This is a genomic window from Chryseobacterium sp. G0162 (assembly GCF_003815715.1).
GTDB lineage: Bacteria > Bacteroidota > Bacteroidia > Flavobacteriales > Weeksellaceae > Chryseobacterium.
Genome location: NZ_CP033922.1, coordinates 4,628,995 through 4,744,337, shown reverse-complemented (window position 1 = coordinate 4,744,337; position 115,343 = coordinate 4,628,995). Strand labels below are relative to the sequence as shown.

Annotated in this window: 108 protein-coding genes (2 of these 108 only partly in view); 45 read left to right on the top strand and 63 right to left on the bottom strand. The window is 35.1% G+C overall.

Annotated features, from left to right (window positions below; all coding sequences use genetic code 11):
- The 3 genes from EG344_RS21240 to EG344_RS21230 all read right to left on the bottom strand — a co-directional run.
- Window positions 1-809 carry the 5' portion of a type VI secretion system baseplate subunit TssF gene (locus EG344_RS21240; RefSeq protein WP_123911303.1) on the bottom strand. The gene continues 1,075 nt to the left of window position 1, outside the view, so only the first 809 of its 1,884 coding nucleotides appear in the window; it begins with the start codon at window positions 807-809; its stop codon lies off the left edge, out of view.
- A gap of 24 nt (window positions 810-833) precedes the next feature.
- Complete coding sequence (locus EG344_RS21235; RefSeq protein WP_089736402.1) at window positions 834-1,274, bottom strand: GPW/gp25 family protein; 441 nt, start codon at window positions 1,272-1,274, stop codon at window positions 834-836.
- 162 nt (window positions 1,275-1,436) lie between these two features.
- Window positions 1,437-2,849, bottom strand: coding sequence for an APC family permease (locus EG344_RS21230; protein ID WP_123911302.1), 1,413 nt, complete (start codon window positions 2,847-2,849; stop codon window positions 1,437-1,439).
- Between the two features lie 142 nt (window positions 2,850-2,991).
- On the opposite strand from EG344_RS21230, the gene EG344_RS21225 reads away from it, so the two are divergent.
- Window positions 2,992-3,507: a DUF4920 domain-containing protein gene (locus EG344_RS21225; protein ID WP_123856051.1), complete on the top strand. Its 516-nt coding sequence runs from the start codon at window positions 2,992-2,994 to the stop codon at window positions 3,505-3,507.
- Between the two features lie 206 nt (window positions 3,508-3,713).
- On the opposite strand, the gene EG344_RS21220 is transcribed toward EG344_RS21225, so the two are convergent.
- A complete protein-coding gene (locus EG344_RS21220; protein ID WP_123911301.1) occupies window positions 3,714-4,823 on the bottom strand; it encodes a M14 family zinc carboxypeptidase in 1,110 nt (369 codons plus the stop codon).
- Between the two features lie 970 nt (window positions 4,824-5,793).
- On the opposite strand from EG344_RS21220, the gene EG344_RS21215 reads away from it, so the two are divergent.
- Complete coding sequence (locus EG344_RS21215; RefSeq protein ID WP_123911300.1) at window positions 5,794-6,330, top strand: helix-turn-helix domain-containing protein; 537 nt, start codon at window positions 5,794-5,796, stop codon at window positions 6,328-6,330.
- Between the two features lie 1,187 nt (window positions 6,331-7,517).
- Here the strand turns inward: EG344_RS21215 and EG344_RS21210 are convergent.
- The 29 genes from EG344_RS21210 to atpB all read right to left on the bottom strand — a co-directional run bounded on the left by EG344_RS21210 (window position 7,518) and on the right by atpB (window position 35,160).
- Window positions 7,518-8,687, bottom strand: coding sequence for a proline dehydrogenase family protein (locus tag EG344_RS21210; RefSeq protein ID WP_123911299.1), 1,170 nt, complete (start codon window positions 8,685-8,687; stop codon window positions 7,518-7,520).
- A gap of 64 nt (window positions 8,688-8,751) precedes the next feature.
- On the bottom strand, window positions 8,752-9,681 hold the full coding sequence (locus tag EG344_RS21205) for a UbiA family prenyltransferase (protein WP_123911298.1): 930 nt from the start codon (window positions 9,679-9,681) through the stop codon (window positions 8,752-8,754).
- An 11-nt stretch (window positions 9,682-9,692) separates the two neighbouring features.
- Window positions 9,693-10,619, bottom strand: coding sequence for a mevalonate kinase (locus tag EG344_RS21200; protein WP_123856056.1), 927 nt, complete (start codon window positions 10,617-10,619; stop codon window positions 9,693-9,695).
- Between the two features lie 235 nt (window positions 10,620-10,854).
- On the bottom strand, window positions 10,855-12,345 hold the full coding sequence (locus tag EG344_RS21195) for an MFS transporter (protein ID WP_123911297.1): 1,491 nt from the start codon (window positions 12,343-12,345) through the stop codon (window positions 10,855-10,857).
- 106 nt (window positions 12,346-12,451) lie between these two features.
- Window positions 12,452-13,630, bottom strand: coding sequence for an acetyl-CoA C-acyltransferase (locus tag EG344_RS21190; RefSeq protein WP_123911296.1), 1,179 nt, complete (start codon window positions 13,628-13,630; stop codon window positions 12,452-12,454).
- 57 nt (window positions 13,631-13,687) lie between these two features.
- Window positions 13,688-14,095, bottom strand: a complete 408-nt coding sequence (locus tag EG344_RS21185) for a hypothetical protein (protein WP_123911295.1) — start codon at window positions 14,093-14,095, stop codon at window positions 13,688-13,690.
- A gap of 1 nt (window position 14,096) precedes the next feature.
- On the bottom strand, window positions 14,097-14,501 hold the full coding sequence (locus EG344_RS21180; RefSeq protein WP_123911294.1) for a hypothetical protein: 405 nt from the start codon (window positions 14,499-14,501) through the stop codon (window positions 14,097-14,099).
- Between the two features lie 297 nt (window positions 14,502-14,798).
- Complete coding sequence (locus tag EG344_RS21175; RefSeq protein WP_123911293.1) at window positions 14,799-16,181, bottom strand: nucleoside permease; 1,383 nt, start codon at window positions 16,179-16,181, stop codon at window positions 14,799-14,801.
- Window positions 16,182-16,201: 20 nt separating this feature from the next.
- Window positions 16,202-16,801 carry a bifunctional nuclease family protein gene (locus EG344_RS21170; RefSeq protein ID WP_123856062.1) on the bottom strand — a complete coding sequence of 200 codons (600 nt, stop codon included), beginning with the start codon at window positions 16,799-16,801 and terminating at the stop codon, window positions 16,202-16,204.
- A 181-nt stretch (window positions 16,802-16,982) separates the two neighbouring features.
- Complete coding sequence (locus EG344_RS21165) at window positions 16,983-17,930, bottom strand: electron transfer flavoprotein subunit alpha/FixB family protein (protein WP_123856063.1); 948 nt, start codon at window positions 17,928-17,930, stop codon at window positions 16,983-16,985.
- A 38-nt stretch (window positions 17,931-17,968) separates the two neighbouring features.
- Complete coding sequence (locus EG344_RS21160) at window positions 17,969-18,715, bottom strand: electron transfer flavoprotein subunit beta/FixA family protein (RefSeq protein ID WP_065398045.1); 747 nt, start codon at window positions 18,713-18,715, stop codon at window positions 17,969-17,971.
- 149 nt (window positions 18,716-18,864) lie between these two features.
- Window positions 18,865-19,572, bottom strand: a complete 708-nt coding sequence (locus tag EG344_RS21155) for an SDR family oxidoreductase (protein ID WP_123911292.1) — start codon at window positions 19,570-19,572, stop codon at window positions 18,865-18,867.
- Between the two features lie 79 nt (window positions 19,573-19,651).
- Window positions 19,652-20,551, bottom strand: coding sequence for a T9SS-dependent choice-of-anchor J family protein (locus EG344_RS21150; RefSeq protein WP_123911291.1), 900 nt, complete (start codon window positions 20,549-20,551; stop codon window positions 19,652-19,654).
- A 344-nt stretch (window positions 20,552-20,895) separates the two neighbouring features.
- Window positions 20,896-21,813: a T9SS type A sorting domain-containing protein gene (locus tag EG344_RS21145; RefSeq protein ID WP_123911290.1), complete on the bottom strand. Its 918-nt coding sequence runs from the start codon at window positions 21,811-21,813 to the stop codon at window positions 20,896-20,898.
- A gap of 266 nt (window positions 21,814-22,079) precedes the next feature.
- On the bottom strand, window positions 22,080-23,459 hold the full coding sequence (locus EG344_RS21140; RefSeq protein WP_123911289.1) for a dipeptidase: 1,380 nt from the start codon (window positions 23,457-23,459) through the stop codon (window positions 22,080-22,082).
- A 170-nt stretch (window positions 23,460-23,629) separates the two neighbouring features.
- A complete protein-coding gene (locus EG344_RS21135) occupies window positions 23,630-23,902 on the bottom strand; it encodes a hypothetical protein (protein WP_123911288.1) in 273 nt (90 codons plus the stop codon).
- Between the two features lie 137 nt (window positions 23,903-24,039).
- Window positions 24,040-25,188 carry a THUMP-like domain-containing protein gene (locus EG344_RS21130; RefSeq protein ID WP_123911287.1) on the bottom strand — a complete coding sequence of 383 codons (1,149 nt, stop codon included), beginning with the start codon at window positions 25,186-25,188 and terminating at the stop codon, window positions 24,040-24,042.
- Window positions 25,189-25,222: 34 nt separating this feature from the next.
- The gene (locus tag EG344_RS21125; RefSeq protein WP_123911286.1) at window positions 25,223-25,606 is read right to left on the bottom strand and encodes a GxxExxY protein; all 384 of its coding nucleotides are present in this window, start codon (window positions 25,604-25,606) and stop codon (window positions 25,223-25,225) included.
- A gap of 78 nt (window positions 25,607-25,684) precedes the next feature.
- Window positions 25,685-26,848 (bottom strand): methylmalonyl-CoA mutase family protein, encoded by a 1,164-nt coding sequence (locus EG344_RS21120; protein WP_123911285.1) that lies wholly within the window; start codon window positions 26,846-26,848, stop codon window positions 25,685-25,687.
- A gap of 111 nt (window positions 26,849-26,959) precedes the next feature.
- Window positions 26,960-27,316 carry an FtsB family cell division protein gene (locus EG344_RS21115; protein ID WP_068943509.1) on the bottom strand — a complete coding sequence of 119 codons (357 nt, stop codon included), beginning with the start codon at window positions 27,314-27,316 and terminating at the stop codon, window positions 26,960-26,962.
- Between the two features lie 5 nt (window positions 27,317-27,321).
- The gene (udk, locus tag EG344_RS21110) at window positions 27,322-27,936 is read right to left on the bottom strand and encodes a uridine kinase (protein WP_045497309.1); all 615 of its coding nucleotides are present in this window, start codon (window positions 27,934-27,936) and stop codon (window positions 27,322-27,324) included.
- A 207-nt stretch (window positions 27,937-28,143) separates the two neighbouring features.
- Complete coding sequence (locus EG344_RS21105) at window positions 28,144-28,449, bottom strand: ATP-dependent Clp protease adaptor ClpS (protein ID WP_123911284.1); 306 nt, start codon at window positions 28,447-28,449, stop codon at window positions 28,144-28,146.
- Window positions 28,450-28,460: 11 nt separating this feature from the next.
- Complete coding sequence (locus EG344_RS21100) at window positions 28,461-29,819, bottom strand: hemolysin family protein (protein WP_123911283.1); 1,359 nt, start codon at window positions 29,817-29,819, stop codon at window positions 28,461-28,463.
- Window positions 29,820-30,088: 269 nt separating this feature from the next.
- The gene (gene atpG / locus EG344_RS21095) at window positions 30,089-30,952 is read right to left on the bottom strand and encodes an ATP synthase F1 subunit gamma (protein WP_123911282.1); all 864 of its coding nucleotides are present in this window, start codon (window positions 30,950-30,952) and stop codon (window positions 30,089-30,091) included.
- A 76-nt stretch (window positions 30,953-31,028) separates the two neighbouring features.
- Window positions 31,029-32,606, bottom strand: a complete 1,578-nt coding sequence (gene atpA / locus EG344_RS21090) for a F0F1 ATP synthase subunit alpha (protein ID WP_123911281.1) — start codon at window positions 32,604-32,606, stop codon at window positions 31,029-31,031.
- 16 nt (window positions 32,607-32,622) lie between these two features.
- On the bottom strand, window positions 32,623-33,162 hold the full coding sequence (gene atpH / locus EG344_RS21085; RefSeq protein WP_065394237.1) for an ATP synthase F1 subunit delta: 540 nt from the start codon (window positions 33,160-33,162) through the stop codon (window positions 32,623-32,625).
- A 2-nt stretch (window positions 33,163-33,164) separates the two neighbouring features.
- Complete coding sequence (locus EG344_RS21080) at window positions 33,165-33,659, bottom strand: F0F1 ATP synthase subunit B (protein WP_115973782.1); 495 nt, start codon at window positions 33,657-33,659, stop codon at window positions 33,165-33,167.
- Between the two features lie 104 nt (window positions 33,660-33,763).
- Window positions 33,764-33,982: an ATP synthase F0 subunit C gene (locus EG344_RS21075; RefSeq protein ID WP_007844726.1), complete on the bottom strand. Its 219-nt coding sequence runs from the start codon at window positions 33,980-33,982 to the stop codon at window positions 33,764-33,766.
- 50 nt (window positions 33,983-34,032) lie between these two features.
- Window positions 34,033-35,160 (bottom strand): F0F1 ATP synthase subunit A, encoded by a 1,128-nt coding sequence (atpB, locus tag EG344_RS21070; protein WP_123856076.1) that lies wholly within the window; start codon window positions 35,158-35,160, stop codon window positions 34,033-34,035.
- A gap of 694 nt (window positions 35,161-35,854) precedes the next feature.
- Between atpB and ffh the strand changes: the two genes are divergently transcribed.
- A complete protein-coding gene (gene ffh / locus EG344_RS21065) occupies window positions 35,855-37,216 on the top strand; it encodes a signal recognition particle protein (protein ID WP_123856077.1) in 1,362 nt (453 codons plus the stop codon).
- Window positions 37,217-37,298: 82 nt separating this feature from the next.
- Here the strand turns inward: ffh and EG344_RS21060 are convergent, their stop codons facing one another.
- From EG344_RS21060 to EG344_RS21035, 6 genes are all read right to left on the bottom strand, one after another.
- Window positions 37,299-37,958, bottom strand: coding sequence for an OmpW family outer membrane protein (locus tag EG344_RS21060; RefSeq protein WP_123911280.1), 660 nt, complete (start codon window positions 37,956-37,958; stop codon window positions 37,299-37,301).
- A gap of 14 nt (window positions 37,959-37,972) precedes the next feature.
- Window positions 37,973-38,626 carry a porin family protein gene (locus EG344_RS21055; protein ID WP_123911279.1) on the bottom strand — a complete coding sequence of 218 codons (654 nt, stop codon included), beginning with the start codon at window positions 38,624-38,626 and terminating at the stop codon, window positions 37,973-37,975.
- 84 nt (window positions 38,627-38,710) lie between these two features.
- Window positions 38,711-39,367: an outer membrane beta-barrel protein gene (locus EG344_RS21050; protein ID WP_123911278.1), complete on the bottom strand. Its 657-nt coding sequence runs from the start codon at window positions 39,365-39,367 to the stop codon at window positions 38,711-38,713.
- Between the two features lie 452 nt (window positions 39,368-39,819).
- The gene (locus tag EG344_RS21045; protein ID WP_123911277.1) at window positions 39,820-40,317 is read right to left on the bottom strand and encodes a hypothetical protein; all 498 of its coding nucleotides are present in this window, start codon (window positions 40,315-40,317) and stop codon (window positions 39,820-39,822) included.
- A 148-nt stretch (window positions 40,318-40,465) separates the two neighbouring features.
- The gene (locus EG344_RS21040; RefSeq protein ID WP_123911276.1) at window positions 40,466-41,131 is read right to left on the bottom strand and encodes a porin family protein; all 666 of its coding nucleotides are present in this window, start codon (window positions 41,129-41,131) and stop codon (window positions 40,466-40,468) included.
- Between the two features lie 116 nt (window positions 41,132-41,247).
- On the bottom strand, window positions 41,248-42,207 hold the full coding sequence (locus tag EG344_RS21035) for a PhoH family protein (RefSeq protein WP_123911275.1): 960 nt from the start codon (window positions 42,205-42,207) through the stop codon (window positions 41,248-41,250).
- Window positions 42,208-42,340: 133 nt separating this feature from the next.
- Between EG344_RS21035 and EG344_RS21030 the strand changes: the two genes are divergently transcribed.
- The 5 genes from EG344_RS21030 (at window position 42,341) to EG344_RS21010 (ending at window position 48,317) form a co-directional block, all read left to right on the top strand.
- A complete protein-coding gene (locus EG344_RS21030; RefSeq protein WP_123911274.1) occupies window positions 42,341-43,168 on the top strand; it encodes an S-adenosyl-l-methionine hydroxide adenosyltransferase family protein in 828 nt (275 codons plus the stop codon).
- A gap of 63 nt (window positions 43,169-43,231) precedes the next feature.
- A complete protein-coding gene (locus EG344_RS21025) occupies window positions 43,232-44,539 on the top strand; it encodes a dihydrolipoamide acetyltransferase family protein (protein ID WP_123911273.1) in 1,308 nt (435 codons plus the stop codon).
- Between the two features lie 176 nt (window positions 44,540-44,715).
- A complete protein-coding gene (locus EG344_RS21020; protein ID WP_123911272.1) occupies window positions 44,716-46,146 on the top strand; it encodes a serine hydrolase domain-containing protein in 1,431 nt (476 codons plus the stop codon).
- 171 nt (window positions 46,147-46,317) lie between these two features.
- A complete protein-coding gene (locus tag EG344_RS21015) occupies window positions 46,318-46,749 on the top strand; it encodes a hypothetical protein (RefSeq protein WP_123911271.1) in 432 nt (143 codons plus the stop codon).
- A gap of 218 nt (window positions 46,750-46,967) precedes the next feature.
- Window positions 46,968-48,317: a chloride channel protein gene (locus EG344_RS21010; protein WP_123911270.1), complete on the top strand. Its 1,350-nt coding sequence runs from the start codon at window positions 46,968-46,970 to the stop codon at window positions 48,315-48,317.
- Window positions 48,318-48,343: 26 nt separating this feature from the next.
- Here EG344_RS21010 and EG344_RS21005 read toward each other — a convergent pair whose 3' ends face one another.
- Window positions 48,344-48,946 (bottom strand): hypothetical protein, encoded by a 603-nt coding sequence (locus tag EG344_RS21005; RefSeq protein WP_123911269.1) that lies wholly within the window; start codon window positions 48,944-48,946, stop codon window positions 48,344-48,346.
- 371 nt (window positions 48,947-49,317) lie between these two features.
- On the opposite strand from EG344_RS21005, the gene rpsF reads away from it, so the two are divergent.
- From rpsF to rplI, 3 genes are all read left to right on the top strand, one after another.
- Window positions 49,318-49,659 (top strand): 30S ribosomal protein S6, encoded by a 342-nt coding sequence (rpsF, locus tag EG344_RS21000; RefSeq protein WP_047095723.1) that lies wholly within the window; start codon window positions 49,318-49,320, stop codon window positions 49,657-49,659.
- Between the two features lie 33 nt (window positions 49,660-49,692).
- A complete protein-coding gene (gene rpsR, locus EG344_RS20995) occupies window positions 49,693-49,995 on the top strand; it encodes a 30S ribosomal protein S18 (RefSeq protein WP_034706728.1) in 303 nt (100 codons plus the stop codon).
- Between the two features lie 108 nt (window positions 49,996-50,103).
- The gene (rplI, locus tag EG344_RS20990) at window positions 50,104-50,607 is read left to right on the top strand and encodes a 50S ribosomal protein L9 (RefSeq protein WP_123911268.1); all 504 of its coding nucleotides are present in this window, start codon (window positions 50,104-50,106) and stop codon (window positions 50,605-50,607) included.
- 84 nt (window positions 50,608-50,691) lie between these two features.
- Here the strand turns inward: rplI and EG344_RS20985 are convergent, their stop codons facing one another.
- A complete protein-coding gene (locus EG344_RS20985; protein WP_123911267.1) occupies window positions 50,692-51,495 on the bottom strand; it encodes a helix-turn-helix domain-containing protein in 804 nt (267 codons plus the stop codon).
- A gap of 213 nt (window positions 51,496-51,708) precedes the next feature.
- Between EG344_RS20985 and EG344_RS20980 the strand changes: the two genes are divergently transcribed.
- The 4 genes from EG344_RS20980 (at window position 51,709) to EG344_RS20965 (ending at window position 57,470) form a co-directional block, all read left to right on the top strand.
- Complete coding sequence (locus EG344_RS20980) at window positions 51,709-52,965, top strand: TolC family protein (RefSeq protein ID WP_123911266.1); 1,257 nt, start codon at window positions 51,709-51,711, stop codon at window positions 52,963-52,965.
- A gap of 5 nt (window positions 52,966-52,970) precedes the next feature.
- Window positions 52,971-54,017: an HlyD family secretion protein gene (locus EG344_RS20975; protein WP_123911265.1), complete on the top strand. Its 1,047-nt coding sequence runs from the start codon at window positions 52,971-52,973 to the stop codon at window positions 54,015-54,017.
- A 321-nt stretch (window positions 54,018-54,338) separates the two neighbouring features.
- Entirely contained in the window at window positions 54,339-55,901 is a 1,563-nt protein-coding gene (locus EG344_RS20970; RefSeq protein WP_123911264.1) for an MFS transporter, read from the top strand.
- A 207-nt stretch (window positions 55,902-56,108) separates the two neighbouring features.
- A complete protein-coding gene (locus EG344_RS20965) occupies window positions 56,109-57,470 on the top strand; it encodes an aldehyde dehydrogenase (RefSeq protein ID WP_123911263.1) in 1,362 nt (453 codons plus the stop codon).
- A 79-nt stretch (window positions 57,471-57,549) separates the two neighbouring features.
- Here EG344_RS20965 and EG344_RS20960 read toward each other — a convergent pair whose 3' ends face one another.
- Window positions 57,550-58,119 (bottom strand): thioredoxin family protein, encoded by a 570-nt coding sequence (locus tag EG344_RS20960; protein ID WP_123911262.1) that lies wholly within the window; start codon window positions 58,117-58,119, stop codon window positions 57,550-57,552.
- Window positions 58,120-58,199: 80 nt separating this feature from the next.
- Between EG344_RS20960 and EG344_RS20955 the strand changes: the two genes are divergently transcribed.
- The 3 genes from EG344_RS20955 to EG344_RS20945 all read left to right on the top strand — a co-directional run bounded on the left by EG344_RS20955 (window position 58,200) and on the right by EG344_RS20945 (window position 60,730).
- Window positions 58,200-59,084, top strand: coding sequence for a lysophospholipid acyltransferase family protein (locus tag EG344_RS20955; protein ID WP_123911261.1), 885 nt, complete (start codon window positions 58,200-58,202; stop codon window positions 59,082-59,084).
- Between the two features lie 6 nt (window positions 59,085-59,090).
- Complete coding sequence (locus EG344_RS20950; protein ID WP_123911260.1) at window positions 59,091-60,074, top strand: glycosyltransferase family 2 protein; 984 nt, start codon at window positions 59,091-59,093, stop codon at window positions 60,072-60,074.
- Between the two features lie 101 nt (window positions 60,075-60,175).
- On the top strand, window positions 60,176-60,730 hold the full coding sequence (locus EG344_RS20945) for a 3'-5' exonuclease (RefSeq protein WP_123911259.1): 555 nt from the start codon (window positions 60,176-60,178) through the stop codon (window positions 60,728-60,730).
- A 63-nt stretch (window positions 60,731-60,793) separates the two neighbouring features.
- On the opposite strand, the gene apaG is transcribed toward EG344_RS20945, so the two are convergent.
- From apaG to glgB, 7 genes are all read right to left on the bottom strand, one after another.
- On the bottom strand, window positions 60,794-61,183 hold the full coding sequence (gene apaG / locus EG344_RS20940; protein WP_123911258.1) for a Co2+/Mg2+ efflux protein ApaG: 390 nt from the start codon (window positions 61,181-61,183) through the stop codon (window positions 60,794-60,796).
- 81 nt (window positions 61,184-61,264) lie between these two features.
- Entirely contained in the window at window positions 61,265-62,515 is a 1,251-nt protein-coding gene (gene odhB / locus EG344_RS20935; protein WP_123911257.1) for a 2-oxoglutarate dehydrogenase complex dihydrolipoyllysine-residue succinyltransferase, read from the bottom strand.
- Between the two features lie 39 nt (window positions 62,516-62,554).
- On the bottom strand, window positions 62,555-65,368 hold the full coding sequence (locus EG344_RS20930; protein ID WP_123911256.1) for a 2-oxoglutarate dehydrogenase E1 component: 2,814 nt from the start codon (window positions 65,366-65,368) through the stop codon (window positions 62,555-62,557).
- Between the two features lie 125 nt (window positions 65,369-65,493).
- A complete protein-coding gene (locus EG344_RS20925; protein WP_123911255.1) occupies window positions 65,494-66,534 on the bottom strand; it encodes an SRPBCC domain-containing protein in 1,041 nt (346 codons plus the stop codon).
- 391 nt (window positions 66,535-66,925) lie between these two features.
- On the bottom strand, window positions 66,926-68,194 hold the full coding sequence (locus EG344_RS20920; protein ID WP_123911254.1) for a glucose-1-phosphate adenylyltransferase: 1,269 nt from the start codon (window positions 68,192-68,194) through the stop codon (window positions 66,926-66,928).
- 82 nt (window positions 68,195-68,276) lie between these two features.
- Entirely contained in the window at window positions 68,277-69,683 is a 1,407-nt protein-coding gene (locus EG344_RS20915; protein ID WP_123911253.1) for a glycogen synthase, read from the bottom strand.
- Between the two features lies 1 nt (window position 69,684).
- The gene (gene glgB, locus EG344_RS20910) at window positions 69,685-71,631 is read right to left on the bottom strand and encodes a 1,4-alpha-glucan branching protein GlgB (RefSeq protein WP_185145573.1); all 1,947 of its coding nucleotides are present in this window, start codon (window positions 71,629-71,631) and stop codon (window positions 69,685-69,687) included.
- 198 nt (window positions 71,632-71,829) lie between these two features.
- Here glgB and EG344_RS20905 point away from each other — a divergent pair, with 198 nt between their 5' ends.
- The 8 genes from EG344_RS20905 to EG344_RS20870 all read left to right on the top strand — a co-directional run bounded on the left by EG344_RS20905 (window position 71,830) and on the right by EG344_RS20870 (window position 81,049).
- Window positions 71,830-72,954 carry an alpha/beta hydrolase-fold protein gene (locus tag EG344_RS20905; RefSeq protein ID WP_228412791.1) on the top strand — a complete coding sequence of 375 codons (1,125 nt, stop codon included), beginning with the start codon at window positions 71,830-71,832 and terminating at the stop codon, window positions 72,952-72,954.
- A 5-nt stretch (window positions 72,955-72,959) separates the two neighbouring features.
- A complete protein-coding gene (locus EG344_RS20900; RefSeq protein ID WP_123911251.1) occupies window positions 72,960-74,375 on the top strand; it encodes a leucyl aminopeptidase family protein in 1,416 nt (471 codons plus the stop codon).
- A gap of 140 nt (window positions 74,376-74,515) precedes the next feature.
- A complete protein-coding gene (locus tag EG344_RS20895; protein WP_123911250.1) occupies window positions 74,516-75,730 on the top strand; it encodes an acetyl-CoA carboxylase biotin carboxylase subunit family protein in 1,215 nt (404 codons plus the stop codon).
- Between the two features lie 29 nt (window positions 75,731-75,759).
- On the top strand, window positions 75,760-76,473 hold the full coding sequence (locus EG344_RS20890) for an alpha/beta hydrolase-fold protein (protein WP_123911249.1): 714 nt from the start codon (window positions 75,760-75,762) through the stop codon (window positions 76,471-76,473).
- Window positions 76,474-76,647: 174 nt separating this feature from the next.
- On the top strand, window positions 76,648-77,601 hold the full coding sequence (locus EG344_RS20885; RefSeq protein ID WP_123856110.1) for a RimK family alpha-L-glutamate ligase: 954 nt from the start codon (window positions 76,648-76,650) through the stop codon (window positions 77,599-77,601).
- Window positions 77,602-77,631: 30 nt separating this feature from the next.
- Entirely contained in the window at window positions 77,632-78,753 is a 1,122-nt protein-coding gene (locus tag EG344_RS20880) for a carboxylate-amine ligase (protein ID WP_123856111.1), read from the top strand.
- Between the two features lie 33 nt (window positions 78,754-78,786).
- Window positions 78,787-79,620 (top strand): type 1 glutamine amidotransferase, encoded by an 834-nt coding sequence (locus EG344_RS20875; protein ID WP_123911248.1) that lies wholly within the window; start codon window positions 78,787-78,789, stop codon window positions 79,618-79,620.
- Window positions 79,621-79,864: 244 nt separating this feature from the next.
- On the top strand, window positions 79,865-81,049 hold the full coding sequence (locus tag EG344_RS20870; protein ID WP_123911247.1) for a hypothetical protein: 1,185 nt from the start codon (window positions 79,865-79,867) through the stop codon (window positions 81,047-81,049).
- A gap of 140 nt (window positions 81,050-81,189) precedes the next feature.
- Here the strand turns inward: EG344_RS20870 and cphA are convergent, their stop codons facing one another.
- Entirely contained in the window at window positions 81,190-83,820 is a 2,631-nt protein-coding gene (gene cphA / locus EG344_RS20865; RefSeq protein WP_123911246.1) for a cyanophycin synthetase, read from the bottom strand.
- 196 nt (window positions 83,821-84,016) lie between these two features.
- Between cphA and EG344_RS20860 the strand changes: the two genes are divergently transcribed.
- The 3 genes from EG344_RS20860 to EG344_RS20850 all read left to right on the top strand — a co-directional run bounded on the left by EG344_RS20860 (window position 84,017) and on the right by EG344_RS20850 (window position 86,387).
- Window positions 84,017-84,907: a cyanophycinase gene (locus tag EG344_RS20860; RefSeq protein ID WP_123911245.1), complete on the top strand. Its 891-nt coding sequence runs from the start codon at window positions 84,017-84,019 to the stop codon at window positions 84,905-84,907.
- A gap of 299 nt (window positions 84,908-85,206) precedes the next feature.
- Window positions 85,207-86,049: an isoaspartyl peptidase/L-asparaginase gene (locus EG344_RS20855; RefSeq protein ID WP_123911244.1), complete on the top strand. Its 843-nt coding sequence runs from the start codon at window positions 85,207-85,209 to the stop codon at window positions 86,047-86,049.
- A 101-nt stretch (window positions 86,050-86,150) separates the two neighbouring features.
- Window positions 86,151-86,387: a YtxH domain-containing protein gene (locus EG344_RS20850; protein WP_123911243.1), complete on the top strand. Its 237-nt coding sequence runs from the start codon at window positions 86,151-86,153 to the stop codon at window positions 86,385-86,387.
- A 159-nt stretch (window positions 86,388-86,546) separates the two neighbouring features.
- On the opposite strand, the gene EG344_RS20845 is transcribed toward EG344_RS20850, so the two are convergent.
- From EG344_RS20845 to EG344_RS20805, 9 genes are all read right to left on the bottom strand, one after another.
- On the bottom strand, window positions 86,547-87,338 hold the full coding sequence (locus tag EG344_RS20845; RefSeq protein ID WP_123911242.1) for a class I SAM-dependent methyltransferase: 792 nt from the start codon (window positions 87,336-87,338) through the stop codon (window positions 86,547-86,549).
- Between the two features lie 9 nt (window positions 87,339-87,347).
- A complete protein-coding gene (locus EG344_RS20840) occupies window positions 87,348-88,085 on the bottom strand; it encodes a hypothetical protein (RefSeq protein WP_123911241.1) in 738 nt (245 codons plus the stop codon).
- The gene (locus EG344_RS20835) at window positions 88,082-88,615 is read right to left on the bottom strand and encodes a PH domain-containing protein (RefSeq protein WP_123911240.1); all 534 of its coding nucleotides are present in this window, start codon (window positions 88,613-88,615) and stop codon (window positions 88,082-88,084) included. The genes EG344_RS20840 and EG344_RS20835 overlap by 4 nt, the downstream gene beginning before the upstream one ends.
- 65 nt (window positions 88,616-88,680) lie before the next feature.
- Window positions 88,681-89,322: a GNAT family N-acetyltransferase gene (locus tag EG344_RS20830; protein ID WP_123911239.1), complete on the bottom strand. Its 642-nt coding sequence runs from the start codon at window positions 89,320-89,322 to the stop codon at window positions 88,681-88,683.
- A gap of 18 nt (window positions 89,323-89,340) precedes the next feature.
- Window positions 89,341-90,192: a PH domain-containing protein gene (locus EG344_RS20825; protein WP_123911238.1), complete on the bottom strand. Its 852-nt coding sequence runs from the start codon at window positions 90,190-90,192 to the stop codon at window positions 89,341-89,343.
- A gap of 11 nt (window positions 90,193-90,203) precedes the next feature.
- Window positions 90,204-91,064 (bottom strand): SHOCT domain-containing protein, encoded by an 861-nt coding sequence (locus EG344_RS20820; protein WP_123911237.1) that lies wholly within the window; start codon window positions 91,062-91,064, stop codon window positions 90,204-90,206.
- Between the two features lie 225 nt (window positions 91,065-91,289).
- Window positions 91,290-92,657, bottom strand: a complete 1,368-nt coding sequence (hisS, locus tag EG344_RS20815; protein WP_123911236.1) for a histidine--tRNA ligase — start codon at window positions 92,655-92,657, stop codon at window positions 91,290-91,292.
- Window positions 92,658-92,780: 123 nt separating this feature from the next.
- The gene (locus EG344_RS20810) at window positions 92,781-93,236 is read right to left on the bottom strand and encodes an HRDC domain-containing protein (protein WP_228412790.1); all 456 of its coding nucleotides are present in this window, start codon (window positions 93,234-93,236) and stop codon (window positions 92,781-92,783) included.
- A 14-nt stretch (window positions 93,237-93,250) separates the two neighbouring features.
- Entirely contained in the window at window positions 93,251-93,583 is a 333-nt protein-coding gene (locus EG344_RS20805; RefSeq protein ID WP_123856123.1) for a single-stranded DNA-binding protein, read from the bottom strand.
- A 327-nt stretch (window positions 93,584-93,910) separates the two neighbouring features.
- Here EG344_RS20805 and EG344_RS20800 point away from each other — a divergent pair, with 327 nt between their 5' ends.
- The 3 genes from EG344_RS20800 (at window position 93,911) to EG344_RS20790 (ending at window position 96,660) form a co-directional block, all read left to right on the top strand.
- The gene (locus tag EG344_RS20800; RefSeq protein WP_123911235.1) at window positions 93,911-94,267 is read left to right on the top strand and encodes a helix-turn-helix domain-containing protein; all 357 of its coding nucleotides are present in this window, start codon (window positions 93,911-93,913) and stop codon (window positions 94,265-94,267) included.
- Between the two features lie 283 nt (window positions 94,268-94,550).
- The gene (locus EG344_RS20795) at window positions 94,551-95,426 is read left to right on the top strand and encodes an AraC family transcriptional regulator (protein ID WP_123856128.1); all 876 of its coding nucleotides are present in this window, start codon (window positions 94,551-94,553) and stop codon (window positions 95,424-95,426) included.
- A 67-nt stretch (window positions 95,427-95,493) separates the two neighbouring features.
- Window positions 95,494-96,660, top strand: coding sequence for an iron-containing alcohol dehydrogenase (locus EG344_RS20790; RefSeq protein WP_123911234.1), 1,167 nt, complete (start codon window positions 95,494-95,496; stop codon window positions 96,658-96,660).
- Window positions 96,661-96,948: 288 nt separating this feature from the next.
- On the opposite strand, the gene EG344_RS20785 is transcribed toward EG344_RS20790, so the two are convergent.
- Window positions 96,949-97,974, bottom strand: a complete 1,026-nt coding sequence (locus EG344_RS20785) for a methyltransferase (protein ID WP_123911233.1) — start codon at window positions 97,972-97,974, stop codon at window positions 96,949-96,951.
- 188 nt (window positions 97,975-98,162) lie between these two features.
- Here EG344_RS20785 and EG344_RS20780 point away from each other — a divergent pair, with 188 nt between their 5' ends.
- From EG344_RS20780 to EG344_RS20740, 9 genes are all read left to right on the top strand, one after another.
- Window positions 98,163-98,861 carry a polysaccharide lyase family 7 protein gene (locus tag EG344_RS20780; RefSeq protein WP_123911232.1) on the top strand — a complete coding sequence of 233 codons (699 nt, stop codon included), beginning with the start codon at window positions 98,163-98,165 and terminating at the stop codon, window positions 98,859-98,861.
- A gap of 125 nt (window positions 98,862-98,986) precedes the next feature.
- A complete protein-coding gene (locus tag EG344_RS20775) occupies window positions 98,987-99,589 on the top strand; it encodes an HPP family protein (protein ID WP_123911231.1) in 603 nt (200 codons plus the stop codon).
- A 6-nt stretch (window positions 99,590-99,595) separates the two neighbouring features.
- Entirely contained in the window at window positions 99,596-99,940 is a 345-nt protein-coding gene (locus tag EG344_RS20770; protein WP_123856133.1) for a hypothetical protein, read from the top strand.
- A 28-nt stretch (window positions 99,941-99,968) separates the two neighbouring features.
- Entirely contained in the window at window positions 99,969-100,877 is a 909-nt protein-coding gene (locus tag EG344_RS20765) for a TIGR01777 family oxidoreductase (protein WP_123911230.1), read from the top strand.
- Between the two features lie 31 nt (window positions 100,878-100,908).
- Window positions 100,909-101,490 carry a GDP-mannose pyrophosphatase NudK gene (nudK, locus tag EG344_RS20760; RefSeq protein ID WP_123911229.1) on the top strand — a complete coding sequence of 194 codons (582 nt, stop codon included), beginning with the start codon at window positions 100,909-100,911 and terminating at the stop codon, window positions 101,488-101,490.
- 79 nt (window positions 101,491-101,569) lie between these two features.
- Window positions 101,570-101,962, top strand: a complete 393-nt coding sequence (locus tag EG344_RS20755; protein WP_123911228.1) for a hypothetical protein — start codon at window positions 101,570-101,572, stop codon at window positions 101,960-101,962.
- A gap of 32 nt (window positions 101,963-101,994) precedes the next feature.
- Complete coding sequence (locus EG344_RS20750) at window positions 101,995-102,453, top strand: DUF2750 domain-containing protein (protein ID WP_123911227.1); 459 nt, start codon at window positions 101,995-101,997, stop codon at window positions 102,451-102,453.
- An 11-nt stretch (window positions 102,454-102,464) separates the two neighbouring features.
- The gene (locus tag EG344_RS20745) at window positions 102,465-103,109 is read left to right on the top strand and encodes a DUF2306 domain-containing protein (RefSeq protein ID WP_123911226.1); all 645 of its coding nucleotides are present in this window, start codon (window positions 102,465-102,467) and stop codon (window positions 103,107-103,109) included.
- A 598-nt stretch (window positions 103,110-103,707) separates the two neighbouring features.
- Window positions 103,708-104,088: a VOC family protein gene (locus EG344_RS20740; protein WP_123911225.1), complete on the top strand. Its 381-nt coding sequence runs from the start codon at window positions 103,708-103,710 to the stop codon at window positions 104,086-104,088.
- 134 nt (window positions 104,089-104,222) lie between these two features.
- On the opposite strand, the gene EG344_RS20735 is transcribed toward EG344_RS20740, so the two are convergent.
- Window positions 104,223-106,685, bottom strand: coding sequence for an SEL1-like repeat protein (locus tag EG344_RS20735; RefSeq protein ID WP_123911224.1), 2,463 nt, complete (start codon window positions 106,683-106,685; stop codon window positions 104,223-104,225).
- Window positions 106,686-106,704: 19 nt separating this feature from the next.
- Complete coding sequence (locus EG344_RS20730; RefSeq protein WP_123911223.1) at window positions 106,705-109,005, bottom strand: hypothetical protein; 2,301 nt, start codon at window positions 109,003-109,005, stop codon at window positions 106,705-106,707.
- A gap of 238 nt (window positions 109,006-109,243) precedes the next feature.
- Here EG344_RS20730 and EG344_RS20725 point away from each other — a divergent pair, with 238 nt between their 5' ends.
- The 4 genes from EG344_RS20725 (at window position 109,244) to EG344_RS20710 (ending at window position 112,592) form a co-directional block, all read left to right on the top strand.
- On the top strand, window positions 109,244-110,002 hold the full coding sequence (locus EG344_RS20725; protein ID WP_123911222.1) for a hypothetical protein: 759 nt from the start codon (window positions 109,244-109,246) through the stop codon (window positions 110,000-110,002).
- A 159-nt stretch (window positions 110,003-110,161) separates the two neighbouring features.
- A complete protein-coding gene (locus EG344_RS20720; RefSeq protein WP_123911221.1) occupies window positions 110,162-110,926 on the top strand; it encodes a hypothetical protein in 765 nt (254 codons plus the stop codon).
- 175 nt (window positions 110,927-111,101) lie between these two features.
- Window positions 111,102-111,998, top strand: coding sequence for a retropepsin-like aspartic protease (locus tag EG344_RS20715; RefSeq protein ID WP_123911220.1), 897 nt, complete (start codon window positions 111,102-111,104; stop codon window positions 111,996-111,998).
- Window positions 111,999-112,145: 147 nt separating this feature from the next.
- Window positions 112,146-112,592, top strand: a complete 447-nt coding sequence (locus EG344_RS20710; protein ID WP_068943585.1) for a KTSC domain-containing protein — start codon at window positions 112,146-112,148, stop codon at window positions 112,590-112,592.
- 330 nt (window positions 112,593-112,922) lie between these two features.
- Here EG344_RS20710 and EG344_RS20705 read toward each other — a convergent pair whose 3' ends face one another.
- Window positions 112,923-115,343, bottom strand: partial view of an efflux RND transporter permease subunit gene (locus EG344_RS20705; protein WP_123911219.1) — the 3' portion only. 765 nt of this gene lie beyond the right edge of the window; the window shows 2,421 of its 3,186 coding nt (coding positions 766-3,186); its start codon lies off the right edge, out of view — the gene reads right to left on this strand; it ends in the stop codon at window positions 112,923-112,925.

Sequence of the window (115,343 nt, the reverse complement as noted above, 5' to 3'; positions counted from 1 at the left end):
CTGGAAAGTCCTGTGATCTCTATAAATTTATGACGGTAGATACTTTTAATATCTTCAATGACTTTGCTTCGGATGGACTGCTCTTTAAACATCTGCTCATAGCCATCCGGAGTACTTTCTGTAAGATAGCTTAATCCTTCTCTTACAAACAAAGGGTTTCCATTACTTGAAACCGTAATATACGGTAATAATTTATATACAAAATCCAAATGTTCGAAAGCCGGATTAGAGCAGAATATACTCATATATTTAGGAAAATATTCGCTCACATATTTGCTCACATCAACCCCAACTGTAACTTTTCTATAATCTTCAGGTCTTCCGTTAAATCTTGCAATAGGAATTTTATTAAATCTGTCATCAATACTATAGCAGGTATTCCCCACAAACATTATTGAAGTGTGAACTTTATTAATTCTTACATTTCCCACCGGGGTAAAAGGAATATTCAGCTGTTTATCTGATTCCGATTTTACCGTGGAAGTCATTTGCTTTCGGAAGAAAAACTCTGTGTGTTCCAATAAAACTTCGGTAGAATCATAAGGCTGTGTGAAAGCAACCGCATGAGCCGGAATGGGATGGGTATAAATGGATGGAGTTAACAGCTTGGCCAGTTTTTCAAGAATCCGGGCATTTACTGTCTGTATTTCATTATTCGCTTTAAAAACTTCTGTACTGAATGCATCAATCAATAGTTTTACAAATGGGTCTAAAGACTGCGGACTTTTCAATCCCCATACTTTGGTTGCATTCTGCAGCATTCTTGCTTTTACAGATTCTTTGGAATAAATATTTTGATCTAGGTTCATAATTTTTTTTCGCTGTTAAAAATATTAATCAATAGACATCGGGCTCAGGAACAATTCTGTTGAAAAACTGAAACGTTCTCCTGTTTCCTCCATCTTCGCATTGATGGCAATTCTTACTTTCTTTTTAATTTCGGTGTGTTCTTTGGTATCGTAACTGTGTTCTACAAATTGGATATTAGCATCAATCTGTGGCTGTACAATTCTTGGTTCATACTCAAGAATTTGTCTTCTAAGGCTTTTGACAAAAACATTTTCCCAGATGGCACTTGTTACTCCATTATCGAATTCCAGGTTCCAAACATCGTTTCCATAGTTTTCATCGTATCTGTTCTCTCCTTTTTTGGTGGTGATCAGCAACATAATATTGTGAGCAATACTTTCTCCCATATCGCAGGTATCGATACTTCCCCCTTCTGTCATTAGAGTGGACGGTACAAAGGGCATTCTGTAATTTGGTGTATCCATAGCTTCTTGTTTTTTACTTCATGGTCGCGTTTACTTAAAAACGAAATACCAAAATACACATTTTCACTAAATAATTGTTATAATAAATTAAAATATTATTCAAAAGTGAGGGCCTTCAAACTGAATTGAAAGCCCTGAAACCATTATCTATATTATATTAATCTATTGATCTATCTTTTTACGGTTGATAAAATAGTACACCGGAAGTCCTAATAATACCAGTAAGAATCCTGGCCATGTATATTGCTGCTTATATATTAATAATAGGATGCAGAAAACAGTTCCTATAATAAGGTATACGATTGGAGTAACCGGATATAGCCATGTTTTATAAGGTCTTTCCAATGCAGGTTGCTTAACTCTTAAATAAATGACTCCGAAAACCGTAATCATATAGAACAAGACAATTACAAACGAAATCATATCCAACAGGTTTCCGTACTGTCCGCTCAGACATAGTAAAGAAGCCCAGATTCCCTGCATCCATAATGCATTTTCAGGTACATCATTTTTATTGTTTTTTTCTGCAGATTTAAAGAACATACCGTCTTTTGCCATGGTTTGCAATACCCTTGCTCCGGCTAAGATCAGACCATTATCACATCCGAAAGTGGAAATCATCACCAATACCGCAATGATTATAGTTCCTGCACTTCCAAAAATATTCTGTGATGCCGCTACAGCCACTCTATCATTGGTTGCAAAGGCAATACTGTCTCTGTCCAAAGCATTTAAATACACAAAATTAACGGCTATATATAAAAGCATCACGGCAGAAGTTCCGTAGATCATTGATTTTACAACATTTTTCTTTGGATTTTCAATTTCTCCAGAAACAAATGTTACGCTTTCCCAAGCTACAGAACTGAAAACTGAACCTACCATTGCTGCAGCAATACCTCCCATTAATGTCATTCCGCCAATAGGTTCCCAGCCTTCTTTCAGGAAATTACCGCTCAGATCTTTTTTAAGATTATTAAAAGAATCCATTCCCAGATTAAAGTTTTCAGATAAATGAGAAAAATCAACCAGGATAAATCCTGCAGCAATCAGTCCTAATAAAGCTAAAATTTTAGATCCTGTAAATATATTCTGCAAAAATTTTCCACTTTCAACCCCTCTTGTATTGATGTAAGTAAGCAAAAGAATAACTGCAATGGCTAAGATTTGTATCCATGTAATCTTGAATTCCCCACTTTGGAAAATAGGGGCAGCATCATTCAGTGAGGGAATCAGGTATGCTGTAAACTTCCCGAAAGCCATTGCCACGGCAGCAATTGTTCCGGTTTGTATCACAGTGAACAGCCCCCAACCATAAAGAAATCCCATTCTTTTACCGAAGATCTCTTTCAGATAAGTATATTGTCCGCCAGCCTTTGGATACAGAGCAGAAAGTTCACCATAACTTATCGCTGCAGCTACCGTCATGATTCCTGTTATAATCCAGACAACAATTAACCAATAACCGGAGCCTAAATTACGCATCATGTCAGCGCTTACAATAAAGATCCCGCTTCCGATCATAGATCCCATTACAAGCATGATGGCATCCCATAGTTTCAGTTTTTTATGCATAGTCAAGTATAGGCGTCAAATATAAACAAATCTACCTTTCATTTTGAATTTTATTAAAAATTTACACAAGCACCTGTTTATTATTAATTTTTATGGATTTATGATTCAATATTAATTAGTATTTTTGAAAAAAATATTAAACATGAAATTTAGAGCTATTCTATTTGCAGTTGCTGTAAGCGCTTCTACCCTGGCGTTTGCACAGGAGACATCACAAAAGAAATTTTCACCACCTGCTGGGAATGCCTTGTTAGGTGACACTTACGGAGCGGGAGTTGCTGCCAATACAGAGTCTAAAGCGATTACAGTAGATAAACTGGGAAAGAAACTTAAAAAAGAAAATAAGAAGTTGGAAAATGTAGCCATCAAAGGAAAGGTTACCGATGTATGTGAGAAAAAAGGATGTTGGCTGACTATTCAAACTGATGACAACTCGCAGTTTTTTGTAAAAATGAAAGACTATGCTTTCTTTGTACCTACTGCTTTAAAAGGTAAAAATGTAGTTTTAGAAGGAAATGCTGAAAGAAAAGTAATTTCTGTAGATGAACAAAAACATTATGCTGAGGATGCTAAGAAACCTCAATCGGAAATTGATGCCATTACACAACCTAAGGAAGAAATCAGGTTCCTGGCTAGCGGCATTAAAGTGGTAAACTAGAGATTTTTATTAATTGAATAAAATATTAAAATCCCTCATAGATTTTACAGATTATATAAATTTAAAAAATTGAGAAAAAGATAATCTATAATTTCTCCTTTTTAAGGATCTGAATCATAGTTTTCCTATTACAATATGTATCTGATTTTTTATTCATAGAAAATATAAAAAGCAGTTTCGGCAACCCAAAGGGTTGCCGAAACTGTTTAATCTTCTATTGTAAAATCTACTACTGCATCCAGCTTCGGATATTTATTAGACGAAACAAATTTCTTTCCTGTGCAATCTATTTCCAGCCAGCCTTTTCTTTTTTTCACATCTCCTGCTTCCATCACAAAAGGGACAAAAGAAATCTCATCTTTCCCATCTTCTTTCATCTCTCTATACTGAACAGCAATATCTAAAATACATTCATGTTCTGTATTCAATCTTACATTTCTATAGATAATATCGTAGTGGGTTTCTTTGTTTTCTGGAATGTCCAAATAAGCTTCCCATCCAGTACTGTCTGAGTTCAGTTCACTGATTGCTTTCAGTGCATAATATAGAGCAATAGTATAATATTTTCTGGTTCCTCTTCTGGTATAGTCATCTACAAAATGTCCGCCTTCAAATAAGATGGTAGGCATTCCTGCTTTTATAAAATTATCACCGGTTGAAGTTGGATAAAATTCATCAGAATATCTTCCGATCTGATTAGGGATCATTTCCTTTAAATGGGTATAAACATTTCCGATTACAGCCATACATTTTTTTCTGTTTTCGGTAACAGTACGTTCTACATTTTCAGAAGGAGCAAGAAAAGAAAGTGTAGCCGGATGAATACCGTCTGTTGTAAAAATGGTTCTCTGCTCATGGAGGTTTAAGGCATAATCATATTTCTTTGAAGCCGCTGCTTTTTTCAGAAACTTAATCTCCTTGCTTGCTTCATTATGAAAATCACGGTTAAGATCAATATCTGCTGCATTAAGCCTTGTCCATCTTTCAGATCCATCGGGGTTGAGCATAAAAATAAAATCTAGTCTGATTTTACTAAATAAGTCATCCTTCATTTCGGGAAGCTTATCAAGGCTTGTTAAAAGATCAAGCATGGCATGCGTAGCATTGGATTCATTTCCGTGCATTTGTGACCAAGCCAACACCTGAATGTTTCCGGTTCCTATGCTTAATTGATAAATAGGCTTCTCTAAATAAGAAGTTCCGATCTCCTGAATATAATCGCTGAGATTTGTCTGTAGGTAAGAAAATAATTTTTCAGGGGAAATATAGCGATTTGAGAAATCAGGGCTGGGAGAATAAATAGATTCAAAGTTCATTGCTGGAAAAATAATTTACTGGAATCAAATTTAACCATTTTAAGGCATACAATAAATATTAACATTTGTAAACAGCATAAATATGACGAAAATTGTTAAAATTATTGTAAACAAAATTAAGTTTACAAAAGTTAAATTAAGGATTTTACCTGGTATTGGAGTATTAACATGCGTAACATTATTAAACAGCTTATGTTGACAAATTGTCTGTTGATAAAATTGTGGATTGCGAATAATTTAATTAAATATATTTAAAATATTTATATTCAATAAGTTACAAAATCTATCTAAATGATATTTATAAGAATACTTGAAGTGTTCAAAAGCCTATTATAAGACAAATATGTATATTTTTTTTAAACAAATAAGTTGTGGATAAAATAGAAATTTACCGCTTTATATAAATGTAAACCGGATACAAATCTGAGAAATATCGAAATTTGATATGAATTTTATTTTTGAGAAAGCTTTAAAAGATAACAGAAAATTAATTTCATCAATTCATAGAAATTTACTGTTAAAATCTGTTGAAAATACCAAATCAAATCGATTTACAATAGTAATTTACCTATGTAAAACTATTTTAAACTGCAATATATACTATTCTGGATATGATTTTTAACGATTAATGATTATTTCTCAATTTCTAGTCGATTAACATTGTAAAATAGATATGTACTAAAATTTTGAAGTTAAAAAAGGATCTTTATGATGGAAAAATCATCTATTTAGTCTGTTTTTTGAAGTTGTTTAATAGAAAAATAGCCTAAAAACTGTATCCTAGTATTGATTAAACATAATTATTACAATATTAAAATACATTTGTAATTTAATATAAAATATCTATATATCAGTATTTTACCTTCTTGTTACATTTGTATATTCATAATTATTTTAATTATTTACATTTGTGTTTTGCTTTTGTAAATTTTATAAGTTACATTTGTAACATAATTAAAAGCTTATTTTTATGAGTTTAAACGAAAGAATTTCAAAAGTTATAGAGTACTCCCAACTTACCCCATCTGAATTTGCAGATGAGATTGATGTGCAGCGTTCTTCCATTTCGCATATTACGTCAGGAAGAAATAAACCATCACTGGAGTTTATCATAAAAATAAAATCCCGCTTTCCTGAACTTCTTTGGGACTGGTTGGTTACCGGTGAAGGCGAAATGCTAAAATCAGAATTACCGGAAACCACAATTCCGGAAGAGCAGCCTGAAGAAGATCAGGTAAGAACAACACCTCTACCCGATCTTTTTACCATGATAAATGAAGATGACGAATTCCGAGTGGATGAAACCGAAACAGAGATTCCTCTGACAGCTCCTGGAGAATCGGTTATATCGACCAAAGATAAAGCTCCTGAAAAAATATCGGATTCTCAGCGATTAGAAAATTCACCTGAAGATATATTAAGTCAAGTGATTGGAAATCAAAACAATAAAATAAAACGCATTGTTTTGTTTTATGAAAACGGAAAATTCGAGAGTTTCGAGCCTTAAATTTTAAATAGTACTACTGCTATATTTTTGTTGGCTACTAATGCATGAATGATTTTTATTCGTGCATTAGTGGCCAAAAGCAATTGGATAAATCTCAAATATACTTTTTTCCATCTCTTGAATTTGCAAGAAAATATAAATTAATTCTTAGTGAAAAACACAACTAATATTTTTTGAACGCAAAGTTTTTATGAAAAATTATACTCTTTTTAAGGTTAAAAATAGCTCATCAATTTCATTAATTTTTCCTAATCGAACGTATAAAAATGTAGCTTCTTTAGCTACAAAGTAACCTACTTTGGCCTCTAATATAGGATATAAAAAATCATTTTTCTTCGTGTTTAATTTCAACTTAATTGTACAATTATGAGGATTTTTAATCTGCGTAAATTTCATGAATCTGCGAAAAAATATTTTCTTTGACGCAAAGTTTTTATAAAATATATGCTCATTTTAGGAAGCAAAAAGGAATCAATTTTATTGATTTTTTCTAAGCGAACGTATAAAAATCTAGCTTTTTCAGTGATGACGTCTCCTACTTTGAACTCTATAAATCTCTATAATTTATACGAAAATAGAAGCCAAATCTTTATGAAAAATGCCAATTGAACTCCTTTTAAATTCAAAGATTTTATAGTAGAACTAAAGTGTTTTTGATAGAATAAAAACAAAGTTGATTCACTATTTCTATTCGAATGTGGCTCTCTTCATCCATAAAAAACCTGACCACGGAAAATGGTCAGGCTAAAAAATATTTGAAGAAGAAAACTAAAGCTATTTGCTTTATTTGTATTTAAATTTTAGTGAATTCCTGAGATACGTTTATCCTTTTTACGATTCATTTATTAATAAACATCAGGAACTTTACGAATCTATTTTAGAAATATGATCTTTTTCGAAACCGGAAGATCCTGTCACATTGTAGTGCAATTACGTCCGTTGATTTTTTTCATGTATTAGTTTTTTACTGTTATATCAAATATAGAAATTAAAAATTAAATCAACAATAAAAATTAATTTATTTTAACAAATAATTAATACTTAAGATTGATTAATATTTAATTAACAATGCTTAATATTTTATATAATTTACAGAATTTATAACAAATATGATTTTTTAATTAAAATAACTCAAATAAAAAGACCCGCAGAATATGCGGGTCGTATCTTTATTTTGATAACAATTATTATTGTTTTTTTCTTCTTTCAAGCTCTTTTTTGATTAATCCAAGTTCTCTTCCTGTTTGTCCGGCTACAGAGGTGTTTTCCTGGGCTCTTCTTGTAAGATAGGGAACAACATCCTTTACAGGTCCATATGGAAGATATTTAGCCACATTATAGCCTTTATCAGACAAGGTGAAGGTAATATTATCACTCATACCGTAAAGCTGTCCAAAATAAACGTGTGGATTTCCATTTTCAAGAGATTTGGCTTTCATTTTGTCCATAATCAATTCAGAAGAGATCTCGTTATGCGTTCCAAAGAATGCAGATACTTTATCCAGGTGATTCATCACAAAATCAATTCCTGCATTATAGTTCTTATCAGAAGCTTCCTTTGTAGGCTGAATCGGATCAGCATACCCTTTTTCTGCTGCTCTGGCTCTTTCCTTCTCCATATAAGCCCCACGAACGATCTTATAACCGATAAAATAGTTTTTCTCTCTTGCTCTCTGAAGGTTAGCCTCAATATATTCCAGTCTTCCCGTTCTGTACATTTGGATGGTGTTCCAAACGATAGGTTTTTCCTGGTTATATTTCTCCATCATCTCTTCACAAAGTTGATCTGCTGAGTCCTGCATCCAGGTTTCTTCGGCATCTACCATCACTTTTTTGTCATTTTCATGACAAAGAGCACACACTTCATCAAATCTTTTGACTACTCTCGCCCATTCTTCCTTCTGACTCGTAGTAAGTTCTGCTCCCTTTCCAACAGCTTCATAAAGATCAATTCTTCCGAATGCCGTAGGTTTGAATACAATAAAAGGAATCGCCGGATTTCCTACTGAAAACCTTACAATATCTTTGATCTCTTTACACACTGCATCAAAAGTTTCTTCATCTTCCTTTCCCTCAATGGAATAATCGAAAATACTCCCAACTCCTCTCTTGAAAAGCTGTTTTACAACCTTCATACTTTCTTCACGGGTTTCTCCTCCACAGAACTGTGCAAACAAAGTGCTTTTTACAATTCCGGTAACGAATGGAAAGTTGTTGTGTACTGTAAAATTAAGAACGGATGTTCCAAGGCTGGTAAGAGCGGGCTGTTCAATCATTTTAAACATCCAGTAAGCCTTTCTCAACTGCGCATCTGTCTTGTCTGCAAATGCAACTTTAGTATCATTAAAAATGGGCATTCCTATTTATTAAATTTTGTTACGCAAAGGTAATAATAACCTTAGTTTATTTAAAGAATTTTTATTATAATTTATGTTCAATTCCATTTAAAAGCATGGCTATAATTCCTACAAAAACCCATAGACGTAAGATATTAAGAGTGAGAAAGTTACTCTTTCTAGTTGAGTTTAAAAAAAGGTAAATACAAAGAATCATTACAAATAAACCTCCTGCGAAATAGTAAGCCATAAATCCTGAGACTCCGGTTTTGGCAATAATTTTCATCGAAACCCCCATCGTTATCAAGAGTAGAGAAATGAGGATAATTTTTGTATTTCGGCTTTTAAAATAATTAGGGATGGTAGTATATCCAAAAGCTTTGTCTACACTTCTGGTAAGGGTATCTTTTACAATATCAATACATAAAAGAATCAGGAAAAGAAAAACAGCCATCAGGAAAACCTTTTTGGAAAAGGTTTCGTAATACACCATCATTCCGAAGAACGGATACAGGGTAAGACTTACAAATGTGAGGTTATTCAGTATTAATATTCTGCTTAATTTATGACTGTAAAACCACATAAAAAACTGATAGACCACAAAAAAAATGAAAACATTATGAGAAATCATCCAGGCAACTCCTAATGAAATAGCACTTAATCCCAGATAAGCATATAGAAAATACCTCTGTTTGATAAAGCTCTGGATTCTGGTTCTGAAAGGCTTTACAATATGATCTTTCTCCAGATCGTAAAATTGATTGATAATTCCCCCTGCTAAAATTGTCAGAACGGTACAGAAAATAATACCGTGTACTTTAAAATCAAAGACAAAATTTCTGAAAGATTCTTCCTGATTGAACAGGAAAAAGGTGGAAACATAGAGGGCAAATGTTAAGAGTGCCGCAACAAAAAAGCGAGCGCCGAGCAAAAAGCCCACGAATTGTGAAAATCTATAATATAAAGATTTTGAGATATATTTTTTGGATTGGAAAGTTTCTTTTTCAGAATTCATTTCCAACCTGTTTAAAATCTGTAAATCACTTCTTTTTGGAAGCCGTCAAGCATTTTTTCAGCTTTCTCATAATCCTGAGTAAAACCTAAAATATAACCACCACCACCACTTCCGCAGAGTTTTAAGTAATAAGCGTTGGAATCCAGCCCTTTTTTCCAGATATTAAAAATGCTTTCAGGGATCATTGGACGGAAATGTTCATACGCCCAGTGAGAAAGCTTTTTAAGGTTTCTGAAGAATGGATTCATGTCTTTTTTAAGGAAAGCTTCTATACAAGCATTGTTGTAACGGATGAATTCTTCTTTCAATGTTTTACGGAACCCTTCTGTTTTCATTTTTTCAAAGAAGATCTGAATCATAGGTCCTGTTTCTCCTGTAATTCCGGAATCGATCAGAAAAATAGCTCCTTTTCCTTCTTGTCCTTCAGGAATTGATACCCTGTCTAAATTTTCTTTGTTTTCGATGAGAATTGGCAGGTTCATATAACAGATCAACGGATCCATTCCTGAACTTTTCCCATGGAAATAACTTTCCATTTCACCAAAAACCGCCTTTAGTTTTTTAAGATTATCTTTTGAGATATTATCTGGGTTCAGTTTGCTAATCGAATATTTTTCAAAAATAGCTGCCACTAAAGCACCTGAACTTCCTACACCATATCCCTGTGGAATATTGGAATCAAAGAAAAGTCCGTCCGCAATATCTTTTTTGAAGCTTTCAATATCCAATGTAAAATCATCAGAAAGATCAAGCGTTGTAAGAAAGTCTGAGTATTTCTGCAGATGTCTGTTTGAATTAAGTTCAAATTCTGAAGCCAGGTCTGAAAATTTTAAAGTTCCTTTGTAGAAGCTGTAAGGTACTACAAGCCCCTGGGAATCTTCAATCATTCCGTATTCTCCAAACAGGATTATTTTTGCATAAAATAAAGGGTTGGTCATATTGACAATAAATCTTTTTGCAAAGTTAAAAATTATTCCGCTGAATATAAGCAAAACCCGGACCGAATTCTCAGTTTTTTAGTTCTGCCTCTCGCTATTGCTATATAAAAATACGAAAAAAGCTTGAGATTTGTAACATTTCCTTGTTAATTTATAATCAATCATATTTTTTGAACGGCAATTAATATTAAGTTAAAAAATAAAAAAAGACGTTAAAAATAACGCCTTTTATTTTTTATAATGTTTCTCTGTCTTTTCTCATTTTTACCTTCAGAAATCGGATCAATATCAATCCTGTACCGAAGAATAAGGTCATAGACAAGGCTGCAATTCGCATATTATTAAAATGCTCAATTAACGTGGCAAAAATAAATGTACCAATGATAATGGCAATCTTTTCCAATACATCATAGAAACTGAAATACGTTGTATTTTCCATGGAATTTTCTGGAAGCAATTTTGAATAGGTAGATCTGGACATTGCCTGAAGACCTCCCATTACCAATCCTACTACTGCTGCTACTCCATAGAACTGATATTCTACGGTTGGATTTTCTTTATTTAAGAAATAAGCCCATAAACAAGCTACAATCCATAGGAAGATAGCAATTGAAATAACGTTTTTGTTTCCTATTCTTTTGGATAATCTTGAGAAGATTACGGCTCCGATAATAGCTTCAATCTGGATCACCAAAAGAGTTCCGATAAGTTTATCCTGTGCTAAATTGATTTCACTTTTTCCAAATAAGGTTGCCATAAGGAAAATCGTCTGCATTCCAACACTGTAGAAGAAGAAGCTTGAAAGGAAGAACTTCAGATTTCTGTCTTTGAATAGCTCGCCTCCTACTTTAAACAATTCATGAAAGCTTTCTTTGGCAATATCCTTGTAAAAGCTCATGTTATCTTTCAATACTTCAAAGAACCCGCCTTGTTCTTCGTGCTTTTTGAAGATATTTTTATAATTTAATAACACAAGATCTTTAGGAAGTTTATCTTTAACATCTCCAAATTGAGGAAGATGCTTGAAGGTATATTGAGAAAACCCAAACCACCATGCTCCAGTCAACAGGAAGCTTATTCTTGTAAATAACAGCTGTTGTGCTGCTCCTTTAGCAAAAACCTGAATCAGCACCAAACATAATACCACTAAAACCACAGAGCCGATATATCCATACACATATCCTTTTGCAGAAAGTGCATCTTGCCTGTCCGGTGTTGCAATATCCGGAAGGAATGAGTTATAAAACACCAAACTCCCCCAGAAGCCAACACTCGCTGTAATACTGAATAAAAGCCCCAGAAATACATTATGCATTCCCGTAAACATTGCTAATCCCATACATGATGTTGCTCCCAGATAACAGAAAAACTGCAGGAATGATTTTTTATTTCCAATAGTATCCGCCAATGAAGATAAAAATGGAGACAGTAATACAACAATAAAGAATGATATTGTTAGTGAGTATCCATATACTGCATCCGGCTGGTATTCGTTTCCGAAAATTTTAATGGCGTGCCTTACCGGGACATCAATCCATCTTTTTGTTTCCGTCACATATTCCTTCTTCTCATACGCTGTGGTAAGAATAGAGTAATAAATGGGAAAAATGGTGGAAGTAATCACCAGGGAATACACAGAGTTTGCCCAGTCGTATACTGCCCAGGCCTTCATAATCTTTGGATTATTCTTTATGTTGTTGGGTTGTCGATTCTCAGTTTCAGACATTTCAAATAAATATTAGTAGCACAAAAATAGAAAAACCATTAAGAAATGGATAAGATTTTAAAAAAATTATCGATTCCTTAATGGTAATATATTCTGAAACAGAATATTAGATATTTTCAATCACGATTGCAGAAGCTCCACCACCGCCGTTGCAGATTGCTGCAGCACCGTATTTCGCATTATTTTGCTTCAATACGTTGATCAAAGTAACAATGATTCTTGAACCTGAACTTCCAAGTGGATGTCCTAATGCTACCGCTCCACCGTTTACATTTACTTTAGAAGCGTCTAATCCTAAGATTTTATTGTTAGCTAATCCTACTACTGAAAAAGCTTCATTAAACTCAAAGAAATCAATATCTGATACTTCTAATCCTGCTTTTTTAAGGGCAATAGGTAATGCCTTAGCCGGAGCAGTTGTAAAGTTTTCAGGTTCTTGTGCCGCATCAGCGTAAGAAACGATCTTTGCTAATGGTTTTAAGCCTAATTCTTCCATTTTCTCTTTAGAAACAAGAATTAGTGCAGAAGCTCCATCATTCAATGTAGATGCATTAGCTGCTGTTACCGTTCCTTCTTCTTTTTTGAAAACTGTAGGAAGTGTTGTAATTCTGTCGAAATTTACCGCTTTGTACTCTTCGTCTTCAGCAAAGATTACAGGCTCTCCTTTTCTCTGAGGAATAGAAACCGGTACGATTTCATCGTTGAATTTTCCTTCGCTCCAAGCTTTTGCAGATCTTTTATAAGATTCTATAGCGAAATTATCCTGATCTTCTCTTGTAATGCTGTAGTCAGCTGCACATTTTTCTGCGCATACTCCCATATGTACTTTGTTGTATACGTCTGTAAGACCGTCCAACACCATACCATCCTGCATTTTAATATCTCCCAGCTTTGTAGCTACTCTTGCGTTATAATAGTGAGGAACCAAAGACATATTTTCCATACCCCCTGCAACAATTACTTCTGCATCACCAGCTTTGATTGCTTGTGCAGCCATCGTTACAGCCTTCATCCCTGAAGCACATACTTTATTGACAGTAGTGGAAGGAGTATTAATAGAAAGACCAGCTCCTAAAGCTACCTGACGAGCCGGTGCTTGTCCTTCTCCTGCCTGTAGCACATTCCCCATATAAATCTCCTGAACATTAGCAGGATCTAAACCAATTTTATCTAATGCTCCTTTTACAGCAGTAGCTCCTAATTTAGTAGCCGGAACTGTTGATAAACTACCCATAAAACTACCCATAGGTGTTCTTACTGCGGAAACAATGAATACTTCTTTCATGTATATAATTTTTATTTTAGCTAAAATGAAACCTAAGTTTCATATTTATAATTAAATTTATTTTGTTTTTATATAGACAACATTAAATTCCGACCCTGAAATCTTTGTATTGACCTTCAAAAGGTTGCCCTGAGTTGCCAGCACTTTATTGCTGAAAACATCTCCAACCTGTATAGGATCATTCTTATCCGACTTTTCCATAACAATCGATTTATAATTGCAATCGTCCAGGAAAACCAATGTAGATTTTATATAGTCTTTCCCATTATTAGAATATTCGGTCTGAATATTATCCTTTATTATCATATGCCATATACCTTCCGGATAATTAGCTCTCAGAAATTTACCCTCTTTTATATTCACACATTTAGTCGGGTTATCCGGTTTTTTCTGTGCTGCCTGCTGAGACTTGACCTGTATAGCCATCAACAACATCCCAGCTAAAAATACTTTTAAAAAGTTCATATTATATTTGAGTTCGTTGATTTACTTGTTTATTATTTCCTGCAAAAACCATCAGAAAGGCTCCTAAAAATTCTACTACCCACCCCCATTTTATCTTTACAATTCCTGCAAAAGTCTCTCTCCAGGATTTAAAAGGTAAAAAACTGAAGTAATCTAAGGACTGTAATTTAACGGCAACTAAAGTGAATACAAATAAAAGAATAAGCAGAAATCCAAAAAATCTTACGATTTTCGCACTGTTATTGACAATTCCAAAAACGGCACATGCAGCAAAAATCCAGCATGTAATGGCTAAATAATGGTCTAGTTTCCAATAATTCCAGTTTCCTATAATAGGTACATGTACCAAAGGCAGAAAACTCCCTACCACCACTAATAACAATCCTAATAATTGAATATTTTTCATATTTACTAAAGTGCCAAAATACAAAAAAAAACACATTTTCAAATCATCTGGCATCAAACATCCATTTTCATTCCCTAACAGTCATTAGTTACAATAAATTACTTTTAATATTACATATTTCTTAATAATACATCAATTATATTAACGAATTAAAAACAACATATGAGCGTTATAGTAATTTCCAAATCACCTTTTATGCTTATCAACGGTTTAGCTTACTAATGAATTGATTTAAAATAAAAAAATTGCACTTTCTTATGGAAAGTGCAATTTTATATTGTTTTATTATTATTTGAATTAGTGGCTCACGGAAGAGACATCTTCAGGCTTATGTTTATGCTTGAATAATACAGCAAAAAATATAGCAAGAACCAATGAATAGATGGCAAATGATAACCATATCTGCTGCCAGTCTTTGACCATAACAACAGAGGAAAGCGTACCATCAGAGTTTACTGCCGCATTGAAGCTGTTTTTCAAAATCTCCAAAAACGTAGGGTTATCAGGAGTTGTCTCCAAATAAGCAGATAAATCTGTAGCTGTTGTAAACTTATGGGTAAAGAACTTATCTATAGCCCATCCTGCGATATAACTTCCAAAAACAGCCCCAAAGCCATTGGTCATCATCATAAACAATCCCTGCGCGGAAGAACGGATATTTTTATCTGTCGTAGTCTCTACGAAAAGGGAACCTGAAATATTAAAGAAGTCAAAGGCCATTCCGTATACAATACATGAAAGAATAATTAAGGATAAACCGAAACCATCCGGCACTCCATAAGCAAAGAAACCGAATCTTAAAACCCATGCCAGCATGGACATCAACATTACTTTTTTGATCCCAAATTTCTTCAAAAAGAAAGGAATTGCCAAAATAAACAGGGTTTCAGAAACCTGGGAAATAGACATAATGATTGTAGATCTTTGTACTACAAATGAATCAGCGTATTTCGGGAAGTGAGCAAATTCACTTAAGAAAACATCTCCGTAAGCATTTGTTAACTGAAGAGCCGCTCCCAAAAGCATGGAAAATAAGAAGAATAATGCCATTTTATAGTTTCCAAAAAGCTTGAAGGCATTTAAACCTAATTGTTCTGATAAAGGTGAACTTTTATCAATCAGCTTTTGTGGTGGACATTTTGGTAAAGTAAGGGCGTAAATTCCTAAGAATATAGCTACTGCTCCTCCAATATAAAATTGTCCTTCTGTTGCTTTGTTTCCACTAAGGTTAGTGATCCACATGGCTACAATAAAGCCAATAGTACCCCATACTCGGATTGGCGGAAAATCTTTCACTACATCCATATTATTATTCTTTAGAATAGTGTAGGAAATTGAATTAGCCAAAGCAATAGTAGGCATATAGAAACACATTGCAACAAGCATCACCGAAAAGAAGGAATTAGGATCCGCAGAGTGTGGCAATATGAAAAGCATAGCCCCGTAAAGAATATGTAATACTGAAAATATACGCTCGGCATTCACCCAACGGTCAGCAATAATTCCAGTAATGGTTGGCATAAAAATAGAAGCAATTCCCATTGTTCCGAAAACAGCTCCAAACTGTGTTCCTTCCCAATGTTTAGTACCAAACCAGAAGTTCGCCATCGTAATCAGCCATGCTCCCCACACAAAAAACTGGAGAAAACTGAGGATGGTCAGTCGTAATTTTAAATTCATTTTTATATAAAGTATCTCTTTTAGTCAATTTTCTTTTTCCTCCTCTTGATTTCTTCCTGAATTTCAAGGGCGGTATCATAATCTTCTTCTTTAACGGCATCATCCAGCAACTTCTGAAGTTCTTCCATAGAAAGGGATTTTAGGTTATCTTCAGTCTGTACTGTTTCTGAAAAGGTCTGCTCTTCTCTTGATACATCTTCCAGCTCCAATAAGATTCCGGCTTCATTTAAAACCTGCTGGGTGGTAAAGATAGGTGCATCGAATCTTACAGCCATAGCAACAGCATCAGAAGTTCTTGCATCAAGGATCAGTTCTTCTTCAGTTGCTTTATTTTTAAAGTTGATATTTGAAAAGAATACCCCATCTACAATCTGGTAAATGATTACAGAAACCAACTCATAATTGGTTGAAACGATAAATTTTGAGAATAAGTCGTGGGTAAGTGGGCGCGGTGGATGGATGTCTTTTTCCAGTCCAAGAGAGATAGATTGAGCTTCGAAATTTCCTATAACAACAGGTAATTTTATGTGTGTTTCTTCATGCTCCAGTAACAATGCGTACGCCCCAGATTGGGTCTGGCTGTACGATATTCCGCGAATAATTAGCTGCTTATAATCCATAGCTACAAATATAGATTAATTTTTTGTTGTGATTTCACTTTTTTAGACAAAAATAAAAGCCCGGAAAGCCGAGCTTTTATTGTACTGTATGTGATTGTCAATGGTCAATCGTGAATTTTACTTTGCAAGTGAATGATTAAAAATTAACTAACAAAGCGAATTGACTATTCACCGTTAAGTTTTATCCTTTAATTGCTTTAATTTTCTCTGTTAAAGCAGGAATAATCTGGAAAGCATCTCCTACTACTCCATAATCAGCAGACTTGAAGAATGGTGCTTCAGGATCACTATTGATTACTACGATCGTTTTTGAAGAGTTTACTCCAGCTAAGTGCTGAATTGCCCCAGAAATACCCACAGCGATGTAAAGGTTCGGAGAAATTGCTTTCCCAGTTTGCCCTACGTGTTCTGTGTGAGGTCTCCATCCAATGTCAGAAACCGGCTTAGAACAAGCTGTAGCAGCTCCTAAAACATTGGCTAAATCTTCAATCATTCCCCAGTTTTCAGGACCTTTCATCCCTCTACCTGCAGAAACAACAACTTCAGCTTCCTTAAGATCCAGTTTACCTGAACTTTGCTCGTGAGAAATTACTTTAGTATCTTCATTAGCTACTGATAAATTTTTCACTTCTTCTGAACCTGACACAGCGTTTTCTTTAACACCAAAAGCATTTTGAGAAACAGTAACAATGACTCCGTTTCCTTCAGCTTTTGCATGCATAAAGCCTTTTCCTGAGAAAGCTCTTCTCTTCACCTGGAATGGAGAAAGGCTTTCCGGAGCTTCCAATACGTTAGTAATTAAAGAGTAATTCTTCATTACGGCTAACATTGGTGCTACCGAAGAAGCATCTGTAGTGTGAGGAAAAACGATAATATTTCCGTCAGCTACTTCACTTACAGCCTGTGCAAATGCTTTTGCTGAGAAATTTTTAAGACCTTCGTCTTTGATATTAATAACATTGGATGCTCCATATTTATATAATAAATCTGAAGAATCAGTAGGGTTTACAGAGATTGCCGTAACGGTATCTCCTGCTTTATCTGCAACTGCTTTAGCATAAGAAACTGCTTCAAAAGCTGCTTTTTTGTAAACTCCATTTATATTTTCTGCGTATACGAATACTGCCATTTTCTAAAATTTAAAGATTAAAAATTAAAGGATTAGGATTAGATCACTTTAGCTTCTTCGTGAAGTAATCTTACCAATTCATCCAGATTGTCCGGAGAAACCATTTTCACAGCAGCTCTTGGCGGAACGCTGTCATAAGATACTCCCTGAACTTTAACTTCTGAAGAAGTAGGCTCTACTACCTGCAAAGGTTTTGTTCTTGCAGACATAATTCCTCTCATGTTTGGAATAATAAGATCTTTTTCGTCTACCAACCCTTTCTGACCTGCAATAATTGCCGGTAACTTAACTGAAATAGTTTCTTTCCCACCTTCTATTTCTCTTACTGCAGTAGCTTCACTTCCGTTTACATCTAATCCTACAGATGCATTTACGAAAGGTTGATTCAATAATTGAGCGACCATTCCTGGTACAGAACCCCCGTTATAATCAATAGATTCTTTACCACAAAGGATCAAATCATATCCTCCGTTTTGTGCTACAGCAGCAATTTCTTTTGCTGTAGAATAGCTATCCTTTGGATCAAGGTTTACTCTTACTGCATCATTAGCACCAATTGCTAATGCTTTTCTGATTACAGGTTCTGTAGCAGCATCCCCTACGTTGATTACTGTTACAGTTGCTCCCTGAGATTCCTGAAGTTTAACCGCTTTTGTCAGCGCAAACTCATCTAGCGGGTTGATTACCCACTGAATTCCGTTTTTGTCGAAAGCAGATTTATCTGCTGTAAAGTTAATTTTGGAAGTAGTATCCGGAACACTACTAATACAAACTAATATTTTCATGTGTACTATTTTATTTTTTCTCTTTTAGGCATAAAATCATGACAGTTTATGCAGAGATTTTGTTTGAATTAATTTTTGCTAATATAAATAAAAAATATATTATGCATGCATAATACTTATTAAATTATTATTCAATACATCAGAAGTACTTATTTACCTGGATTTGTTGCTCTAAACTCAATTTTACTAGGCAAAACTCTTGAATTCATCTTTAAAATATCCAATACAAGATTCCCCATATCTTCAGGCTGAATCTTCCAGTTATCTTTTTCTGAAGGTATATTTCCATTAAAATAAGTAGCCACTGACCCTGGCATAATGACAGTAGATTTGATATTGTATTTTCTTAAATCAATCATAGCAGCTTGGGTAAACCCTACCACTCCAAACTTTGAGGCATTATAACCTGTCCCGTTTTCAAAGAAATTAGCCCCAGCAAGACTTGAAATAGTAATATAATATCCTTCTGTTTTTTTCAGTTCTTCCACGGAAGCTTTTAAAGTATAAAAAACACCGGTAAGATTGGTTTCTATCATATCATTCCATTCTTCAGCAGACAACTCGTCTACAGGCTTAAATATGCCTAGTCCTGCATTGGCAATCACATAATCCAATCTACCGAATTTTTCAATAATAAATTGTACTGCTTCGGTTTCGCTTTCCAGACTTTTCACATCAGAAACAATCCCCAGAACATTAGGTGAATATTGCTTAAGCTCATCTTCAGCTTTCACGACATCTTCTTTCTTTCTTCCTGAAAATGCTACTGAAATTCCATTTTCAAGCAAAATCTTAGCAATTCCAAAACCCACTCCTTTGGTTCCTCCTGTTATATATGCTGTTTTATGTTTTAACATCCTGTTTAAAATTTATTTCTCTAAAATAACAAAAACGCTCCAATTGGAGCGTTTTACTGATACTAACATTTATCAGGTATTATTTTTTAATGAATTTCTCGGTAGTTTTACCTTCTTTTGTTTCAATGTTGATAATATAACTTCCCGGATTCAGGTTTTTAGTATTTACTTTATTTCCATCCAGATCAGCTGATACTTTTCTTCCACTGATATCATAGATTTCAATTCCATTTACTTTTTCTTTGGATTTAATATTAAGGACATCAGATACAGGATTTGGGTAAACAGACGTTACTGAAGCAGCTTTTTTGGATACTTCAGAGGTTGCCAACGTTCCTGTTGTAGTTACTTTAAAATCATCAATTAAAAGAGCAAACTGGTCATCTGATACACATTGTATAGCAAAATAAACAGCTTGTCCAGAATAAGCATCTAAATTAAAGGTATGTTGATTCCATTCTACAACAGATGGTGTTACTATCGTACTTGCATTAAGCTTTGTAAAACTTGTAGTCTGTGTATCTGTTGTTGAAACATAAACATTAAACTTTTCTGCACCATATAATTCATTGATTGATTTAGCCCAAAAGCTTACAGTATTTCCGGTAGATCCCAAAGTAAATTTAGGACTGATTAACCAATCATTATTCACTAGAGGAGCCGGGTTTGACACATCAAAACAAGCCATTACTTTATTTCCTGTTTTTGCATTAAACTGAGTTGCAGTAGCAGCAGGAGTTGGAACAATTCCAGCTTTATTAAAGACTATAAAAGCTTTAGGTATTTGTTGATTTGGAAAAGTTGCCAGATTGATAGTATAGGATTGTTTTCCATCTAAATCTCTTAACGTCCAGTTACCTACTGTTCCTGTTGTATAGGCAAAATCCGTGTAAGTTTCAAAACTGTCTTCAAAAATTGTTGTTTGTGCATTTAAAGAGGCCAACCCTAAAAACGCGCTCAATAGTAAAATTCTTCTCATGTTAAATTATTTTTCTTAAATATACTAAATTACTCCAAAAGCCCACAATTAATCAACAATAAAAACGATAATTCAACAAATAACTAACAAAAACACAATAAAAATAACATAATGATTAATACTTTAAATTATTCGATTTAAAACAAAATTTGAAAAATGTTATAAAAAAAACATCCGTAATTGCAAAACGTATCGTTTTTATAAATTTTATTTTTTTACACCAACATCTCAACATACCCCACAAAAAAACACAAAATCAATACATTAAATTCAAAAATATGCTTTCATATCAACAAAAAAATACCCCAAAGTGAACGTTTTGTTAACTAAAATTAACTTAAGAGTTATTTTTTAATAAATTTTTCAGTAAAATTCCTTCCCTCTGTCTCTATATTCAGCAAATAAGTTCCAGAAGATAAATTCCTTACATCTACTTTATCTCCATTCAGTGTTATGTTTATCTTTTTTCCTGTGAGATCATAAACTTCAATATGTTTTATACGGCTTGAAGTATTTATTTTTATAATATCTATTGCCGGATTGGGATATACTGTTAGTGCTTTAGCATTCACCTTTATTTCTTTTACAAATAGTGCCAGTTCTTCATTAATCTTAATATTATCAAAATAAGCCGTTCCCAGCCCATTATTGTGAACAAACCGCAATTGATCCATTGTAAGAGAATTAGCAACGGCTTCGGTATAAAATAAGATATCATTCAGATAATATCTGATTTCCATCCCTGTACCCACGATCTTAACTCTATACCATTGATTGGGAGACCATAATCCAGAGGTAGCAACCATATTCTGGTTATTTATTTCTTTATTTAAAATATTTATTATTCCTGTATTATCAAAATCAACTCTCACAATGGTTTGCTCATTTACATTATCTACTCCCTGGAATCCAAAGACAGATTCGCTGAGTTGAGACATATTAATATCAAATGAAACAGAAAAATGGGAACTGGTAAGTGGAGTCACCAGGTTATAAAACCCTCCAATAATAGGCTCTGACTGGACTCCATACATAGATTCCCTGACAATTTTCAGCGCATTGCTTCCATCAGTAGCCACATCTGTACTGATCGTCTGATGGGTAACATTTTCAGGATCTCCTCCTGTAGGGGTACTGATCCACATTCCCTGCCCGTGAATATTTCCAGTTATAAACCCTTCGTTATCTTCAAAAGAAACTGTTTGTTGAGCAAAGAAAAATACCGCCAACAAGGAACACATGATTGAGTAAATTTTTTTCATTGGTTTTCAAGTTTGAAATAAAAATATAAACTTTCCTTGAATGGTGATATCGTTATTTACAAATAAAAAATAAAACTCTTATTATCAGTGGATTTAACTTCTCATAGGTTATATTTTATTATTATTCTAATTAGATTCAACATAATTATTTTTCATAAAAACCTTTTTTTGAGAATTATTATTTAGTTTTATTCTTCTAACAGTTTATAAAAAGAAATAAGGCACTTCCAAGCAGTGCCTTATCCAAATATCATAGGGTTAAATATTTATTTTGAATAATTTTCAAAAAACAATGGAATACTTTCAATTCCTTTATAGAAATTAAATAATCCATAGTGCTCGTTTGGAGAGTGAATAGCATCAGAATCCAACCCGAAGCCCATCAACACTGATTTAGCTCCTAAAACCTTTTCAAACATAGATGTAATTGGAATACTTCCTCCACTTCTATAGGGTAATACTTCTTTACCAAATGCAGTTTCCATAGCTTTTTTAGCTGCTAAGAATTCTTTGGTATCGCTTTGTAGTACGTAAGGCATTCCTCCGTGGTGAGGTGTTACTTTTACCTTTACTGTATCAGGAGCAATTTTTTCGAAGTATTTTGTGAATTTTTCTGTAATTTCTTCAGGCGTCTGATAAGGAACCAAACGCATGGAAATTTTAGCAAAAGCTTTGGAAGGAATTACTGTTTTAGCTCCTTCTCCTGTATATCCACCCCAAATACCATTACAGTCTAAAGTAGGGCGAATAGAAGCTCTTTCTAGAGTTGTGTATCCTTTCTCTCCTTCAATATTGCTTAATCCGATTGACTTTTTGAATTCTTCAGGATTATCCTTCAGTTTATTCATTTCTGTTCTATCTGCATCAGATACAATCTCAACGTTATCGTAGAATCCATCAATTGTGATATGACCATCTTCGTCGATAAGGTTAGCAATCATTCTTGACAACACATGGATCGGGTTTGGAACTGCTCCACCGTAAAGCCCTGAATGCAGATCTCTGTTTGGTCCCTCTACTTCTACTTCTACATAGCTTAATCCTCTTAATCCTGTGGTTACAGTTGGCTGCTCATTGCTATAGATATGTGTATCTGAAATCAAAATACAATCGCAAGATAGTTTTTCTTTGTTTTCGTTCACAAAGTCCCCTAAACTTACAGATCCAACTTCTTCTTCACCTTCCAGAATAAATTTAACGTTACAAGGAAGAGCATTTGTTCTCATCATTGCTTCAAACGCTTTCAGGTGCATAAAGAATTGTCCTTTATCATCTGCAGCCCCTCTTGCGAAGATTGCTCCGTCCGGGTGAAGTTCAGTTTTCTCTATATAAGGTTCGAAAGGTGGTTTTCTCCATAACTCCAATGGATCTGCCGGCTGTACGTCATAGTGACCATACACTAAAACCGTTGGCAAGTTTGTATCTATAATTTTTTCTCCGAAAACGATAGGGTACCCTTTAGTTTCACATATTTCAACATGGTCTGCTCCTGCATTTCTAAGGTATTCTGCGCACACATCCGCACACTTCAATACATCATCTTTATATGCTGGATCTGCAGAAATAGAAGGGATTCTCAATAACTCAAATAATTCATCCACGAAACGCTGTTTGTTTTCGTTAATGTAATTTAATGTCTCTTGCATTGTAAAATTTTATTTTGTTAAAATTAAAAAAAATGCACCGCTGGACCAAGTAAAAACACAGGATTTTCTAAAGAAAGAGATTATTTCCTAATGATTGCTCCATCAGTCATTTTTAAAAATAAAAAATGCCCTGTTGGGTACAGAGCATTTTTATATTGTATACTAATTAATTAGTGTCCAGCTTTTGGAGCCTCTTCTTTTGTTTCAGCAGGCTTTACAGCAGTACTATCTGTTTTAGGAGCTGCAGCTTCAGGTTTTGCAGTTTCTTCTTTGTGTTCAGCAGCAACCTCATGTGTACCATGAGCTTTTCCGCCCTGAGCGTCATCAGAATATCTTTCTACTCCTTCTTCAAGCTTTAAAGTACCTTTATTTCCACCAGCCGATACTTTTTTACAGCTTACAGCTACTGTTGCAATCGCTAAACATATAACTAATTTTTTCATATGTAAAATTTATTTTTTTAATGTCATATGGAACCGCACTATTTCATTCTATTCTGAATATCTAAATAGCGAGCGATTTCATGCTCTAATTTTTGATTGCCCAAAATTAAGAAATCCTGTTTCTTTTGGCAACATTTTTATACTGATTTTAAAATAATTTTCCCTTTTTTGGACTGTGTAAAAATAAGGTAATCATTTCCGCCATCTTTCAATCCGTATTTCTTTTTGATTTCATCAGGTTTTAAAGGGTAGTTTTTTGAAATAAGATTATATTGATCTTTCTTTTTAATCTTTTTAGAATCAATAACTTCCATTTCAAAAATCCTTCCGGGAAAATCTATAATCCTTTCAGAAGATGTATAGATATGGGTATTGGGATGCAATTTTTTAACCTTGAATTTTTCAGCAATTAAATTAAAAATCCCTGCTTTTAAAATGGTATTATTAGGAATATAAATGAATTTTTCAGGTTCTGAATACTCCGATTGAGCATTTTCTTCTTCCCCAAAAGTAAAACTAAAGCTGAATTCTCCGCTTTCAAGGTTCACACAGTTGCCAATAATTCCATTCTTATTTTCCCAGGATAAGAAAGCTACAACCTCTTTTACATCATTTTTAAGTGCGATAATATCAAATCTGAAGATATTGGGCAAAACAGAAATAAGATACTTCAAATCAATCAATGGAGAAAGCTTAATGATTACCTGATCTGATATTGACAGTAATTTTTCCTGAATTTCAAGGATATTTGGAGAAAGATCCTCCAAGAGAAAGACTTTATTTTTATTCTCATCTCTTCGTGCCGGATCCAGATAAATCGTATCAAATTTTTCCTGATTTTCATTCAAGAAATCCTCCAGTTTCCGATTGATAAACCTTGCTTTCCTCCCAAGAGTATTCCAATTGTGTTCAACGATTTTTAAAAGCTCTGTATTTTGCTCTATTAAAGTTATATCTTCAAAATTTTGGGATAAATAATAGGCATCAATTCCAAAACCGCTGGTTAGATCAATAAATTTTTTGCCTTTTAAAATCTCGGATTTATAAAGAGCGGTCTTTTCAGAGGATGACTGCTCCATATTAAGTTGTGGAGGAAAGATAACACCCTCTTTCAATAGGAATGGAAACTTTTTCTCTGCTACTTGTTTCCCTTTGATTTGCTGAACAATCTCCTGCATAGAAACCTCCGGAAAGGGAGATTTTTTCAATAACAATGAGTGCAGATCTGTTTTTAGATTTGCATTGATATAGTTTTGAACGTCCTGTTTTAATATTATATTTCCCACAGATCTCACAAATTACACGGATTCTTTTTTGATTTTAGTTAATATTTCCGTTTATTTTTCGAATAATATTTTTATCAATATAATCTGTATTAAAATTGATTAAAATTCCTAATTTAAGATTAGTCAATTTTAAATAAGTTAGCAGTTGTTTGTGATGAACACTAGCTATTTCCGGGATTGATTTTATTTCGATAATTACCTTATCTTCTACGATTATATCTGCTATAAAACTTGAGTCAATAATTATATCTTTAAATTTTATTGGAATAGAAACTTGTGTTTTAACACTTAAGCCATTATTTTCAAGTTCATAAGCCAAAACTTTTTCATAAACTTTCTCCAACAGACCGGGTCCCAATTCATTATATACAGAAAAAATAGATTTTCTGATATAAAAACTAATCTCATTTTCATTCATTTGTATTATGTTTAAATTTCACAGTTTTTATCTTTAAAATCTGTGTTATCTGAGAAATCTGTGGGAAATATCTAAGTGTTATTCAAACATTTCTGCCCAACGAACGGCTTTTATTTCTTTTTCGTTATATAGATCATTAATTGACTTTTTAACGTCTAATTTTGGATACAAATTAACTCCGATCAGCTTTATTTTCCCCTCTTCGATCCATTGTTGTTCTTCAATAGCATGGTCATAAATCTTCTTCTGAACTACGCCCTGCTTTAAAAGCTCAAGATAGCCTCCTGCTTCTTCCATTTCAACAAATAAAGCCCATGACTTGTCTGCAATCTGTTGAGTGATATCTTCAACATAATAGCTTCCGTTAGCAGCATCTTCAAATACATTGATGATACTTTCATACGCCAATACAATCTGTTGTTTGAAAGAGATCTCTTCTGAGTTATCCGTACTTCTGTCAACAAGATAATTGTTTGTAAAAACAGCGTCTGCTCCGCCAATCATTGCTGAAGCAAGCTCCAATGTAGAGCGGATCAGATTGTTTTCGTTATCAGAAACAGCCTTATTTCTAAGAGAGGTCTCAGCAAAAATATAAGGAACTTCATCCAATCCATATTCTTTGGAAAACTGGTTAAAAACCATTTTAAAGGCTCTTAATTTTGCCATTTCGAAGAAATAATTCCCTCCTACAGCAATTTTGAAGATTAATTGGTTGAGAATTTCAGCTCCATATACTTCTACCAGTTCTTTTGTTTTGGCTAAAGCAATCCCTAATTGCTGATAGATGGCCGCTCCTGCATTCTGATGCAACGAGATATCTACACAAATACTTCTTTTGAATCCTTTTGCCAGTAATTCTTTTGTCAGCTGATCGTCAATAGTTGCTTCTTTTTCATTAAAAACATCAATCAAAGAAAAATATTGATCTTCTTCCTGTGGACTAATATGTCCTGCAAGATCTTTATTGTTGACAAAAATGGTTTTCTCTGCCAAATGTTCTACATTCTGATCAATGAGAAATGCAAATACTTCTTCTTCCAGACTTTCATGGTATCTGGCTACCAAATGGGTACTTTCTTCAACTCTCGGCAGGTTTACCAAAGGTTTTTTAACCTCTGTATAGAAAGGTCTTACTTCTATTCCTTCCAGATTTTGTTTTTCCAGAATAGGATAAATATCCTCTGTTTTAAGTTGCTTTTTTACTAAATTTTCCCAGTTTGGAAGTGTAGCTGTATTTGACATTAGTTTTGTTTAAATTGTGAATTGTCAATGGTTAATTTTGCTTCACAAGTGAATAGTCTCCCATCAAACACCTCCAATTGACCATTCACCATAGACACTTTTACCATTCTTTTATTTCTTAGCGACTTTTGTACTGTCTACCACCAAAATGAAGATTTCTTCATTCGGTTTCTTCATAAAATAATTTTCTCTCGCGTATTTTTCTTTTTCTGATTTGTTGTTCATCAGTTTTTTATAGAAAGCATCATTCTTTTCGTATTCTTTTTTGTAATACTCCAGCTGATCTTCATATTTATGAATCTCACCATTCAGTTCATTAATTACGAGAAATGAGGTTTTGTCGAAGAAAATCATCCATACCAAAAACAGACAGATCGTAATGGTATACTTATTCAATACATATTTCTGGATAAGTTTGAATGTTTCAGATTTCGGCTGAATGTCTTTGATAAGGTTGTTTTCTTCCATTTTTTTTAATGTTTTTTCAACGAGTTCTTAATAACAGTAGTTAAAAAATCAATCGCTACGGAATTCTGCTTCATATTAGGGATAATAAGATCGGCATCATTTTTAGAGGGCTCAATGAATTCCTGGTGCATTGGTTTTAAAGTAGTCTGATAACGGTGTAATACTTCGCTCAGATCTCTTCCTCTTTCCTGGGTGTCTCTCCTGATCCTCCTTATAAGCCTTTCATCAGAATCTGCATGAACAAAAACTTTCAAGTCAAATTCTTTGAGTAATTCTTTATTGGTAAGAACCAAAATTCCTTCTACTACCAATACATTCTTAGGTTCTACAGTTACGTGATCTCCTGTTCTGGAATGCGTTACAAAGCTATAAATCGGCTGTTCTATCGGCTCGTTATTTTTTAAAGCTTTTACGTGTTTTATCAATAGTTCAAAATCTATTGACTTCGGATGGTCATAATTTAAAGCCTCTCTTTCTGTCAATGTAAGACCTTGGTTGTCGTGATAATAATTATCCTGAGAAAGGATATTCATTCCTTCGATATCAAGCTGCTGAAGTATCTTATCAACAACTGTAGTTTTGCCAGATCCTGTTCCACCGGCAATTCCTATTACAAGCATTGTTTTTTGTTTCTTTATAGTTGGTACAAATATACTATTTTAGATAAAATGTGGCAATGCAAGAATATTGAGAAATTAAAAGATTAAAGCATTTAAAGATTAAAAGATTTCCCGGAATGTCGTCATTCTTTGTGATGTATTGTTATTACTCGATTTTCACCCCTAAATTCAATAAAAAAACCGACAATTGACTTGTCGGTTTTTATTTTATACGATTTCACTTGTTAATTCGCGTGAAAGTAATTTTTCGTGCATAGGCTTCAAAATATCCAATGAGCCTGTTTTTACGGTACATTTGCCCTTATAATGAACAAGAATTGTACATTGTTCTGCCTGTTCCAAAGTATGTTTGCATATTTCAATCAGGCTATCTATTACATAATCGAAGGTGTGAATATCATCATTATGCAATACAAGTTTATAGACTTCATCCGTATCATCCAGAACGAGGACTTCTTCCTCATATTGACGTTTTGGATTTTCATAGTCTTTTATGCTATTATAAAAATTCATTCTTAGTTGTTTTAAACTTCACCAATTTTTTCTGCTAAACTATCAATAGCATTGGGTTCCTGGTATATCAATTCAACAAGTTCCACACTCTTATTATTCATTTTCAGGATTTTGAAGTGATAATCGTCCAAATTAAATTCCTGGTTTTCTTCAGGAATTTCTTCCAGTTCATAAAGAATAAACCCAGCCAATGAGTTGTATTCGCTTTCTTCTGAAAGAGGAAGCTTCTTAGGTAAAAATTCATTGATCTCATCCAAAGGCTGAGTCGCTTGTACCCAATAGGTATTATCCGCTATTTTGTCAACGATCTTTTCCTCGTCATCTTCTTCATCCTGAATTTCCCCTACAAGCTCTTCAAGAATATCTTCCAGGGTAATAATTCCTTCAGTTCCTCCAAATTCATCAATAACGATAGCAATATGCTGTTTTTTCAATTGGAAAGTTTTCAATAAGTCTGAAACTTTTTTACTTTCCACCACGAAAAAGGCGTCACGCATTAAGTCTTTAAGATCTTCATGATCCAAATCTCCTTTTCTTTTAACAAATTCTCTTATAATTTCCTTGGTGTAGAAAATTCCGATCACATTGTCAATAGAATCGATATATACAGGGATACGGGAATATCCACTATCCATAATTTTATTAATAATATCATTCACATCTTCTTCGAAGTCGATGGAAGTAATATTTTGTCTTGGAACCATGATTTGTTTCGCAGAGTGATCTGTAAAATCAAAAGCATTTTTAATGATCTCATAGTTTTCTTCTTCAATTTCACCACTGTCAGCACTTTGTTTTACCAAAAGCTGAAGTTCTTCTGTAGAGTGAATTTCCTGCTCTGAAGCCGGGTGAATTTTGATCAGTCTTAAGAAACCGTTTGACATAAGATTCATTAACCAGATAAACGGTTTGAAAACAGTATAAAAAGCCCTTAATGGAACTGCTGTTGCCATAGTGGTTGCTTCCGATTTCCTGATGGCTATCGATTTAGGAATAAGTTCACCAAATACAATGTGCATAACAGTAATCAGTACAAAACTGGTCGCTACCGAAATGGTAGTAATTGTTGTCTGAGTCAAATCAATGTTCAAAGACGTGAACATATTTTCAAAAATATGGTGCAGTGCGCTTTCTCCTACCCATCCAAGGGCAAGTGATGCCAACGTAATACCTAATTGTGTAGCGGAAAGATATTCATCAAGGTGCTTGATAATGTGTTCTGCCTGCTTAGCCATAGAATCGCCTTCTGCGGCTTTTATTTGGATTTGTGAGTAACGAACTTTAACAATTGAAAATTCTGCGGCTACGAAGAAGCCATTTAGTAAAACAAGAAATAAGGCCAGCAAAAGCCTGACTATGTCCGAGTCCATTTAGAAGTTGTATAAATTTTATTAGGTACAAAGATATGCAAAATAAAAATAACCTGAATCCTGGATAGATTATTTCAATAAGGTAATTTTTAAACAAAAATTTGACTTCTTAAAACCTATCTATTTTAGAATAAAAAAAATAATTGGATAAAGACATTCATTTCTGTGCAAAAGAATGAATTTTGGATACTTAATCACAGTTTCAACCCTTTTGAAATAAAAAAAGCACCGATAAATCGATGCTTTTGATTGTATGTTAAAATAATTCTTTACGAATTTTTCAAAGCTTCTGCTCCGGAAACAATTTCCAAGATTTCGTTGGTAATTGCAGCCTGTCTTGCTTTGTTGTAGAAGATCTTAAGATCATTTCTAAGCGCTTCTGCGTTGTCTGTTGCTTTGTGCATTGCAGTCATTCTCGCTCCGTGCTCAGATGCTACTGAATCTAAGATCGCTTTGAAAACCTGAGTTTTAATTGATTTTGGAATCAAATTATCCAGGATCTCAGCTCTATTAGGTTCAAAGATATAATCTGTTTCAACCTGTGGCTCTGTAGTTTCAGGCATTGAGATTGGAAGAAGCTGTTCTGTAGTTACTTCCTGAGTGGCAGCATTAACGAATTTGTTATAAATAACGTAAACTTCGTCAAATTTACCTTCTTTGAAGCTGGTCATTACACCTTCTGTAATATGAGCAACTGCATCAAAGTTCAAATTATCATAAACAGAACTTCCATTAGCATATACTGAACGATTTCTTCTTACAGCATCATATACTTTTTTACCTACAGGAAGAACTTCAATCTCATATTGAGAATTGTTCTGAAACTGAAGGTTAAGCTCTTTTACGATTGAAGAGTTAAAAGCTCCCGCAAGACCTCTGTTTGAAGTAACAGCGATGAAAAGTATTCTTTTAACCTCTCTTTTCTGAGCATATACAGAAATCTGATCAGGATCAGAGCTAGAATTTACATTCTGGATAAGCTCCTGTAATTTTTCAGAATAAGGTCTTAACATTACGATTGCGTCCTGTGCTTTTTTAAGTTTCGCAGCGGAAACCATTTTCATAGCACGTGTAATCTGCATCGTAGATGAAATTGACGTAATTCTGCCTCGTATTTCTTTTAAGTTTGCCATTAATTTGGGTTCAAAGTTTAAGGTCTAAAGTTTAAGGCTTAAAACTTACATTTTAAACCTTAAACATTGAATTTTTTTAGTTGTATTTAGAAGCTAAATCGTTAGCTGCCTGCTTAAGAACGCTAGTAATATCGTTATCAATTTTCCCAGACTTGATAGCAGCCATAGTATCAGGGTGCTTAGATCTTAGGAACTCGATATACTCGTGTTGGAATTCTTTAATCTTGTTCAATGGAACGTTTCTCATTAAGTTTTCTGTTCCAGCGTATACGATTGCTACCTGACTGTCTACAGGAAGTGGTGCATTTACCGGCTGCTTAAGGATTTCTACGTTTCTTTCTCCTTTAGAGATTACTGCTAAAGTAGAAGCATCAAGGTCAGAACCGAATTTAGCAAACGCTTCAAGTTCTTTATATTGAGCCTGGTCTAATTTAAGAGTACCAGATACTTTTTTCATTGATTTGATCTGAGCGTTACCTCCTACTCTCGATACAGAGATACCTACGTTGATCGCCGGACGAACCCCTGAGTTGAATAGATCAGACTCCAAGAAGATCTGTCCGTCAGTAATAGAGATTACGTTAGTTGGGATATACGCAGAAACGTCACCTGCCTGAGTTTCGATGATTGGAAGAGCAGTTAATGAACCACCTCCTTTCACGATTGGCTTAAGAGACTCTGGTAAGTCATTCATTTGCTTAGCAATTTCGTCATCAGCGATTACTTTTGCAGCTCTTTCCAAAAGTCTTGAGTGAAGATAGAAAACGTCTCCAGGGTAAGCTTCACGGCCCGGTGGTCTTCTTAATAGTAGAGAAAGCTCACGGTAAGCTACAGCTTGTTTAGATAAATCATCATAAACGATAAGCGCTGGTCTACCAGTGTCTCTGAAGAACTCACCGATAGAAGCTCCTGCCATTGCAGAATATACCTGCATTGGAACTGGATCTGATGCGTTAGCTGCAACAATTACAGTATATGCTAAAGCTCCTTTATCAGAAAGCGTTTTAACGATTTGTGCTACAGTAGAAGCTTTCTGACCGATAGCAACATATATACAATATACTGGTTTACCAGCATCAAAGAATTCTTTTTGGTTGATGATCGTATCGATCGCAACAGTAGTTTTACCTGTTTGTCTGTCACCGATGATAAGCTCTCTCTGACCTCTTCCTACAGGAATCATCGCATCAATTGCAACGATACCAGATTGTAAAGGCTCAGTTACCGGTTGTCTGAAGATAACTCCAGGAGCTTTTCTTTCTAATGGCATTTCGTATAAATCTCCTGTGATAGGACCTTTACCATCGATAGGGTTACCAAGAGTATCAACTACTCTTCCTAACATCCCTTCTCCTACTTTAATAGAAGAGATTCTGTTTGTTCTTCTTACTGTATCCCCTTCTTTTACTAATTTACTTTCACCTAATAGAGCAACACCTACGTTGTCTTCTTCAAGGTTAAGTACAATACCTTCTACATCACTAGAAAATTTCACCAACTCTCCGTATTGTACGTTTTCTAACCCGTATACACGAGCAATACCATCACCGATGGTTAAAACTGTACCTACTTCCTCAACGTTTGATTGAGTATCGAAGTTGGCCAATTGCTGTTTTAAGATCGCAGATACTTCTGCCGGATTTATTTCTGCCATTGTATGGTTGTTTTTCTTAATTTAATTGGAAATCTTTTTTAACTTGGTTCAATTTGGTCTTCACAGACGCGTCTACCTGCTGGTCTCCTACTCTTAGGATGTATCCACCTAAAATATCCTGGTTGATATTTACTTTCAAATCGAAGTTTGAATTAGCATTTACCAAGTTGGTGGATCTTAGAATCTGATCAATATTCTCTTTAGAAAGCTGAGTTGCTGTGGTAAGCGTTACTCTCTGCACTCCGTTGATATCTTCAACTTTGTTGATGAATTCCTGAGCGATATTCTTTAATTGGTTCTCACGTCCGTGCTTAATAACCAATCTGATCAAATTCTGGGAAGATGCTGATAAACCTTTGAAAATTTCGTTTGCTACCTCTATTTTCTTTTTTGCATCAATGTAAGGTGTAAGGAAGAATTTGTTCAAATCTTTAGATTCAATCATGATCTTCACTACATCTTTCATTTCAGAAAATACGGCAGCTGTCTGACCTGATTCATTCGTGAAATCAAGTAAACCCTGTGCGTATCTTTTCGCTACTTTAGATGTAAGCATTCTTAGTTAAGGTTAGATTTGTTGATATAATTTTGAACTAATTCGTTTTGAGCTTCAGTGTTATCTAACTTTTGTTTCAAGATAGACTCTGCAATGTTTACAGATAAAGCACCGATTTGAGTTTTGATGTCTGCCATTGCAGCATTTTTCTCAGCGTTGATTGTTTGCTTAGCAGCTTCGATAAGTTTATCTCCTTCAGCTTTAGCTACATCTTTAGCTTCACCTACGATTCTGTCTTTAATTTCTCTAGCTTCTTTAAGGATAGCGTCTCTTTCGATTTTAGCTTCACGAATAATTCTTTCGTTGTCAGCTTTAAGATCTTCCATCTCTTTTTTAGCCAATTTAGCTTGGTTTAATGCATCAATGATAGAAGTTTCTCTTTCATTAACAGCATTTACAATTGGTTTCCAAGCGAATTTAGCTAGAAGAAATAATAGGATAACAAAAGTAAGCGTCATCCAAAACAAAAGTCCAATTCCAGGTTCAATAATTCCCATATCTGTAAATTCTTTTTTTAAATGTTATTTTATGGATCGTTTTTTTAAAAGATTCTTAGCAGCAGCCAACCGCTTTACTGCTAAGAATGTTTTTTGAGGATAGATTACTTGATGAAAGCACCAAAGATGATCGCGATAAGACCAGCACCTTCAATAAGACCAGCAGCAATAAGCATTGCTCCTTGAATCTTACCAGCTTGTTCTGGTTGTCTAGCGATAGCGTCCATTGCGTGACCACCGATTTTACCGATACCTAGACCTACACCTAGTACTGCTAAACCGATACCTACGTAAATTAATCCTGCTCCTGTTGATAAATCCATAATAAATAAATTATATTAGTTAAAAAATTATTTTAAATTCTTTCTTTTAATTAGTGAGCGTGCTCTTCGTGACCGTGCTCATGTTCGTGCTCTGCAACTGCGATTCCGATAAATAATGCGGATAATACAGTGAAGATGTATGCTTGCAATGCTGCTACCAGTAATTCCAATACTGAAACAAATAATGCTAATGGTACAGATGCAAATCCTAATAATGGAGTTTTGAAAATGAAGATCAATGAAACGATCGCCAAGATCATAATGTGTCCCGCTGTAACGTTAGCGAAAAGTCGCATCATTAAAGCGAAAGGCTTTGTGAAGATTCCGATAATCTCGATTGGAACCATAATTGGATACAATAAGATTGGAACTGGCGGCATAAAGATGTGTTTCCAGTAATCTTTATTCGCACTGAATAATGTAATTAACAATGTAATAATAGCTAATACCGCTGTGATTGCAATGTTACCTGTAAGGTTTGCCCCGAAAGGAAAGAAAGGAATCAATCCAAATAGGTTGTTAATCCAGATAAAGAAAAATGCAGTTAATAAATAAGGCATGTATCTTTTATATTTAACAGACCCGATATTTGGAATAGCCACCTCGTCTCTGATAAATACAATCACCGGCTCCATTAATTTTCCAATACCTTTTGGAAGTTGTGATTTTTTATAGTTTCTTGCCATTCCTATGAACACTACTGCCATAAAAATTACTGACAAGAACATTGAAGCTGCGTTTTTTGTTACTGAAAGATCAAAAAACACTTCGTTTGATTTTTGCTTTCCACTAATGATTGAAAATAATGTAGCTTTTTCAACTCCTTTAGTAGAAACTACCTGTCCGTGCTCTAAAGTATACCCATCATGTTCGTGTCCGTGAGCAATACTGCTAGAAAGAAAAGTATGCCATCCTTCATTATCTTTAATAATAACAGGCAAAGGGATAGAAACGTGATGTTCTTCACCACTTTCATCTTTTGTAGTCCATAAATGCCATTCATTAGAATCACCAATGTGCTCCATGATCATAGTGGTCGCATTGAAGCCGTCTTTCACTTCTTTGTTCTCTACTTTTTCCGCTGATACTTCTCCTTCTGATTCGTGTTGAGCTGCAGCTAAACTGCTTATAAACACAAATAAAAATGCGAAAAATAATGAAGAAATTTTTCTGTTCATATCTCTTTTTTAATCGTGTGCAAATATATCGATTTTATTAAACTTTACCAATACTAAAAATTGATTTTTATCATCAAAAAAATCAAGACTTATTAATGAGTTTTATTATGGGTAAATAAATAAGGAATGATGCGATGAGAAAACAGATCACTATAAAGAGAAAATTAGCTTTAGTCTTGTCTATGATTATTAAAGACACAATAAGCCAGATCAGATCCTTAGACAGGTTAATGACAAGAAATTTCATTCCTGCATCCTGTTTACCGTACAAATACTTTTTAAATATTATATATACTATTATATTAAGTAATGATATTAATAATACAATAATGAAACTATCAAGAAAATTCATGCTGCAAAAATAGGATTATAATTTTTGAAACAAAACTATTCTGAGTTCTTCTATGCATTAGAAGCCGGAAGCAGAAAAAAAGGATGGAGGTTATATTGTATTTTAATATCTAAGGAAAACTTCCTTCTCTTACTTCCCCACCTTCGTTAAATCTTTTATAAAACACCTAAGATTATCTAAATAGTCCATAAAACAGCCCTCTTTTATATTATCGGCCTCAAAAATACCCCTTCTCCCCGCCTCCAGCTTCTAACTTTAATCAAATCCTTATAATATTAAGTCTATCATACTCAGGTTTCTTAAAAATTCCTTATTTTTGCAAACCTATAATTTACAATAAATATGTTTAATAGTTTACAGGATAAATTAGACAAGGCATTACATAATATTTCCGGACGTGGAAAAATTACCGAAATCAATGTAGCGGAAACCGTAAAGGAAATCCGTAGAGCATTGGTAGATGCCGACGTTAACTATAAAGTTGCAAAGGATCTTACTAAAAGAGTTCAGGATAAAGCTTTAGGCGAAAATGTTCTTACCTCCCTTACTCCAGGGCAGTTGATGACAAAAATCGTTCATGACGAGCTTGTGGATTTGATGGGAGGTTCTCAGGAAGGAATTAATCTTTCAGGAAAACCATCTGTAATCCTTATTGCAGGTCTTCAGGGTTCTGGTAAGACTACTTTCTCCGGAAAACTTGCTAATTATTTACAAACAAAAAGAAATAAAAAGCCTCTTTTGGTAGCATGTGACGTTTACCGTCCTGCTGCAATTGACCAGCTGAAAGTATTAGGAGGACAGATTAATGTTCCTGTTTATACTGAAGAAGGAGCTACCAACCCTTCTACTATTGCTGAAAACGCAATCAACTTTGCAAAGGCTAACAATCACGATGTAGTGATCGTAGATACCGCAGGTCGTTTAGCAATTGATGAGCAGATGATGAACGAGATCAAGTCTGTACATTACTTCATCAAGCCACAGGAAACCCTTTTCGTAGTGGATTCCATGACAGGTCAGGATGCCGTAAATACTGCAAAAGCATTCAACGATGCGTTGAACTTTGACGGAGTTGTTCTAACCAAATTAGATGGTGATACAAGAGGGGGAGCTGCATTAACGATCCGTTCTGTGGTTGAAAAACCTATCAAGTTCATTTCTACAGGAGAGAAAATGGAAGCCCTTGATCTTTTCTACCCGGAAAGGATGGCAGACAGAATCCTGGGAATGGGAGACGTTGTTTCCTTAGTAGAAAGAGCTCAGGAACAGTTTGATGAAGAAGAAGCTAAAAAGCTTCACAAAAAAATCGCTAAAAATGAGTTTGGTTTTGATGATTTCTTAAAGCAGATCAACCAGATCAAGAAGATGGGGAATATGAAAGACCTTATGGGAATGATTCCTGGGGTTGGAAAGGCTATCAAGGATGTAGAGATCAGTGATGATGCATTTAAGCACATTGAAGCGATCATCTACTCTATGACCCCGGAAGAAAGAAGAAAACCTTCTATCATCAATACTCAGAGAAAAAACAGAATTGCAAGAGGTGCAGGAAGAAAAATTGAGGATGTAAACCAACTGATGAAACAGTTCGATCAGATGGGTAAAATGATGAAGATGATGCAGGGACCTCAAGGAAAACAGATGATGCAGATGATGAGCAAAATGCCAAACATGCCTGGAATGGGTGGAATGTTTGGAAAATAACTCAGAAACAATCTTATCAAAATATAAAATCCGACTCAAAATTGAGTCGGATTTTTTGATCTTTTATCTTTAAACAAATTGATTATTTATCAGACTTCTGAGCTTTCCCTTTGATAAAATAAGAGAAACCAACGTTAACCCCGAAAGTTTTAATATTCGTTTTAACATCGGTATTCATAATAGTTTCCTTATTGGAAAACTGGTCATAAGAAATACCTAAATTGACTCCTAAAGACGAAGTAGCCATATAAGTTACCCCTCCTTTTACTTTCCATGCCAAACCATCTGTAGTAACCTCTGTATCTCGCATTAATAAAGGATCAAGCCCTTCATTATTGATGTCTTTATAAAAAGAATACTTTGTTTTATTGGACGCATATCCAATCCCTGCTCCTAAGAATGGTACAAACTTAGTGGAATTAGTAAAATAATAAGTAGCTGTAGGCATTACAGAAAACGTAGAATTTACAGATTTAAGGCCTTGGTATTTAGTCGTAGTGTTTACATATCCTAAGTCGATACCAACTGCTAATTTATCTATAACGAAATATCCTACGGAAGGCGTAATTGAAAATGTATTTACTTTTGGACCGTCAGTAGACTTCCCTCCTACTTTTACTGTAGTTGTAGTGTTATTAAAACCCATTCCTGTGTTTCCACTGATTACCCAGTCCCCTTTAGTCATTTGGGCATTAGAAAGCCCGAAAAGTGCTACTGCACCTGCTAATAATAGTTTTTTCATGATTATTAATTGAATTATTTAAATTTATAACCTACTCCAAGTTGGAAAAAGTTCATTTTTAGTTTTTCACCATCTACAGGATTCTTGATCATATTAGTCAGACCAAAACTATAACGGGCATCTACAAACAACCCTTTATAAAGGGTATAATCTGCTCCTAAGAATAAACCAAACTCTGTAGACTTAAGGCCGTCATCAAAGGTTTTTTCAAGATATTTCTCTCCTTCATTTAAAGCAGCCTGATTAGAAGGTGCTCCACTAACCTCCATTTTAACTTTTGTATTGGTTCTGAAGCTCACATATGGCCCCGCATAAAGCCCTAGTTCCGGCGTAGCATAATATCTTGCGGACACAGGAATTACAATTCTGTTAAAGTTAAGCTTTTCCGTTACCGTAACACCATACGCTTTAACCACTGCTTTACCTCCCAGATTTGCATATTCAACTTCTCCCTGTAATGCAAACTTATTATTGAATTTATGTTCTACCAATCCTCCCACATAGAAGCCGGATTTTGACTCCATACTCGCTTTGATTCCTTCAATTTCAAAATTATCATCATTGGAATTCAAAGTTGATAAAGCATAACCTGCTTTTACTCCAAATTTTGTTTGTGCATGAAGCCCTGCAAATAAAGCAATTGCAGATGCTAATAAGATTTTTTTCATGATTATTATATATTTTAAATAGTATAAGGTAAAAAAAGCCCTAAGATAATAATCCTAGGGCTCTATTGCTATATGCTTTGTTTATTATTTTGCAAATACATACTTAACTCCGAAAGTTACAGCTTTTAAGTTTAAACCGAAGTTATAATCGTTAACTCTCTTAGCTCCGTCAACATTTTCTTTTGAAGTGTTGTATCCAAATTCACCGATAGTAGCTTCAATAGTCCAGTTTTTGTTTAAGAAGTAATCTAAACCTGGCTTAACGTTAACACCGATTGAAGTGTAGTTATTTTTAGTAGAAGCAGAAGTAACAGTTGTAGTCCCTCCTGTTGTAGTTGTAGCAGTACCTTCTACTTTATTTTGACCAAATTCCATAGGAACCTCTAATTGACCGAAGATGTATAATTTATCAGCTAAAGTCCAGTACTTTCTTACGAAAGGAGCTACAACAAATGCTGGCTTAGATCTTTCAATTTCAGTTACAGTTGCTCCACTTGGGCTAGTAGTAGTTTCTGTATTTTTACCGTTTTTGTATCCTAAACCTAAACCTACTGCTAAGTTAGTGTTTACGAAATAACCTACAGTTGGAAGAACTTTAATACTTTCTACTTTACTGTTATCGTTGTTATCTTCAGTTTGAGAATAGCTAACTTGTCCTGATAAATATGTAGTTCCTTTAGCAATCTGAGCATTTGATAAACCAAAAAGTGCAACAGCACCCGCTAATAATACTTTTTTCATTTTAAAAATTTTTAATACTTTCTGGAGGCAAATTTACAGTCGTATCCACTAATATTAAAATTTGTTAATGTGATTAATATCATTGTTAAAATTTAAGCTTTTACAAAAATAAATCATATCCAAGAGAGTCTTTTGAGTTTTTCACAATATTATGAATAAAAAAATAACGATTCCTTAACCAGAGCTTAATATGTTTAGGTTTTGAAATTTATAGATTTTCGTAAAATCAGCATAATTTGGGAAAAGAGAGCCAAAACACTCTTGTTAAAATGTTAATTTTTAATGAATTAACTGTTAAAATTTAAACAAATGTTTATAATTCGAGACTAATTTTAACCTCTCAAAGCAGTACAAGAGAGTTATATACCCAAAATCCTATAACATCTAAAATGTTGGCCAATAAAAAACTCCGGCCTTTGACCAGAGTTTCGTATGTTTATTTGAATATATTCTTATTTAATAAAGAAGTTGTATCCTAAGTTAACAGCACCTATGTTCCAGCTGTCTCTGTACCAACCGTAATCACGTCTGTTGCTTACAGACTGGTATCCTATGTATAATTCTCCTTTAGACATCTGGTATCCAAATTTAGGCTGTGCATAGAAACCGCCATCTATACCATCTTTAGTAGAAATACCATATCCCAGGTCTAACCCTACAAAGATAGGAGCTCCTTTAAATTTATATTTACCGGAAACGGCTACAGGAATAAATCCGAAATCATCAAAGTGATCTTTACCGAAGAAATGAGAATATCCTGTTGTTACCCCAAGGTCAAAACCTTTAGCAATATTCCACATATAAGCTCCATCTACTCCTAATGTAAATGAAGATACATTGCTCGCATCAGATACAGGCACACCAATATGTCCGCCTAATTTTAAACCTTCCTGCGCCTGAGCAGCCCCTCCTAAAAGTGCAAGAGCACCTACTAATAATAGCTTTTTCATTTTTTAAGTTTAAATTTTACGCCCCAAAAATACTAATTATTTTCATCACAGGGATATATTTCTATAAATGACACCTATTAAAAACAAAAAAGCAGGACAAATATTTTGTCCTGCTTATCTATAAGTTGTATGTTTTAAATCTTAAGAATTAGTTTCCTCCGAATTTGAAACCAACACCAACCTGAATAAAGCTGTTCGTTGCTTTTTCACCACCTTCAGGGTGTTTAGCCAAGTTAGAAACTCCAAGGTTATATCTTGCATCAAAGAATAAACCATTTTCCAAAGCATACTCAGCACCTACAAATGGAGCGATATTTAAAGTACTTGTCTGGTCTTTAATATCCTCTTCTCTATCTGCATTAAATTCAAATCCTGGAACACTTATTCCAAAATCAGCTGTATATTTTGCTTTGGCAGAAAGAATCACTCCGAAACTTGCTCCAGCAGAAACAGATAATCCTTCAGTAATAAAATATTTCGCAGATACAGGAATCAATAAAGTATGTAACGTCTGCTTTGATTTAAAGTTAAAAAATGTAGCTGGATCGTCTGGATCAGCCTCAGCTACCTTTACTTTACCTCCTAGTGGAGAATATAAAAGTTCTCCCTGAATTCCAAAGTTGTCATTGAATTTATACTCAACAATTCCACCTACATAAAATGTATGTACAGGATCTGAAGTTTCAGAATGCCCATCCGCTTTGTACTTTAATGTAGAGTATGAATACCCTGCTTTAGGACCGAATTTTAAAGACTGTGCGCTTGCGTTAATTCCCAATACAGCTACCGCTGCAATAAGTAAAAGTTTTTTCATTGTTAATTAGTTTTTAATTAAGGTTTGCAAAACTAATTATTTTTTTCAAATTAACAAATTTTAAGACAACTTTTGAAGGTTAATAAAAGGTTAACAGAACTTTTACTTATAAAGAATTAATCATTTCTCAGTCTTTTATCTTCATCATTATAAGCCAGAATAATCTTTCTTACGACAGGATGTCTTACCACATCTTCTTCTGTAAGATGTACAAAACCAATCTCTTTCACTCCATTCAAAATCCTCATGGCTTCTTTCAACCCGGACTGCTGGTTCTTCGGAAGGTCGATCTGGCTTGGATCCCCTGTAATGATAAACTTTGCGTTCATCCCCATCCTTGTCAGAAACATTTTCATCTGGGCATGCGTTGTATTCTGAGCTTCATCAAGAATTACAAAGGCATCATCAAGGGTACGTCCTCTCATGAAAGCTAGTGGAGCTACCTCAATTACTTTCTTTTCCATAAAACCTTCCAGTTTTTCATGCGGAATCATATCGCGAAGCGCATCGTATAAAGGTTGTAAATACGGATCCAGCTTTTCTTTAAGATCTCCCGGTAAAAACCCAAGACTCTCCCCTGCTTCTACAGCGGGTCTTGTCAGGATAATTCTCTTAACTTCCTTATCTCTTAGAGCTCTTGCTGCTAAGGCTACACTGGTATATGTTTTTCCGGTTCCCGCAGGTCCAATCGCAAAAACCATATCTTTTTTCTCTGTTTCTTTTACCAGTTTTTTTAGATTGGTCGTCTTTGCTTTGATTACTTTTCCGTTGACACCTTTTACGATGATATCCTGGTCAAAGACTAATTGTTTTTCATTTTCGTCTTTAATATTTAGGATATTTTCAACGTCTTTCAGCCCTATTGAGTTGTTTTTCGAGATAAATTTTACAATATCATCCAGTTTTTGCTTCAGTATATCTAAAGCTTCCTGATTTCCCATCGCAAAAATATAATGGTCTCTTCCAGTAATCTTAATCGTCGGAAAGCTTGATTTTATTAAGTTGAAATATTGGTTATTAACTCCATAGAAGATTTTCGCATCGATATCTTCCAAATCATATGTCAATTCAAACATGCAGTATTTTTATTTTTAGATTTTAAAATTAAAGCTTTTTTTCAAATTTATATCAAATTCTTTTCAACAATCTTTCGGGCTTTCTTTTTATTTTAAATAACTTTGCAAGACTACACTATTCTATAAATTGCTCATGTCAATTATTACCCTTACTTCGGATTTCGGAAATTTAGATTACAGAGTTGCCGCTGTGAAAGGCAAAATTCTGTCTCTAAATCCTGAGGTTAATATTATTGATATAACCCACGACATCCAGGCATTCAATCTCATACAAACGTCTTATATTGTAAGAAATGCTTATAAATATTTTCCCAAAGGAAGTATTCATATCCTTTGTGTAGACAGTTTTTACCATAAATCAAGAAGAAATATCCTTTATAAAGCTGATGGTTCTTACTTTCTGGCTGCAGACAACGGCCTTTTAAGTCTTATCTTCTTTGATATTAAACCGGAAGCCATCTATGAAATCACACTGAATAACCGTTTTGATGATATTATTAATTTCACCTCTACGGATATTTTTGTTCCGGCAGCCGTACATCTTGCCAATGGTGGTCTTCCTGAAGTAATTGGAAGAAAAATAGATTCCGTAAAGCAACTGATGTTCCCAAGGGCTGTTTATAATGAATCTGAAGGAATGATTATTGGTGAAGTTACCTATATTGACAATTTCGGAAATATAATCTCAAATATCAATCAAGATTTCTTTGAAAATATCAGCAAAGGGTACAATGGTTTTACTATAAAATTCAGAAACCTAAGCCTTTCAAGGATCTTTTCCAGCCACACAGAAGTAGTTTCAGACTGGGAAAGGGAGACTGAATTTCATGGGCAGTCTGCTGCAATCTTCAATGACAGTCAGTTATTGGAGCTTACGATCTATAAAGGAAGTAAGAAAAACGGTGCTAAAAGCCTGTTTGGGTTGAATGTAGGTGAAAATATCTACATTGAGTTCATGTAAAATTATATATTTCATAAAAAAACCGATTTTTTTTATATATTTGTCAAAATCTAAAAATCAAAAATGGCAGAATACAAATTATTGCTTCCTTCCATGGGAGAAGGGGTTATGGAAGCGACAATTATCACTTGGTTATTCAATGAAGGTGATAACGTAAAAGAGGATGACTCTGTAGTAGAAATTGCAACAGATAAAGTAGATTCAGACGTTCCGACACCAGTTTCGGGGAAAATCGTAAAAATTTTAAAGCAAAAAGATGAAGTTGCAAAAGTAGGTGAGGCCATTGCTATTTTAGAAATTGAAGGAGATGGTTCTGCTTCTGAGGAAGTAACCACTGAAACACCGGCAGCTACTCCGGATACTGAAACATTACAAACCATTGAGCAGCCTTTACAAACAACAGCTGCATCCAATGTAGAATTCTCAGGAGATCTTTATTTATCTCCACTTGTAAAATCAATTGCACAACAGGAAAATATTTCTGAAACTGAACTGAAATCTATCAAGGGAAGCGGTTTAGAAGGAAGAATTACCAAGGAAGATATATTAGCATATGTTGCTAACAAAGGAAGCCAACCTGCTCAACAGGCTGCTCCTGTACAGACAGCAACGGCTCCAAAACCAGCAGTTTCTGCACCCGCAGCAACAATTACTGCCGCTGCAGGTGATGAGATCATTCCTATGGACAGAATGAGAAAGATCATCGCTGAAAACATGGTGAAAGCAAAACAAATTGCTCCACACGTGACTTCTTTCATTGAAACAGACGTTACCAACGTTGTAAAATGGAGAAACAAAAACAAAGCGATCTTCGAAAAGCGTGAAGGTGAAAAACTAACATTCATGCCTATTTTCGTAAAAGCTGTAGTAAAAGCAATTCAGGATTTCCCAATGATTAATGTTTCTGTAAGTGGTGAGAATATCATCAAAAAGAAAAATATCAACATCGGTATGGCAACCGCTCTACCAGACGGAAACCTTATTGTTCCTGTAATCAAAAATGCAGATCAGTTATCACTTTCAGGTCTTGCTAAAGCGATCAATGACTTAGCTTACAGAGCAAGAAACAAGAAATTAAGACCGGAAGATACTCAAGGGGCTACCTATACAATCTCTAATGTAGGAAGCTTCGGTAACCTTATGGGAACACCAATCATCCCTCAGCCTCAGGTAGCTATTTTAGCGATTGGAGCTATCGTGAAAAAACCTGCAGTTCTTGAAACAGCTGACGGTGATGTAATTGCGATCAGAAACTTAATGTTCATGTCTCACTCTTATGACCACAGAGTGGTAGACGGATCTTTAGGAGGAATGATGCTGAAACATGTTCACGACTACCTTGAAAACTGGGATCTGAACACAGAAATATAAGTAATAAGTAATCAGCAATGGGTAGTTTACTTGATGCTGATTATATACCAGATATAAAACCTTCGATTTTTGATCTGAGGTTTTTTTATTTCTCAATCTGAGTATCTTTGAATTGAAGAGTAATACAACTGTAGGTTGAATTGTCTTATATAGAACAGAACCCATTACAATTACTTATGAAACAATTCATTTTGGCCACATTCGCTTTAAGTATTTCGGTGACAGCCTACTCTCAGAAAGCTGTTTCATCAGCATTAATAGATCAATATGTAAAAGAAGTGATTAAAACCAACCAGATTCCCGGTTTGGCTATTGGTATTATAAAAGATGACAAGATCATTTTTCAACAGTATTATGGTACGGAGACTCTTGAAAATAATAAAAAAGTTGATTCAAATTCAATGTTCAGAATATATTCTACTTCAAAGTTAATATCAAATGTTGGTATTTTTCAATTGATTGAAAAAGGTCAGTTATCTTTGGAAGACAACCTCTCAAAGTATCTTGAAAATCTACCTAAAGAATGGCAGGATGTGAAGGTAAAAAATCTATTGACTCATTCTTCGGGAATTCCTAATCTTATTGCTTTTAATGATATTTCGGCAGATGATTCTAGTGCTAAAGTTTTTGAACGGCTGACAAAAGAAAAAATGGACTTTAAAACAGGAAATCAATTCAGATATAATCAGACAAATTACCTTCTTCTTACTATGATTATTGAAAAAATCACGGGACAGTCTTTTGAAAATTTCATCCTGAACAATCAGTTTTCCGATTCTAAAAACCAGGTTATTTTCTCTTCAAATGCTCTCGAAAAGATTCCGAACCGTGTGGTAAAATACAATTACAATCCAGGAAAAAAGCAATATGAAAAATCTACTGATATTAGCGGAACAAGAGCCCATTCGGCCAACGGAATAGCGATAACACTTCCTGCATTTTTAAAATGGAGTATTCATCTTAGTAAAAATGATTTATTAAATCAAAAAACAAAAGAAATGATGTGGCAGCCCTTTGATTTTGGTAATAAAAAAGATGTTTTTGCTTATGGCTGGGACATCAATAAGGTAAACAATATCACTTCTTACGCTTTTTCTGGTGGAAATGTAAGCGCCTATAAAATTTACCCAGAGAATAATATGGCCATCATCATGATGTCTAACGGATATAACTTATTCCCTATTCAGCATAGGATCATTAATCATATTGCTTCTATGATTGATAAAAATCTAACAGATGATTATTCATTGGCAGATGAAACCATTATTTCTGAATTTTCTAAAAAGAATAATCCTGATGCGGAGAAAATCTATTATTCCATAAAAGTAAAAAATCCAAAGTGGAATTTTGAGAACACCCTGAATGATATAGGTTATATTTTACTGAGAAATTCAAGAATTGACGAGGCTGTTAAGGTTTTTGCTTTAAATGCTAAGGAAAATCCACAGTCGGCAAATGCTTTTGATAGTTTGGGTGAAGGTTATTTTTCTGCTAAGAATTACGTTTTGGCTTTAGAGAATTATAAAAAATCATTAGCAATAAATCCTGAAAATACCAATGCTGTAAACATGATTCGAAAAATAGAAGATGTAATGAAAAAGAAATAACACATACTTTATACTCATCCGTCTTTTCTGAGTGTTCTTCCATAACGATTCTTTTTTGTGCATCAATATTTCAGGACAGGACAATTTTAAAATATAAAACCTTCGTTTTGTGATTGAAGGTTTTTTTGGATTTCTGCCTTAATAATTTTACCTTTAAACAAACTACATACAATGGAACTTGATTTCAGAAAACTCTATGTTACTAAATTATTTGATTTTTCCAAAGAAGATGAGGAGCTGATTTTTGAAATACATAAACAGTTATCTGCAACCTATAATATTTCGATGGCAGATATTGAAAATTCTCCATACAGCAAGTTCCAGTCTCAGGAGATAAATTTTCTACAGGAGCCCAAGCTCTGTTACAAAATTACAGCCAAAAATAAAACAAGTACTTTTTATCTTTTTATTGTTAATTTAATAGAAACAACAATCAAAGGAGCCCGTGCCACAGATAAATATGATACTTTAGAAATTTGGGGATTAAAGGAAATGAATGAAGATTTTGGTTTTATTTCCATCAACAGAAAAAAGTTTGCAGACAAAATCGCAGGGATCTTTAGTAATAGTAAGTCTAAAGAAAATAAAGACTTTACTAAGTAGTGATTCTTTCAAAGCAATGACATTCCTGAACCCGAAAAGAAAGGAAATCATAAAGTCTATTTCTGATGAGGATTTCAAAATAGAGGTTAAACATACTATTTCCGGCTTGAGAATATCCAAAGCATTGAGCCTTGAAAACGCATTAATCATTTCAAAATTTTTAGAAGAAATATAAGTTTCAGTTTTTTTAACGTAATTTCATCCCTCAAAACCTACAAATGCTGAAAATCCTCATCCTTATTCGTAAATCCATAAAGAAATCGTTTGATAACATCCGGAATGAACAGTTGAAAAACAATCTTCTGCAAGCCATTCCTTTTTGGATCGGATCTGTAATTACCGGTTTTTTTGCAGTATTATATGCTCAAATATTTGCCTGGGGTGAACATCTCATGAACTTTATCTTCGATTGGCACGCATGGATGATTTTTATTATTGCTCCCATAGGTTTTGTGCTTTCCTGGTGGTTGGTAAAGGAATTTGCTCCCAATGCTAAAGGAAGTGGAATTCCACAGGTAATGGCGGCTGTAGAACTAGCCAATCCAAAAGAACATACAAAGATAAGAAGCCTTTTAAGCCTAAAAATCATCATCTTTAAAATCATTTCTTCTGTGGTGCTGGTAATTGGTGGTGGTGCTGTAGGCCGTGAAGGGCCCACCATTCAGATCGCTGGCTCTGTTTTCAGAAAAGTCAATGAATATCTCCCTGATTGGTGGCCCAAGATTTCTAAGAAAAATATGATTATGACAGGTGCTGCTGCCGGACTTGCAGCAGCTTTCAATACTCCTCTTGGTGGAATTGTATTTGCAGTAGAGGAATTATCTAAAACACACATCAACTACTTTAAAACAGCTTTATTTACCGCTGTAATTATAGCAGGTTTAACCGCTCAGACTTTAGCAGGATCCTATTTATACCTTGGATATCCAAAAACAAATGATGTATCCTTAATGGTTATGTTTCCGATTATGCTTGTGGCAGCCACAGCCGGAATTATGGCCAGCCAACTTTCCGTGATTATGCTAAAGATTAACGACTGGAAAAAGAAAACATTAAAAACAGACAGAGCCCATGTTGCATTTCTGGTTATATGCGCTTTAATCATTGCTTCCATTGCTTATTTCATTAATAGGGAAATTCTGGGATCAGGAAAAGAAATTATGGAACGGGTGCTTTTTACAAAAAATAAACATGAAGACTGGTATGTCCCCATTTTGAGAATGCTGGGTCCTGCTCTATCTTTTACTTCCGGAGGAGCTGGTGGTATTTTTGCCCCAGCCCTTACTGCCGGAGCAAGTATCGGATCTGTTATTTCAGGAGTTATTCATTTAACTCCCAATGAAACCAACGTGGTCATTTTAGGTGGAATGGTGGCTTTTCTTACCGGAATTACACGTGCACCATTTACATCAGCCATCATCGTATTGGAAATGACCGACAGGCATTCATTGATTTTCCATCTGATGCTCGCCGGAATGGTTTCCTCTATTGCTTCAATCTTGGTGAGCAGACATTCTTTGTATGATGTATTAAAGGTCAATTTCCTAACAGAGCTCAGAAAAGACTAAACATATTAAATTAAAAAAGACCTGTTTTACAGGTCTTTTTTAAGCATTATCTTTAAATCCTTCATGGCCTCTAAAACATCAGCTGCCACTTCATAATCAGTAAGTTTAATCACCAACTTACTCAATTCTCTTTTAGATTTTGTAATTTTATAGGTAACAATATTTAAATATACAATATTATCTTTTCTTTTTGACAGATCATGAAAAGCCACCACTTTACTAAGGTCCCAAAAGTCACCTGCATGAATAATCTTACCTTTAGCATTCAATGAATTGATCTTAATATTTTCTCCATCAAACTCAGCATGCAGAGACAAATCATTTCTGTCACGGTCAATTCCGTACTCATTGATCTTCGCAATGATCAGGCTTTTGGCTTCATCTACGGTTTTATATTTTCCTAAAATTTCTGTTTTTCCATTGGTGTAGGTGATTTCGTAGACTTCCGATTTATCCATAGAATGGCTTGGACCATCAGGATTGTCCAATTTCTTATAAGTAATATTAGAAGGGCCAATTTCTATAAGTTTAACCTCTACAGAATTTCCGTTCTTTTTAGTGATTTTGTCTTGAGAATAGAATAAACTTCCTACCAGGAGTAATGGTAATACGTAATAATTAATTTTCATTGTATGATAAAATTTGTTTTCTGATTAAAGTAGTAACCCGAATGCAAAAATCAGTCCCCAACCACAAAAATTCCGTGTATTATTTCGATAAATAGTAATTATCTTGAATCAAAAACAGAAACTCATTTTTAAAATATTGTAAATCAATCAAGAGTATAATATCTCCTTTATTAAATATTTATAATCATTCTACTAATCTCTTAACCAAACGGAAGTCCTATTGCTCCTGATTTCTGAATTATCTCATTATACAGAGACCAAGAGCTATCATTATACTCTCCAACTTTCAACTATTACACAAATGCTCTTGCATATTAAAAATATATTTTCTAATTTTGCACCTCGAAATAATTAACAAATATTTTAACATTATGAACAATTACGAAACTGTTTTCATTTTAACTCCCGTTCTATCTGAGTCACAGGTAGAGGAAGCAGTGAACAAGTATGTAGATCTTATCAAAGAAAAGAACTGCGAAATCGTTGCTAAAGAAAACTGGGGATTAAAAAAATTAGCTTACCCAATCCAATTGAAAAAGAATGGGTTCTATACTTTAATCGAATTTAAAGGTGAAGGTTCTGTAGTAGCTGACTTAGAATTGGCATTCAAACGTGACGAGAGAGTTATCCGTTACCTTACTACAAAACTTGACAAGCATGCTGTTGAGTACGCTGTAACAAGAAGAGCTAAAGTAAAAGCAGCTAAAGCTTAATTAATTAACCCTATTTTTTAAAAAAGACAAGACATGGCAATAGATGAAATGGCTAAACAAGCCTCAGCTGGAGGAGAATCAGAAGTAAAATTCCTTACTCCACTTGATATCAATACAAAATCTGAAAAGAAATATTGTAGATTCAAAAAATACGGAATTAAGCACGTTGATTACAAAGATGCTGATTTCTTATTACAGTTTGTAAACGAGCAAGGTAAAATCTTACCAAGAAGATACACTGGAACTTCTTTAAAATACCAAAGAAAAGTTTCTGCTGCTATCAAAAGAGCAAGACACCTTTCTTTACTACCTTACGTAGCTGACTTATTGAAATAAGACAAAATAAATAAAAGAAGAGAGCAATCTCTTCTTTTGTTGCTGAATAAATAATTAATTCTAACTTGATTTTAGACTCGTCTAAAATCTTTAAAAAGGACAACAACAATGGATATCATCCTAAAACAAGACGTAGAAAACTTAGGACTTGAGTTTGATACAGTAAGCGTAAAGCCAGGTTATGCTAGAAACTTCTTACTTCCTCAGGGAATTGCACTTTTAGCTACCCCTAAAAACAAAGCAGCTCTTGAAGCAACTTTGGAAGCTAGAAAAGAAGAAGAAGCTAAATTAATCGCTGCTGCTAACACTGTAGTAGATCAATTGAAGAAAACTTCTATCACTATTCCTGCAAAAGTAGGTTCTGGTGATAAATTATTCGGATCTATCAACAATGCAGATCTTTCTGCTGCTCTTGCTAAAGCTGGAGTTTCTGTAGAGAAGAAATACATCAAAATCCCAGGGAACACTATTAAGAGAACTGGTAAAGTAACTGCAAACATCAGATTACACAGAAACGTTGAGTACAATTTCGAATTCGATATCGTATCTGACGCTCCAGTTGTAGCTGCACCTGCTGCAAAGAAAGAAGAAGCTAAATCTGAAGAAGCTTAATAAGCGACTGAGATTTTCTCACCATACAAGACCACTTCAATTATTTGAGGTGGTTTTTTTGTGATAAAAACAAATGGCTTAAAACTATCTATCCCCTCTTAATTTCTGTTGATATTCCGTTGGGGCTACTCCAATTACCTTTTTAAAAATATTACTGAAAGAAGATAGGCTATTATAGCCAACCATCATCGCAATCTCATACATATTGTATTTCCCTTCAAGCATTAGCTCTAAAGAACGGGTAATTCTTAAAGCTCTCAGGAAACGGACGTAATTCATGCCTAAAATTTCCTTGAATTTTCTGGAAAGGGTTCTTGTACTCATTCCGAACTCTTTCGCTGTGGATTCAATTGTTAAAGGCTTTTCCAAGTTAGCATGAATATACCTGGCAATCTTTAATAATGTTTCATCTTTGGGAAAGGGATGCTGTATTGGAAACGCCAGATGCTTGTGTTTTTTTTCTTGTAAAACACCTTTAAGTGCTTTGAGGAAATAATATTTTGAAGCATCATTTTTTGTGATTTTCCCATTCCAGTCTTTGGTATATAAAATCATCTCCCGAAGTAACTCATTAACTGAATAAATATTGATTTCATCAAAAAAGCCATTTTCTCCTTCTTCTTTTTTAATATAAAAATTATATAAATCCACTTTTGGACTGGTAGAAAAAAGATAATGGGGTGTTCCGGCCGGAATCCACATAAAACATCTGGCTGGAAGATACCAGTGTTTCAAATCTGTAAAAACATGCACAATACCTCCTTCTGCATAGACTAACTGAGCAGAACTATGGTAATGGATATCTGTTGTAACATTTCCAGTAAGGACATGATATACATAAAACTCGGCATCATCGTCTTCTACAGCTTTAAAATGATTATCATTCATGAAATAAAGATAGGCATAATTTTTAAAATGGCGTAAATGATCAAATCTTTTTCTGTTTTCACAAATAGTGTCCGCATACTACCGTCGTAAATTTGCAGTATAAAATCACTTTAGCAAAAACCCTTTAATTAATTTATGAATATAATATTGAACGCATGCCGATATCAGTGCATAGCGTTGTGCTTATTATTGAGCAATTTTTTACACTCACAGATGATAGATTACCAACATCTCGGCTTACAACAGGCTATAGAAATTGGTTTAAAAAACAACAAGAATATTCAAATCAGCCATTTAAAACAGAAAATGTCCGCTACCAAGGAAAAAGACCTGAAAATGGAAAAACTTCCGGATATTGAATTTCATACCAGCTACAACCAGGTCACCAATCTTTTCCAGTACCAGGATGGTGTATTTAACAAGCCTACAAAATACAATGCAATTAACGGAATGTACGACTTTACTTTATCTGCTTCTATCCCGGTCTATATGGGTGGAAAAATAAAAAACACAGAAAAAAAAGCCACCGTTGATACTGAAATTTCAGCGTTAAGAACACACCTGGATGAAAGACAGCTTAAAATGGAAGTCATTACAGCCTTTCTTCAAATCCATCATTTAAAAGAACAACAATCTCTTATTAATGATAAGATGAAAGAGGATTCTGTGAACATTAAGCAAGTAAAGGTTTTAAAAGCTAATGGAGTGGTTACCGTAAATGAAGTATTGAGAACTTCATTACAGCTTTCTAATCACAAAATGAGCTGGACAGAACTGGATAATGACATACAGATTGCAGAACATAAGCTGAAAACCATTCTTTCTCTTCCGGAACAGCAGGAAATGCATGTAGATACGGAGGACTTGATCTCTGATAGAGCAGCAATCCCTTATATTGAAGAGTTAACAGAAACAGCCTTGAACAAAAATGAATCGGTTGAAATTACCCACAAGAATCTTTCATTAAAAGAATTGGATCAGAAAATCACCAAAGCCAATTATTTACCTAAAGTAGTGGCTGGTGGAGAATACTTTTTAAAATACCCAAATATGATGTTCTTTCCGCCTGAGCCTTATGCTTACCGCTTAGGAATGATTGGACTGAATCTTACGTATCCTATCGAAAACCTGTATAAAAACAAATACAAAATGCAGGAAGCAAGGGAAAATATTGATCTCGCCAAGCTTCAGATTGAAGAAAACGAAGAAAAGGTAAGACATAATGTGTATGAAGCATACAAAAAGTTTGAGGAGACTGACCAAAAGGTAAAAATTGCAGAGGAAGCTATTAATCAAGCTAAAGAAAACTACCGTATTGTAAAAACAAAATACGCAAACAAGCTAAGCCTTATCACTGAATTGATTGATGCAGACAATGCTTATCTGGAAGCCGAATCTAATCTTATTTCCGTAAAAATTAACAGACAACTAAAATACTATCAACTCCAATATACGATTGGAAACTTATAAAAACTATGGCACAGAAACAACTGACACAAAAGGAAAAAAGAATTAACAAGACCATTACGTTATTGGCATGGATTCTTATCATCAGCGGAGTCACGGGGATGGTAAGCTTCTATCTTTTTTCGAGAAAAAATGTTACGACCAACGATGCACAGATCGAACAATATATTACTCCGGTATCCAGTAAGGTTTCGGGATTTATTAAAACCATAAAGTTTAATGAAAATCAGTTTGTACATAAAGGAGACACGTTAATTGTTATTGACAACAGGGAATTTGTCAACCAGGTACATATGGCAGAAGCCAATCTCAATGCCACTACTGAAAATATTACTACCATTCAAAGCAGTGTAAATACAAAGGCAAGCGATACGAAAATTATTGATGCTAAAATTGCCTCTGCAAGAATTGATATTTGGAGAACTGAACAGGATTACAAAAGATACACAAATCTTCTGTCAGAAGATGCCGCTACAGAACAGGAATTTGAAAATGTAAAAGCATCTTATGAGCAATCCAAAGCAAATCTTCTAGCCCTGGAACAGCAAAAAAACGCGGTAAGAGCAGGTGCTAATGAGCAACAGACAAAAGTAGCACCGGCTAAAAGCCAGATTCAACAGAGTTCAGCCAGTCTTAATAATGCTAAATTATTCCTTTCTTACACTGTAATTACAGCCCCTTATGACGGATGGGTAGGAAAAAAAACAATTCAGGAAGGACAATTGATTAAAGAAGGACAGGCATTGGTACAAATCGTAAGCAAAGAAAAGTGGATCATTGCCAATTATAAGGAAACCCAACTTGGCCAGATTGATCAGAATCAGGAAGTCATTATCACTGCAGATGCTTATCCCAATGTTGAATTCAAAGGAAAAATTCTTTCAGTATCCCCTGCATCAGGATCTCAGTTCTCTCTTGTAAAACCGGATAATGCAACAGGAAACTTTGTAAAGATCGAGCAAAGATTTCCCGTAAAAATTATTTTGGATAATAACAAAGACAACGAAAAATTGCTTTCCGGAATGAATGTTCTGGTGAGCGCTAAGAAGATTTAGAGTACTAGAGTATTAGAGTATTAGAGTATTAGAGTATTAGAGTATTAGAGTATTAGAGTATTAGAGTATTAGAGTATTAGAGTACAAAAATATTTGGTTTTACTATCATTTTTAAACTCTCACATTTTCAAATCTTCAAATTATTTTTTTTATGCGAAAAGGCAAGACCGCAACGTACAGATCTGCTCAATTTTTTCTTTAAGCGTATTTGTCATTTACCTTTTACTTTTACACCCCCTTTGCTCTTTTGTCTTTTCGCATTTTTAATATAACCAATAACTAAAAGCGAATTCATAGGCTTTATTAGCTTTTAAAATCACTATGCAACACAATACAGTTTATCATAAATGGTTACCGCAATGGCTGAAATTGCCTCTTCTCATACTGGCTTTATTTCCGCACATCATGTTGTTGTCATTATTGCATTCCAATAGTGCCTTTACCTCTTCATTTATGGATGTGGACTCAGATGATATTCAATATTTGATGATGCTGATGTATGGAACTTTTGTAGTCACACTTTTGGTGTTACAGCGGTTTATGTCTTATTTCAGCGTAAAATATTATGTCTTGCTGATGTCTTCCGTTTCCGTCATTCTTCTTTATATCTTATCCGTCACCAATGATTATCATGTAATTCTGGTGATCCGTTTTTTAGAAGGATTCTTCGGATTGCTGGAAGGTGCTATCTTTCTGCCATTAATCATAGCTGAATTAAAAACAAGACATGCTAAAGTGATTGCTTATCTTTTCATGTATGCACTTATGTTGACAGGAGGAACCGTAACAACAACCTTACTGAAATCAAGCATTCAGGATTATGATTATCAGCATATGATTTTAATGATGGCTTATTTTCATGTTTTCGTTTTGATTCTGGGCTTTGTTATTTTTAACAAAAATCGTTTCTTTCCTAAAAAACCATTATATCAAATGGATATTCCAAGTTGGTTTTTGCTTTGGGTTTGTCTTCAATCCGGAGCTTATGCTATTATCTATGGAAAAAGACTGATGTGGCTTGAGTCTGATTCCATCATTATTTGTTTGTTTATATTTCTCATTTCCGGAGGTTTGTTTATGTTGAAACAAAGGAATTCAAAACGCCCTTTATTTCATTTTGAAGTTTTCAGTTCTAAAAATGTGATTGCGGGAATGATCCTGTTTTTTATTTTTTATCTTATTCGTTCAGGGTTAAATAATGTATACAGTATTATGGCAACGGTATGGAAATGGCCATGGGATTATATTGTCAATATCCAGTATTGGAATGTGGCTGGGACACTTATAGGCGTACTTTTATCAGGAATTTGCCTGGTTCGTGGAGTTTCTTCCAGAATTGTATTTTTTACAGGTTTTCTTTTACTCGCAATAGACTGTGCCTGGTTTACCTACACCTTTTATCCGGATACCACACTTACAACTATCTGTCCGCCCTTATTCCTTCAGGGAGTGGCGCAAGGTCTATTATTTACTCCTCTCGTATTCTTTCTGATTTCAGGAATGCCGGAAGAATATGTGGCGAACGCCAGTGCAATGGGAACTACGACCCGTTTCTGGGCTACTTCCATTGGATATGCTTTAATGCAAAATGGAATATTATTTTTAACGTTAAAACATTCGGACGTCTTAAGCTTCAATCTTACAGATACCAATCCTGTTTTCTACAGCCAATGGAATCAGATTTTTGGAGCCAATATCTCAAAACTTCCGGTAAATGAATCATTATCGATGACAGCAGGAGCTTTTAAAGCAAAAATAACCGCTCAATCTATTCTGCTTTCCAATATGGAAATATTCACAGGTTTATTCTGGCTCGCTTTCGTTACAGCTCTCCTTTTACTGCTTTACCATCCGGTTAAAATAGCAGTGAGGAATATTATGTAATGAAAAAAGGAGGATAGAAGTTCTTGAAGTATTAAATAACCTGTGACTTCTATTCAGATTAAGGCAATCTTTAAATGAACAACATTTCCCAAACGCCAAAAATGGTCTACAGCTCCCCTCACCCATCTTTCAGCCCAATCAACTTTGGCCGGTTTCTTGTTGCATCCCTCTCATTGTAATTACATCAGCACTTTAAAAAGCCATCGTATGGAAATTGAAAAAATTTTACAGAGCCAAAGAGACTTTTTTAAAACACAGCAAACCAAAAGTCTTGCCTTCCGAAAAATGTATCTTGAAAAGCTCAAAAGTCTTATCATTTCCAACGAAAACCTATTATATGAAGCTATTTACAATGATTTTGAAAAATCTAAATTTGATACCTTCACCACAGAAATCTCATTTGTTCTGAATGATATTGATTATTATCTTAAAAATCTAAAGTCACTTGCAAAGCCCCAAAAAGTAAGTACAAATCTGGCGAATCAGCTTGGAAAAAGTAAAATTTATTCTGAACCCTTGGGTAATATTCTGGTCATCGGGGCATGGAATTATCCTTATCAATTATCCCTCTCTCCTATTGTTGCGGCTATGGCTGCTGGAAACTGTTGTATTTTGAAGCCCAGTGAAATTGCAGAAAATACGATGAAAGCAATGTCTACTATCATCAATAACAACTTTCCTCCGGAATATCTTTATGTATATGAAGGCGGAATTGATGAAACAACGGAGCTCCTGAAGCTAAAGTTTGACAAAATATTTTTTACAGGAAGTACTAAAGTGGGAAAGATAGTATATAAAGCTGCTGCAGAACATTTAACACCAGTTGTTCTTGAATTGGGCGGAAAATCTCCTGCCATTGTTACTAAAAATGCCAATCTTGAAATTGCAGCCAAAAGAATAGTCTGGGGGAAATTCCTGAATGCCGGTCAAACCTGTGTTGCTCCTGATTACTTATTGGTAGAAGAAGCCGTTCAGGAACAGTTTCTGGAAATGTTGAGAAAATACATTAAAGAATTTAAATACAGCCCGAATTCGGAACAGTATACAAAGATCATCAATACAAGAAATTTTCAGCGATTGATCAGTCTTATTGATCACGAGAAAATCTACTTCGGAGGAAATTCTGATGAACAAAAACGATATATAGAACCTACCATTCTTCACAATATAGATTGGGATGATCTTATCATGCAGGAGGAAATTTTCGGACCGCTTTTACCAGTCATCGGTTTTAAAAATTATAATATGGCCCTAAATGCAGTATTGGAACTGGAAAAACCTCTGGCTGCTTATCTTTTCACCAATAATTCCGAAGAAAAGGAAAACTTTACCCAAAGATTATCTTTTGGAGGCGGATGTATTAATGATGTTGTGATGCATTTAAGCAATGATAACCTGCCTTTTGGAGGTATTGGAAACTCAGGAATAGGAAATTATCATGGAAAATTCGGTTTTGAAACTTTTTCTCATCAAAAATCTGTTCTGGAAAAAGCCACATGGGGCGAACCTAATATTAAATACCCACCTTATTCTGAAAAAAAATTAAGCTGGATTAAAAGATTTTTATAATTCTTAAAGATCTCAAATAACATACATTCTTTGTGAAAAATAAAAAAGGTTGTTTCTATTTTAAACAACCTTTTCATTTTTATGCTTTAGGCTTCCAGGTATTGAAGAATTCTTTTACCTTGTCCTTGCTGTATCCTTTTCCTTCTTCGAATACATCACTCTGCTGAACTTTAATCATTTTACCGTTTTTATCTAAAACGATAAATACAGGATATCCGAATTTTTCCCCAGGATTATCATATTGAGCAAAAACTTTCTCATTTTTATTATCCGGAGAATAATTCAGGTGATAATATAAGTAATTTTTATCTACAAGCTGTTTTAATTCAGGAGTTTCATGTACAAAATTGTTGAATCTAAGACACCAGATACACCAGTTTCCACCGGCTTGCAGTATAATATTTTTACCTTCTTTTTTAGCCTGGGCTATTAATTTATTAATATCTGCCTGAGCATCAGCTTTTGGATTATATGGTTTAGGAAGTTTTGCTTTTTCTTCCGCAGCTTTCTTCTTCGCATCCAATTCTGCATGATCAGTTTTTACCAACAGAGTATTATCTCGTACTCTTTCTTCTTTCGGTATATTGGTATTCTGTGAAAAGCCTAATACACTTAATCCCAGAAAAGCTAAAATTGCTGATTTTTTCATAACATAAAAATAAAAAAAAATTACTTATCTCCCTACAAAAATAGAACCATAATTTTATTATCACTAAATTTGCGTGTTTTATGAGCTTTTTAATCAAAATATTATTTTTCATCTCAAAACTTCCGCTTAGAATATTGTATATTTTTTCGGACGTTATATTCTTCTTAAATTACTATCTTGTAGGTTATAGAAAGAAGGTGATTACCCAAAACCTTAGAAATTCCTTTCCTGATAAATCAGATGATGAGATCAGAAAAATTCGAAAAAAATTCTATGGCAATTTTTCCGATTATCTGGTAGAAACCATCAAATCATTCAGCATTTCTGAAACTGAAGCCAGAGTACGAATGCAACATATCAATCAGGATCTGTTTCATGAAGTGAAAGCAGAAGGTAAAAATATTATTTTACTTGCCGGTCATGTCTTTAACTGGGAATGGATTAATGCTTTGGCAAAAATCGTCCCACAAAAGCACTGTCATCCCGTGTACAGAAAGGTAAACAGTAACTTTTGGGAAAATCAGATGAAAAAGGTTCGTAATAAATTTGGGAATGAAGCACTGGAAGCTAATGAAGTCATCAGAAATATATTCAAATCACCTAATAATGGTGATTCTATCTATATGTTTGTAGCAGATCAGACTCCACATTTTTCTCATGTTACGTATGGTTTAGAGTTTTTAAATCAACGAACGCCTGCTTTCATAGGCTATGACAAATTAGCTACCCGAATGGACCTTGCTTTTATTTATTGTGAAATGAAAAAAGTAAAACGTGGGTATTATCAGGTTAATTACTACAGAATCTATCCGGACCAGGAAAAATTTACAGAGCATGAAGTGGTAAGAAAATTCCATAAAATGCTTGAAAACACCTTGCGTAAGCATCCGGACAATTATCTTTGGTCACACAGAAAGTGGAAGTATCAGGATTCTATCAAGTTTTTTGATTCTGAAAAAAATTAGATGTACATGCAGAAAAAACTGGCGGTTGCCATCTTAAACTGGAATGGGAAAAACTGGCTGGAAAAATTTCTTCCGAGTGTAGTTCAATTTTCTCAAAATGCAGATATTTATGTTATTGATAATCTTTCTACAGATGATTCTATAGCATATCTGAACACAAATTTCCCTACCGTAAAAATTATTAAAAATAATAAAAACTACGGATTTGCCGGCGGATATAATGAAGGGTTAAAGGCAATAACCAATGAATATTACTGCCTTCTTAATTCTGATGTAGAGGTTACTGAAAATTGGATAGAACCCATATTGGCTCTATTTGAAAAAGACATTAAAATTTCGGCTATTCAACCTAAGGTTTTATCCTACGATAATAAAAAATTCTTTGAATTTGCAGGAGCTGGAGGTGGTCTGATTGATAATCTGGGCTATCCTTACTGCCGAGGCCGTGTTTTTGATAATGTTGAAGAGGACAAAGGTCAGTATGATGATGAAACAGCAATCTTCTGGGCATCGGGATGTTGCTTTTTTATCCGTTCCAAAGATTTTTGGGAACAGAAAGGTTTTGATGAACGATTTTTTGCCCACCAGGAAGAGATTGATCTTTGCTGGAGACTTATTAATTCAGGAAAGAAAATCTTTTATACCGGAAAGTCCAAAGTGTATCATGTAGGTGGTGGAACATTGAATAAGCAAAGCGCACAGAAAACCTATTTAAACATCAGAAACAACCTGTCTATGATGCTTAAAAACCTGCCTTTTCCTAAACTGATTGGACTGATCTTTTTCAGACTTTGCCTGGATGGTATCGCAGGAATCTATTTTGGATTAAAGCATGGATTCCCTCACCTTTGGGCCGTTGTAAGGGCACATTTCGGTTTCTACGCGCAACTTCCCGGAACATGGAAACTTCGTCAGAATCATCAGCAAGATAAGTTCTATCAGTCCAAATGGTTAATCTTTAAACATTTTTTAGGCAGCAATAAGAACTAGGAGATTAGAAAAAATACGATTTCAAAACAGGTTCAATCTTAACTTCAAACTTTAGATCAGTAACTGATACTATAATAACAATTAATCAACATTATATAATTATGGATTTCTGTGCAATAGATTTTGAAACGGCCACTCACGAGAAAAGCTCTGCATGTGAGATGGGAATCTGTGTAGTACAGGATTCTAAAATTGTAGAAACCAAAACTTGGTTGATAAAACCTCCTAGTTTTCCTTATTTCAGTAAATTCAATGTTGCTGTACATGGGATACAACCTGAAGATGTACAGGATGCTCCTACCTTTGATGAAATTTGGTATGAGGCACAGGAAATGATGTACGGAAGCTTAATGATTGCTCACAACGCAGGTTTTGATGCTTCTGTTTTAAGAGGCTGCCTGGAATATTATGGTATGTTTACCCCACAACTCAGCTATCTGTGCAGTATACAGCTTGCAAAGAAATCATGGAATTATCTTCCAAAATATGGGCTAAAGCCACTTGCCGAATATCATAACATTAAGTTCAATCACCACAGAGCGGGGGCTGATGCAGAAGTTTGCGCAAAGATATCTTTATTGGCATTTGAGAAACTCTTCCTCACCAGTAATGATGAAGTAAATGAATATATGAAGGCAAAAATTAAAAAGCTCTAATAATACAGCTAACAGACCCGGGTTCCGATACCTGCATCAGTCATTTACTATGACAAAACTATTTTAATTACTTAACACTTCAGAGAGCAGGTTAAATTTTGGGATATCAATCTCGAAAGTCTCCTGTGTCTCAAGATTCTTAACCAGGTATTTTCCACTCATATTTCCCACTCCTGAACGGAGCATTACATTGGAAAAATAAGCGAAATTTTCGCCGGTTCCTATCTCTGGAGTCAATCCGATGACTCCATCTCCTATAATCTCTGTGAATCCGAATCCTACATCAAAGATGAGCCATTTTCTTTTCAGTACTTTTATAGGAAAACTTCCATCATTTTCTATAGTGATATTGTACTTGAAAACATAACGGTTTTCGGATGGATAACTGTTTTTACTATCATATTCAGGTATTACTGAAACTTTGATATTGGAAGTCATTTTTGAAAACATCATTGTAGTATTTTCTTAATAGATACAAAAATCTCGCCTTTTTTAAGGCGAGATTATATATTTACGTTATAATTTTATTAAAAACTATAATCCAAGGCCTTTTCTTTCATCACCTCCCATTAATACCTGAACAGGATTGTCAATACCTTCTTTTACCGCTACAAGGAATCCTACTGATTCTTTTCCGTCGATAATTCTGTGGTCATAAGACATTGCCACGTACATCATTGGTCTGATTACAACTTGTCCATCAACAGCAACTGGTCTTTGGATAATGTTGTGCATTCCTAAGATTGCAGATTGTGGTGGGTTGATGATTGGTGTAGACAACATAGATCCGAAAGTACCACCGTTTGTAATGGTGAAAGTACCACCAGTCATTTCGTCAACTGTAATTTTACCGTCTCTTACTTTGGTAGCAAGATCTTTGATGTTTGCTTCAACTGCGCTGAAAGACATATTTTCTGCATTTCTCAATACAGGAACCATTAATCCTTTAGGACCAGAAACGGCAATTGAAATGTCGCAGAAATCATAGTTTATTTTGAAATCTCCATCGATGGATGCATTTACATCAGGATACATTTCTAATGCTCTTGTAACCGCTTTTGTAAAGAAAGACATGAAACCAAGTCCAACTCCGTGTTTTTGAGCAAATTCTTCTTTATATAGCTTTCTTAATCTGAAGATTTCAGACATGTCAACTTCGTTGAAAGTTGTTAACATAGCTGTTTCATTCTTCACAGAAACTAGTCTCTGAGCGATCTTTCTTCTTAAAACTGAAAGTTTAGTCGTTGTAGTAGATCTAGAACCTGTAGCGGTAAGAGGACTTCCTCCTAATGCAGGAACTGCAGCTAACTCAGCATCAGTCTTAGTGATTCTTCCGTCTCTTCCTGTTCCTGAAACCTGTGCAGCATCCATTCCTTTTTCGTCAAGAATTTTCTTAGCAGCCGGAGATGGAGCTCCTGTAGCATAAGTTTGTGGAGCAGCAACCGGAGCAGCTGGTTTCGGAGCTTCTTGTTTAGCAGGCTCAGCAGCTTTTGCTTCTTCCTGTTTTGGAGCTTCAGCAGCAGGTGCAGCACCAGCTGGTTTTGCAGCATCCATATCAATTAAACAAACTACCTGACCTACTTGTACTACCTCACCTTCTTCTGCTTTTAAAGTGATAACACCACTTTGTTCTGCAGGCAATTCAAGAGTTGCTTTGTCTGAGTCTACTTCAGCGATAGGTTGATCTTTTTCTACATAATCACCATCTTTTACAAGCCAAGTTGCAATTTCAACTTCTGTGATTGATTCGCCCGGTGAAGGAACTTTCATTTCTAAAACTGACATATCGAGTATTTTTTATTTTTTAATTGAATATTATTTAAATTAAGCTGTAACGGGTCTTTTTGCAGGGGCATCGTCTCTATCAAAAACTCTGTTGATTACTGCATTTTGGTTTTTCTCAAACATTTTGTGGCTACCTGGAGCCGGAGCACCACTTGGTACCGGAGATACTACCTGGATTCCTGTATCTCTGAAGTTTCTCAGGATATAAGACCAAGCTCCCATGTTTTCAGGTTCTTCCTGAGCCCATACCAATTGTGTTCTGTTTTCATATTTGTTGAAGATTGCTTCAATAGCATCTGTTTGAAGTGGATATAACTGCTCGAATCTTACTAATGCAATATTTTCACAGTTCAATTCTTCTTTCTTCGCTAATAATTCGAAGTATAGTTTCCCTGAACAAAGAACTAATTTTTCTACTTTTTTAGGATCTGCCGTTGGATCATCTAAGATTGGCTGGAATGTACCTGTTGCAAAATCTTCAAGCGGAGAAACCACTTTAGGGTGTCTCAATAAAGATTTAGGGCTCATTACGATCAATGGTTTTCTGAATGCCCACTTCAACTGTCTTCTCAATAAGTGGAAGTAGTTGGCAGGGGAAGTAATATTTGCTACGACCATGTTTTCGTTAGCACAAAGTGTTAAGAATCTCTCCAATCTTGCTGAAGAGTGTTCTGCACCCTGACCTTCTGAACCGTGAGGTAATAGCATAACCAACCCGTCCTGGATTTTCCATTTTTCTTCTGCAGCTGCTAAATACTGGTCAACAATGATCTGAGCACCGTTCACGAAATCTCCGAACTGAGCTTCCCAGATTGTTAAAGTATTTGGCGAAGCCATAGCATATCCATAGTCGAAACCTAGCACACCATATTCTGAAAGGTGAGAGTTGAATACATCAAATCTGTTTTCTGAAACGTGTCTTAATGGGATATATTCTTCTTCTGTATCTTCTGTTTTTACTACAGCGTGTCTGTGAGAGAATGTACCTCTTTCTACATCTTCCCCGGAGATTCTTACATTGTGACCTTCTACAAGAAGTGTAGCATAAGCTAACCACTCTCCTAGTGCCCAATCTAATGAGTTTCCTTCAATCGCTTTAACACGGTTATCGAAAAGTCTTGTAATCTTGTTGATGAATTTCTTATCAGCTGGAAGCGTTGACATTTTAATCGCCAATTCTTTCAGCTTAGCCAAGTCATATTTTGTATCAACCGGTAACTGAACTGCTCCTCTTTTTCCGATTGGATAGTTTACCCAATCTTCAGACATGAACACGTCCATTACGTTTTTCTCAATTTCTTTAGAAGCATCAAAGTCTTTATCTAAAAGAGCTTTGAATTCCGTTTCCATTTTAGCGATTACATCATTGGAAGTAACACTGTCTTTAAGCAATTTATCTTTATAAATTTCTCTTGGATTCGGGTGTTTTGAAATAGTTTTATATAGGTTTGGCTGAGTAAATCTTGGCTCATCCCCTTCGTTGTGCCCATATTTTCTATATCCTAAAAGGTCGATATAAACGTCTTTTCCGAATTTTGCTCTGAAGTCAGCAGCAAAATGGATTGCATGAACAACAGCTTCTGCATCGTCAGCATTCACGTGCATTACAGGAGATTCTGTAACTTTTGCAATGTCTGTACAGTATGTAGAAGATCTCGCATCCATGTAGTTTGTTGTAAATGAAACCTGGTTGTTTACAACGATATGAACTGTACCTCCTGTTCTATACCCTTCAAGTGTCATCATCTGAGCAACTTCATAAGCAATTCCTTGTCCAGCAATAGCACCATCACCGTGGATGATGATTGGTAATACTTTAGAGTAATCTTTATACTTATCGTCTACTTTCGCACGGCAGATTCCTTCTACCAGAGCTGCTACGGTTTCAAGGTGAGACGGGTTTGGAGTCAGGTTAATACTAACTTCTTCACCTGAAGCTGTTTTTATTTTTTTAGATGATCCTAAGTGATATTTAACGTCACCAGAGAATACATCCTCTTCAAATTCTTTACCTTCAAATTCTGAGAAGATCTGCTTGTAAGACTTTCCGAAAATATTGGTTAAAACATTTAATCTTCCTCTGTGAGCCATCCCTAGAACAACTTCATCAACTCCTAATTGAGAAGATCTTGAGATCAATTGATCTAAAGCCGGGATTAATGTTTCTCCACCTTCCAGTGAGAATCTTTTTTGACCTACAAATTTTGTATGAAGATAATTTTCAAAGGCTACAGCCTGATTTAATTTTAATAAAATCTCTGTTTTTTCGTTCGCAGAAAGGCTTGGGTGGTTTTCATTTACCTGAAGCCATTTTTTGATGAAATCTTTTTCTTCAACGTTGTTGATGTATGTATATTCTACCCCGATAGAATCACAGTAGATATTCTCAAGATGTTTGATAAGGTCTGCTAAAGTAGCAGGCTCTTTCATCCCTGTTTCAACGGCACAGTTGAATTTTGTATTTAAATCTGCTGTAGATAGACCGAAGTTCTCGATATCTAAAGTAGGTGTATAGTGTCTTCTTTCTCTAACTGGGTTTGTTTTTGTAAACAGGTGCCCTCTTGTTCTGTAAGCCTCAATAAGGTTTACTACCTTAAATTCTTTCTTGATGTGTTCAGGAACTTCTCCGCTTGTTACTGCCTGAGAAATCTGTTGTACTGCCGGAGCAGCGTTGGCCGGAGCCTGAATAAATTGAGTGTTATCGTCATCGCCATAGTTCTCTAAAGCAAAATCGAAGCCTTGAAAGAAAGCTTTCCATGATGGTTCTAAAGAATCTGGGAATTTTAAGTACTGTTGGTATAAATCCTCAATTAACTGAGAATGAGCTGCGTTTAGGAATGAAAATCTGTCCATTATTACAGTTTATCTATTTATTAAAATTTATTTGTAGAATTAATCTTCAAATTTAATAAAAAAAACCGAGTTAGAACAGTCTAAAACCGTTAAAAAAACTTAAGAAAAAAATAATTAAAAAATAATTACTTATACACTGATAATGAGAGCTTAATGTTCACATCCTGACCTTCCATCGGACGTTCAATAAAGGTCTGGCGGATATCTCCAAAGCGCATCTCGTCTTTTTTGGCTTTCTGAATCAGCTGCTGAATTGCCTTAATTCGACCTTCATAGCTCCCTTTGTAGTACATTACGTAGTTTTGTGATGGATTTACGGACCTAAAATTAAAGTTATTGTCAGAGACTCCGATTTTCTTGGAAAGGGGAATTCCGAGGAAGTAAGAAACTTCTTTGTCTTTATAGTTATCTGCATCTGTCATCAAAACCGGATACCCGAATTCATCGTCTTTCTTACCAAGATCCATCGATACAAAATTATACACTTTGTTATAATTCATCACGATATTTTTGTAAAGGGCATCTTTTTTATTGGCCGTACTTACGTTGATTCCCAACAACAGTTTATCTTCTTCATTTTCCACCATCAGACTGTCATACTTGATGGCTGCCATCTGATTATCTTTTTCAACCTTATTTCCTAAAGAATTTTTAAGATTGACCATACTTTTATTGATGTTTTCAGCAAAACGGTCCTCTGTCCAAAAGTTTTCTACCCTTCTCCATACAGAAAGTTTAGGCGTATGTACATACCACGTAATTTTAGTCTTTTCAGCAGAAACAGGCTTAAATTTAACGTCAACCAATGTTGGATTTTCATTTTCATCCTCAAAAAGCTGGTATTTTAGAGTCTTATTAAGGTTCTCATAACGGATGAACATTTCACCATCGGTATCATTCTGCTTATCTACATAGCTGATGGCACTTCCCTGTCCTTCATAAGGCGTATAATAATCGATGTCCATAGACTGTGAACTGGTAAAAAAATTGTTCCATCTTGTAAAGTTCTGAAGGTTATTGAACTGAGCAAAAACTTTATCTATCGGATAATCAATTTCTTTCTCCACGGTGAAATTCTTGCTTTCATCCACAAAATAATACATGGAAGCTGCATAAGCACCTCCCAAAAGAACAATAAGGACAATTAGATATTTAAAAATACGCATCGCACAAAAGTAATACAAATAAAAAAAGTGACCAATATGCCGATCACTCTGGTTGTATGTTTAACAATAATTAACCTAGTTAAAGGCTGGGAGCCGGATAATGAGAGATGTAAACTATTGTTATTCTATTGATTACCAATCATCCCTTGATTAAAATTAGGTACTGATAAATTTTACCTTATTGTCATTGACTACGTCGAATCTTCGATTTCTGACGAAGGAAGAATCTCATTTATAGTTTAGATTCTTCCTTTCACTTCGTTACATTCAGAATGACAGAGTGAAATAATAACTTAATGTAAAACTATTATCACAGGTCTTTCAATAAAGAGGTATATTCATCACTCCAACTTTGATAACTTCCATCCCCCATCTCCGACTTCCTTTCTTCTTACCCAATATGAGTTCCCGGTGCCAACACTGCTCCTTTTTTCACGACTACAATCCCATCCTGAACAGAGTAAGTTCCGTAATCTCCATCAGGAAGGTGCTTTCCACCGATAATTTTTACATTATCTCCAATATAGCAATTTTTGTCAAGGATCGCTTTTTCAATATAACAGTATTTCCCGATTCCCATATTCGGGCGACCACTTCTATCATTAAGAACAATTTCTGTGGTATTTTGATAGAAATCAGCTCCCATTACATAGGAATTGACGATGGTACTTCCTTTATCTATTCGGGTTCTGTTTCCAATCACGGAATTTTCAATTTTATCTGCCATGATGATACATCCATCTCCAAAAACGGCCTTACTTACATAAGAACCGTTGATTTTTGACGGCGGAAGCATTCTCGCTCTTGTATAAATGGGAGAAGATGAAAACAGATTGAACTGCGGAAGATCCAGACAAAGATCCAGATTAGCTTCGTAAAAAGACTCTATAGTTCCGATATCCGTCCAATAGCCTTCATATTGATAGCTTAATGTTTTATATTTCCCAATGGAACTTGGAATAATATCTTTCCCGAAATCATCTCCTGCTCCTTCTTCGAACATTTTCTTCAGGATAGTCTTCGTAAAAATATAAATCCCCATGGAAGCCAGAAACTCTTTTCCTTTATGTTTATTTTCTTCTGAAACTTCAGATTTCAGCCCTTCCAGCATATCATAATCTGGTTTTTCGTAGAAAGAAGTGATATTTCCGTCATCATCAGATTTTAAGATTCCAAAACCGGTGGCATCTTTAGCATTCACAGGAATGGTTGCAATTGTCAAGTCACCTCCGTTTTCTATGTGAAAATCTAACATTTCTCTAAAATCCATCTGGTAAAGCTGATCTCCGGAAAGAATTAGGATATAGTCATAATCATATTTTTCAAGGTGTTTCATAGACTGACGCACCGCATCTGCAGTTCCCTGATACCAGCTGTCATTTTCCACATTCTGTTCAGCAGCCAGGATATCTACAAAGCCCTGACTGAAAATATCAAAATGATAAGAATTTTTAATATGCGAATTCAGCGACGCTGAATTAAACTGGGTCAATACCAGGATTTTATTTAATCCTGAGTTCAGGCAGTTTGAAATAGGAATATCCACCAGTCTGTATTTTCCGGCAATAGGAACTGCCGGTTTTGATCTGGTATACGTTAACGGGAATAATCTTGTTCCTCTGCCTCCGCCCAATACAATAGAGATTACATTTGGATTCATAAATATATTGCGTTTTTATTTTATTAAGTTTAAGGTTTTCTTTTTGGTGTCTGATCAATCTGATATTAAAAACTTTATTATATCAGCTATTATATAAAGCTATATATTTTTCGGCAGATTTCTCCCATGCAAAGTCAAAATTCATATTCGCATGAATAAGTTCTTCCATCATTCCTTTCTGATTGTAGATTCCAATCGCTCTGTTCATCGCATGTACAATATCATCTACGCCAGGATACGTGAAGTTCAGTCCTGCTCCGCCCGTTGAAACATCTTCTACCGTATCCTTCAATCCTCCGGTATATCTTACTACCGGAACCGTTCCATATCTCATGGAATACATTTGATTTAAACCACATGGCTCTACTCTTGATGGCATTAACAGGAAATCTGCCGAGGCATAGATCTTATGAGAAAGATGTTCTTTATACCCTAAATCCAGGGCAAAGTTGGTATAGGTATAGTCGTATTCCTTAAGTTTATTCTCAATATAGGTATTTCCTGACCCCAGAATCATGATATTTAAAGCGCCATAGCTTTGTTTGATACTTTTCCATACCACATCCGGTAATAGATCTGCTCCTTTTTCCGTAGCGAACCTTCCAATGAATGCAAATAGAGGAAGTTCAGGTTTTAAGCCATACTCTTTACAAAGTTTCTCTTTGTTCTTTTTCTTTTGAGCCACTGCATTTTTACTGCTAAAATTAAAATCCAGCATCGGATCGGTTTTCGGATTCCAGACTTCCGTATCAATTCCATTGATAATACCATACGCCTTGCCGAATTCCTGGCGGACCAGACTTTCAAGCCCTCTGAAACTGATGAAAAGTTCTTCCAGATATCCTTCGGAAACTGTAGTAAAGGCATCTGAACATTTAATCATACTTGCCAGTGGGTTCATCAATCCATTCCAATCCATTAATCCCCATTTATAAGCATCAAAAGAAGGCATATAATTCGCCATATTCCAGCTCATCATTCCCTGATACTCTCCGTTATGGATCGTTCCAATGGTTTTTACGCCTTTAAGAAAGCTAAATTCCGGACAATGTTCTACCATAAAAGGAACTAATCCGGTATGATAATCATGACAATGGAGAACATCCGGTTTTAATTCCATAGCACATAACCAATGCAGAACTCCCTGTTGGAAAGCCAGAAACTGAAAACTTTCATCCTGATACCCGTAAGGATTATCTCTATCCAGCAGTCCCGGAATTCTCACCATATAAAGTTCAAACCCCAGAACATTTGTTTTTTCCTTCATTACCTGAACCTGCAGCATATTAGCCCCCTGATGAATGAATCCATCAAACACCAAATCAAACTCATGTTCGTAAACAAAGGGTTTGTTATACCATGGCATTACCACCTTGGCATCTATTCCTTTTATTTTATTCTGATATTTCGGAAGTGCACCAACAACATCTGCCAGCCCACCCACTTTTGCTACAGGATAACATTCTGTACTTAAATGATAGATAACCATTTTATCTTTTGTGTTTAATTCTGTGTAATTTATACTTTTTATCTTTTTGCTGTCTCAAAATAATCCCTGCCAGAGGAGGTAAATTGATTGTCATAAACTTTTGATGCTCTGTTCCGTCTTCATATTTCTCTTCTAATATATCGGATATTACTCCACTTCCACTATATTCTTCATCATCGGAATTAAGAATAACGTCCCAATGGGTTCCGTTAGGAATCTTTATTCTGTAGTCCAAGACTTTTGGGGTTAGATTTAATACGGTCATCAAAACATCATCCCTTCTTTTTCCTTTTCTGAGATAAACATAAACCGAATTCTCCAGATCATCTGCCTCTATCCATTCAAAACCGTTTTTATCAAACTGATTTTCATACAATGCAGATTCTGATCGGTACAAATGGTTTAGTTCCTTTACTAACCTCTGCAATCCCTTATGCACAGGATACTCCAACAGGTGCCAGTCAAGGCTTCGGGTAAAATTCCATTCGCTGGTTTGCCCGAATTCATCACCCATAAAAAGCAACTTGGCTCCCGGATGGGTATACATATATACGTATAGGGTACGAAGATTGGCGAATTTCTGCCATTCATCGCCTTTCATTTTATAGATCAGACTAGCTTTCCCATGTACCACTTCATCATGAGACAAAGGCATCATATAATTTTCATTATACATATACATGGAAGCAAACGTAAGCTTATGATGATGGAACTTCCTGTTGACAAAATCTTCCTTGAAGTAATCCAGTGTATCGTGCATCCAGCCCATCATCCATTTCATTCCAAAGCCTATACCGCCATCATGAACGGGCTTGGTAAGCATAGGAAAATCTGAACTCTCTTCAGCAATAGTCATAATACTATTCCCGAATTCCTTATAAACAGCGGTATTAAATTCCTGCAGAAATGCTTTGGCTTCAAGATTTACATTTCCGCCATAGATATTGGGTTCCCATTCTCCTTCATTCCTTGAATAATCCAGATGCAGCATTGAAGTTACGGCATCCACACGCAGTCCATCTGCATGATAACGATCCAGCCAAAACATTGCATTGGAAATCAGGAAAGATTTTACTTCATTTCTTCCATAATTAAAGATATGAGATTTCCAGTCAGGATGAAACCCTTTTCTCGGATCTTCATGTTCATATAAATGAGAACCATCAAAACGATACAGTCCATTAGCATCTCCGGGAAAATGTGAGGGTACCCAATCCATAATAACACCTACATTATGCTGATGAAGTTCATCAATCAGGAACATCAGATCCTGTGGTGACCCAAATCGTGAAGTGGCGGCATAAAATCCTGTAATCTGATAGCCCCAACTTGGATCATAAGGATATTCCATAACGGGCATAAACTCCACGTGGGTAAACTCCATTTCTTTTATATAGGGGACGAGTTTCTTTGCAATATCACGATAGTTCAAAAATTTATCCGGATCATTACCTTCTCTTACCCATGACCCCAGATGTAATTCATATACAGACAAAGGGGCATCCAGATTGTTTTTCTCCCTGCGGCTATCCATCCATCCCCTGTCATTCCATTCATACCAGGTTGTAGAAACCAATGATGCTGCCTGAATATTCTGTTCCCAGCTTAAAGCATAAGGATCACTTTTCTCCAGGATTTCTCCTCTTGCTGTTTCAACGGCGTATTTATATAAAGTTCCCCAAGGCAACTCTTCAATAAAGCCTTCCCAAATCCCGGAACCATCCCATCTTGGAAACAAAATATGATCTTTATGGTTCCAGTTATTAAAATCTCCTATTACGGAAACCTTTTTGGCGTTAGGTGCCCAAACCGAAAAATAAACTCCTTTTATACCATCCTTCTCTACAGAATGGGCTCCAAATTTACTATACAGCTTATAGTGTCTACCTTCTTTGAAAAGATACACGTCATGATCGGTGAAAAGCGTATAGGTTTTAACAGAATTCATCAAGATCAGTTTGTATTTATATTTTGTCTGAAACTACGAAAAATACTGATAATAGCGATTAATTATTCATCAAATAATTATCATGTTAGTTTCCCTCTTTCGTTTCCTATCAAATATATCATTTTTTAATTCACTTTTTTATGATTCCCAAACAATCTTTTTTATAAATTTAGCAATCTAATAATTTATTAAACACTTATGATGAGGTTCGAACTTTATACTGATGAAAAAGATGACAGGCCCGTATTTATTACTGGTAATTTCAACAATTGGAATCCAAAAGACTATAATTACCTACTCCAAAGATCAGATTCACATCATTATTTTATAGAAATTGAAGACGAAAAGCTAGCTGATGAAATTGAGTACAAATTCACTAAAGGAGGCTGGGAAAATGTAGAACTGGATAAATATGGAAATATCACTCCTAATCGGAAAACAAAAAAATCACTCCAGAAAGTCTCTGATACTGTAGAAAAATGGAGATTAAACTGGGGACCATTTAAGGAGGAGTTCTTCCCCACTGCTGAAGTCATTTCCGAAAAATTCTATATTCCACAACTGGATCGTTACCGGAAAATCTGGGCCGTACTTCCTTATGACTATCATACTTCGGAGAAGAGCTATCCTGTTTTATATCTTCAGGATGCCCAAAACCTGTTCAATGAAGGAAGTGGTTTCGGAAACTGGGAAATTGATAAAAAGCTATCTATCCTTGCAGAATACGGGCGTGGTGATATTATCGTCATTGCTATAGAACACGGAAGCGAAGAACGGATTAAAGAATATATCTTTGATAATGATAATGTAGCCAATGGCTCTGAGGGAAAAAAATACATCCGTTTTATTGCTGATACTTTAAAGCCTTATGTGGATGAAAATTACCGTACTAAAAAGGACCGCGACAATACAGGAATCGGTGGCAGCTCGCTGGGAGCATTAATCAGTATTTACAGTGGATTCCTTTATCCTGAAGTTTATTCTAAGTTATTAATCTTCTCTCCTTCTCTTTGGGTGGAACCCAATAATAACTTTCCAATGATGAACTTCCGGGTTCCATTTAAAACAAAAATATACTTATATGGCGGTGGACAGGAAGGATCTAAAATGGTCAAAAGAATTCATATTTTTGAAGAATATCTGAAAAGATGGGAAAAAAAGAACCTCTTCGACTTTGAATTCAGAACCAGTATTAATCCTGAAGGAACTCACAATGAATTTTACTGGTCACAGGAGTTTCCGAGAGCTATTGAATGGCTGTTCTATGACAATACAGAAAATCCTGTAGAAGTAAAACCACAACAACAAAGCATTAAGAACTAAATTTTATGAAACTAATCAACAAAAAAAATAGAAACTACACCCAAATATTTCATTTATTCACTGAAGAGGAATGGACCAAAACAAGTAAAAATTTCAATAAAAATATTGCCCTATTCTTCACAGGAAAAAAGCATGAAGTGTTCATCAATGCTCATGAAGAAGGAATTACTTACTTTATCGGACTCGGAAACTCGACTTTACAAAATTTTGAACTCCAACAGGTTGCGGTAAAATTCTCCCAAACCCAAAAGGAAAAACTACAGGCTGCTCCCACTTTACTGCTTGCAGATTCTCTTAATGAAAAACAGTTTGAAGAATTCGTAAAGGGATTACTCATAGGAACTTACAACTATCCTTTTGAAAAAAAACATCCTTTCTGGAATTCAAAATTTGAATTGCATTTTGAAAATTTAAGCCAGAAAAAACTGGATTTTATCAGCCAGAAAGCTGAAGCTTTAAGCAATGGACAAATCGCTTGCCAGGAATGGATGAATAAACCTGCGAATCTAAAAAAACCGGAAGTTTTCAGTTTATACCTTAAAAATCTGGCAAAAAAATATGAATTAAAATATACCGTTTTCAACAGAAAAAAATGCGAAGAACTTGGGCTTGGAGCTTATCTTGCTGTTAACCAAGGAAGCGCTCATGATGCAGCCTTTACTATTTTGGAATATAAGACCACGGTTAAAAATGCCAAAACATTTGGATTGGTTGGAAAATGTGTATTGTTTGATACCGGAGGAATTTCCTTGAAACCTTTTACCAATATGCATTATATGAAATCCGATATGGGTGGGGCAACAGCTGTTTTAGGGACTCTAATCTATGCTGCTGAAATGAATTTACCGGTTAACATTATAGCCGTTCTCCCAATTACTGATAATGCTATTTCCGAAAAAGCCCTTCTTCCAAGTGATGTGATTACCGCTTACAATGGTAAAACTATTGAAGTTATGGATACGGATGCGGAAGGCAGGCTAATTCTTGCTGACGGACTGTCTTATCTAACTAAAAATTACAAAACAGATTTCCTTATTGATCTCGCTACTTTAACGGGAAGTTCAGTAAGAATGTTTGGCGATACTTGTGGAGCTCTATTTTCCAATAATGAAGACCTGAAAAACCTTTTGATAAAAACCGGAGATCACACCAATCAGAGGCTATGGAATTTACCATTATGGGATATCTGGAAAGACGATATACAGTCTGATGTAGCCGACTTAAAAAACATGTCTCTAAAGCCTGTTGGAGATTGTATTATCGCCGCAAAATTCTTAGAACAATTCACTGAAAACCACCCTAAATGGGCGCATTTGGATATTGCCGGAGTAGCCTTTGGAAATGTAGGGTATGCTAAAGAAAAAGCAGCAACCGGATATGGGGTTCAATTGCTCACGGATTTAATCGAAAATTATCACTAAAAATTAGTTTATTACAAAAATTCTCTGTATACTTGATTAGTGATTCATAAAAGCACATCATATTTTTATTTTTGATATTAATCAAACAATAAAGAATTGCTTTTATTTTTGATAATTCACTAAAACTTAAAAAACATTATATGGAGGAGAAAATTATAGTATGTATTTCGTGCTATTACAAGGGCTATGACTTCATGGATGAAATGAAGAGGCTCGGTAATAAAATCATCTTAGTAACATCAGAAAATCTTAAAGAAAAAAACTGGCCCTGGCAAGCCATTGATGAGGTATTTTATATGCCTGAAATCAAACCATCTGTGTGGAATCTGGAACATTTGATTCAGGGATTTTCACACCTGATGAAAACAAGAAAAGTAGATGCTGTAGTTGCTCTTGATGACTACGACGTAGAAAAGGCTGCCCTGATCCGCGAAACGTTTCGTATTCCGGGAATGGGACAGACGACCCACCGCTATTTCAGAGATAAACTGGCGATGCGCCAAAAGGCGAAAGACACAGGCATCAATGTTCCTGAATTTACGGCCGTTTTCAATGACGATACAGTGAATGAATTTGTAGATAAGGTTCCCGCTCCATGGGTATTGAAACCCCGTTCAGAGGCTTCGGCATCAGGAATTAAAAAGATCATGACCAAAGAACAGCTTCATGAGGCGTTGGAAACTCTTGGAGAAGAGCGTCATCTTTTCCTCCTGGAAAGCTTTAAACCGGGAGATGTATATCATGTAGACAGCCTTACCTTCAACAAAGAAATAGTCTTTACTTCTGCATCAAAATATCTGGCTCCGCCTATGCAGGTTTCTCATGAAGGGGGTGTTTTCAGATCTAAAACATTAGGAAGATACTCTGATGAGTTCAAAGCTTTGGAAGAGATCAATTCCAGGGTACTTTCCAACTTTGGATTACTCAACGGAGCCACTCATACGGAATTCATCCGTGGAAAAAAAGACGGAAAATGGTATTTTCTGGAAACCTCCTCACGAGTGGGGGGTGCTCATATTCCTGATTTGGTAGAAGCTTCAAGCAGCATCAATATCTGGAGAGAATGGGCCAAAATTGAAGATGCTCTCTTAAGAAATAAAAACTATAGTGTCTCCCCTCCTACAGGATATTACGCAGGTCTTATTGTTGCGCTTATCAAAGATAAAGAGCCAGATTATAGTAAATTCGCATGTGAGGAAGCCATAAAATTTCTTCCCATCGATTATCATGTTGGAATTGTATACAAATCCAGTGATGCTTCCGTAATAGAAGAAAGACTAGACAGCGCCGCAGAAAAGATCAATGCTGAAATGCTCAACATCCTTCCGCCTAAGACTAGTAAGTTAAGCAGTTAATTATACACAACCTTAAAGTACAAATTTAAATGTCGCATATAGAACATACTGATTACTATTCCAACATATTGGGAACAAGTCTTAAGGTAGAAGTGACCGGATATTCCGGATATCCTATTATCATGTTTCCTACTTCTCAAGGACAATATACCCAGAACCATAACTTTCACCTTAACGGAAGTATCAATTGGTTTGTAGAACAGGGAAAGGTAAAGCTTTATAATATTCAGACCATTGACAGCTGGAGCTTTTATGATAAAACACTATCACCGCAACAGAGAATCAAAAATTACGAACGATACGTGCAGTTTTTGATCGTGGAGTTTGTTCCATACATTCAAAAACTTCATAAAACCCATCGTGTAGCAGTGGCTGGAGCCAGTTTTGGAGGTTATCACGCTGCCAATTTTGCTTTTAGGTTTCCGGATGTAGTTTCTCATTTGTTTTGCCTTTCAGGGGCTTTCAGTATAAGAAATTTTATGGACGGTTATTCCGATGACCTGGTGTATTTCAATTGTCCAAGAGAGTTTGTAAGAAATGATGAAGCATGGAAATATAAGCATATGCACATTGTATTGAGCACCTCCGATCAGGATATCTGCAAAGACAAGAATATTGAAATGGCAGAAATCTTAAGGGTAAAAGGTATTGATTTCTGGTATGATGAAAGAAAATGGATTGGTCACGACTGGCCGTTGTGGAGAATGGTTTTTCCAATCTTTATTGGAGCTTATTTCTCTTAAAAAACCTCCAAATAAAAACAAAAAATCAGTTTGTAAAATAACTTAAGTGTTTAAAATAAAGATTTTTAAATGAAAAAGAGAATCAATACTTTAACGCTTAAGTTTTAAAAATCTAAAGAATCATAGATTCTGTTGAGAAATAAAGTATAGTATACACCATTAAAAACAAAAATTATGACAAAAAAAGTAGGAATTCTATTCGGTATGGAAGACACATTTCCCTGGGCATTTATAGACAAAGTAAATGAATTGGGAGGTGGAGATATCGTGGCTGAACCTGTTACCATTGACAAATTAGAACAAGGGGCAGATTATGGTTATGCAGTGATCATCGACAGAATTTCGCAGAATGTTCCTTTTTACAGAGCTTATCTGAAAAACGCCGCACTAAACGGCACTTATGTAATCAATAATCCGTTTTGGTGGAGTGCTGATGAAAAATTTTTCAATAATGCACTTATGAGCAAATTAGGAATTCCATTGCCCAAAACAGTATTGCTTCCATCCCATGAGAGGCCAACCGATACTTCGGAAACTTCATTCAGGAACCTTAAATTTCCCCATGACTGGGAATATATTTTTGATTATGTTGGATTTCCTGCTTATATGAAACCTCACGATGGTGGCGGCTGGAAGAATGTTTACAGGGTAGAAAATCCGGATGATCTTTGGAACAAGCTTGGAGAAACAGAACAGCTGGTGATGATGGTTCAGGAAGAAATTATTTTTGATGATTATTACCGAGTGTATTGTCTGGGCAGAAAATATGTTCATATCATGCCTTACGAACCTAGGAACCCACATCACTTAAGGTATGCCACTACTCACCAGACACAAGGGGAAGAGCTTGAAAAATTATTAAAAACCATTCATGATTATACAATCAAAATGAATGAAGCATTAGGATATGATTTCAACACTGTTGAATTTGCTGTAAGGGATGGTATTCCTTATGCTATTGACTTCTGTAATCCGGCTCCGGATGCAGACAGAAATTCTGTAGGAGAAGAGAATTTCGCATGGATTATAGAACATGCTGCTAAGCTTGCTATTGAAAAAGCTAAGGAATATGTTCCGGGAAAACCTAATATCACTTGGGGAACCTTCGTGAAAGATTCCATAAAATAATATTGAAAAAGAATAAAAAAACACAAGACAATGCATCATCAGTTTACTATTGGAATCGAAGAAGAATATCAGATCATTGATGTTGAAAGCAGGGATCTGATTTCGCACGTATCAAAAATCATTGAAGGCGGAAAAGCGGTATTGAGTGAAAATCTAAAGCATGAAATGCACGAATCCATGATTGAAATGGAGACCGGCATCTGTCAGAATATTCAGGAAGCCCGGGCAGAATTAACCAATTTAAGAAGGCATCTCATCAATACAGCCCACGAACAGGGACTTCGCGTTTCCGGAGGAGGAACCCACCCTTTTTCTCATTGGTCTGACAATACGATTACTCAGGGAGAGAGATATATCAAAATTGTTGATGATATGGGGGATGTTGCCCGTGAGAACCTGATTTTTGGACTTCATGTTCATATTGGAATTCCTAATCGTGAGGAAGGCGTAAGAATTCAGAATGTAATGCGATATTTTCTGCCTCACGTTTATGCCCTTTCTACCAATTCTCCTTTCTGGATCGGAAGGTATACAGGTTTTAAATCTTACAGACAGGAAATTTTCGTTAAATTTCCGAGAACCGGTATTCCCAGTTACTTCAATTCATTGGCAGAATTTGACAGCTATGTCGATCTTTTGGTAAAAACAGGAACCATTGATAATGCTAAAAAAATATGGTGGGATTTAAGGGTTCATCCGTTCTATCCTACCATTGAGTTCAGGATTTGCGATATGCCTTTAAGAATTGATGAAACAGTATGTCTTGCAGCCATTATGCAGAGTTTAGTGGCTAAAATTTATAAACTCCACCAACAAAATCTGAGTTTTAGAAGCTACAGAAGACTTTTATTGAATGAAAATAAATGGCGTGCTTCCAAAAGCGGTATTGAGGCTCATCTGATTGATTTTGGAAAAGAAGAATCGGTTCCTTATCCCCATTTGTTAAAAGAACTCTTAGAGTTTATTGATGATGTAGTAGATGATTTAGGATGCCGACAAGAAGTTGAATATGCCTGGAAAATTCTTGAAAATGGTACGGGTGCCGATCGACAGCTTCAGATCTTCAAAGAAACCGGGGATCTTACTAAGGTTGTGGATTATATGATCTCAGAAACAGAATACGGCATTACACATGGTGAATCCGCTTCATAATATTTTTGGTAACTTTACAAAAAATATGATGTAATGAAAGATATTCGAATTGCTCTGCTGGACATGAACAACAATCATGTTAATCAAGGCTTTAGAAACATTAAAGAAATTTCTGAAACGTTTAAGCAGAACTCTGAAGAAAATGTAATCATCGAGACATTTGATGTCAGGTTTAAAGATGAAATGCCGGAGATTGGAGACTTTGATATTTTTATTTCTTCAGGCGGACCAGGAACCCCGCATCGTGAAGGTTTCGAATGGGAAAATAGGTTTGCTCAATTTTTAGATTCCGTTTTTGAACATAATAAATACAATGAGGATAAAAAGTATCTTTTCCTGATTTGTCATTCTTTTCAGTTGGCAAGTATTCATTGGAAGTTAGGGAATATCTGTAAAAGAAAATCCTATTCTTTTGGGGTAATGCCAATTCATAAAACAAAAGAAGGCCGGGAGGAATTTTTATTCAAAAATCTTCAGGATCCTTTTTATGCAGTAGATTCCAGAGCTTATCAATTCATTGAGCCGGATCACGACCGTTTTGAAGAATTGGGAATGACTGTTATGGCTATTGAAAAGTTCCGACCTCATATCAATTTGGAGAGAGCGATAATGGCTGTTCGTTTTTCTGATGAAATATTCGGGACCCAATTTCACCCGGAAGCAAGCCCTGAAGCTTTAATAGAAAACCTTAAAGACGATAAGAACAGAGAAGCTATGATTGAAAACTTCGGAATGGAAAAATATCTTGAAACTATGGACAGAATAGATGATGAAGATAAAATCATCCTGACCAGAAATCAGATCCTCCCGAGATTTCTTCAGTTCGCAAAAAAAAACATTTTGAAGAACGTTGAATCTTTGGCTTAAAAAATTAAAATAAACCACAAAAGCCACAAAAGCTTAACCCCTAAGTTCTTTTTAAGTTACTACTAAACTGTTTGAAAAGTACATTTAGGCGTTTTGAAAATCTTTGATTTTCTATCTTATGTGAACTTATTATACATCCATTTATATTTTTAATAAAAACTTTTGTGACTTTTGTGGTTAAATTTATTTCAAATATCAAATCGAGCAAAAATGCTCGATTTTTTACCACCACAAAAGAAAAAATATGATCCCAAAATACAGAAAGCATTTCAATCAGGAGTTTTCAGATGAAAAATACAAACAGCTTAAAGAAATTTTAACACGCAAAGGCGGTATAGAACCGGGTTTCAGAATTTCAGAAAGCCCGATTTTCCTTACCAAAGAATTTGAAGGTAAATTGCTTGATGCCAGTGAAAGTATCATTAGCCAGATCAAAGCGCTTCCGGCTGAAACCCTTCAAAAAGCAATTCCTGACAACTGCAGGGTTCCCAATGACACAGACCAACCCCATTTTTTTACCATCGATTTTGGAGTCTGTAAAAGTGAAGATGGAACAATTGAACCACAGCTGATAGAGCTTCAGGCTTTTCCTTCATTATATGTTTTCCAAAAGATTTATGAAGAAACGTTCTGTGAAGTTTATCCTTTTCTTTCATCGATTCGTAATCCTATGTCTCATGAAGACTTTAAACAGTATTTAAAAGATCTGATTGTAGGGGATGAAAATCCTGAGAATGTCATTCTTCTTGAAATCTTTCCTGAAAAGCAGAAAACAGCCATCGACTTTACTTTAACCGAGCAATTACTCGGTATCAAAACGGTGTGTTTAACCAAAATAAAGAAGGAAGGTAAAAAGCTTTACTATGAAAATGACAGCAAACTTGTTGAAATTAAAAGAATCTACAATCGTGTTATATTTGATGAATTGGATAGGATTCCCGATCTTAAAACTGAGTTTGATTTCCGTGAAGAAGTAGATGTACAATGGATCACTCATCCGAACTGGTTCTTTAAGATTTCTAAGTTTATTTTACCATTCCTGAAACATCAATTTGTTCCTAAAAGTTATTTCTTACATGAATTTCCGGAACATGAAAACCTTGAGGATTTTGTATTAAAGCCATTATTTTCATTTGCAGGCAGTGGTGTAAATTTAAATCCGACTAAAGAAATCACAAACACTATTGAAGATAAGGAAAACTATATCCTACAGAGAAAAGTAACTTATGAACCACTTTTTGAAGATATCAATGGGGAATTTTCAAAGGCAGAGATCCGTTTGCTGTATATTTGGAAAGAAAATGATGAGCGTCCTATTCTACTTGAAAATTTAGGAAGAATGACCAAAGCAGCCATGGTCAATGTGGATTTCAATAAAAAAGATGCTATCTGGATTGGAAGTTCTAATGCTTTTTTTGGAGAGCTATAAAGTAAAAACTGAGCTCTCGCAAATTTTGCAGATATCGCAGATGCTTGTGATAACTTATTAATCAGTGAGATCATCAGAATTTATAATAAAGCGGCTGCACTATGAAGTACAGCCGCTTTTTTTATCTCAATCTCAAATGTTTACAAATTCTTGTCATCTTCCAGCAATTCTCTTGCCTGATATTCCTGAACAAGATCAATAGCATTGGAAATTACATCACTTAAAGCCGTAATGAATGTTCCGTCTTCAGCCATTCCCATGGCATGCTTCAATGCTTCAATTTCTTTAGGAATAATTTCGTAGCTGACATCTTTTCCTGAAGACTGCATGCCTTCGATAATCAATCCATTGATCTCCTCTTCTGTTCTTCCACGAAGATGTTTTTCATTTCGGATGATGATATGATCGAACATTCTTCCTGCAATTTTCCCACATTCTCTGATATCATTGTCTCTTCTGTCTCCAACACCGGAAATAATCCCTATTTTTTTGGTAGATTCAACATTTTTCAGGTAATCTTCTATAGCTTCATATCCGGATGGGTTGTGGGCAAAGTCGATCAACACTTTAAAGCTTTTAAACTTAAAGACATTTAATCTTCCGGGAGTAAGCTGCGCACTTGGAATAAAGGTTCTTAACGAATTGGAAATATCCTCAATTCCAAATCCATGAAGATAACTTGCCAAACTGGCCGCCAAAACATTTTCGATCATGAATCTGGCTTTACCATCCATTGTAATCGGGAAATCTTTGGCTTTACCTATTCTAATCTTCCAGTCACCTTTCTTAATGGTTACAAAACCTTCTTCATAAACGCAGGTAATTCTTCCTTCTTTGGCAAATTTTACAATATGAGGATTATTCTCATCCATGCTGAAAATAGCTACATTACAATCAAGATTGTTAACAATTTTCATGGAATACTCATTGTCTGCATTCAGCACACTCCAACCGGTTTTCTTTACACTGTCTAATACAACCCGCTTTACTTTAGTAAGATCTTTCAGGTTATGGATATCATTCATTCCCAAATGATCTTCCTCAATATTGGTCAGAACGCCAATATCACATTGTGAAAATCCTAACCCGGAACGGAGAATTCCACCTCTGGCTGTCTCCAGAACAGCAAACTCCACGGTAGGATCTTTTAAAATAAACTCTGCTGACAATGGTCCTGTGGTATCTCCTTTCGACAGCATTGTATTTTGAATATAAATTCCATCTGAAGTAGTAAATCCTACTCTATAACCATTGCTTTTTACAATGTGGGAAATTAATCTTGTTGTGGTTGTTTTTCCGTTGGTTCCGGTTACTGCAATAATCGGAATGGTAAAAGGTTTTCCCTGTGGATATAGCATATCCACTACCGGAGCCGCTACATTTCTTGGTAACCCTTCACTTGGAGCTAGGTGCATCCTAAATCCTGGAGCAGCATTGACTTCTATAATAGCCCCACCACTTTCTTTTAAAGGTTGTGTAAGGTTTTCTGCCATAATATCAATCCCGCAAACATCAAGTCCGATAATCTTGGAAATCCTTTCCGCCATTGTAATATTTTCCGGGTGCACCATATCGGTAACATCTATTGATGTTCCTCCTGTAGAAAGATTGGCTGTAGATTTCAGATAAACCACCTCTCCTCTTTGCGGAACTGTTTCCAAAGTATATTGAAGCTTTTCAAGCAGTTCTAAAGTATCTTTATCCACTGCAATTTCGGTGAGAACATTTTCATGGCCATACCCTCTTCGTGGATCTTTATTTTCTTTATCAATAAGCTGCTGAATATTCAGTTCCCCGTCTCCAACGATATGGGCAGGAACTCTTCTTGCTGCCGCCACCATTTTATTATCAATAACCAATACCCTGAAATCATATCCTGTAATGTATTTTTCAACGATTACTTTTCGGGAGTATTTCTGGGCATGTTCCAATCCAATTTTGGCAGCCTCCCAATCATTAACATTGATAGAAGAGCCTTTTCCATGATTCCCATCCAAAGGTTTTAAAACAATGGGATACCCTATTTTTTTGATAACGTTATTTAAATCTTCCTCATCAACCACCAAGTCACCTATAGGTACCGGAATAGCAGCATCGTGAAGCATCCTTTTGGTTAATTCTTTATTGCAGGCAATATCTACCGCAATAGAGCTTGTTTTTCCGGTAATTGTCGCTTGAAAACGCTGTTGATTGACTCCATATCCCAACTGTACCAATGAATTTGTTCCCAACCGGATCCAGGGTATTTTTCTGGAAACGGCTTCTTCTACAATACTTCCGGTAGATGGACCCAGACGTACACGTTCTCTGATCTCTTTCAGTTTCTGAATACAGGCATTCAGGTTGTAATCTTTTCCTTCAATTAAAGCTTCTGCAATCTTGACGGATTCCTCAGCAGCATAAATTCCTACATTTTCTTCAAGATAATTGAAGACTACATTATACACTCCCGGCGTTTTGGTTTCCCGGGTTCTTCCAAAGCCAACATCCATCCCCGCCAGGGTCTGTATTTCCAAGGCAATATGCTCAATGACATGTCCCATCCAGGTTCCTGTTTCCACTCTATGGAAAAAACCACCTTCCACTCCTTCTGAACACCTGTGGGTAATCAGTGACGGGATTAATTTTTCAATTCTATCCCTGAATCCTTCTATTTTATTGGTAGGATAATTCTCCATTTCTTCAAGATCCAACCTCATCTGTATCAGCTTCTTTCTTCTGATACTCCAGATATTAGGACCTCGTAGTGCCTGAATCTTTTCGATTTTCATAGTCTATTGGCATTTTGTCAGTTAATAATAACTTATTTTATAATCAAATATAATATAAAACCCTAAACGAAACTATACCACACTTGAAGATTTATTAAAAAAAATTAATCTTTATTCACATTTCTAAAACATTAAAAATCAACTAAAGATGGCACGAAATTCGCCAAATGTGTTAATTATTTTTTAATTTTGTACCATGACTAAACCTGTAGGAAAATTAATTGTTATCGGAGGTGCTGTAAATAAAGGAAGCTTTGCAGAAACCGATTATGATCAGAATATTGAAAAGAATCTTAATTTTTTTGAGCGCGGAATTTTGCGAAAGATCATCAACGAATCAAAACACAAAGAAGATTCTGTGATTGAAGTGGTAACAACGGCCTCTCAAATTCCTCAGATTGTAGGTGCTGAATATAAAAAGGCATTCGAATTCCTTGGTGCTAAAAATGTAAACATTCTTGATATTCATAACCGTGAAGAAGCTAATTCTGATGCGATGGTAGCCAGAGCGAATGCTGCAGACGTCATGATGTTTACAGGAGGTGACCAGTTGAGACTGACATCTATTCTGGGCGGAACCCGATTTCACGATACTATTTTATTAAAATATCAGGAACAGGACTTTATTTATTCAGGAACTTCTGCCGGTGCAGCTGCTGCCTCAGAAAATATGATTTACCAGGGAAGTAGTTCTGAAGCTCTGTTGAAGGGAGAAATTAAAACAACACAAGGTTTAGGTTTAATAGATAACGTTATCATCGATACGCATTTTGTACAACGAGGCAGAATCGGACGTCTTTTCCAGGCAGTAGTGAATAACCCAAGAACATTGGGAATCGGACTTGGGGAAGATACCGGACTTTTCATTCATAATGATGTGATGACTGCTGTAGGTTCCGGACTTGTGATTTTGGTAGACGGAAGATTTATTAAGGATACCAACCTTACCAATATTAATCTTGGAGAACCTATCTCTATTGATAACTTAACGGTTCATGTGATGTCTATGAACGATCACTACGATCTTACCACTAAGACGTTAACAATTGAGAATTCACAGTTCAATCCAATTCCTTTGGACAAATAGTAAAATTCATACCTTATATAAATATAAACGGGACCTTGGTTCCGTTTTTTGTTTTTTAAAAATCACCGTTTAGATTATAACAGACTATCAAATAAGTTTGGGCTAAAGCTAAGGGGTTGAATATTTTTTCAGATTAGCTAAAGCCTACCTCTATTGATGTTTGTATTCGTGTGGATATACATATGGGTAATTGTTATTTAAAGACAAGATCTTTTATCTTTTATCTTTTATCTTTTATCTTTTATCTTTTATTTATAAATTACCTTCGTAAAAAATTTATCAACTATCATTTATATTCTATGAAAATCATCATTCACGGAGGCTTTTTCTCGGAAAGTGACCAAAGCCATGAAGTAAAAACAGCCAAACAGAACTCTTTAAAAGAAATTGCTGAAAAGGCATTTCATTATCTTCATACCCATTCTGCCTTTGATTCAGTCGCTTATGCTGTTTCTTTGCTGGAAGATGATCCTTTATACAATGCCGGAATAGGTTCACAGATTCAAAGTGATGGTGTCATCCGTATGAGTGCAGCTATTATGAATGGTGAAACCCAGAAATTAAGTGGTGTTATCAATATTCAGGATGTAAAAAATCCAATTTTTGTAGCCAAAGACCTGATTGGAGAAGATGACAGGGTTTTAGGTGGTCAAGGGGCGAAACGCTACGCTGCAGAACACGGGTTTGAAAACTTTTCAACGGAAATTCCACAGAGAAGAACAGAATATGAAGCTAAACTGAATAGCGGCGGTAAAGGAACTGTAGGCTGTGTAGCCATCGACAAAGATGGAAAATTGGCTGTTGCTACTTCTACAGGCGGAAAAGGTTTTGAGATTCCGGGAAGGATTTCAGATTCTGCCACTGTGGCCGGGAATTATGCCAATGCATTCTGTGCGGTAAGCTGCACAGGTGTGGGGGAAGATATTGTAAGCAATGCTACTGCCGCAAAAATTGTAACCCGTGTGACGGATGGAATGAGCCTTGAAACGGCTTTCAGTAAAACCTTTGATGAACTTAAAACAATTGACGGATTTGCAGGTGCCATTGCCATTGATAAAGATGGAAATGTTTATCATCAGGATTCCTATCCTACTATGGTTTTCGCCAGTTTTGACGGTGAAAATTTTGATATCTTTTCTTAATTTTAACATTTTTTTATAATTCAACTTAATTTTTTGGCACGTATTTTACATATGTATTAATAACAAATTTTAATATTAATATCTTTTAAAAAATAGAAATCATGGGAAACAAAACAAAAGGTTTATTAGCTTTACTAGGATTAGGTGCTTTAGCATATTGGAAATATAAAAATTCAAGTCCTGAAGATCAGCAAGCCGTAAAGGATAAGCTTAATACAGCAAAGGATAATCTTAACAAATGGGGAAATGATATTAAGAGTAAAGCCAATGATGTTGCTTCCCAGGTTCAAAATAAAGTAGACGAGGCAAAAACAAAAGCCGAGGATTCTTTAAGCTAAAAAAGACAGTAGTTTTTTTAACATTCATATATAGAAAAAGTCATCGTAGTAGTTTGCGATGACTTTTTGTTTATTCATCCAGAATAAATGAAGTGTATTTAAGGCAAAATCTTTGATTTTTTAGCCAGATCTCCTTCTTAAGGATTGAGTTACAATATTTTATCTTTTCTCTGCTATTAACGCAAATACCAGCGGAATTTTATTTCCAAACTGTGGAATTCGCCATTTTCCTTTTTCAACTTCTTCTACATGTCTGAAACACGGATATGGTGACCAATCAAACTCCTGAAAAGTATTCAGTTGCAAATCTTTTTTAATCAGGTTGTCAAGAACTTCCGATAAAGAGTGATTCCACATGATATATTCCTGTACAATAGGTGCAGACTGATCTGCGTAGGTTCCTTCATACGTTTCTACAATCGGTTTTTCATTGAAATAGTTATAGGTGACTTTTGTAAAGTCATCATCAAACATCCAAACGACAGGATGAAATTCTGCCATGATAAACTTCCCGCCAGATTTTAGAAAGTGATTGACAACATCTGCCCATTTTCCAAGATCAGGAAGCCAGCCTATTGTACCATAGCTTGTATATACAATATCAAATTTCTGATCCAGAATATTAGGTAGATCATATACATCCGAACAGATAAATGCTGTATCAGTTCCACACTTTTGTGCAAGATCTCTGGCTGTATCAACTGCTTTATCAGAAAGATCAATCCCGGTAACTTTTGCCCCCATTCTTGACAGTGAAATAGAATCCTGCCCAAAATGACACTGCAAATGCAGAATAGTTTTTCCTTTTATATCTCCCAGAAGTCCCAGCTCAATTGAATTCAGTGAGGTTCTTCCTTTTAAAAATTCATCTACAAAGTAGAAATCCGACTTCAAATGCGGTTCTACTTTTGCATTCCATGATTTTTTATTTATTTCTAAGTAATTTTCCATTGTTTAATTTTAATTTCCCTGAATAATATAATTTTTTTCTAATAATTTTCTTTCAGGTGTATTGGAATTATCCGGCTGAAACCAAACTTCAATCCTGCTTCCATAATAGTCTCCCCAATCACCTTCTTTCACTGTAAAATCTTTATCGTCACTTGAAAATTCTTTCAATTCATCATTGGGATTAAAAACCTCTCTCATCGATTGTTTTCTAATTTCTTTTTCAGAAAGAATCCTGTTGGTATTAAAATCATACACTCTTAAATAGATCTTGCCTTTTTCTATTGTATTAAGGAAAACATCATATTTATAAGTTCCGGGTTGTAAATAATCATAGATAAGAATATCTGGTTGGGTAACTTCTACAAGTTCTTTCTCATCTGAGAATAATTTCAAAGGCATTGAAAATTTTGCATTCTTAGGATTTTTAATATCATTATGATAAGGCTTATAAGGACTTTTAGGCGGATAAAAAGCGAATAGTCCACCAATGATAAAAAACATAATAAAGCTTAAAAGGCATTGCCAAAGACCGTTTTTAAATTCTTCTTTTTTGAACATCCTCGAAATTCCCAATATAAAGCTTACTCCAGCAACCAGAAATGGTAAAGCCGAGAAAAAATTCCATGTAAAACTGCTGATTGGTAAAATAAGGATGAGTACCCAGCAGAAAATTCCTATAAATAATGTGAGTAAAGAGGTAAAATACCATCTCCAGTTTAATGCTCTAAATACGACTTCTTTTATCATAATTTGCTTATAAGTTTTTTCTTCTGCTCATTAAATTCTTCTTCGCTCAAAATTCCACTTTCTTTTAACCTTCCCAATTGTTCCAATTGATCTAAAACAGTGGGTTCAGCTTTATGAAAATTTTCTTCAGGACGGGACATGAAGTCTCTTACCTTTTCACAAAAAAGTTCAGCATGGTATCTTCCTACTCCATCAATCTCTACAATGTCATCAGTAACCTGAATATCTATAGAAGCCAGCAATAATGCAGTTTCATACTGTATTGAACTTATTTTGCTATAAGAAAAGTCTTCTACTTTCAATCCGTACATGAATTCCTTATCTACAAAGATCAGTCTTCTGTCTGTAGCTACTAAAATGATATGATGATTGTTTATTTTATTTCTGCCTTCAACGAGGTAAACAATTTTTTCTTCTTTTGAGATGATATCCGGTAATTCCCGGATTTCTTTTCTGGCAAATATGGTAGGGCTGATATCCAGATTTTCAAGTTCTTCTCTTATTTCGTCGAGTCTTGACTTTTCACTCATAGCTATAGTTTATGGGTCTAAATTACTATTTCTTAGGAAAATAATAATTTAATTTGATTAAAAACTTACACCTCAGAAGGAATTACAATGGAAGAGTGTAAGCAATACACTTTCCAGCCTAAGGTTTCGTACAGCCGTTTTCCTTCTTCTGTTGCGACCAGAAGATTATTTGAAAACCCTTTCGACAAAGCGATCTTCTCAAGTTCTTTCAATAAAAAAGAAGCAAGCCCTTTCCTTTGGTGATTTTTTTCGGTAATAATCCTGTCATAAACGGCAACACTATCTATAAGTGAAACACGACCTATAGAAGCCTGTTCACCATTCTCTGCTACAATCCTGACAACAAAAGTTGTATTATACTCAGAAAACTCTAAGTGATATCCTTTTGTAAGACTGATTTTGGGAAAACTCATCGGATGAAAGCAGGTCATCAAATACCCTTGTGCCTGTAATTGCCATTTTTCAGGAATATCCCCTATAAACCGATCAGGAGAGGTACTTACTTTCAGATAAATCCAGGGCTCATCAATTGACCGGGCAAGTTGAAAAAAATCTTCATTAAGGTCAGGAAATACGTACCGTTCTTTTTGTTTTTCATCTCCCACAAATACATTGAATCCAGACTTATATTGAACAGGAAAAGATACTTCTCTTGATAAACACCATCCTTTAAGCCAGTTTTCTACTATTTCCGTTTTATCCTTCATGATTGGGTGTTAAGAGTTTTATTTTAATTGTTCCAGCAGCTTTCTTTTTTGTTCTGTAAACTCCGTATCGGTAAGAATACCATTTTCTCTCAGTTTTCCCAATTTTTCCAACTGCTCAAGAATATCAAGGGAGTGTGTTGCGTTTGCAGCTGCATTTGTATTTACGGGATTTGTCTGTTGCTGAAGTTGCTGTATCGGGTTATTATAGATAGGTCTTATAATATCATAGAACTTTTCTGCATCTTCTTTATCCATAAAACATTCAAACTCTACCACTCTTTCATCAAGATGTAATTTTATGATTGGAGATCTCGGATCTGTTACAAAACTTATTGACTTGATCGTTTCATTGGGATAATCGTTGATTTTGGCTGTCCCAAACATTGCTTTTGAAACAGAGATCATTCTTTTGGATGTTGCCACCAGGATTCCTGCAGCCAGTGTATTAACAAACTGAGCATCTGTAATACCAATGATTTTCTCCTCCTCAGAAATAAGATAAGGCAGTTCTTTGATTTCACCTTTGGTAAATACAGAAAGACTCGCATTCAGCTTTTCCAACTCTGTTTTTATCTTCTGCTTTCTCCTTTTATATACTTCCTTAGAAATATTTTGAGCTTCTTCCACAGTCATAGGAAGATTTTCTTGTGTTATAGCAAGTGAATTCTGTTCTGAATTTTTATCCTGAATGATACGGTGAATATCATCAATATTAAACTGATTAAGATTATATAATACTTCCTGATTGATGTAGCTTATTTTATCTAAACATTTATTGCATAAAACACCACCATCCGAAAGCTTATTTTCTCCCAGAAGCGTATCCATAGAGGTTAATTCTGTATTACATAATGAACAAGTATTACTCATTTCTTCTTCTTTTATAATTTATCCAAAAGCTTTTTCTTTTGTTCTGCAAACTCTGCCTCTGTTAGAATTCCACTTTCTTTTAGTTTACCCAATCTTTCCAATTGATCAATAATAGCTCCCGAATCTGTCTTATTTGTATTATAGACGTTTTCCTGCACCAAATCCGGAATTATTTGAGAAAATGCATGTAATGGGCTAGGGTCTGCTCTGAATTCATTTTCAGAATAGTTTGTATTATTATTTTTGATATTTAAAAATGCTCTTCCGTCACTTTTATTATGCAGCTTAAATTCTACAGCACCACCCTTTGTATTAACCCTTAACACTGAGTACAAAAGATTTTCCACCTGATCCAGAGAGATAATATCCTTGTGGTTATATTCATTTTTCACCACTCCACCCAGGAATTTTTTATCCATGAAAATCACCCTCCATTGGGTTGAAAAAATAATTCCTTCCCTCTTATTATGAAGATTGATACATTCTGCAATCGCAATCAAACGTTCGCTCGGATCCAGGACTTTATCCAGTTCATTTACTTCTTCATTGGCTAAAACACTCAATCTGGCTTTCAGGGCTACAATCTGGTCTTTTATTTCGTCTAGTCTGGTGGGAGCATCATATTCATAGTTGCCCGTTCCTGAGGATGGAATTCCCGGACTCTGGCTCCCATCAATTTTGCTTTTAAGAAACATTCCTGTTATTTCAGCAAAATAGAACTGATCCAAATTATTGATAAGATCTCTATTGATAGTAACTGCTTTAGTAAAGCAACCGGCACATAGATAACCGCCATCTGCAAGTTTATTTTTCCCAACAAGCATATCCGTAGACGTCAGCGGAGTTCCGCATAATGCGCAAATAGTATTCATCTGGTTTTAAGTTTTAAATGGTATAGACTAAAACAGTTTTAATCTGTTTTTTGTTCTTTCAGTCCAAATTACAAATTTTGATTCTATATTTACCCTCAAAAATATTCAAATCTTCTTGTTTTTCAGATATTTTTTTCTCCTATTCTTGAAATTTACACTCTCATTCAAAAAAACGGCTCAGGGTTTTAGAACCCTGAGCCGTTTTGATTATATTTTTATCCTATTTTATCCTAAAAACTCATTCAAAGAAACAGTCTTCTGCTCTCCGGCTTCAAGATTTTTAAAGGTAACCGTATTATTTTTAAGTTCTTCTTCCCCTAAGAAAACAAGATTTTTAATTCCTTTTTTCTCGGCATAGGTAAACTGTTTGTTGATTTTTGCGCTTTCAGGGTATAGTTCTGCTGAAATACCTTTTGCTCTCAACTGCATAATTAATTTCAGAGCTTCTGTAGTTTCTTCACCTCCAAAATTAGCAAACAGATATTCTATTTTAGAAGAAGCTTCTTCAGGGAAAAGGTTCAGCTCTTCCATTACCAGATAAATTCTGTCTAACCCGAACGAAATACCAATTCCAGGGATATTTTTAACCCCAAACACTTCTGTAAGGTTATCATATCTACCACCTCCACCGATGGAACCCATTGCTACTTCATCAGCTTTTACTTCGAAAATAGCTCCGGTATAATAATCAAGACCTCTTGCCAACGTAATATTGAATACAAGATTCTGCATATCAACTCCAAGGTTCAGAGATTGTGTAAGAACAAATTCCAACTCTTCTACTCCTTTCAATCCGATCTCATTGCCTTTGAATTTTTCTTTTAGCTGAAGAAGGTTTTCCAGTGCATCATCAGACTGACTGAATAAGAAGTCTAGTTTATCAATAGATTCCTGAGAGATTTCTCTTTCTAATAATTCCTTAACCACTCCCTCTTTTCCAATCTTATCCAGCTTATCCAAAGCGACAGTAAAATCGATCAGTTTATCCGTAATCCCTGCATATTCAGCTAGCCCGGAAAGAATTTTTCTGTTGTTCATGTGAATCGTCACAGGTACTTTCAGATCAGCAAATGATTTCAAGTATAATTGAACAAGATCCACTTCCTGCAATAAGCTTTCACTTCCTACAACGTCTGCATCACATTGATAAAACTCTCTGTATCTTCCTTTCTGAGGTCTATCTGCTCTCCATACCGGCTGGATCTGGAAACGCTTGAATGGAAATGTTAATTTCCCATGATTCATCGCTACAAATCTTGCAAAAGGTACGGTAAGGTCATAACGAAGCGCTTTATCTGTTAAGCTTTCTGCACTGAAAGGCTTCTCCAATGCTCTTTGGAAGTCATGAAGCATTTGATGTTTTTTATCCTCCTTGGCTTCATTAATGCTTGAATTGAGGATTTTAAAAATCAAGCGGTCTCCTTCTTCTCCGTACTTTCCTGTTAAAGTAGAAAGATTTTCAAAGCTTGGTGTTTCCAATGGCTGAAATCCGAATAATTCGAAATTATTCTGTAAAATACCGATGATATATTTTCTTCTGGAAACTTCCTGCGCCGTAAAATCTCTTGTTCCTTTTGCTAAACTTGGCTTCATTTATTGTATGTCATTTTGATAAGTACAAAAGTAAGGAATTGCAGGGACTTTACACAGCATAAAAAGCTGAAGAAGCAATCTTCCCCAGCTTTTAAAGTTAATAGGATCATTTATTCTGAAAAATCATACACTTTCAAGGATTTCCAGTATTTCTTCGCCATAATTTTCAATCTTATGCTTTCCGAATCCTTTGATCTCCAGCAGTTCTTCTTTTTTGGCTGGTTTATACTTGGCTACAGAGATCAGCTCTTTGTTGCTGGCAATGAAGTAGCTTGGCAGATTTTGTTCTCTGGCTTTCTCTGATCTCCAAAGCTTCAGGGCATTGAGAATCTTTTCTTCATCAGGATTCAGGAAATCATCTTCTGCAGAATATTTAACAGCCTTTGGTTCTTTCACTGTATTTTTCACCAATTTTGGCTCCTCGAAATACAGAATTACAGACCAATAACATTCATCGTTTACAAAAGCAGTTTCCACTTTTATAATCTCATTACCTTCCAGAAAATCATCTAGCATTTTCTGATCTTTGTAGAGAAGTTCTTCCGGAAGTCTGATCTTAAAAACCTTTACTTTCATCATTTGAGTTTTTAGAATTATTTACCTCCTAACAACAGGATCTCATCTACACGAATTTCCGTAATGTAACGCTTTACGCCATCCTTATCGTCATAAGACCTGTACGTAAGTTTACCTTCAATCGCAATTTCTTTTCCTTTAGGAACATACTTTTCCATAATTTCTGCTACTTTCCCGAAAGCAATCAGATTATGCCATTGCGTCTCTTCTACCTTTTCGCCTTTAGCGTTTGTGTAATGATCGCTTGTAGCTAAGGATACATTTGCTTTTACATTTCCGTTTTCGAAGTTTACCATTTCAACTTCTTTACCTGTGTAACCAATTAATGTTACTTTGTTTCTTAGTGACATAACTTTTAGATTTTAATGATTAATATTTCAGATAAGAGACGTTCACTGTTTTCTCAAATCTCTGTGGCAAAGTTGCAGATCCCACCAAAGCTCAGTCGGTTATAAACTATTTAAATTCGTTTGTAGTCGTTTGTTATCGGATAAGTAAAATTAAAATTGTTTAGCTATCGTTATTTTTTATTGTAAAAAATTTTGATATTGTTTTAAAATAAAAGTGAATAATGGGAACTTACTCAGGAATAATAAATTTTATTTTTGTTGATAAAAATTTCGAAAACCTCTATATTTTATACGTTATTTTTTTGCAAATTTGTAAAAACGTCTAATATGCAAAAAGAAAAACTACGTACAGTAAGAAAGAGAAAAGGTTATACCCAGCAGCAAGTTGCTGATGCTATTGCTACAGATGTTTCTAATTATAGCAGAAAAGAAAGTGGAACTGTAAAAATCATAGAGTCTGAATGGGATAAACTGGCAAAGTTTCTTGAGGTGACAGTTGAGGAAATTTATGAAGAGGAAGAAGCAAAAATAATTATTGAAAATCCTGTTTTTAATGATAATACACAAGCCAATGTTGGGAATAATAATGCTACTATTAATAATGAATTAAGCATAGAAATCATTAAAAACCTACAAGAATATATCAGTCTGTTAAAAGAAGAAGTGGCAAGACTAAAAAAATAAAAACTGTGTAATACAATTATCATTAAAAGATATAAAAGTCAGAATGGAATCTTTCTATTTTGACTTTTTTTTTAAACCAATAATACCTTTAGATTGGGAAAAGATTGGGTTTATTATCCTTGTCAAGATTTAAAACCTTGACAAGGATAGGTTCAAACTTACAATCAAAATCAATCTTTAACTACAGATGATTCTTATAAGTGACCATGTTATTCAGATTTAAATTATTTTTGCAGTCTGTTTTATACAGCAAAGGTTTTTTGATAATAAGAAAAATGAGTATATGAAGAAGCTGGAGATTAAAAAGAATATTCAAAAGGAAGAGGATAAAAATCTTTCTTTTCGGGTTTTTGATTTAACCAATGACTCTTTGAAAGAGTATGGTAAGCCACACAAAAAAGATCATTTTTTTATTATCGTTATTGAAAATGGGACTTTACAACTGCATATTGAGGATAAGATTCATTTTTTGAAGCCAGGGAAAATATCTGTGGTATTTCCGGAGCAGGTGCATTTTATTTCTGATATAAGTAATGACCTGAAAGGAAAAATCATTCTGTTTGAAGAAATATTATTCTGTTCAGATATTTTGAAAAACGAACTGAGTACTTATAATGTCAACCTTTCCACGCAGCTTCATTGTACCGTTTTGTCATCAGAAGACTTTCAGCAAAGTTTATATACAATCTCCATCATCAAAGGAATTTATCAGCATCCAAGCCTTATCAAAAAGGAGCAGGCAAGGTTTCATATCAAAATTTTTCTGTTGGGTTTAATTGAATCTGTTCATGGACTTCATCCTATCTTGCATAAAGAAACACCCGACAAACCAATATATGTTCGTTTTAAAAAATTGTTGAATGAACATTACAAACAATACAGAACGGTTCAATATTATGCGGATGAACTGGCTATTAGCCCGAAAAAATTAAACTCCATTACAAAAAAGCATTGTGGAGAAACGGCCATTCAAGCCATTCATAACCGAATTTTAATAGAGATCAAACGGCAATTGATGTTTTCAGATCTTTCTCATAAAGAAATCGCCTTTGATCTTGGTTTCAATTCACCTTCTGCTCTCAATAAGTTTGTAAAGGCAAAATTGAAGGAAACCCCAACTGCTCTTCAACAGGAATTGGCGCAAATGTATAACACATAATCCTGTTTGTATAACATGGTCCGTCTGGGCTTATCTAATTTTGTCTCATTAAAATCAAACAAAAAAAATGAGCAAATTATTCATTGCAGGAGAAGTTTTCCATGGTGCCGGAAGTCTTTCAGAATTAGCAAATATTAAAGGTAAAAAAGCGGTAATTGTAACAGGAGGAAGCTCAATGAGAAAAAGCGGAACTCTGGATAAGGCGATCACTTATCTTACAGAAGCAGGAATAGAAACACAAATTTTCGAAGGTGTAGAAGAAGATCCGTCATCAGCAACTTGTATGAAAGGAGCTGAAATCATGAAAACATTTGAGCCTGATTGGGTGATTGGTTTAGGAGGCTGTTCTGCCATTGATGCCGCAAAAATCATGTGGGTATTTTACGAATATCCTGATGCCGATTTTGATGCGATGATAAAACCTTTCACAGTTCCTGTTTTAAGAAATAAGGCAAAATTTATCGCCATTCCATCCACAAGTGGTACAGGAACTGAAACTACAGGTCTTGCTGTAATTACCGACAGAGAAAAAGGGGTAAAATATCCTATCGTTTCTTATGAATTAACACCGGATATTGCTATCGTAGATGGAGAAATCTGTGCTTCAATGCCTGCCCATGTGACTTCCAATACGGGGCTTGATGCATTGACTCACTGTGTGGAAGCTTTTGTTTCCAATATTGACAATAATATCGCAGATGCGCTTTCAAAAGGAGGCCTTGAGATTGTTTTTAACAATTTAAAAGAAGCGGTAGAAAATCCAAACAATATTACAGCCCGTCAGAATATGCATGACGCTTCTTTTATGGCAGGTTTAGCTTTCAATAATGCATGGTTAGGAATTGTTCACTCATTATCTCACCAGGTTGGAGCGTTATACGGAATTCCTCACGGAGCTTCTAATGCTATTTTCCTTCCTAATGTTATCCGTTATAACGCTCAAGCTACAGAACGTTATCCTGATTTAGCCAGAGTTATTGGTAAAGAAACAGCTGAAGATCTTGCGCAGGCCATCGAGGCATTACGTTTAGACGTTAATAATCCATCAGCCATAAAAGAATTTGGAATTTCAAGAGAAGATTGGGACAAAAATATTGATTATATCACGGCTAATGCACTTGCAGATCCTTGTACCGGTTTTAATCCTAGAGTTCCTTCTTTAGATGAATTAAAGTCAATTTATAATGCTTGTTATGAAGGACTTGTTTACACTGAAGAATTGGTAACAGGATAATTAATTTTGGTAATTATATACAATTTTACACTAATGCGGTTATCTTATTACTATGATTCTGTCATTCTGAATACAGACTGAAGGTCTGCGAACGTAGTTCAGAAGTGAAATGAAGAATCTAAGCGATATTATGAGATTCTTCCTTCGTCAGAAATCGAGTATTTAACGTAGTCAATGACAGTGACGTAAAATTGTATATAGCCACTATAATTTTATATTTAAATTTTAGCATAAAAAGCAGGAAGCCTGATAAACTTCCTGTTTTTGCTATTCATTACGCTCTCTGTTTTAAATTTTCTCACATTCAATGATGCTTTTCGCTTCTGTACCAATCTGAACAAGCCTGCTGAATTGTAATCCTGATTTTTCCAAAAGAACTTTAAACTCACTCAATGTTCTTTCTCTTCCGGTAAGACAAGCCAGCATTACAATATCCAAAAGTTTGGCAATATGAGGCTGATTTAGAGAATCATCAGGAATAACGGCATCTATAATCAATAGTTTTGCTCCTTTTGGCATTGCATCATAGCAAACTTTTAAAATCTGAATACATTCCTCATCATTCCAGTCATGGATAATCCATTTCATGGTATATAAATCTGCTCCTTCCGGAACTTTTTCAAAAAAACTACCGATGGCAACAGAACATCTTCTTTTTAAATTTTCGGGGATAAGTTCCACAGTCTTTCCGATCACATTTTCTTCATCAAAAATAATCCCTGAACTATCGGGAGCAGCATCCAGGATAGTATACATCATTACTCCATTTCCTCCGCCTATATCTACTATTTTTTTATAGGGACTGAAATCATAATTTTCCATAATTCCTTTTAGCTCCGTTCCTGACATTCCGGTCATCCCTTTTCCGAAGTTTTCCCCTATTTCCGGATATTTTTTATAGTAAGCCCAAAGAGGCATTCTGTGAATATGATCAAAAGGGATTTCACCTGTCTGAACAGCGTAGGTAAGCTCTCCATACGCAGGAAAATGTTCTTTCATTATCGTAAGTACAAAATTCTTTGCTGTTCCTGGCACATCAGTCTGCAATGCTGCCCCAAAATCATTTAATGCAAAGATTTGGTTCTCTGATTCTTCAAAAATACCCACACTGCTTAATGCTCTCATGATTCTATACAATGCTTTTTCATTGGACTGTATTTCTTTTGCCAGCGACGAAATTGTTTTCGGGCCAGCTGCCAAATGATCTGCAATGTTTAATTCTGCGGCTGTCTTTACACAGCCGGCAATCCACACACCACCTAATACTTGAAACATCTTCAAGGTAAATTCAGGTTTTACGGGTTGTTTTTTCATAGGAATAGTTTTTAATTGAGATTAAAGTTTACAATATCATAATTCAACAATAAGTGAAATTATGTATTTTATTCATAACTTACTGACATTTAGATTAAAAAAACAATTATAACCACTAGCTTATGTAAAAATTTATCAAAGAAATTATTTAAATTAGTCTTCATTGTTCAATCAAAATTCCATTAGAGATGCAGAATCGTTTTAAAAACATTGCAAAAGCAGGACTGTTTGTCCTATGTTCAAATTTTTCATATGCTCAATCTCAATTTGATTTAAGTGACTTTAACCTTCAGCTTCCTATTGAGAAAAACAATTCTATAACCATAATTAAAGGAGCAGATATTCCTAAGTTTTCTTCCGAGAATTTTTATTTTTCACCAGAGGACACGAGCATCCGTCTTTTTTGTTCTTCCGATGGCAAAACTACTCAGGGATCTCACTACCCCAGAACAGAACTACGACAAATTAGCGAATGGCATTTTGAAAACCAACATCATTTACAGGTTAAAATGGCGGTATTAAAGCAGCCTGGTACGGGAAAGATAATCATTGGACAGATCCATGGTAATTCCAAGGGAACGGAAGCTGTAAAAATCTGGTGGAATAATGGTAACCTTCAGGTTGGTTTCAAAAAAGAAGTTGATGATAAAGAACAACGCATTACTCTTTTGAAAAACATTCCTTTGGGACAAGTATTTGAATACTCTATTGAACAAAACAACTTAAATATTCAGGTAAAAATAAACCAACAAACAACTGTATTTAGTCTTGGAAATAGCTGGAAACAGGAATCAGTTTATTTTAAAGCCGGGAATTATCTGCAAGACAATAAATTTCCGGTAACCTCCGGTACTGTGGCTATTTATCAAATTAAAACAAACAGCTAATCTGAAAGACCGGTTAAAGCCTGGTAATAATTTTTTACTCTTGAAGGCTGCAATCTCCGTACTATCCATTTACAAACGGATAATTCTGTATCTTTGTACTATCATCAAAAAAGAAGACAACCTCAATGAAGAAGACGATAAAAAGAACGTTCAGAGTTTCGAAATATGTGATCTATAAGGAAACACTGGTTGATTACAAGGAGCATTTCTGGTCATTCTTAGGTGCTTTTTTCGGAATTGGACTGATTGCTTTTATACAGTCTCATTCTTTGGCACAGACAGAAAACATATTTCTGATCGGTTCTTTTGGGGCTTCAAGTGTTCTGATTTATGGAGCCATTCAAAGTCCGTTAGCACAACCTAGAAACTTGATAGGTGGGCATGTGCTTTCAGCACTAGTAGGGGTTACAGTGTATCAAATTGTACCGGATATTATATGGATTTCGGCTCCATTGGCTGTGGCTTTTTCTATTGTATTGATGCAATACACAAAAACCCTGCATCCGCCAGGTGGAGCAACAGCTCTTATTGCGGTAAGTTCAACCGGAAAAATTCCGGAATTAGGCTATTGGTATGTTATCTCTCCGGTTCTTTCGGGGTGTATTATCCTGTTGCTTGTGGCTTTATTTTTTAACAATATAACGCCCAACAGAAGCTACCCTTCTCACAGCAGGTTTATAAGATTGTTAAGAAAAAAACATGCTCACGGGCACAAAATGAAAAAGTAAAAACGTATGAATTGTCTGGAATGTGGCGAAAAAATCATTGGGAGGTCTGATAAAAAATTCTGCAACGACGCCTGCCGGAATGCCTATAACAACAAGCAGAATAAAGATTCTACAAATCTGATGCGGAATATCAATAATAAACTCCGCAAAAACTACCGTATTCTCGTAGAAGTCAATATAGATGGCAAAACAAAGATTGCTAAATCCAAATTGGAAAGTCTCGGTTTTGATTTTGACTATTTCACCAATCTAAAGGTTTATAAAAACGGTTCTGAGTACAAGTTTATTTACGATTATGGCTATAAACTTTTAGAAGAAGACTTTGTTTTGATTGTTAAAAATCAAGCATAATCAACACCCCACCACAAAATATATCATTATGAAAGAAATTGTTTTGATTACCGGAGCAAACGGTTTGATTGCAAAAGAACTGGCAAAAAAAATCAGCAATGATTATGAGGTAAGGTTTCTTACCCGGAAAAAAAGACAAGCAAATGAATATGAATGGGATCTTAAAAAAGGAACCATTGACGAATCTGCTTTGGAAAATGTTTCCCACATCATTCATCTCGCAGGCGCCAATATTTCAGAAAAGCGCTGGACAGCAGAAAGAAAAAAAGAACTGATTGCCAGCAGAGTGGATTCTGCCACATTGCTAAGAAATGCTTTAAGAAAAAAAGAAATTAAACTTAAATCTTTTATTTCAGCTTCAGGAATCAATTTTTACGGAACCAAGACTACAGAAAAAATATTTTCGGAAAATGATCCGCCAGGACATGACTTCCTTAGTGAAGTTGTAGTGCTTTGGGAAAGAGCTGCCGATCATTTTAAAGAACACAACCTTGCAGACAGAATTGTAAAAATCCGGACTGCCGTTGTTCTTTCTGAAAAAGAAGGAGCTTTAAAGAAAATGCTTCCTCCAATACAATATGGCATCGGCTCTGCTTTGGGGAACGGTAAACAATATATGCCATGGATTCATATTGAAGATATCTGTTCCGTTTATGAATTTGCATTAAAAAATACAGGTTTCCATGGTGCCTATAATGCTGTTTCACCTCAGCATGCTACCAATGCTGAGTTAACCCAAAAGATTGCCGAGGTTCTTAAGAAACCTCTGTTTATGCCCAATGTTCCAGCTTTTGTTTTGAAGATGTTATTTGGTGAACTGGCAAGCGCAATTTTGGAAGGTTCCAGAGCTTCTTCACAAAAAATACAGAATGCAGGGTTTCATTTTAAGTTTCCTGATCTGAAAGATGCTTTAAGAGATTTATTAAAAACTCAATAACTTTATATATCTAAAGAATTCAAACAACACTATGCAAAATCCTAATATTACTATTTTAAAAACAGATATTTTATCAGACAACTGGTATACTTTAAACAAAGTTACTTTTACGGTTCGCAAAAAGGACGGAACTACGGAAACTCAAAGCAGAGAAGCTTACGACCGTGGAAATGGAGCTGTTATTTTGCTTTATAACAAAATTTCTCATACGATCATCCTCACAAGGCAATTCAGGTTACCCACTTATATTAATGGAAATGCATCCGGAATGCTTATTGAAGCCTGTGCCGGGCTTTTAGACAATGATAATCCTGAAAATTGTATCAAAAGAGAAACGGAAGAGGAAACAGGATACAAGATTTCTAAAGTTGAAAAGGTATTTGAAGCCTATATGTCTCCCGGTTCCGTAACGGAAATTCTTTATTTTTTCATCGCTGAATATTCCAACGAAATGAAGATTAATGATGGTGGCGGTCTTGAAGAGGAAGGAGAAAATATTGAAGTGCTGGAATTATCTTTTGATGAGGCTCTTACTATGATTGATACCGGAGAGATTAAAGATGCAAAGACAATGATGCTGTTGCAGCATTTGAGGATTAAGGGGATTTTGTAAAACTTTTTCTACACAAAGTAAAAACACAATATACATTTCTGATAACCGTTTGATTTTTTTTAATAATTATATTTAAATCATGAATAACTTATCAATTCTTGAGCATGTAAAAATTGCCATTAATCCTCAATTTCAGGACTGGGTTCTGTTTAAAAACGACACATATATTATTTTTGATGATGTTAGTACTGTTGAAAATGTACGTGATGAAGCAATCAAACTAATGAAAGAATTCGGACCTGTATTTGCAGGAGGCTCTGCCGGAGACTTCAATGTTATTCATTTGAATTTTACAGAAGGCTGGCTTGTTTCCGGACATGGATATGGCATGTATACTTATGTACATCCATCAGAGCTGGATCATGAAACACCTAATGATCTGGAAATAGGCTTATACGGAAGATCAAAGCGAAATAGCGATGGTGAAAATCCTGAGATCGTGTATATAAACACCAGTGAAAATTCATTGTAAAACAAAAAAAAATCAATTTATAACTAATAAATATGCTTCAGGACCAAATTACCCTAAAGAACCGCTATAAAGATTTCATTAAAAAAGTAATTGAAACAGAAGTAGTATATGGTTTAAAAGATGATAAAGGATACGCAACCTCCTACTCCAACGATTTGGAATATGATGATGGTGAACCCGTACAAATTATTTGCTTCTGGTCAGATGTAGCAAGGGCAAAATCTTGCGTAGACAAAGAATGGAATCGTTATGAAGCATCTTCCATTCCTCTTAATGAGTTCCTGGAAAACTGGTGCCTGGGAATGAATAGTGATGGTTTGCTTGTAGGCGTTAATTTTGATATCAATCTATTTGGCTACGAAGCGGAGCCCTTAGAGTTAGCGCTTGCCATTATTGAAGAGCTTACAAAAAAAAATAAATCTGTGATCTTAAGAAAATTCAACGATCTTGAAGATATGGAAACCCAGATAAAAGAGGTATTAAAGGATTAAAAAACAAATTCATGATAAAATCATTGGGAATAAAGATTGCTAAAATTATAGCAGTGTTTTCTGTTTTTATTTTCAGTATTCTGATGCTGAAAACAATTTCCCAATATACTTCTCTTGATAAAACGATAGGATTTCTTGCCTTTAAACAACAAGTAGTCAATAATCCGTATTGGATGGCTTTTTTCTATATCCATATCTTTTCAATAACACTTTGTCTTTTAGCTGGATTGACTCAATTTTCTGCCCAATTCCTGAGAGAAAACAGAAACTTACACAAAATCATTGGAAAAGTTTACGTGTATAATATTCTTATTATCAATGTTCCGGCATGTTTTGTATTGGGATTATTTTCGAATGGCGGATTGATAGGAATTACAGGATTTCTGATTCAGGATATTCTTTGGGCTTATTTTACGGTAGCTGCTGTCCTTACTATTAAAAAAGGCAATATTATCAGGCATAAAAACTTTATGATTTTAAGCTATGCCGTGACAACAACGGCCATCACTTTCAGAATTATTAAGAATCTGTTTTATAATGAACAACAGCATGATTATGAGCTATTCTACGGCATCAATGTATGGCTTGCTCTTGCCATCAATCTGCTGATTGCCTATTATTTTCTTAGAAGAAATTTCCACTATCGTCCTAAATAGACATTCGTAAAGAAAATATAAAGACTAATACAGGATATCAGAGCAAATGCTCCTATAAAGATTAAAGTATTCAACAGTTTTCTATATCTATAGTTTTGAGTCCAACGGTTACAAAAACGTACAATTACCTGGGAAATTGCCGCAAAAATTACAATGACAAAGATTAAAAACAGAATGACAATAAGGTAAATCCAATCAAAATGCATAGAATGATATTTATATAAAAATGGGTATTTAAAATTTAATTATTATCTGGATAGATCAAGATTTGCAATGAAAACATAAAGGCTAAGGAATGATATGAGAAGGAATGATCCGATAAAGATCAAAGTATTAAAAAGAACTTCATACTTGTGCTTTCGGGTCCATCGATTGCAGAAATGCATGATCAGATAAGAAATCCCACCCAATATGGCAACAATAAAAATGAGAAAAAAGTAGATCATAAGCCTATCATTAATTCATGTAAATCTATTATTTTAAAATTAAAAAAAGAACAGGAAGCACAAATATCCCCAATTCCAGCTATAAAATAATACTAATTGATAACCTGCAAATCCTGATATTTGTAAAGTATTAGTGTTTCAAAACAAAAGTCATGAAGATTAAGAACATAGACCACATTGTATTAACTGTATCAGATATCAGTAAAACCATAGAATTTTACACTGAGATCATGGGGTTTGAAGCGATAACCTTTGGTGACCACCGAAAAGCCCTCACTTTTGGAAATCAAAAGATCAATCTTCATCAAAAAGGACATGAATTTGAACCTAAAGCAAAAACTCCTACCTGTGGTTCTGCAGATCTTTGTTTTATTGCCCAAACGGATATTAGTGAAGTGATGGCCGAATTGAAACAGAAAAATGTGGAGATTATTGAAGGCATTGTAGACAGAACGGGTGCTGTAGGAAAGATAAGATCTATTTATTTCCGTGATCCGGATCAAAATCTCATCGAAGTGAGCAACTATTCTTAAGTTAATAACCGCGAATACACCAATAAAATAATTCTACGTTAGCCTATAAGCCTATGTCTCTATGTGGTAAAAAGATTGAACCACATAGAGACATAGAATATTATTAGGAATGGTGTGATTTTAAAAAGTTGTTATCATACATCCATCTCGTTATCTTCACCAAATGCTTTCCAATACTGATATTTTTCAGGATTGGCAAAGGCAGGATCGTCCTTATAGAAATATAAAAGCCTGCTCAATGCTGTAGGATAATAGCCATGTTCCAGAGATTTTTCATAGTATTTGATTGCTTTTTTAGGGCTTACCTTCATACCTAATCCTTCGTCATACATAATTCCGTAATAAATATCGGAATAAGTCCCTTCAGTATCTTTTCTTAAATAACGTTGAAGATTGGCATAATCCCCTTTCTGATAGTAGATTTCAGCCAATTTCTCATCATTATAATAGAATTTCTTTTCTGCCTGTTTATAGTAGTCTAATGCAAGATCATAATCCAGTAACACATACTCTCCATAAAAATACAGAAGGCCCAGATTCTGCATCGCCAGGCCATCTCCTAGTTCTGCAGATTTTTTGAAGCACTTTAAGGCCTTTTTAATATCTTGAGGATAACCAACACCACTCTGATAATGATATCCAAGGTTATTCCAGGCAATGGGATGATCCTTTGAAGCTGCTTTTTCATAGAGCGCAAGTCCTTTCTCTAAATCATAAAATTCAGGATAATCGCCATGGACAAAAATATATCCAAGTTCCACCATCATATCTGTATTTCCTCGGTTTATTCCTATTGTATAAAGTTTTACAGCTTCTTTAATCTTTCCTTCCTTAGTATATTCTCCGGCTTGTGACATTAGGGTATCATCGTCAAAATATTCCTCGTAGCCGGAACCTTTTCTTTCCGTCCATCCTTTATAAAAATCAAGAAAATACTTTTGATCTTTTCCCCGCAGGTTATATCTTTTTTCATATAAAGCTCCCAGCTGATGATCAGAAACCTGCTGCAGCTTTCTTCCGGTATCAAGAATAAACATCTCATTTCCTTTATAAAGACAAAGCATCTGCTTATCATAATCTATTCCTTCACCGATATAATCGTAAATACCGCTTTGAGTTTCTGTTTTCTGGTCAAAATAGAACATTCCGTTTGAGGTAGTAACCCGGAAAATCTCTTCTCTACAAGATTCTATTTTCTTATATTCTTTAGAGGAAGGGAGCAGCCAACGGTCTTCAGCAGCATTATACAACCCCCAGCCATTTTCATCAGATATCAGGAACACATTCTTCATAAACTGAGTATACCAATCTCTGTGGATATTTTCAATGGTATGTTCTTTCAATCTGAATTCTTCTGATTTTATATCATATACGTACCACTCTTTAGCTTTTTTGTAGGCAAAAGAAGTATAATAATCATTCAAAATCATCAGGATGTCTATATCAGTATCCAGAATACTTCCATCTGATTTTATAATGCTGGTTTTTTTCTGAAATTTATTGGGTTTTACCCAATAATACCCTTCACCAATTTCACTTAATACCTCTTCGGGATGCTCTCCCAGGAAAATACCTTCAAAGGTATAAAAGGCTCTCTTGGAAATTCCTTCCAGCCTACGATAAAGCAATCCAGAATAATTAAATTCAAAAGGCTCATCAAAAGATTCTGCAATAACCGGTTTATTGGATGTATCAATGAGACAATATTTCCCTGCTTTTTTAGCGTTAAAAAGGCAGACATGCCTTAACATCTCCAACTCATCATATTCACAGGGGATCACAATATCTCCGTTAGCAATATTAATTAATCCTGATTTCTGATCTACTTCTATCACTCCATAATTCTTATGGTCGATAAAAAGAGAATCATAAACTTCTTCGTAAATGCAATCAACAAGTACTTTCCCGTCATTTCTAAGGTATCCGTACTTACCATTCTTCTGTACTACAGCAATCCCTTCTTCAGTAAAGGCAAATATTTCTTCATAAACTGCCGGAGTGATGATATTTCCTTTTTTATCCTTCAATCCCCAAAGACCATTGTCTTCAAAAGACTCCGAAATATCTTTATACAAATCTTCATTCCAGTACCCAAGACCATAATCAATCCAGTCTGTTTCCAACATCTCTAAAAAGGATGTATAGCCACTTCTAACTACAATTTCTTTTTCCAGGCATTCCAGATTCTGTTTAGAGATCGCTTTATCATACAGCCTGCTCTTCTCCTTAATTTGCAGTACCCAGTCTTTGGCCTGATCGGAATGCTTTTCTTCACTCATATTGAAGACGTCCCATCCATTGATCATAAAAGTATCATAAGGAAGATCATCCAACATTTCAAACATTTTGTTGACAGGCTCATAATATACCTTTTTGTAAAGCAGCTGATAGTGTTCACCCAACAATTGATAGAATGATTTAAGTCTTGCTACACCATTTATTTTATCAAAGTACAGCAATTTTCCTTTTGACCTTGGATCGCAGGAAAACAGAGGAAAAAGCAAATCAGGGATCACATAATTCCATTCTCCCAAATAGTGTGAATACTGGTCTCCTGTTTTGGAATCCACATTATATACATAAAGGCGGTGTGCCATATTTTTTATTCTTTAGTGATTAAAATCCGAATTTAGAGAACAATCCTGGTTTTTTCCATGAAGCTTTATATTCATCTGCAACAGAATCATAATCTGCTACCGAACGTACCTGATCCAAAATCGCATGTGCTTCTTTTAAGCTTCCGGACTGATATAATACTACAGCTTTTGCCAGCTCAACACTTTCTACAAGGTCATCATAACTCCATTCTTCAGCATTATAAATGGTAGTGAATCTGTCAGCCAGAGTTAAAGTTTGATCTTTATTGTTCAACTTCTCATAAGCTCTAATGCCGTAACTTAACCAAAGTACATATTCTTCAGGAGCCATGGCTGCTTCACACTCATCGTCATATTGGCTGAAAACAGATACTGCTTCCTGATAATTCCCCTGAAGAAAATCGCTTTTAACGATCATATAAATGGTTTTCGCTTTATCAAAAGCATCTAAAACAAATTCTTTTTTATTTTCAAGATATCTTTTCGCTGCTAAGGTTACTTTTCCATAGTTTTCTTCCTCGTTATAAATCTGCATCAGGGCATACTGAGGATTAGCTTCCAGCGGAAAACGTTCTGCGACCTTTTCATAATATGATTTTCTGGTATTTACATTCTCTCCTTCTAAATGTTGATATAAAATCCCTTCCAATATACTCTTAGCAGCTTCCATATCTCTGTACTGATGATCTTCAAGTTCCGGATTCTCTACGGTGTATTGATAAGCATAGGTAAGAACTTCTTCAGCTTCTCTCTGAACATCATTCCATCCCATCATCTCATGAAGCCTAATCTGTTTTGCCCTGTAGTAAAAACTATTAGAACAATAATCATCGGATTCTCCGTAAAGACTGAAATAGTGATTCAGTGCCTTTTCTGCTTCTTCATATTTTCCACCATCCAGCAAAGCATCAATCAGGACAAGATGGAGCTCCATAAATTCTGAGTATTTAAGCCCTTCAGAAGCTATTTCAGCAGCTGCCTGATAATCTTCCAGCACCAAATGTTTAATCGCTAAATTATTACAGCACATTGCTCTGGTATGCAGATCATTATAATAATCACTTTCAAATTGGTCTTCTTCAAAATACTTTCGGAATGCTTCATGGGCCTGTTCATATACGATACGACCCACTTTATGCCATTTCAGTTTATCACTTTCATCCTCTAACGCATCTATACACTCATTCAGTAAAACCCCTTCGTTGTAAATATCTGCAGGATAATCGGAAAATACAGGAATTTCAGATAATATCATTCCGTTCAAAAGATATTCTGAGTCTGCTCTTCTTCTCCAAGCCGTAGCGTTAGATGATAATTGCACGGCTTTTTCCAATAAAGAAATAGCTTCAGCATAGCGCTCGTTTTCATATAGGAATGTACCTGCAAAATGATATCCTGAGAACAGTTCCGGATGGGAATTGATAACTTCAAGGGCATGATGGTAGTAAAAATCCGTAGAAACGTTTAGCAGATCATTATAATTTCTTTCTATAATCAGCTGATAATAGAAAACATCAGGATTATTGTATCCGTTTTTAATAAGTTCTGCAAAACGCTGGTGCCATTCTACTAGTTTCTCATGAATATGAAGTGCTGAATTCTCCCCTTTAATGGCCTTCATCATCATCTTCAGTGAAAGGTCGGGCGCATTATTTTCAAACGCAATATCGGCAAGATTGATAAAATCATATTCATTCCTGCTCACGAAAGCAGTATGTTCCTTGTCAATAAGTACTGTAAGTTCCTCTCCTGAAATCATTTTTGTACGGTCTAGTAAATAGATCTTTTTGATCCAGTAAAGCGAGGTATTTTTGTCCCTGATCTCACGGTTGCCAGCATCTGCTTTTTTAGAATAATATATTCCTGCTTCCAGACTGTTCAAAAGTGCCTGATTCTCTTCCAGGGATTCATATATTTTAACCAAAAAATCATAACCATAGCCTACATAATCCGGATCCTCCAGCATACGTTCCGCATAGCCTATAAACTCTTCCTTATTTTCCTGGGTGATATGCTTTTTACTTCTGGCAATCTGCATCAGAGCATATTCATTTCCTAAGGGGTAATCCAGAATGTTGTATAATGCTTTCTGATTGCTTGGATTTAATTGAAGTATTCTTCTTAAGTAAGGAATAACATGGTCCCTGATGGCATCATAAACCGCTTCATGCCCCTCATCATAAACAATATCGTGATAAGCTACTGCCATTAAAAATAAGACTTCTTCATCTTCAGGATAAGATAATAGATATTGTTCTCCTTCTGCAATACACTGTTCCAGATCTCCTCTGTAAAACAGTTGCTCTAAATTGTCGTACATTATTAATATTTTATTCTATAATTCAATCATTACATTTCCTTTATGCCCCTGACAGGGTAAAAATTCATGATATGGATGCTGCAAAATATAAAAAACAAAAGGAAAAACAAATGACAACCCTTATAAATCCCGGAAACCAGTGAGTAAATAATTTAATTCTGATTTATTGCCGGATTTGTAATTTTAAGCTTTAATTTTAAGCCCAAATAAAAAATAAGGATTATTCAACTATAACAATATGAAAAGATTATTGACAGGACTTTCATTGGCTCTATCGGTGGTATTGATCGCTCAAAAAACTCCTGCAAAGAAAAGTCCGCTGGTTCTTTACAGTTATCAAACTTCTGGATGTGACGTTAAAGGATACTTTGATCCTTCAAAATATAAGAAAGAAGAAATAGAGGGCACTTACCAACTTTTATCTTCTTTAACCTGGTCTCCGTTTACCTCTCTTATTGTTTTTAATCCTACCAAATTTGATTTGGTTCGCAGCAATAGCCAACAACTTCTGCAACAGACTGAAAAAGAATACCTGGAACGAAAAAAAGAACTGGATGAACTCCAAGTCATAGATCTTCCGATCTGGAAAAAGCAACACGAAGAGACTCTTAAGCTTTTGGAAAATGAATATCAGCTTAAGAAAGCAATTCTTATGGGGTATGCTGATCCACAATCTCTTCTCAACAGTAAATTTTACAACACCTGTAAAGAATATGCAGATGCCATGACAACCAAGGATAAGGAGAAAATGTATTTGGTATGGAAAAGTTTATTTGAACCTAAAAAAGGAGAAGAAACATATTCTGGAACACTGGAAGCTTTTAATTTTAAATGGAAAGATTCGCGAAAGGATGATTATGCCTTTATTGATCTCATGAATGCTTTCAACAATTGCGCAAACCATAGTTTCAGACCAAAGGCTGATGAGGATAACACTTTATTCAAAACTTTTGAAAAGGTTTTTGTTACTGTAAAAAGGGATTGCGACGAACCTTAAAATTTCAGAAAACGGCCTGTTTAAAGCAAAAAATTAAAATTCTCATTAAATAATAAAAATAACTACATAAAATTGGTTAAATTCTTTAGTTTTCGAATTTAAAGCCTTAATTTTGCACTGAAATTTTAGAAAATTCGGATTCTTTCTACAACTATGCGCATGGAAAAAATGATGGTCGGGCTCTCCCTGGCTTTATCTGCTATTGTTTGGGGGCAAAAAGGCCCGGTAAAAACCAATAATCTGACACCGTACAGCTATCAGACATTCAATTGTGACAACAAGGGATATTTTGATGCTTCCAAATATGAAATAGAGGAAATAGACGGGGTCAATAAACTTTTATACAAGTTTAATGGGGTTCATTTTGATACGAATCCTATTTTTAAGCTTTCCAGCCTGGAAGAAGTCCGTAGAAATAAAGAGCAGCATCTTGAAAACCTGGAAAAACAGTACCAGGAAAAAAAACAGGAACTTTACAGCCTTAAAGTCATCAATCAGCCAGTTTGGAAAAAACTGTATGAAAATGCCATACAAACATTTGAGAATGAATATGAGCTGAACAAAGAAGAAATTATCGCTTTTTCCGATCCTACCACGCTTAAAAACAGTAGATTTTACGAAACCTGCAGAGAATCTATTGATGCGATCTCTTCTCCTGACAGAGAAAAAATGTTCGCCTCCTGGAAGGCCTACACTGAGCTTAAAAGTAAGAACAATGCAGATCCACAAGGGGTAATGAACCGTTTTAATGCCAAGTTAAATGATCCTCAAAGCGAAGATTATGCATTGATCGATATGATTGGACTTAGTTTTCATAACTGTGCCAACAGCAGCTTCAGACAAAAGCTTGATGAGGAAAGAAATATGTACAGGGATTTCGACAAAATCTTCACAAAATTGAAGAAAAATTGTGATGAACCTTAATATTAATTGAAAAATTAAAAATTATAATGGCAGTACCCCAATTGGGTACTGTTTTTTTATCCGGAGATCTTTTTTTCTTTTAATTATTGGAAACGGTTAAGGGAAGGTTAATGTACTGATATTCTTTTGCTGTGGTGTTCAATAGATTTATTTTCGTGAGACTAATACCACTCATATGAAACTCATTTATCTTTTTTTAACAGTATTCGTCAGTACATTTATTTCGGCTCAGAAGGATCCTACAGTAATTCCTTTTTCTTTGGAAAACAATTCTATTTACCTGCATTGTAAAGTAAACAAAACAGAAAACGTCAACTTTTTGTTTGATACCGGAGCAGATGGATCTGTCATCAATATCAATTCAAAGAAAAAAATAGATCTGAAAATTGATGGAAAGGCTCAAAATAAAGGCTCAAACGGAGTAAATACGGTTGATTATAGTAATCATAATACTGTTCAGTTCGGAGATATCCAGAAAACGGATGTTTCATTTACCCTCATTCCTTATGGGGATGTTAATTTTGATGGTGTTTTCGGAACAGATTTAATGAAAGGAAAGATTATTGAAATTGATTACCACAAAAATGTGATCCGTTTTTTTGATGAAAATGATCCCTCAATTGATTTTTCAGGATACGAGAAAATGAAACTTCATCTCATAGATAATTATCCTGCTGTGGAAAGCTCTATAACCGTTAATGGTAAAGAATATTCCGGGTATTTTGGTCTGGATAGCGGTGCGGATGACGCCCTTACCATTGCTTCTCCTTATGTCAAAAAAAATTCTTTAGCCAACATCATGAAAACGATAGGAAAAGCTACTGCGCTAGGCTCAGATGGTTCTGTTTATGAAATGCCAGTGGTTCTTTGCCCATCTATTACATTTGCTCATAAATTTCTTTACAATGTCCCGATTACGCTTTCCAGCTCTACGGGAGGCATTGATGCTTCAGAAAAAATGGCGGGATTTTTTGGGAATGCTTTCTTAAAAAGGTTTAATACGATTATCGATTTTAAGAACAGAATCATTTATTTTAAACTGAACAAACATCTGTATGCGGAGTTTAAATAACTGTACAAGCTAACTCTACAAATTCTATCTGTTTGAAATCATGATAACTCCCCCACTTTATAACACCAAATAAATTAATAATGAATAAGTTATGATATTCTCAATTAAATTCCTTAATTTTGCACCCCGAAAATAAGAATTCAAAGTATGAAACGAATAGGTGAACACAGAACCCTTCTTGGAGTTGATAAAAATGTAACTTTAAAAGAGTTAAAAACAATTTACAGAAATGTGATGAAAGATACACATCCTGATAAATTTATCAATGATGAAGCAGGAAAACTTGAAGCAGAAGCGAAAAGCAAGTCTGTGATTGAAGCCTATCATTTCCTGGTAAGCATTAATCCTGAAACACAGGAAAAATACAAAGAAGAATATACAGAAACTATTACCCAATCTAATATTCAGGATTTTTATCTTGAAAAATCGATTTTAACGGTTCTGCATTTGAATGGAAAAACGTATGAATATATGGGAGTTCCAAGAAATACTTATATTAAAATGGTGAATGCTGATTCTCCAAGCCGTTTTGCAAGAAGACACATCTATGGAAATTTTGTATTCAGAAAGGCGGGTGAAGCTATGGCTGATTAATTTTTTCCGCATACAATATATGAAGACTTCCGGTTGATTCCGGAAGTCTTTTTTATTAACTGGACCCAAAAACAGCCACTAATGCACGAATAATTTTATTTTCATACTGGAAAAATTTATGTGCCTATATTGTTTAATTATTTTGAACCACATAGCAACATAGAATAGAAATATTTAAAAGAATTAAAGTCTTAAAAAGGACGAATTATTTTTCTTATAAAGTATCTCCTATAATATCATTCATAAACAAATTCGTGCATTTGTGGCTAACAAAAAAAGTGCCTCAGAAAAATCTGAGGCGCTTTCGATTAATTAAAGGTATATGATATTTTATTTGTCTAAATGCTTAGGTGTAAATCCATCTTCATTTAATTCTCTGTGTACATATTCTGCCTTCATTTCAGCTTCATAGTCTACTTTATTATCTTTACCCATTCTTCTTAGAATAGAGTCAAATAAAGAGTATACTACCGGTACAATGATCAAAGTAAGGAATAGAGACGATGTCAAACCACCGATTACTACCCATGCAAGACCTTTGTTCATTTCTGCTCCAGCTCCTGTTGCCAATGCGATCGGTAACATACCGAAGATCATCGCAATGGTTGTCATCAGGATCGGACGAAGACGGGCGTGGTTAGCCTGAATTAACGCATCATGAGTGGTTGCTCCCGCTGCTTTTCTTGCATTCGTAAAGTCAACGATCATAATCGCGTTCTTCGCAACAAGACCGATCAACATAATCATCCCCAGCATCGTAAAGATGTTCAATGAGTTAGCGGTTAAGGCAAGGATTACCATTACCCCGATCATCGCCAACGGAATAGAGAACAATACTACGAAAGGATATACGAAACTGTCATATAAGGATACCATTACCAGGTATACCAATACGATAGCTGCTAATAAAGCAATTCCTAACGTACCGAAACCTTCCTGTTGGTTTTCCATATCACCACTCCAGATGTAGTCTACACCAATAGGTTTTTTACCGTTCATAAATTTGGCAGCCCATTCGTTAGCTACGTCTCCTACTGGTCTACCTACTGCTTTAGCTCTTACTTTTACAGATGGAGATTTATCTCTACGCTCAAGCAAACTTGGTCCTGAACCCATTTTAACATCAGCAAACTGGCTTAAACGAACCTGTTGTCCCTGAGGATTTGTAAAGATCAGGTTTTTAACATCATCAATAGACTGTCTGTTGAAGTCTCCAAAACGGATGTTGATGTCATATTCATATTCTCCGGCTTTAAACTTCCCGTCTGTATTTCCGTTGAATGCGGTTTGCATTGTCTGTCCTACACTTGAAAGGTTCAAGCCTAAAGAAGCCATTTTATCTCTGTCAAGTGTTACCTGTACTTCAGGGTTACCAGAGTCCGTAGATAATTCTGCATCTACTGCTCCCGGAACTTTTTTCAACAATTCAAGGATTCTTGTAGCTTCTTTTACAGCCGTTTCATTATCCGGAGCAGTTACTACCATTTCAATCGGAGCATTTTCCGCACCCATGATCCCAATTGGAGCTGTTTTGAATTCCACTCCTGTGAATTTCTCTTCTAATGCTCTTTTTACTTTTGCCGCTTTGATATTGGTACTTTCAGAACGTTCAGACTTATCTGTTAAGTTTACCTGAACCTCAGATTGGTAAGTAGTTGCCTGAGCACCACCAAAACCTGTTGATTGCTGACCCACCGTTGTAATCAGGTCTACAACATCTTTATCATTTCTTAAGAATTTCTCTACATCCAGGGTCAACTGGTTGGTTTTTTCAATCGTTGCATCTTTTGAAAGCTCCATTTGCACCAAGAACTGACCACGGTCAATAGGCGGGAAGAATTCTCCTCCAATGAATCCAAAGATTACTAATGAGAAGGAACTGATTAAGACAATGAATGTAATCACCACTGTTGAAATTCTTCTCAATGTTGTTTTCAGACACCATTCAAGGATATCTGTAATCCAGTGTGTAAATTTGTCGATTAATCCTTCAAACCAGAGGATAAATTTCTCAAACCAGTTTTTACCTGTTAAGTGCTCCAGTTTACCAAATCTTGATGACAACCAAGGAATAATAGTAAATGATGCTAACAATGATAATAAGGTCGCAATAACCACCGTGACGCAGAACTGTGCCAGGATGTTCGCTACAAGACCTGAACTCATCGCAATTGGTAAGAATACTACCACAATTACCAAAGTAATCGCTGCTACCGTAAATCCGATTTCTGATGCTCCGTCATAGGCTGCCCTGATCTTGCTTTTACCCATCTCCATGTGACGGTAAATGTTTTCAAGTACCACAATCGCGTCATCCACCAGGATACCTACCACAAGGGAAAGCCCTAGTAAACTCATAAGGTTCAAAGTATATCCCATAAGGTTCATTCCGATGAATGCTGCCACCAATGAAGCCGGGATAGAAACCATTACAATAAATGCGTTTCTGATACTGTGAAGGAACAATAGCATTACAATAGCCACGAGGATAATCGCTAAGAATAAGTCGAAAATAACGTGGTTCGCTGATTCCAGGGTAAAGTCTGTAGTATCATTGACTACTTTTACTTTTATTCCCTGAATTTTATATGCTTCTTCTACTGTCTTAATTGTTTTCTGAACACTTTCAGATACAGCTACCGCATTCGCATCAGACTGCTTTTTCACCTGCATTAAGATGGTTGGAAACTGATTGAATCTTGCTACTTTCTCAACATCTTTCTGAGAGTCAAAAACGGTAGCAACATCAGA

Excerpts from the sequence above, each read along its gene's own strand:
- EG344_RS20890 (WP_123911249.1), top strand. The coding sequence starts at position 75,760 with ATGTCGCATATAGAACATACTGATTACTATTCCAACATATTGGGAACA.
- EG344_RS20840 (WP_123911241.1), bottom strand. The coding sequence starts at position 88,085 with ATGATAAAAGAAGTCGTATTTAGAGCATTAAACTGGAGATGGTATTTT.
- EG344_RS20835 (WP_123911240.1), bottom strand. The coding sequence starts at position 88,615 with ATGAGTGAAAAGTCAAGACTCGACGAAATAAGAGAAGAACTTGAAAAT.
- EG344_RS20855 (WP_123911244.1), top strand. The coding sequence starts at position 85,207 with ATGAAAATCATCATTCACGGAGGCTTTTTCTCGGAAAGTGACCAAAGC.
- EG344_RS20930 (WP_123911256.1), bottom strand. The coding sequence starts at position 65,368 with ATGGACAGATTTTCATTCCTAAACGCAGCTCATTCTCAGTTAATTGAG.
- EG344_RS20800 (WP_123911235.1), top strand. The coding sequence starts at position 93,911 with ATGCAAAAAGAAAAACTACGTACAGTAAGAAAGAGAAAAGGTTATACC.
- EG344_RS21020 (WP_123911272.1), top strand. The coding sequence starts at position 44,716 with ATGAAACAATTCATTTTGGCCACATTCGCTTTAAGTATTTCGGTGACA.
- EG344_RS20970 (WP_123911264.1), top strand. The coding sequence starts at position 54,339 with ATGCAACACAATACAGTTTATCATAAATGGTTACCGCAATGGCTGAAA.
- EG344_RS21100 (WP_123911283.1), bottom strand. The coding sequence starts at position 29,819 with ATGGACTCGGACATAGTCAGGCTTTTGCTGGCCTTATTTCTTGTTTTA.
- EG344_RS21115 (WP_068943509.1), bottom strand. The coding sequence starts at position 27,316 with ATGGAAGAAAACAACCTTATCAAAGACATTCAGCCGAAATCTGAAACA.
- EG344_RS20820 (WP_123911237.1), bottom strand. The coding sequence starts at position 91,064 with ATGAATACTATTTGCGCATTATGCGGAACTCCGCTGACGTCTACGGAT.
- EG344_RS20770 (WP_123856133.1), top strand. The coding sequence starts at position 99,596 with ATGAATTGTCTGGAATGTGGCGAAAAAATCATTGGGAGGTCTGATAAA.
- EG344_RS21225 (WP_123856051.1), top strand. The coding sequence starts at position 2,992 with ATGAAATTTAGAGCTATTCTATTTGCAGTTGCTGTAAGCGCTTCTACC.
- EG344_RS21045 (WP_123911277.1), bottom strand. The coding sequence starts at position 40,317 with ATGAAAAAGCTATTATTAGTAGGTGCTCTTGCACTTTTAGGAGGGGCT.
- EG344_RS20885 (WP_123856110.1), top strand. The coding sequence starts at position 76,648 with ATGACAAAAAAAGTAGGAATTCTATTCGGTATGGAAGACACATTTCCC.
- EG344_RS20825 (WP_123911238.1), bottom strand. The coding sequence starts at position 90,192 with ATGAGTAATACTTGTTCATTATGTAATACAGAATTAACCTCTATGGAT.
- nudK (WP_123911229.1), top strand. The coding sequence starts at position 100,909 with ATGCAAAATCCTAATATTACTATTTTAAAAACAGATATTTTATCAGAC.
- EG344_RS21075 (WP_007844726.1), bottom strand. The coding sequence starts at position 33,982 with ATGGATTTATCAACAGGAGCAGGATTAATTTACGTAGGTATCGGTTTA.
- EG344_RS20860 (WP_123911245.1), top strand. The coding sequence starts at position 84,017 with ATGACTAAACCTGTAGGAAAATTAATTGTTATCGGAGGTGCTGTAAAT.
- EG344_RS20750 (WP_123911227.1), top strand. The coding sequence starts at position 101,995 with ATGCTTCAGGACCAAATTACCCTAAAGAACCGCTATAAAGATTTCATT.
- cphA (WP_123911246.1), bottom strand. The coding sequence starts at position 83,820 with ATGAAAATCGAAAAGATTCAGGCACTACGAGGTCCTAATATCTGGAGT.
- EG344_RS20795 (WP_123856128.1), top strand. The coding sequence starts at position 94,551 with ATGAAGAAGCTGGAGATTAAAAAGAATATTCAAAAGGAAGAGGATAAA.
- atpG (WP_123911282.1), bottom strand. The coding sequence starts at position 30,952 with ATGGCAAACTTAAAAGAAATACGAGGCAGAATTACGTCAATTTCATCT.
- EG344_RS20805 (WP_123856123.1), bottom strand. The coding sequence starts at position 93,583 with ATGTCACTAAGAAACAAAGTAACATTAATTGGTTACACAGGTAAAGAA.
- EG344_RS20785 (WP_123911233.1), bottom strand. The coding sequence starts at position 97,974 with ATGAAAAAACAACCCGTAAAACCTGAATTTACCTTGAAGATGTTTCAA.
- EG344_RS21050 (WP_123911278.1), bottom strand. The coding sequence starts at position 39,367 with ATGAAAAAAGTATTATTAGCGGGTGCTGTTGCACTTTTTGGTTTATCA.
- EG344_RS20925 (WP_123911255.1), bottom strand. The coding sequence starts at position 66,534 with ATGCGTATTTTTAAATATCTAATTGTCCTTATTGTTCTTTTGGGAGGT.
- apaG (WP_123911258.1), bottom strand. The coding sequence starts at position 61,183 with ATGATGTTTTCAAAAATGACTTCCAATATCAAAGTTTCAGTAATACCT.
- EG344_RS20875 (WP_123911248.1), top strand. The coding sequence starts at position 78,787 with ATGAAAGATATTCGAATTGCTCTGCTGGACATGAACAACAATCATGTT.
- EG344_RS21105 (WP_123911284.1), bottom strand. The coding sequence starts at position 28,449 with ATGAATTTTTATAATAGCATAAAAGACTATGAAAATCCAAAACGTCAA.
- EG344_RS21200 (WP_123856056.1), bottom strand. The coding sequence starts at position 10,619 with ATGACCAACCCTTTATTTTATGCAAAAATAATCCTGTTTGGAGAATAC.
- EG344_RS21190 (WP_123911296.1), bottom strand. The coding sequence starts at position 13,630 with ATGAAAGAAGTATTCATTGTTTCCGCAGTAAGAACACCTATGGGTAGT.
- EG344_RS20790 (WP_123911234.1), top strand. The coding sequence starts at position 95,494 with ATGAGCAAATTATTCATTGCAGGAGAAGTTTTCCATGGTGCCGGAAGT.
- EG344_RS21005 (WP_123911269.1), bottom strand. The coding sequence starts at position 48,946 with ATGAAAATTAATTATTACGTATTACCATTACTCCTGGTAGGAAGTTTA.
- hisS (WP_123911236.1), bottom strand. The coding sequence starts at position 92,657 with ATGAAGCCAAGTTTAGCAAAAGGAACAAGAGATTTTACGGCGCAGGAA.
- EG344_RS20985 (WP_123911267.1), bottom strand. The coding sequence starts at position 51,495 with ATGAATGATAATCATTTTAAAGCTGTAGAAGACGATGATGCCGAGTTT.
- EG344_RS21010 (WP_123911270.1), top strand. The coding sequence starts at position 46,968 with ATGCTGAAAATCCTCATCCTTATTCGTAAATCCATAAAGAAATCGTTT.
- EG344_RS20715 (WP_123911220.1), top strand. The coding sequence starts at position 111,102 with ATGAAACTCATTTATCTTTTTTTAACAGTATTCGTCAGTACATTTATT.
- EG344_RS20845 (WP_123911242.1), bottom strand. The coding sequence starts at position 87,338 with ATGGAAAATTACTTAGAAATAAATAAAAAATCATGGAATGCAAAAGTA.
- EG344_RS21175 (WP_123911293.1), bottom strand. The coding sequence starts at position 16,181 with ATGAATTTAAAATTACGACTGACCATCCTCAGTTTTCTCCAGTTTTTT.
- EG344_RS21170 (WP_123856062.1), bottom strand. The coding sequence starts at position 16,801 with ATGGATTATAAGCAGCTAATTATTCGCGGAATATCGTACAGCCAGACC.
- EG344_RS21035 (WP_123911275.1), bottom strand. The coding sequence starts at position 42,207 with ATGTTTGAATTGACATATGATTTGGAAGATATCGATGCGAAAATCTTC.
- EG344_RS20755 (WP_123911228.1), top strand. The coding sequence starts at position 101,570 with ATGAATAACTTATCAATTCTTGAGCATGTAAAAATTGCCATTAATCCT.
- EG344_RS20915 (WP_123911253.1), bottom strand. The coding sequence starts at position 69,683 with ATGGTTATCTATCATTTAAGTACAGAATGTTATCCTGTAGCAAAAGTG.
- udk (WP_045497309.1), bottom strand. The coding sequence starts at position 27,936 with ATGCTTGTAATAGGAATTGCCGGTGGAACAGGATCTGGCAAAACTACA.
- rpsF (WP_047095723.1), top strand. The coding sequence starts at position 49,318 with ATGAACAATTACGAAACTGTTTTCATTTTAACTCCCGTTCTATCTGAG.
- EG344_RS20850 (WP_123911243.1), top strand. The coding sequence starts at position 86,151 with ATGGGAAACAAAACAAAAGGTTTATTAGCTTTACTAGGATTAGGTGCT.
- EG344_RS21160 (WP_065398045.1), bottom strand. The coding sequence starts at position 18,715 with ATGAAAATATTAGTTTGTATTAGTAGTGTTCCGGATACTACTTCCAAA.
- EG344_RS21145 (WP_123911290.1), bottom strand. The coding sequence starts at position 21,813 with ATGAAAAAAATTTACTCAATCATGTGTTCCTTGTTGGCGGTATTTTTC.
- EG344_RS21155 (WP_123911292.1), bottom strand. The coding sequence starts at position 19,572 with ATGTTAAAACATAAAACAGCATATATAACAGGAGGAACCAAAGGAGTG.
- EG344_RS20880 (WP_123856111.1), top strand. The coding sequence starts at position 77,632 with ATGCATCATCAGTTTACTATTGGAATCGAAGAAGAATATCAGATCATT.
- EG344_RS21055 (WP_123911279.1), bottom strand. The coding sequence starts at position 38,626 with ATGAAAAAAATCTTATTAGCATCTGCAATTGCTTTATTTGCAGGGCTT.
- EG344_RS20730 (WP_123911223.1), bottom strand. The coding sequence starts at position 109,005 with ATGTACGACAATTTAGAGCAACTGTTTTACAGAGGAGATCTGGAACAG.
- EG344_RS21080 (WP_115973782.1), bottom strand. The coding sequence starts at position 33,659 with ATGGGAATTATTGAACCTGGAATTGGACTTTTGTTTTGGATGACGCTT.
- EG344_RS20870 (WP_123911247.1), top strand. The coding sequence starts at position 79,865 with ATGATCCCAAAATACAGAAAGCATTTCAATCAGGAGTTTTCAGATGAA.
- EG344_RS21120 (WP_123911285.1), bottom strand. The coding sequence starts at position 26,848 with ATGTCAAATACAGCTACACTTCCAAACTGGGAAAATTTAGTAAAAAAG.
- EG344_RS21220 (WP_123911301.1), bottom strand. The coding sequence starts at position 4,823 with ATGAACTTTGAATCTATTTATTCTCCCAGCCCTGATTTCTCAAATCGC.
- EG344_RS21015 (WP_123911271.1), top strand. The coding sequence starts at position 46,318 with ATGGAACTTGATTTCAGAAAACTCTATGTTACTAAATTATTTGATTTT.
- atpA (WP_123911281.1), bottom strand. The coding sequence starts at position 32,606 with ATGGCAGAAATAAATCCGGCAGAAGTATCTGCGATCTTAAAACAGCAA.
- EG344_RS21180 (WP_123911294.1), bottom strand. The coding sequence starts at position 14,501 with ATGAAAAATATTCAATTATTAGGATTGTTATTAGTGGTGGTAGGGAGT.
- EG344_RS20895 (WP_123911250.1), top strand. The coding sequence starts at position 74,516 with ATGGAGGAGAAAATTATAGTATGTATTTCGTGCTATTACAAGGGCTAT.
- EG344_RS20960 (WP_123911262.1), bottom strand. The coding sequence starts at position 58,119 with ATGAAAAAATCAGCAATTTTAGCTTTTCTGGGATTAAGTGTATTAGGC.
- EG344_RS20950 (WP_123911260.1), top strand. The coding sequence starts at position 59,091 with ATGCAGAAAAAACTGGCGGTTGCCATCTTAAACTGGAATGGGAAAAAC.
- EG344_RS21230 (WP_123911302.1), bottom strand. The coding sequence starts at position 2,849 with ATGCATAAAAAACTGAAACTATGGGATGCCATCATGCTTGTAATGGGA.
- EG344_RS21185 (WP_123911295.1), bottom strand. The coding sequence starts at position 14,095 with ATGAACTTTTTAAAAGTATTTTTAGCTGGGATGTTGTTGATGGCTATA.
- atpB (WP_123856076.1), bottom strand. The coding sequence starts at position 35,160 with ATGAACAGAAAAATTTCTTCATTATTTTTCGCATTTTTATTTGTGTTT.
- EG344_RS21165 (WP_123856063.1), bottom strand. The coding sequence starts at position 17,930 with ATGGCAGTATTCGTATACGCAGAAAATATAAATGGAGTTTACAAAAAA.
- EG344_RS20765 (WP_123911230.1), top strand. The coding sequence starts at position 99,969 with ATGAAAGAAATTGTTTTGATTACCGGAGCAAACGGTTTGATTGCAAAA.
- EG344_RS20955 (WP_123911261.1), top strand. The coding sequence starts at position 58,200 with ATGAGCTTTTTAATCAAAATATTATTTTTCATCTCAAAACTTCCGCTT.
- EG344_RS21205 (WP_123911298.1), bottom strand. The coding sequence starts at position 9,681 with ATGAATTCTGAAAAAGAAACTTTCCAATCCAAAAAATATATCTCAAAA.
- EG344_RS21060 (WP_123911280.1), bottom strand. The coding sequence starts at position 37,958 with ATGAAAAAACTATTATTAGCAGGTGCAGTAGCACTTTTCGGGCTTTCT.
- EG344_RS20980 (WP_123911266.1), top strand. The coding sequence starts at position 51,709 with ATGATAGATTACCAACATCTCGGCTTACAACAGGCTATAGAAATTGGT.
- EG344_RS21140 (WP_123911289.1), bottom strand. The coding sequence starts at position 23,459 with ATGCAAGAGACATTAAATTACATTAACGAAAACAAACAGCGTTTCGTG.
- EG344_RS20975 (WP_123911265.1), top strand. The coding sequence starts at position 52,971 with ATGGCACAGAAACAACTGACACAAAAGGAAAAAAGAATTAACAAGACC.
- EG344_RS21195 (WP_123911297.1), bottom strand. The coding sequence starts at position 12,345 with ATGTCTGAAACTGAGAATCGACAACCCAACAACATAAAGAATAATCCA.
- ffh (WP_123856077.1), top strand. The coding sequence starts at position 35,855 with ATGTTTAATAGTTTACAGGATAAATTAGACAAGGCATTACATAATATT.
- EG344_RS20725 (WP_123911222.1), top strand. The coding sequence starts at position 109,244 with ATGAAAAGATTATTGACAGGACTTTCATTGGCTCTATCGGTGGTATTG.
- EG344_RS21215 (WP_123911300.1), top strand. The coding sequence starts at position 5,794 with ATGAGTTTAAACGAAAGAATTTCAAAAGTTATAGAGTACTCCCAACTT.
- EG344_RS20900 (WP_123911251.1), top strand. The coding sequence starts at position 72,960 with ATGAAACTAATCAACAAAAAAAATAGAAACTACACCCAAATATTTCAT.
- EG344_RS21150 (WP_123911291.1), bottom strand. The coding sequence starts at position 20,551 with ATGAGAAGAATTTTACTATTGAGCGCGTTTTTAGGGTTGGCCTCTTTA.
- EG344_RS20780 (WP_123911232.1), top strand. The coding sequence starts at position 98,163 with ATGCAGAATCGTTTTAAAAACATTGCAAAAGCAGGACTGTTTGTCCTA.
- EG344_RS20905 (WP_228412791.1), top strand. The coding sequence starts at position 71,830 with ATGATGAGGTTCGAACTTTATACTGATGAAAAAGATGACAGGCCCGTA.
- EG344_RS20965 (WP_123911263.1), top strand. The coding sequence starts at position 56,109 with ATGGAAATTGAAAAAATTTTACAGAGCCAAAGAGACTTTTTTAAAACA.
- EG344_RS20775 (WP_123911231.1), top strand. The coding sequence starts at position 98,987 with ATGAAGAAGACGATAAAAAGAACGTTCAGAGTTTCGAAATATGTGATC.
- EG344_RS20920 (WP_123911254.1), bottom strand. The coding sequence starts at position 68,194 with ATGAATCCAAATGTAATCTCTATTGTATTGGGCGGAGGCAGAGGAACA.
- EG344_RS21135 (WP_123911288.1), bottom strand. The coding sequence starts at position 23,902 with ATGAAAAAATTAGTTATATGTTTAGCGATTGCAACAGTAGCTGTAAGC.
- EG344_RS20945 (WP_123911259.1), top strand. The coding sequence starts at position 60,176 with ATGGATTTCTGTGCAATAGATTTTGAAACGGCCACTCACGAGAAAAGC.
- EG344_RS21125 (WP_123911286.1), bottom strand. The coding sequence starts at position 25,606 with ATGAATGAAAATGAGATTAGTTTTTATATCAGAAAATCTATTTTTTCT.
- rplI (WP_123911268.1), top strand. The coding sequence starts at position 50,104 with ATGGATATCATCCTAAAACAAGACGTAGAAAACTTAGGACTTGAGTTT.
- glgB (WP_185145573.1), bottom strand. The coding sequence starts at position 71,631 with ATGAATTCTGTTAAAACCTATACGCTTTTCACCGATCATGACGTGTAT.
- EG344_RS21235 (WP_089736402.1), bottom strand. The coding sequence starts at position 1,274 with ATGGATACACCAAATTACAGAATGCCCTTTGTACCGTCCACTCTAATG.
- EG344_RS20830 (WP_123911239.1), bottom strand. The coding sequence starts at position 89,322 with ATGAAGGATAAAACGGAAATAGTAGAAAACTGGCTTAAAGGATGGTGT.
- EG344_RS20810 (WP_228412790.1), bottom strand. The coding sequence starts at position 93,236 with ATGATGAAAGTAAAGGTTTTTAAGATCAGACTTCCGGAAGAACTTCTC.
- EG344_RS21025 (WP_123911273.1), top strand. The coding sequence starts at position 43,232 with ATGGCAGAATACAAATTATTGCTTCCTTCCATGGGAGAAGGGGTTATG.
- EG344_RS21040 (WP_123911276.1), bottom strand. The coding sequence starts at position 41,131 with ATGAAAAAACTTTTACTTATTGCAGCGGTAGCTGTATTGGGAATTAAC.
- atpH (WP_065394237.1), bottom strand. The coding sequence starts at position 33,162 with ATGCTTACATCTAAAGTAGCGAAAAGATACGCACAGGGTTTACTTGAT.
- EG344_RS20720 (WP_123911221.1), top strand. The coding sequence starts at position 110,162 with ATGGAAAAAATGATGGTCGGGCTCTCCCTGGCTTTATCTGCTATTGTT.
- odhB (WP_123911257.1), bottom strand. The coding sequence starts at position 62,515 with ATGTCAGTTTTAGAAATGAAAGTTCCTTCACCGGGCGAATCAATCACA.
- rpsR (WP_034706728.1), top strand. The coding sequence starts at position 49,693 with ATGGCAATAGATGAAATGGCTAAACAAGCCTCAGCTGGAGGAGAATCA.
- EG344_RS20735 (WP_123911224.1), bottom strand. The coding sequence starts at position 106,685 with ATGGCACACCGCCTTTATGTATATAATGTGGATTCCAAAACAGGAGAC.
- EG344_RS21030 (WP_123911274.1), top strand. The coding sequence starts at position 42,341 with ATGTCAATTATTACCCTTACTTCGGATTTCGGAAATTTAGATTACAGA.
- EG344_RS21210 (WP_123911299.1), bottom strand. The coding sequence starts at position 8,687 with ATGCCCATTTTTAATGATACTAAAGTTGCATTTGCAGACAAGACAGAT.
- EG344_RS20710 (WP_068943585.1), top strand. The coding sequence starts at position 112,146 with ATGAAACGAATAGGTGAACACAGAACCCTTCTTGGAGTTGATAAAAAT.
- EG344_RS20745 (WP_123911226.1), top strand. The coding sequence starts at position 102,465 with ATGATAAAATCATTGGGAATAAAGATTGCTAAAATTATAGCAGTGTTT.
- EG344_RS20740 (WP_123911225.1), top strand. The coding sequence starts at position 103,708 with ATGAAGATTAAGAACATAGACCACATTGTATTAACTGTATCAGATATC.